The sequence below is a fragment of the Arthrobacter sp. NPDC093128 genome (assembly GCF_040683875.1).
Classification (GTDB): Bacteria; Actinomycetota; Actinomycetes; order Actinomycetales; family Micrococcaceae; genus Arthrobacter.
This window is the reverse complement of sequence record NZ_JBFBEY010000002.1, coordinates 1-115,343: the sequence shown is the minus strand read 5'-3', so window position 1 is coordinate 115,343 and position 115,343 is coordinate 1. Positions and strand designations below refer to the sequence as shown.

The window sequence follows — 115,343 nt, the reverse complement described above, 5'->3', positions numbered from 1 at the left end:
CCACGCCGGGTAGGACGCCGAACAGGATTCCGCCGTAGGTGAGGAACAGGACCACCGACAGCGCTATCTGCCACCAGTTGCGGTTGAAGAACCCGCGCACCAGCAGGAACGCGAAAAGGCCGAAGACCAGGCCCGAGGCGCCCACTGTGATCCCCCAGCCGCCGATCAGCCAGACCAACAATCCCGAGCCGAACCAGCTGAAGGCTACCGCCGTAAGGAAGACCCTGAGCCCGGACAGAAAAACGAGGAAGCCGAAGATGATCAGCGGCAGTGCGTTGGAGATGACATGGCCGAGGTTGGCGTGGAACAGCGGGAACGTGAGGATGTCCAGCAGGCCGTCGGCGCTTCGTGGCCGGAGGCCGAACGTCCTGTTCAGGGAATGGAACGTGGCAGCGTTAACCAGTTCGATCGCGAACAGCAGCACGACGAAGAGCCCCAGCACCAGCAGCCCGCCCTGTGCGCGTGCGGCAGGGGTATGCCTCGTTTGCGCCCGTCCCCCCGAAGCGTCAAGCACCATGGCCCCTAGTGGACCACGATCGGCTGGAAACCCTCGGCACGGAGTGCGCCCAGGACCTGCTCACAGTGCTCGTGGCCCTTGGTTTCCAGGTTGACGGTGATGGACACATCTCCCATGCTGATGGAGCCGCCCACGCGGGTGTGGTCCAGGCCTGTGACGTTGGCATCGTTCTCGGCGATGATCCGGGCGATGGTGGCCAGCGAACCGGGCCGGTCATCCAGCATCATACGCACCGTCATGAACCGGCCTGCAGCGGAAAGGCCCCGCTGGATCACCTTGAGCATGAGCATGGGGTCGATGTTGCCGCCGGAGAGGATCACCGCCGTGGTGCCGGGATTCTCGATCTTGCCGTCCATCAGGGCGGCCACGCCCACGGCGCCGGCCGGTTCCACCACCATCTTGGCGCGTTCGAGCAGGAAGATCAGCGCGCGGGCGAGGGAATCCTCGCTGACGGTCACGACGTCGTCCACGAGTTCCCGGATGATGCTGAACGGCAGCTGCCCGGGACGGCCCACGGCAATGCCGTCGGCCATGGTGGAGACCTTCTTCAACGGCACCAGGGCGTCCGCTGCGAGCGACGGCGGGTAGGCGGCAGCGTTTTCGGCCTGGACACCGATGATCCGGATGTCCCGGCCCAGCTCCCGGGCCCGCGCCTTCACCGCAACCGCCACTCCGGCCAGCAGACCGCCGCCGCCGACGCCCATCAGGATGGTGTCAACGTTCGGGATCTGCTCCAGGATTTCCAGCCCCACCGTGCCCTGGCCGGCAACGACGTCCACGTTGTCGAACGGGTGGACAAAAACTGCGCCGGTTTCATCGGCATAGCGCTGGGCTTCGGCGAGGGCTTCGTCCACGTTGTGCCCGTGCAGGACCACTTCGGCGCCGTGGCTGCGGGTGGCCGCCAGCTTGGGCAGGGCCACACCCAGCGGCATGTAGATCCGGGCCTTGATGCCCAGGCTCTTCGCTGCCACGGCGACGCCCTGCGCATGGTTTCCGGCCGAGGCCGCCACCACGCCGCGCTTTTTCTCCTCGGGTGCAAGTTTGGCCATGCGGACGTAGGCGCCGCGGACCTTGAACGAACCGGCCCGTTGGAGGTTTTCGCACTTGAAGAAGACGTCGCCGCCCACCATGCTGCCCAACGCCCGGGACGATTCCACCGGGGTCCGGGTAATAATCCCCTCAAGCAGCTTTTGCGCCTCCAGGACATTGTCCAGCGTGACGGGCAGGCTATTGAGGGTTTTCACGAACTAGTCTCCTTTGGGGAATTCGGCTGGGGCGTCCGGGCCGGCATGTCCGGCGGGAGTACCCGTTGACTTTGCGGCTCCATTGCCGCGGCCCGGATTCGCACCGGGAAGGTAGACATCCTTGAAGGTGTTGTCTTGGCTGGATCCGGAGTCCCCGGTTACATCCGGGCCCGCCGCAGCCAGCACTCCTTCATGTTCCCACGTTCTGGCAGCAATATATCGAATCGCCGAGTTTGCTACGGCAAGGATGGGCACCGAAAAGAGTGCGCCCGGGATTCCGGCGAGGTAGGAACCGGCCGCCACGGACAGAATGACCGCCACCGGGTGCAGGGCCACGGCCTTGCCCATAACGAGCGGCTGCAGGATGTGGCTCTCCAACTGCTGGACCAGCAGCACGATCCCCAGCATGACCAGCGCGTTGACCCAGCCGTTCGCCACGAGGGCAAGGAGCACCGCCACGGCTCCGGTGACCAGGGCGCCCACGATGGGGATGAAGGAGCCTATGAAGACCAGGACTCCCAGCGGAAGCGCCAGCGGCACCCCAATGATGGCTGCGCCCACGCCGATTCCCACGGCGTCCACAAAAGCCACGAACATCTGGATGCGGGCGTAGCTGACCATCGACGTCCAGCCCTTGCGGCCTGCACCGAAGGTGGCGGCGCGGGCTTTCCGCGGCAGCAGCCGGACCAGGAAACCCCAAATCCGGTCACCTTCAAGGAGGAAGAAAATCAGGATGAACAAGGCGAGGATGAGTCCTGCAGCAAAATGCCCGGCCGTGCTTCCGAATGAAAGGGCGCCGCTGAGGATGCTGCTGCTGTTGTTCTGCAGTGCGGCCGTGGCGTCCTGCAGATACTGGTCGATTTGGGCGGCCGTCAGGTGCAGCGGCCCTTCCGCCAGCCAGCCCTGGATCTGCTGGATCCCGGTCAGCGCTTCGCTCCACAGTTCGCTGAATCCCCGAACAAGCTGCCGTCCCACGAGCGCCAGGGAGCCGCCGATGAGGCCGAGGAAGCCCAGCACGGTGATGGCGACGGCGCCGCCGCTCGGGACCCGCCGGGCCTTGAGCCATCGTGTGATGGGACTCAGGAGGCCGGCCAGCAGGGCTGCCACCATCACGGGGATGATGAGGAAGCTGATCTTACTCAGCAGCCAGATCAGCGCGGCGCTGACCAGGAGAATGAGCCCCAGCCGCCAGGCCCACGAGGCGGCGATCCGCACACCGTAGGGAATGTCCTGGTCCAGTTCGCGGTCCGTCAGCACCCGCAACGGAGCCGCAGGTGCGGCTGCCGCAGCCGCTGCGGCGTCGGGCAACCCTTCGCCGGTTTGAGCGCCGGTTTGAGCGTCGGGGCTATGGTTTGGTGCGGCGTCCTCTGCTGGCGTCATAGCCTTATACTTCCCCAGCTGAGCCCCGATGGGAAACCGCCACGGCCACCAGCCGCCGGGCCCCGGCACGGGACAGACACGGTTAGTGGAAGCACCGGACTACAGGGACGCGCTGATGCCCCAGGTCATGGTGAAGGACTCCCCCGCTGCCAGCCAGCGCAGGCCGTCGCCGCTGTTGAACGCATTTGCCGGGCCGGTCATGGGCTCGATAGCCACAGCCTTTGGCCTGCCGGGGAACTTATCCGTGACGAAGACGTGGACGTAGCCGCACGATTCGTCCTGCCAGAGGCTCACGCTGCGGCCGTCGGACGCCTGCAGCGTCTGGCGCGCCACGCCGCCGTCGAGCACCAGGTCCGTGTAGGCGACGTCGATGTCCAGCTCGGCAACGGTCCGGCCGCCGCGCAGGTCCAGTTCCCCGCTGACGGGCTCCGCGCTGCGGGGTATGAGGCGTTCGTCCGCAATGAGCCGGCTGCCGGCACCCACCGTAAGGACCAAATCCTCGGCAGGGACGTCACCGAGCCTGAGGTAGGGGTGGGAGCCGAGGACGAAGGGTGCGGATGACTGGGAATCGTTGAGGAGCGTCTGGCGGACCACCAGGCCCAGGTCCTCAGCCAGCTCGTACTGCACGCGGTGCCGGACCAGGAAGGGGTATCCGTGCTGGGGGAAGATCGGGGCTTCCAGCGTCACCGAAAACTCGGACTCGTCCACGAGCGCGTACGAGGCGTTGCGCAACAGGCCGTGGCTGGCGTTGTTCCGGGACACTTCGGTGATGTCCAGCTGCTGCTTCCTGCCGTCCAGATACCAGACCCCGTCCTCCACCCGGTTGGCCCAGGGCGCCAGCGTGATCCCGGTGGCTCCCGGCGGGATGTCCGCGTCCCCGTACGTTTCCGTCAGCTGGACGCCGCCGCGCGTGTAGAGCCGCAGGCCCGCGGCCAGCTCCGTAACCACTGCCAGGGCATCACCGCGACGGAGTTCGTACTGGCCGCCGGACGCATAGCGGCGGGAATGAGGGGTGCTCGAAGTCATGGGCATAACCGTACCTGCTCACCCCTGCCGCCTCACCTTGCCGGAACCACGCAACGCAGCCATGTTAACTTTTGTTCGAAACTATTTCTTTTTGATCGCTTTATGGGAGAATTGGAAATGCCAGCCGTTCCGCCCGAGGACGGGGCTCCGATGGCAGCCGCTCGCAAAGGACAAGACGCATGACACACATCACCAGCACCAACCTCGCCGACGGCCGGGAGCTGCTCTATTTCGATGACGCCACGCCCGGAAAGAGCACCCGCAGGCCGGAGGAGACCCCCGACCGCCGTGAGCTGCCGGCCAGGAGCGAGCCGGGCGAAGTCAGGTTTGATGCACTGACCGGCGAGTGGGTGGCCGTGGCCGCGCACCGCCAGAGCCGCACGCACCTGCCCCCGGCGGACCAGTGCCCCATCTGCCCGACGACTCCGGCCAACCCCTCGGAGATCCCGGCACCGGACTACGACGTCGTCGTCTTCGAGAACCGTTTCCCCTCCCTCGGGCCGGCGCTGGGACCGGTTCCGGGCAATGCCGGCTGGGGAACCACCGGCACCGCCTTCGGCCGCTGCGAAGTGGTGTCCTTCACCCCCGACCACACCGGGTCCTTCAGCGGGCTGAGCGAAACGCGGGCACGCACCGTGGTGGAGGCCTGGGCGCACCGCACCGGGGCACTCAACGCGCTGCCGGGCATCCAGCAGGTGTTCCCGTTCGAGAACCGCGGCGCAGACATCGGCGTGACCCTTCACCACCCGCACGGCCAGATCTACGCGTACCCCTACGTCACGCCGCGCGCAGCCGTGATGGGCGCTGCCGCCCGGAAATTCTACGAGGACGCCGACGGCCGGCATACGCTGACCGGCTCGCTCCTGCGGTCGGAACGCGAGGACGGAAGCCGCATGGTCCTGGAAGGCGGGAATTTCAGCGCGTACGTCCCGTTCGCGGCCCGCTGGCCGCTGGAAGTGCACCTGGTTCCGCATCGCCAGGTGCCGGACCTCGCAGCCCTCAGCGGAGAGGAAAAAGACGAACTGGCGCACGTGTACCTCGATCTGCTCAGACGGCTCGATGCCCTCTACCCCACGCCCACGCCGTACATCTCGGCCTGGCACCAGGCTCCGCTCGATGAGCTTTTGCGCCCGGCAGGCTACCTCCACCTGCAGCTGACCTCCCCCCGCCGGGCGGAGGATAAGCTCAAATACCTGGCCGGCTCCGAAGCGGCCATGGGTGCTTTCATTAACGACACCACCCCCGAACTGGTGGCGGAGCGGCTACGCACCGTCACGGTTCCCGCATCCGCACTCAACCCACTCCCGGAAGGCGCACACGCATGACCGCCCCACTCAGCAACGGCGACCTGGGCAGCAGTGACCTCGCGGCACGGTTCCAGGACGCCTTCGGTTCCGCCCCGGACGGTGTCTGGCAGGCGCCGGGCCGCGTGAACCTGATCGGCGAGCACACCGACTACAACGACGGCTTCGTCCTCCCGTTCGCCATCGACAGGACAGCCCGGGTGGCTGTCCGCGTCCGCCCCGATTCAACCCTCCGGCTGCTGTCCACATACGGCGACCAGGGCATGACGACGGCGGACACCGCGTCGCTGGACGGCTCACGGGCCAAGGGCTGGACCAAGTACCCCCTCGGCGTCATCTGGGCGCTGCAGGAGCGCGGCATTAAGGTGCCCGGCCTTGACCTGCTGCTGGATTCCAACGTTCCCCTCGGCGCCGGGCTCTCCTCGTCCCACGCCATTGAGTGCGCCGTGATCTCCGCCCTCAACGACCTGACGGGCGCCGGGCTCAAGGACGAGCAAATGGTCCTGGCCACCCAGCGCGCCGAGAACGACTTCGTCGGAGCCCCCACCGGCATCATGGACCAGTCCGCCTCGCTCCGCGGCGCCAAGGACCACGCCGTCTTCCTCGACTGCAGGGACCAGAGTGTCCGGCTCGTCCCGTTCGAGACCGAACCAGCCGGGCTGGTTCTGCTGGTGATCGACACGAAGGTCTCCCATTCACACTCCGACGGCGGCTATGCCTCCCGCCGCGCTTCATGCGAGCTCGGGGCCGAAGTGCTGGGCGTCAAGGCGCTCCGCGATGTGGGCGTTGAGGACCTTGACGAAGCGGCCGGGCTCCTGGACGAAGTCACGTTCCGCAGGGTCCGCCACGTCGTCACCGAGAACGACCGCGTCCTGCAGACCGTGGAACTGCTCGGCAGTGCCGGACCGGGCGCCATCGGGCCCCTGCTCGATGCCAGCCACCGTTCCATGCGGGACGACTTCGAGATTTCGTGCCCCGAACTGGACCTGGCGGTGGACACCTCCCGCACCAGCGGAGCCATCGGTGCGCGCATGACAGGCGGCGGCTTCGGCGGCGCGGCGATCGCCCTCACACCGCTGTCGGCGGAGCAAGAGGTGCGCACCGCCGTCGAACAGGCCTTCTCCCGCGCGGGGTACCGGAAGCCGGACATCTTCACCGTCACTCCGGCGGCCGGGGCGATGCGGCTCGTGTAGCTCGGGCGTAGGCTGGGCGCATGTCAGAAGCTGTCATTGTTTCCGCCGCCAGAAGCCCTATCGGACGCGCTTTCAAGGGGTCCCTGAAGGACGAGCGGCCGGATGACCTGGCCGCGGCGATGGTCACGGCCGCGCTGGACAAAATCCCCTCCTTCGATCCGCACGGCACGGACGGCAGGGGCCTGGACGACCTCTACCTGGGCTGCGCCGAACCGAGCGGTGAAGCGGGCTCAAACATGGCCAGGGTGGTCACCATCCTCGCCGGCCTGGACGGCGTTCCGGCCGCCACCATCAACCGGTTCTGCGCCTCCAGTCTGCAGACCATCCGCATGGCCTTCCATGCCATCAGGGCGGGCGAAGGTGACGCGTTCGTGGCTGCCGGCGTCGAGGCCGTGTCCCGGTATCCCAACTGGGCCGGCGCGGGCGAAACCGACGCCGGCACGCACAACCCGCTCTTCGACTCAGCACGGCGGCGTACCGAGGCGCGGGCCGCATCCAACACGCCCTGGACCGACCCGCGGCTGGGCGGGCGCATGCCGGACATCTACATCGCAATGGGACAGACCGCGGAAAACGTTGCCACCACCTACGGGATCAGCCGGGCCGAGCAGGATGCCTGGGCGGTCCTGAGCCAGAACCGTGCGGAGGCTGCCATAGCCTCGGGATTCTTTGCCCGCGAGATCACCCCGTACACCCGCCGCGACGGCACGGTCGTGGCGCTGGACGACTCCCCGCGCCCCGGAGTCACCCTCGAGGCAGTTGCCGCGCTCCAGCCCGTGTTCCGCAGCGAGGGGACGGTGACCGCCGGCAACGCGTGTCCACTGAATGACGGGGCGGCCGCCGTGGTGGTGATGAGCGCTGACCGGGCCCGTGAGCTCGGACTGGAGCCGCTGGCACGGATTGTGTCCACGGGCGTCAGCGCCCTCTCCCCCGAACTCATGGGCATGGGCCCCGTGGAAGCCACGCGGGTGGCACTGGAGCGGGCGCGGCTGGCCATCGGGGACATCGACCTCGTGGAACTCAACGAGGCTTTCGCTGTGCAGGTGGTGGCCAGCGCACGTGAACTCGGCATCGACCATGCACGGCTCAACGTCCACGGCGGGGCCATTGCCCTCGGGCACCCGTTCGGCATGACCGGAGCCCGCATGACCACCACACTGCTGAACGGACTCCGGGAGCGCGACGCCACGCTCGGGCTCGCCACACTCTGCGTTGGTGGCGGCCAGGGAATGGCAGTGGTGTTCGAGCGGCTTAGCTAGGCCGAAGGGAAACTCGCCACCAAAGGAAAAGGCCCCGCCGTTTGGCGGGGCCTTTTCAGCAACAGCACGACGACGTTCGCCGGCGTGGGTCCTAGTCGTCGCCGCGGAGGATCGCCAACAGGCGGATGATCTCCACGTACAGCCAGACCAGGGTGACAGTGAGGCCGAAAGCTGCGGTCCAGGAGAACCGTTCCGGGGCTCCGTTGCGGACACCTTCATCGATGCTGGTGAAGTCCATGACCAGCGAGAACGCGGCCAGGCCGATCGCCAGGATGCCGATGGCAACGCCAATAATTCCACTGCGCAGGCCGAACGGTTCAGTCGTCAGGCCCGTCATCATCATGACCAGGTTCACCACGGAGAACAGGGCGTAGCCGACCATGGCGATCAGGAAGAACTTCATGGCCTTGGGCGTGGCGCGAACCTTGCCGCTCTTGAACAGGAGCAGCGTCACCGCGAAGACGGACAGCGTGCCGATAACGGCCTGCAGGCCGACTCCCGGGTACATCGTGTCCAGGACGCGGGTCAGTCCGCCGAGGAAGAGTCCTTCCAGCCCCGCGTACGCCAGGATCAGCGCCGGCGACGGCTGCTTCTTGAAGGTGTTGACGAGCGCCAGGACGAAGCCGCCCAGTGCGCCGACGATCATCAGCAGCGAGGCCAGCGGCATGCTCACAAACAGCGTCACAGCCGCACCGGCGATCAGCACGCCGAGGCACGCGGCCGTCTTGATGATGACGTCGTCAAAAGTCATCCGCCCGGTTTCGGCCGGGCCGGCTGCCGGCTGGTTGTACATCTGCTGCAGCTGATCATGGGTCATGTTCTGCTGCTGGGCCATCCAGCCGCCCTGCGCGTCCATGACCTGGCCGGGGGCGCGGCCAGGGGCCTGGCCGTACTGCTGACCGTAGGGGTTCTGGCCGTACTGAGCCTGCGGAACAGGCGGTGCCTGGGTGGCTCCACGGAAATTCTTTCCGTTGAAGATCGGGTTTCCGCCAAGTGCCATTGCGGGTGTCCTCCAAATAAAGGGGGTAGGTGGTGATCCTTATAGTTCAAGGTACCAATTTCCACGTACGGGCGGCAGGGATAGTTCCCCCGCGGGGGCACCCGAAACCCAACCGTGACATGGGCCACTGCCGCCTGAGGAGGTTTCCCCGGTCCGGCCCCACGCCCGGCAGGCGGGACGACTGTTTAGGAACACGCAGACTCAACAAAAGTTTTCTTTAGCTGAACTGAATTAATTCTCAGGCTGGGCTTCACGGTTGTTATCCGATCGCTATCTTAGGCGTGCCTACACGGGGCTTCTTTGGTGCCTGCTGGCTGTAACATAAGCCCAAGCAGGGTGACCAACATCACAAGATATTCGGTTTGTCTACCGCATATTTGGCGCCACGATCGGTCTCCTGCTCCGTTCGCAGTGGTTGTAAAGGCGCAACCCAGACCACCCCCATGTGGAGGTTTTCATTTTGAGAAGCACACCGAGAGGCCTGTCGCACAGACGGCGCGGCGGATTGCTGAAGGCTGTGGGAGCTATTTTCGCCGCCGTCGTCGCAATTCTGCTCGTCGTTGCCCCGGCATCGCAGGCCACCACCCCCTCGCCGACACCATCCCCGTCGAACCAGCAGTTCCAAAACAGCATCAGCGGCTTCCTGCGGGACGATGCCCGCGCCCCTATCGCTGACGTTACGATCACCGCCAAAAGCGGCGATTTCACCGGGACCGCAAAATCAGGCGCCAACGGTTCCTGGACCATCGGAGTCCCGGTCCAGGGCACCTATGAAGTGGAACTGGACGAATCCACCCTCCCCGAAGGCATCAAGCTCGCCGACGGCCAGGAAAATCCCCGCAACGTCACCTTCAGCCAGACTTCCAATCTCTCCGTGATCTTCGCCTTCGGCAAAGGCATCGTCGTCCAGCAACAGGACTTCGGCCAGAACCTGCTCAACAGGCTCGTGGCCGGTCTCAGCTTCGGCCTTTTGCTGGCGCTGGCCTCCGTCGGACTCTCGCTGATTTTTGGAACCACGGGCCTCACCAACTTTGCCCATGGCGAAATGGTCACCTTCGGCGCGGTCCTGGTCTTCGCCTTTAACGCCATGAGCCTTCCGTTCTGGCTGGCGATCATCCTGGCCCTGCTGGGCGGCGGTCTGTTCGGCTACGTCCAGGACGCCGGCCTGTGGAAGCCGCTGCGCCGCCGCGGGACCGGCCTGGTGCCGATGATGATCGTCAGCATCGGACTCGCACTGGCGGTCCGCTACGTCATACAGTTCTACTTCGGCGGATCCACCCAGCAGTTGCCGTACGCACAAAGCACCGAGATCCAGATCGGGCCCGTATCCATCTCGCCCAACAATCTGTGGTCGCTCATCATCAGTGCCGTCGTCATCGCCATGATCGGCATCATCCTGCTGAAGACCCGGCTGGGCAAGGCCACGCGTGCCGTCGCCGACAACCCCGCCCTCGCCGCAGCCTCCGGCATCGACGTCGACAACGTGATCCGGATTGTCTGGGTCGCCGGCGGCATGCTGGCATCCCTCGGCGGTATCCTCTGGGCCTATTACCGGCCGGGCGTTACGTTCGACATGGGTTCACAGATCCTGCTGCTCATCTTCGCGGGTGTGACCCTTGGCGGTCTGGGCACCGTCTTCGGTGCACTGATCGGATCCGTTATCGTCGGCATCTTTGTGGAGCTGACCACCGTGTTCGGCCTTGCAGCCGACCTCAAATACGTGGGAGCACTGTTCATCATGATTGTTGTCCTCTTGTTCCGGCCACAGGGCATCCTCGGCCGTCGCGAGCGCGTGGGTTAGGAGACAGCCATGGACTTCGGATTTATTTTCTCCAGCGCTGCCGGTGAACTGTTCAGCCCGACGACGGCGGCGTACGCGCTTGCCGCCCTCGGCCTCGCCGTTCACTTCGGCTACTCCGGCCTGCTGAACTTCGGCCAGGCCGGCTTCATGGCGGTGGGCGCCTACGGGTTCGCCATCTCCACCCTGAGCTTCGGCGTGCCGTTCTTCATCGGCCTGCTCATCGCCATCGTCTGCTCGGCGATCTTCGCGCTGCTCCTGGGTATACCAACCCTGCGCCTGCGCGCCGATTACCTGGCCATCGTCACCATCGCGGCAGCGGAAATCGTCCGCTACATCGTCACCACCAACCAGCTGACCTCCGTGACCGGTTCCGCCAACGGCCTGGCCGCCTTCGAAGGCGGGTTCTATTCCATGAACCCGTTCCCCGAAGGCTCTTACCTCGGCATGAACAACAGGGACTTCTTCATCCGTGTAGTCGGGTGGGGACTTGTGATCGTCTGCTGCACGCTGGTATGGCTCCTGATGCGGAGTCCGTGGGGACGCGTCCTCAAGGGCATCCGCGAGGACGAAAACGCCGTCCGCTCACTCGGCAAGAACGTGTACGCCTACAAGATGCAGGCCCTGGTCATCGGCGGCGTTCTCGGCGCCCTGGCCGGCATGATCTTCACGCTCCCCCGCGGCGCTGTCCAGCCTGCCAACTACGGCACCGAGCTGACATTCTTCCTCTACACCTGCCTGCTGCTGGGCGGTCTCGGGACGGTGCTGGGCCCGGTGGTCGGCGCCATGATTTTCTGGGTGGTGCTGTCGCTTACCCAGGGCATCCTCTACGGCCTGATTGAATCCGGCGCCGTGACCTGGCTGAACACCGTCCAGGCCGGCCAGCTGCGCTACATCCTCGTGGGTGTCGCACTGATGCTGCTGATGATCTTCCGGCCACAGGGTGTCTTTGGCAACAAGAAGGAGCTGGCATTCGCATGAGCGAACAACTCAATGTGCCAACACAAGGCAATACCGAAAAAATCGACTACATGACGGACTCCCGGCCGATCGCTGCAGGGGAAACGGCTCCCGGCTGCAAGAAGCGGGACCCCATCGTCGTGGCCGAAAACGTGACCCGCAGCTTCGGCGGCATCAACGCGGTCGACGTCGAGTACCTCGAGATCCCGCGGCACAAGATCACCGCCCTCATCGGACCCAACGGTGCAGGCAAAACCACGCTGTTCAACCTCCTTACCGGGTTCGACATGCCGAACTCGGGCAAGTGGCAGTTCGAAGGCAACAGCCTCGCCGGCGTCTCCCCCTATAAGGTGGCCCGGATGGGGATGGTCCGCACGTTCCAGCTGACCAAGGTCATGGGCAAACTCACCGTGATGGAAAACATGCGGCTGGGCGGCTCGGAGCAGCCCGGTGAGCGGCTCTCAAAGGCCCTGTTCAAGGGCCTGTGGGGCGGCCGGGAAAAGGAGATCACCGCCCAGGCGAACGTTCTGCTGGCGAAGTTCAAGCTGGACGCGAAGAAGGACGACTACGCGGCGTCGCTGTCCGGAGGCCAGCGCAAGCTCCTTGAAATGGCGCGTTCGCTGATGGTCAGGCCCAAGCTGGTCATGCTGGACGAGCCCATGGCAGGCGTCAACCCGGCTCTGACCCAGTCCCTCCTGGACCACATCAAGAACCTCAAAGCGGAAGGCATGACCGTGCTTTTCGTGGAGCACGACATGAACATGGTGCGCCACATTGCCGACTGGGTAGTGGTCATGGCCGAAGGCAAGATCGTTGCCGAAGGCCCGCCGGTCGACGTCATGAAGAACCCCGCGGTGATCGACGCATACCTGGGCGCCCACCACGACGTGGACCTGGGCGACGCTGAAGGCATCAAGGAGCTGGCAGCCGAACTGGTAGCCGACGAGGAGTCGATCGTCGGCACCGAAGACGCCGGCATCATTGCCATCGACGTTGTTGCTGCCGAGAGCGATGAGACCGAATCCAGGAAGAAGGAGACCGAATGAGTGCCACCAGCGCGGCTGCGGCCGCCACACCGGCCGCAGCGGAACAAGCGGTCGTCAAGGTCACCAACCTGGTGGCGGGCTACATTCCCGGCGTCAACATCCTCAACGGCTGCAGCATCGAAGCCCGCAAAGGCGAGCTGATCGGCATCATCGGCCCCAACGGCGCCGGCAAGTCCACGCTGTTGAAGGCGATGTTCGGCCTGGTGAAGGTGCACTCGGGCTCTGTTGTAGTCCGGGGCCAGGACATCACCGGGCTCAAGGCCAACAAACTGGTGTCCAAGGGCGTGGGCTTCGTCCCGCAAAACAACAATGTGTTCGCGACCTTGACCATTGAGGAGAACATGCAGATGGGCATGTTCCAGCGGCCCAAGGATTTCGCCGAACGGTTCGAGTTCGTCGCCAGCCTGTTCCCTGAGCTCGCCAAGCGTCGCGCCCAGCGGGCCGGCTCACTCTCCGGCGGTGAACGCCAGATGGTGGCCATGGGACGTGCACTGATGATGGAGCCCGCCGTCCTGCTGCTCGACGAGCCGTCGGCCGGCCTCTCCCCCGTCAAGCAGGACGAGACCTTCCTGCGGGTCCACGAGATCAACCGGGCCGGTGTTTCGGTGATCATGGTGGAGCAGAACGCCCGCCGGTGCCTGCAGATCTGCGACCGGGCCTACGTGCTGGACCAGGGCAAAGACGCGTACACGGGCACCGGCCGTGAGCTCATGAAGGATCCCAAGGTCATCCAGCTCTACCTCGGCACCTTGGCGGACGAAGTCTAAGCCGCCGCCAGGAGCTGCAGAAGGGCCGTCACCGCATGGTGGCGGCCCTTCTGCGTACCCCAATGCGTCCCGCTGCGCCGGTCGCCCCGCGGGGCTTCCTCCGGGCGCCTCCGGAGGTCCTTGCTCGGCGCCTGCGCGCGTGGCCGACGCACAGCCAGGCTTACGCAACAGAAAGCCCCCGTCCGGCTGGACGGGGGCTTTCGTGCTGTCTGGGTTGAGGCGGCTTTACAGCTTGCCGAATTCTTCCTTGGACGGCTTGTAGGTGTTGTCATCCTGGTACTCGTAGATGCCGATGTAGGCTTCCGTCGGGTCACCGGCGTCGGAGAAGGTCACCGGGCCGGACTGGCCGTCGTAGTCGATGTCCTTGCCGTTGCGGAGCAGCGTGACGCATGATGCGAAGTCGGTGCACTTCTCGCCGGCTTCGGAGACTGCCTTGAGCTGCTTGGCGATGTCAGTGCCCTTGGTGCTCTTGGCGGCCTCGGCTGCCAGGGCGACCAGGTTGACGGCGTCGTAGGACTCGCCTGCGTAGCTGTAGTCCTTCAGGGCCGGGTCAATGGCCAGCAGCTTCTTCTTGAAGTCATCCTTGGCGAACGTGCCGGGGATGGTGCCCTGGGCGCCTTTCAGCGTGCCGGCCTGGAAGTCCTTGCTGTAGTCCGACGTGTTGCCGTCCACCATGAACATCTGGGTCGCCTTGATGCCCTTGCCGGTCATCAGGGGAACGATGCTCTTGGCCTGGTCGAAGGTGATCAGGGCAATGGCGTCGGGCTTGGAGGCAATGACCTTGTCCACCTGGCTGCTGAACTGCGAGTCACCTTCGTTGAAGAGTTCCTCGGCAACAACCTTGCCGCCGGCAGCTTCAAAGGCTTCCTTGACGTTCTTCGCCAGGCCGGTGCCGTACGCATCGTTCAGGACGATCATGCCCACGGTCTGTGCGCCACAGGTCGCCATGTAGTTGCCGAGGACCTTGCCCTGCAGCACGTCCGAGGGAGCCGTGCGCCAGTAGAGGCCCTTGTCATCCCAGGTGGTGAAGTCAGGGGACGTGTTCGCCGGCGAGAACTGGATTACGCCTGCACCGGTGATCTGGTTGATGACTGTCTTGGAAACACCAGATGAAGCAGCACCGATGACGGCGCTGACGCCGCTGCCGAGCAGCGCCGTGGTGGACTGCGTGGCGATATCCGTCTTGGTGTCGCCGGAGTCGCGGTGGATCACCTCAACGGGCTTGCCCAGTACGCCGCCTGCGTCATTGACTTCCTTGATGCCAAGGTTGACGCCGGCAATTTCGGGCGGGCCGAGGAACGCCAGCGACCCCGTTGTCGGCAGGAGCGAACCAATCTTGAGCGGTGTTTCGGTGGTGGTGGTCGAGGCGGGAACCGAGCCGCCGGCACCTGGCGCGGTGGTGGCGCCGCCGCTGGCGCTGGGCGCCGGGCACGCAATGCCAGAGGCTGCCGGGGTGGTGGAGCCTGTCGAACCCGGGGTGGACGAGCCGCCACAGGCCGTAGCCAGAAGGGCGACGCCGATGCTAAGCGCTGTCAGCTTAGCGACTCGGGGCGCCGCCTGGGGGAGTGAAATCATTTAGAGTCTCCTCGATCGAAAGGTGCGAACGGCCTTTGATGCGAATTACCAGGTGTTCCTGATTCAACTTCAAGCTAGTGCAATTTTCACGCGAACATAAGTGACTATGGTCACATCCTTATAACAGTCGTTGCATATGGGAAACCACGATGCTGACGTGCAGGAAAGCGGCATGATCCCGCCGGAGGAGGGCGCACACAAGGACGGCGCGTCAAGAAAAGGAAAGTACCCCAGGTGGGACTCGAACCCACAACACGCGGATTTTAAGTCCGCTGCCTCTGCCAATTGGGCTACTGGGGCGCCCGGTCAATGGTATCCCGTCAGAGCCGTTCGAAGGGCCCGGCATACCGGAACCTTCCATGGACACCTCCGGGCCAAACGGCCAGCGGGAGCAGCTGGAAGTGTTCACCCCACCGCTCCGGCGGTTCGATGCCCAGGGAGACCGACGGCACGAATCCGAAACGGGAGTAATACTCCGGACCGCCCAGCAAGGCAATCCCCCTCTCCCCCGCGGCGTTGGCACGCGACACGGTTTCCTGCATGAGTGCGGAGCCGATCCCGTGGCGCTGCAGCCGGGGCACCACTCCGATGGGGCCAAGGCCCAGCAGCTCGAGGTCACCCACCCAACCCCGGGTGCTGATGACATGGCCCACCACTTCGCCTGCCTGTTCGGCAACGATGCTGAACTGGGGCAGGTACTCCTCGCAGTCGAAGAGTTCCTTCAGCAGCCCGACTTCAACGGGTTCGCCTTCAACGGGGAGCCCGGTCACCGGCGAGACCGAGAAGGCCGCCGCCGTCAGCTCCAGGATGGCCGGCCTGTCCTCCGGCCGCTCACTGCGCAGGACAAGTTCGGGCGCAGGCTGGTCCGAGCTTTCGGCCGCAAGTTCGTGGAGTATCTCCAGGGCACGGTCTGCGTCGGCCACCGGAACCAGGAGATGATCGTGGTGGAATCCGGCCAGGACGTTGCAGCTGATGCGGGCGTCCGTGAGCGCCGCGCTGACGGCGGCCGTGAGCCCAATGGCTTCGAGGGATGAATGCACCTCGAGCGTGATCCACGCGGCAACAAAGTCGTAGGGAAGCTCCAGCTTGTCCGCCTCCGCCCGCGGCAGCACCACCGTGAGGCCTTCCGCCTCCCGGACCGCGGCTTCGATGCCGGCAACAAGCGGCCTGCCGTACGGCCAGAGGGCGTAGACATACTCACCCTCCCGCAGGATGGGGTGGATGGATGCCAAGAGGGTCCGGATGTCCTTTTCACCAGTCATGGGGCCATTAAACAGCAACGGCGGCCGTTCCCCCGGGGGAACGGCCGCCGTCGACGGCTTTCGCCTGCTACTTGTTGTCAGCCGACACGGTCTGCTTCTGCTGGCTGTTGCTTCCGGCGCTGCCGGACTCCGCCGGCTTTTCAGCGGCCGGTGCGGCTGGAGCTGCAGCCGGCTTGGGTGCCGGAGCGGCGGCGGCGACGAATGCGCCGCGCGGGTTGTCCAGGTCGATCAGCTGCGTGGTGTCACGGCCCATGATGAAGGAGAGGATCCAGCCGAAGATGACGCGGATCTTGCGCTCAACCGTGGGCATGGCCATTCCGTGGTAGCCACGGTGCGCCAGCCAGGCCAGGGGGCCCTTGAGGCCGATGCGGCCCAGGAGGTTGATGTTGGCAACGCCCTTCCATTCGCCGAAACCGGCAACGGCGCCCAGGTTCTTGTGCTTGTAGTCCTTGAGCTCCTTGTCCCAGCGGGAGGCCCACAGGTTCTTGGCGAGGCGCTTGGCCTGGCGAAGGGCGTGCTGCGCGTTCGGTACGCAGGTACCGTCCGGCAGGCCGCTGCCCGTGAGGTCCGGCACGGCGGCGATGTCGCCGGCAGCCCAGGCGTTCTCGATGATGCCTTCATCACCCGCGACGCGCAGGTCCGGAAGGACGCGGACGCGTCCGCGCGGCTCTAGCGGGAAGTCGGTGGAGCGGACCATCGGGTTGGCCTGCACACCGGCAGTCCAGACGAGAGTGTCTGCTTCGAATTCCTGTGCCGGGGTCTTGTCCGGAAGGTTGATGAGCTTCAGGGAGCCCTCGGCGCTGTCCAGCGAGGTGTTCAGCAGCACCTCGATGCCGCGGCTGCGCAGGTGCTCAACGACCCAGTCGGCCTGCTTGGCCGTAACCTCGGGCATGATGCGGCCCATGGCTTCAACCAGGACGAAGCGGACTTCCTCCTGCTTGACGCGGGGGTTGTTCTTGACTGCCGCGCGGGCGAGGTCTTCCATCTCGGTGATGCACTCGATGCCGGCGAAGCCGCCGCCAACCACCACGAAGGTGAGGGCACGGGCGCGTGCTGCGGGATCGGTGATGGTGGAACCGGCTTCGATCCGCTCGAGGACCTTGTTGCGGAGTGCAACGGCTTCCTCGATTGTCTTGAGGCCGATGCCCTTGTCCGCCAGGCCCTTGATCGGGAAGGTGCGGGTAATGGCGCCAGCGGCAATGACGACGTCGAAGTACGGCACCTCAAAGTTCGGGCCGCCGTCGGACGGGGCAACCACGGCTGTCCGGTTCGCGTGGTCGATCGACGTGACGCGGCCCTGGATGAGTTCCGTCTGCTTCAGGTGCTGGCGGTGGGAGACGACAGCGTGGCGCGCCTCAATGTTTCCGCCGGCTACTTCCGGCAGGAAGGGCTGGTAAGTCATGTAGGGCAGCGGATCAACGACAGTGACGATGCCACCGGCATTCGCGATCTTGTTCTGCAGTTTGAGGGCTACGTACAGGCCGACGTACCCGCCGCCGACGACGAGTACCCTGGGACGGTCCTGGAGCTGTGGGGTTGTTGCCATGATTTAAGAATACAGTAGTTTGTGAAAATCTTCACTAACTACTGGCCGGCCGTTACGTTCCGCCGGAGTCCACCGCGTCCAGCACTCCGGTCTCGGGCTCGTCGCGCACGCGCCGGGGATTACGGGATGCCCGTCGAAGCTGGAATGCGGCACCTGCGACGATGGCCGCGAACAGCAGTCCGAAGCCGATGACCACCATCGCCGGCACGGCACTGTCCAGCCGGGACGGGGCCTCGGCCACGGGTATCGTGGCGGCGGGAAGCGTGGGCGGGGCACTCGTAGGGCTGTCCCCGGGTGCTACAGCGGGTGTGCTGGCGGCGGGCTCGCCGCGGCGGTGGACCCTGATCCAGTCAGCTACGGTGCCCAGCGGGTTCACCTTGGTTTCCGGCACGTCGTCCTTCAGCGCCGCCTCGGCGTTGAGCACGCCATAACCGTAGATGGGGTCCTTGCCCGGCGCACCGGCGTCCTTGGCCGTGGTGACAATCCTGTTGATGACCTGGCTGGCTGTCATTTCCGGCCATTTGGAGCGGATCAGCGCCGCCACGCCGGACACGATGGGCGTGGAACCGGAGGTGCCGGCCCATTCCGCATAATCGCCGCCGGGCATGCCTCCGATCAGGTTTTCCGCCGGCGCCGCCACGCCGATACTGATGCCCTGGGATGAGGCGTCCACACTGGCAGCACCCTTGCGGTCCAGCCCTGCCACCGTCAGGACGCCGGGAATGGTTGCCGGCGCCCCCACCTGTACGTTGCCGCCCACGCGGTTGCCGGCAGCGGCAACGATGACCACGTCCTTTTGTTCGGCGTAGAGGAACGCCGCGTCCCAGCTCTGCGGCCACTCCGGCGAGGTGCTGCCCAGCGAAATGTTGATCACGCGGGCGCCGTTGTCGACCGCCCAGCGGACGGCGGCGGGAATCTGTTCCTGGTCGCTCTTCCCGCCGGGATTCGAAGACCCAAGCCAGGTGGAAACCGAGAGGATCTGCGCCTCGGGGGCGACGCCCACGATGCCGTCCGGGCCGGGTGCCGGTTTGGCACCGGGACTGGCGGTGGACTTCGGCGGCTGGTGGCCGCGGCCGGCCAGCATCGTTGCCACCAGCGTGCCGTGCTCCGGCTTTGAACCGATGCTCTTCTGCCCGTCGGCGCTGCCGGCCCCGGAAGCGTCGCTTCCCCCAACAACCACGCCCTTCAGGTCCGGGTGCTTGGCGTCCACGCCGCTGTCGATGACAGCCACCTTGACGTTGGCGCCCTTGGAGACCTCCCACGCCTTGGTGATGCCGGACTCGGCCAGCCAGTATTGCTTGTCCCGCCATGAATCGGCACGGGCTTCCGGCGCCGCGATCAGCGACGTCGCCAGGCTTCCTGCGGCAAGGGCCATCGCAGTCACGGCGGAGGCCGTCCGGCCCCAGCGGGTTGTTGCTCTGGTCATTCGGGTCCAATCGGCTCTACAGGCGAAGTCATTAGCTGATGCTCAGGGCAATTCCGTCGAGAATATCGTGTTCACTGGCCACTGCCGAAGTGATCCTGCCCTCCGTCACCTCGGCCAGGCGCTCCAAGACACGGCGCCAGACCAGGCCGCCGGCGCCGATAACGTCCACCCGGCCAGGGTGCATGTACGGCAGTCCGGCACGATCGGCCTTGGACATCTCAAGGAGATCCGTGCAGGCTTCGCCAAAAGTGCCGAGGGGAAGTTCCGTGCCGTGGATGATCCCGGGCGAGTATTCCGGCAGCCGCAGCGCATGGGCGGTAATGGTGGTGACCGACCCTGCCACGCCGACGACGGCGGTGGTGCGGTCCAGCGGAACGGCCAGTCCCGCCTCGCTGATGGCGGCGTCGACGTCGGCCTCCGCCGCAGCGATCTGCTCCGCCGACGGCGGGTCGTTACGAAGGTGGCGTTCCGTCATCCGGACGCAGCCGACGTCCACTGATTTGGCCGCAATGACGCCGCTGGCGTCGCCGAGGACAAATTCGGTGCTTCCGCCGCCAAGGTCCACCACGAGCACGGGGGCGGCGCCCCGGGACGGAAGCACGCTGCTGGCGCCGGCGAAGGAAAGCGCGGCTTCCTCGTCGCCTGTAATGACTTCGGGTTCCACGCCGAGGATCTCGCGGATGCCGTCCACGAACACCTTCCGGTTGCGGGCGTCGCGGGTGGCGGAGGTGGCAACGAAGCGGACCTTCCCGGCTCCGTGCTCACGGATAAGTCCGGCGTAGTCGGATGTTGCCGCAAAGGTCCGGTCGAGGGCCTCCTGTGCCAGTTCGCCTGTTGCGTCCACGCCCTGGCCCAGCCGGACCACACGCATTTCACGCACGACGTCCGTGAGCGTGGAACTGCTGCCGTTTCCGTCCACGTCCGCGATCAGGAGTCGGATCGAATTGGTTCCGCAGTCGATGGCGGCAACCCGGGTCACTTGGCGGCCTCCGTGGAGTCTTCGGTGGTCTCGTCAGCGTGCCGCTGGGTGTTGCGTACGGGCGCCGCGCGGCCCACGATGTCCGGAAGTCCCTGCGGCCCGTGGCGGCTGAGGTCCTTTGAGGGCGCCTCTCCCCCGGTGTCCCAGGCGCCGTCGCAATAGCAGCGGTCCGCTGTCCACCATTCGCTGATGGCGGCAACGGCTTCATCGCCCAGCGGGTTGACTCCCGGGCCGGCAGCGAGGGAATGGCCCACCAGGACGTGGAGGCACTTCACACGGGCGGGCATCCCGCCGGCGGAGATACCGTCGATCTCGGGGACGGCGCCAATGCCTGACCGCTCGCCAATCTCCGCCCGGGACACGAGATAGGCCTCGTGTGCCGCGCGGTAGTCCGCGGCGAGGCCGGAGTCTGCGGAGAGGCGCTCGTTCATCCGGTTCATCAGGCCGGCGGCTTCGAGGCGGGACACGGCCGACGTAATGACCGGGTGGGTCAGGTAGAACGTGGTGGGGAACGGTGTTCCGTTGCTGAGCCGGGGTGACGTCGCCGCGACCAAGGGGTTACCGCAGACGCAGCGGGCCGGGATTTCGACGACGTCGCGTACCGGACGCCCCAACTGGCGGCTCAGGACGTCCAGGTCACGGGCAGACGGGTGGCTGAAAGCCGACACGCTTGCGGCGCCTTCCTCCACGGGGTTCCCGTCCAGGGCATTTTCGCCCACTGCATGCTGGTCCACTGGCGCGGCCGCCTTCCTGCCCTTGGAGGCTGACCCGTGGGACAGCCGGCGGAGGGCACCGCCTCTAGTCTGTTGCCGAACGCCTGATGGACTCCCAAAGCGAGTCCACCCATGGCAGGTTGGCCGGGTCCTCAGCTGATCCTGTACCGGCCTGGCCACTGGCGGTCCCGGCCGGCAGATCGCTGCCAAACACCCAGTAGCCGGTTTCTCCCGGCATAACCATGTTAATGCGGTCGCGGGCCTGCTGTTTCACGTAGTTCGGATCCTGCCAGCGGGAGACCTGGAGTTTCAGGTTGTCCCGTTCGGCTTGCCGTGCCGCAATATCCGCCTCAAGCGCGGCGATCTCGGCCCGTTTGTCGATGAAGATCTTGACCGTGGGGGCAAGCATGATGGTGATGGCAATCATGACCACGGCCAGGGCAAGCATCCGTCCGGAAAAGGCCTTGGCGGGGACGGGATCCTGGTTGTCCGAGGCATTTGTCCCGGACGCCCGGGTGGATTGGCCCGGTGACTGGCTGCCGGACGGACGGCCCGCGGCCTGCTTGCCGGCAGCAACCCCGGCTTTGACCGACGCCCCCAGGCGGCCTGCCGTGGTGGCTTTACCGGGTGCAGCGGGCGGCTTGGCCTCGGCGGCGGGCAGGTGCCGCGTCGCGCCGAAATCCGCGCGGATGACTTCAGCGCCGTCGTCGGCGTCCTTGGACTGACGCGCCGCGGGCGTAGCCCGGGGAACCTTGGGACGGCGGGTGGCCATGACACTCCTGTAATGAATGGTCCGTGCTGTGCTCAGTTCTGGCCGCGAACCGGTCCTTGGCACAAACAGAACCGGTGGCCATGGTCTTTCAACCATAGCCACCGGTCAGCTGTTTTTTTGGAGGCTAGCCCTTGAAACGCGGGAATGCGCTGCGTCCGGCGTAGCGTGCGGCGTCGTCGAGTTCCTCTTCGATGCGCAGCAGCTGGTTGTACTTGGCAACGCGCTCGGAGCGTGCCGGGGCACCGGTCTTGATCTGGCCCGCGTTGGTGGCAACGGAGATGTCAGCAATCGTGGTGTCCTCGGTTTCGCCGGAGCGGTGCGAGGTGATGGTGGTGTAGCCGGCACGCTGGGCCAGCGACACTGCATCCAGCGTCTCGGTCAGGGAGCCGATCTGGTTGACCTTGACCAGGAGCGAGTTGGCGGTCTTGGTGTCGATGCCGCGCTGCAGGATGGCCGGGTTGGTGACGAACAGGTCGTCGCCCACGAGCTGGACCTTGTCGCCGATGGAGTCGGTGAGGGTCTTCCAGCCTTCCCAGTCGTTTTCATCCAGCGGGTCCTCGATGGAAACCAGCGGGTAGTCCGCCACGAGCTCGGCGTAGTAGGCGCTCATCTCGGTGGCGGAAAGTGCCTTGCCTTCGAACTGGTAGGCGCCGTCCTTGAAGAACTCGGAGGAGGCAACGTCCAGTGCCAGGGCGATGTCCTTGCCCGGGGTGTAGCCGGCGTTCTTGATGGCTTCCTGGATCAGGTCCAGGGCGGCACGGTTGGACGGCAGGTTCGGAGCGAAGCCGCCCTCGTCGCCGAGGCCGGTGGAGAGGCCCTTGGCCTGCAGGACGGACTTGAGGTTGTGGTAGACCTCAACGCCCCAGCGCAGGCCCTCGGAGAAGGTCTCGGCGCCGATCGGGACAATCATGAATTCCTGGATGTCCACGTCGGAGTCGGCGTGCGAGCCACCGTTGAGGATGTTCATCAGCGGAACCGGCAGGACGTGCGCGTTGGGGCCGCCGAGGTACTTGTACAGCGGCAGGTCAGCCGAAGCTGCAGCGGCATTGGCCACGGCCAGGGAAACACCCAGGATGGCGTTGGCGCCGAGCTTGCCCTTGTTCGCGGTGCCGTCCAGGTCGATCATGGCCTGGTCGATGCTGCGCTGGTCGGTGGCGTCGAAGCCGGTCAGGGCCGGAGCGATCTGGTCGATGACAGCGTCAACGGCCTTCTGGACGCCCTTGCCGAGGTAGCGTCCCTTGTCTCCGTCGCGGAGTTCAACGGCCTCGTGTTCGCCGGTGGAAGCACCGGAGGGGACTGCTGCGCGGCCGATCTGGCCGTCGGACAGCAGAACTTCAACTTCTACGGTCGGGTTGCCACGGGAATCGAGGATCTCGCGGGCGTGGATGGCATCGATAAGCGCCATGAATATGCTCCTTATGGTGAAGCGATTTACTGGGAAACTAGCGGAAAAACTCGACGTCCTCGTCAGGGACTAGCGTAGTCGAGAGTGGTGCACGTTACGGAAACCTATCCAGAACCGGACGTCATGATCCCGTCCGGGGCGTAGCCGGGTGACCAGGGCGGTGGCTGTCCTGGTAACGCCGGACGGCCCCGCGGAGGGCGCGTTCGGCGTCGAAATCCCTGGTTCGGGCGGCGGCGGCGAGCTCGAAGAGAAACTCTCCGAGCTCATCCTCAGTGGCGAAGGCGCCGACGAGCTGACCCACTGAGGGGACGGGTGCGGCCGCCGTGATGCCTGCCCGCCCGGCCCGGTCCAGGGACTTTTGGGCCCGGGCGAGGGCCGGAAGAGCCTGCGGGATTCCCTCGAAAGGATCACCGCGTTCCTGCTTCTCGGCCCGCTTGATGGAGTCCCATTTCCGGACGATCTCCGCCACGCTGGCGGGGAAGGTGTCCTGCAGCGAGCCGTCCGGCCGGAACACGTGCGGATTCCGGCGGATCAGCTTCGACTCAAGCCCCTGAACGACGTCGTCGAAGCCGAAGCTCCCCCGTTCCTCCGCAAGGCGGGCGTGCAGCACCACCTGGAGCAGCACATCCCCCAGCTCCCCGCGGAGCTCTGCCTCGTCGGCGCCGGTTTCAATTGTTTCGGCGACCTCAAAGGCCTCCTCGAGGAGATACTCCACGAGGGACTCGTGGGTGAGTGCCCCCACCCACGGGCAGTGCTCCCGGAGGGCGGCTATCCTGGCCGCCAAAGAGGCGACCCCTGAGGCGGTCGGGCCCGAACCGTCCTTAGGCAAGATTGGCGTAGGCGTCGTTGATGTACTCAACGAGGGCTTCCTTTTCCTCCAGCGGCAGGAACGCGGCCTCGGCGGCGTTGAGTGTCAGCTCAAGGAGATCGTCCAGATCGTAGTCAAAGGTTTCCACGAGCAGTTCGAACTCGTCGGTGAGGGTCACGCCGCTCATCAGCCGGTTGTCGGTGTTGATGGTGACGTTGAAGCCGATCTGGTAGAGCATGTCCAGCGGGTGGCTTTCGATGCCCTCCCCGAAGCCGGCGATGGCGCCGGTCTGCAGGTTGGAGGACGGGCAGATCTCCAGGGCGATGCCGCGGTCGCGGACCCAGCTGGCGAGCTCGCCAAGGGTCACCATGCCGATGTTGTCATCGGCGTCGTCTCCCTCTTCTGCGTCTTCGTCGTCGAATTCGACCGTGATGTCCTCGGCGATGCGCACGCCGTGGCCCAGGCGCAGGGCACGGCCGTCAACAAGGGCGGACTGGATGCTTTCCAGGCCTGCGGCTTCGCCGGCGTGGACCGTGGCGGGGAAATTGTGCTGGGCCAGGTAAGTGAAGGCATCCCGGAAGCGGGCCGGCAGGAAGCCGTCCTCGGCGCCGGCAATGTCGAAGCCCACGGCTCCGTTGTTGCGGTGCCGGACTGCCAGTTCGGCAATCTCCTGGCCGCGGTCCGCGTGGCGCATGGCCGTGATGAGCTGGCCGACCTGGATTTCCCGGCCGGTTTCGGCGACGGCGTCCACGCCGGCGTCGAGCCCTTCCTGGATGGCTTCGACCACTTCGTCCAGTGTCAGCCCCTTCTGCACGTGCTGCTCCGGCGCCCAGCGCACTTCGCCGTACACCACGCCGTCGTCAGCAAGGTCCTCAACGAATTCCTTGGCCACCCGGAAGAGGCCCTCTTTGGTCTGCATCACGGCGATGGTGTGGTCGAAGGTCTCGAGGTAGCGGACCAGGGAGCCGGAGTCGGCGGATTCCCGGAACCATTCCCCCAGCGCCACCGGATCGGTGGAGGGCAGGGTGTGTCCGACGGCCTCCGCCAGTTCGATGATGGTGGCCGGGCGCAGGCCGCCGTCCAGGTGGTCGTGCAGGGATACCTTGGGGAGGCTCTTGAGGTCGAAGTCGATGGCAGGGGCAGCGTCAAGAATAGGGTCAGTCACGGTTCCCACCTTAGGGTCGGCGGCCGCGTAATGCCAGCCGTCAGGCTTCCCTGGCCTCGGCATCTCCGGCGGGGGCGGCGAGGACCGTTCCGTGGCCGTGGACAGCCGCCGGGGCGGTGCCCGTTCCGCCGTCCAGCCACTCGTCCACGACTTCGGCGTCGTGGCGGCCGAGCCTCTTGTGCCACCAGCGCAGCAGGTGGTCGATGATGATCCCCAGAATGATGGCGAATACCACGGCAATGCCGGCGCCGAGCAACGGGTTGTCATGCAGCAGGGGGAAGGAACTGGCCAGCAGGCCTATCCCGATCGAATAGCCCACCCAGGTAAAGCAGGCAAAGGCATCCAGGATAAAGAACCTGCGGTGCGGAAAGGCGGTGGTGCCGGCGACGTAATTGACGGCCACGCGGCCCCAGGGAATGTACCGGGCCGTGAAGATCAGCACCGCGCCGCGCTTCTCCAGCTCATAGTTGGCCCACGCGAAGACTTTCTGCACCTTGGGCTTGCGCATCCAGCGCCACCGTTCCAGCCCGATCTTCCGACCCAGCATATACGCCATGTTGTCGCCGGCAATGGCGCCGACCAGCGCTGTGGCACCGAGAATCCAGAGGTTGGGTTCGCCGCTCTGGCGTGAGAACGCAGCGAGGGCGACGATCAGTGTTTCGCTGGGCACGACCATCGCGAAACCGTCGACAAAAAAGAACACCAGCAGTATGGGATAAATCCACCATTGGCCTGCGGCATGGAGCACTGCCTCATTGATAAATTCCACGCGGGGCCCTGCTCCTATGAAGTGATGGAAATCCTATTTAGTGTCGCATGTAAGAAGCATGATTCGCTACGCTCCGGTGGGAGAAAAACAATTCACTGGAGCCTCCTCCGGGCGGGCGCGTGCTAGTACGCCGGTCGCTGCATGCGCCCTTGCTAGGGACCTGATGCGGGCTCCTCCGCAGGTTCCTCGGGCAGCCGGCCACGGAAGCGGCCGATCATGATGTCAACAATGATCCCGAGCAGGATGGCGCAGACAATGGCAATGGTGGCACCGAGCAGGTGGTTGTCCTCGAACCACTGCCCGAAAAAAAGGCCGATCGCTACGGAATATGAGGACCACAGCGCAGCGGACAGCACGGTCAGCCCTACGAACCGCAGGTGCGGAAAATGCGTGGCACCGGCCGTGAGGTTCACTGCCACCCGGCCGATCGGAACAAAACGGGCCACGAGCACCAGGGACGCCGGCCGCCTCCTCAGTTCATTCCCCGCCCAGTGGAAGGCTGTCTGCATCCGCGGTCCGCGCATCCACCGCCACCGCCGCGTACCTACCCGGCGTCCAATCAGGTAGGCGATGTTGTCACCGCCGAATGCACCCAGCGCGGCCATGAGCATCAGCAGCCAAGGGTTGGGCACGTCGGCGGTTGCTGCCACGGCGGCCAGGCCCACTACCACCGACTCGCTGGGGATCGGCGGGAAGAACCCGTCGATCACGCAGCAGGCCAGCACCAGCAGGAGAACCCAGGGCTGCCCGGCCGCCGCAAGAATAAAGTCGTTGATAGCCTGCACAGTTTCCTAACGGCCGGGGCCACCCGTTTTCTCCCCGGCCGGTCCGCGGACGGCCCATGCCGCCGCCGCAGGGACCCGGCCGGAGAGAACCACGTGGTCAGGCGATGCGGTCGATGATGAGTTTCTGCGCCGGCCGGGAGCCTTCCGGCGCAACCAGCACGGCCCCTTCAAGGGCTTCCTTGGCACGTCCGAACTTCTCCGGGGTGTCCGTCAGCAGTGTCATCAGCGGCTCGCCGGCACGGACCACGGCACCGGGCTTGGCGTGCAGCCTGACGCCGGCTCCTGCCTGGACCTGGTCCTCCTTGCGGGCCCGGCCGGCGCCCAGCCGCCAGGCCGCCACGCCCACGGCCAGGGCGTCCAGCTCCACGAGGACACCGTCGGCCGGTGCGTAGACAACCTCGGACTCCTTGGCCACAGGCAATGTGGCGCGGGGGTCGCCGCCCTGCGCCTCGATCATGCGGTTCCACACGTCCATGGCCCGGCCGTCCTTGAGCGCGGCACGCGGGTCGGCGTCGTGCACGCCTGCGCAGGCCAGCATTTCCTCGGCCAGGCGGACGGTCAGTTCGACGACGTCTTCCGGACCGCCGCCGGCCAGCACCTCCACCGATTCCTCCACCTCGATGGCGTTTCCCGCCGTGAGTCCCAGTGGCGTGTCCATGTTGGTCAGCAGGGCAACCGTGTTGACCCCGGCGTCCTTGCCCAAAGCGACCATTGTCTCGGCCAGTTCCCTGGCGCGGGCCTCATCCTTCATGAAGGCGCCGCTTCCCACCTTGACGTCCAGGACCAGCGAGCCGGTGCCTTCGGCGATTTTCTTGCTCATGATGGAGGACGCGATGAGCGGGATGGCCTCCACGGTTCCGGTGACGTCCCGCAAGGCATAGAGCTTCTTGTCCGCAGGTGCCAGCCCGGCGCCCGCGGCGCAGATCACCGCCCCGACGTCCTGCAGCTGGGCCATCATCTCGTCGTTGCTTAGCGCTGCGCGCCACCCCGGGATCGATTCCAGCTTGTCCAGCGTGCCGCCGGTGTGGCCGAGGCCGCGCCCGGAGAGCTGCGGGACGGCCACGCCGAAAACAGCCACCAGCGGTGCCAGCGGCAGCGTGATCTTGTCCCCCACTCCCCCCGTGGAGTGCTTGTCCGATGTCGCTTTCACACCGCCGTCGGGACGCCGCAGGCCGGAGAAGTCCATCCGTTCGCCGGAGGCGATCATCGCGGCGGTCCAGCGCGAGATCTCCGCACGGTCCATGCCGTTGAGCAGGATGGCCATGTTCAGGGCGGCCATCTGCTCGTCGGCGATCGCGCCCCGGGTATAGGCGTCGATGGTCCAGTCGATCTGTGCCGGGGTCAGGACGCCCCTGTCCCGCTTGATGCGGATGATGTCGACGGCGTCGAACGCCTCGGTTTTGCTTGGGGTTTGTGTCACCGGGGTTCCTCCAGGTGTTGGGGACCAAAGGCATCGGGTAGCACCTGGTCCATGGTTTTGATTCCCTGCGTTGTCATCAGCTCCATGTCGGGAGCCCGGAATTCGTACAGCAGCTGGCGGCAGCGCCCGCACGGCATCAGGATGTTGCCGCCGGCGTCCACACAGTAGAAGGCGCGCAGCAGCCCGCCTCCGGTCATGTGCAGGTTTCCCACCAGGGAGCATTCCGCGCAGAGTGTCAGGCCGTAGCTGGCGTTCTCGACGTTGCAGCCGCTGACGATCCTGCCGTCCGCGGTGAGGGCCGCTGCCCCCACCGCGAACTTCGAGTACGGGGCATACGCGTTCTTCATGGCGGACACGGCGGCGGCTTCGAGGGCCGCCCAGTCCACGTCCGCGGCCGGGTGGGGCGAAGCCTCCGGGTGCGAAGCGTCTTCCACGGCCGTCAACCCTTGACGTAGGGTATGCCGTCAGCCGCCGGCGGCCTGGAGCGGCCAACCAGTCCGGCCACGGCGAGCACCGTCACCAGGTAGGGCAGCATGGCCATGAACTGGCTCGGAACCGGCGTGCCGATGATGGTCACGATGCTCTGCAGGTTGTCCGCGAAGCCGAACAGCAGCGCGGCGAAGAAGGCACCGATCGGGTTCCACCGGCCGAAGATGAGCGCGGCCAGGGCGATGAAGCCGCGTCCGCCCGAGATCTCCTTGGTGAAGCTGTCAATCGCCACCAGCGTGAAGAAGGAACCGCCGATGCCTGCCACGGCACCGCCGAGCGTGACGTTCCAGAAGCGCGTGGCATTGACTTTGATGCCCATGGTGTCGGCGGCCTGCGGGTGTTCCCCGACGGCCCGGACGCGCAGGCCCCATTTGGTCTTGAAGAGGCCGATCCACACCACGATGACCGCAATGTACATCAGGTAGCCCACCACGGACTGCTTAAACAGGATGGGGCCGATCACGGGGATGCTGGACAGCACGGGGATGTCGATAATGGGCAGGCGGCCCGGTGAGTTGAACAGGGCTTTGTTGGCCTGCATCACGGTACTGAACAGGAAACCGGTCAGGCCGGAGACCAGCACGTTGAGGACGACGCCCACGATGATCTGGTTGACCAGGTATTTGATGCTGAAGACCGCCAGCACCATGGAGACGACGGCGCCGGCAACGGCCGCCGCCAACAGCCCGATGAAGGGGCTCTTGGTCAGGGTGGCCACCATGGCCGCGGTGAACGCACCGCCGAGCAGCTGGCCCTCAATCGCGATGTTGACGACGCCGGCGCGTTCGCAGAGCACGCCCGAGAGGGAGCCGAAGACGAGGGGAACGGCGAGCGTCACGGAACCGGCGATGAGACCGGCCAGGGAGATGCTGGGTGTGCGGGCGCCACCCACCACCCAGATCAGGAAGGCTGCCACAAAAAGGATGATGAAGACGATGGGAAGCCAGCCGGGCGAGGGTTCGTTCCGGGTTTTCAGGTACACCGCGTAGGCGGCGAGGCCCAGCATCAGGACCGAAAGCACGATGCCGCCGAGGAAGGCGGGCACCTGGAGGGCCGGAAGCTGGAAGAAATCACCGCTCGACGAGATCCCGAAACTTGCTGTCTGGTTGGGTCCCATGACCCCGAAGAAGATGAACGCCACGACGCCGAGGACGGCCAGCAGGACCGGCACTTTCCAGGTCACGGGCTTCGCTGAAATTGCGGGGGCCTTTTCCTTGGCCGACTGCGGTGTTCCCGGCTGCGGCGAGCCCGGAACGGGCGATGTTGCTGTTGTGCTCATGCTGCACCTCCGGTGGTTGCTGCCGTCCTGGACTTGCCGGGCTTAGCGGCCTTCTTTTTGCGGGGATTGAGCCCGAAGATGGCACGCACCAGCGGCGGGGCCGCGATGAACAGGACGATCAGCGACTGGACCACCAGCACGATGTCGATGGGGGTTCCGGTCTGGATCTGCATCTGCACCGCCCCGGCGCGGAAGGCGCCGAACAGCAGGCCGGCCGCGAAGGTGCCCCACGGCGTCGAGCGTCCCAGGAGTGCAACGGTGATGGCGTCGAAGCCGTAGGTGGCGGCGACGCCGTCGGTCAGGACCTTTTCGGTTCCCGCCACCTGCGCCACACCGGACATGCCTGCCAGGGCACCGGCGATTGCCATGACCAGGACGGTGGCCCGGGGAACGTTGATGCCGGCGGTCAGTGCCGCCTTGGGGTTGGCCCCGACGGCCCGGAATTCGAATCCGACGGTGGACCGGTTTAGCAGCCACCAGACGAGGACGGTGGCCGCGATGGCCAGGACAAAGCCCAGGTGCAGCCTGTACTGGGTCCCGAAAATCTGCGGGTACACAGCGGAGGGATCCAGGACCGGCGAGATGGGGTTGGACTCCCCCGGCCGCTGGAACGCCGGGGTGTTCAGCAGGTAGCGCAGGAAGTACAGGGCGATGTAGTTGAACATGATGGTCAGGATGACCTCGTGGGCTCCTGTGCGTGCCTTCAGCAGGCCCACCAGTCCACCCCAGATGGCACCGCCCACGATGCCGGCGACGAGGACCAGCAGGAGGTGCAGGCCCACGGGCAGGTGCAGCGCGAAGCCGACCCAGGAGGCAAGGATGCCGGCCATGATGATCTGGCCCTGGGCGCCGATGTTGAACAGGCCGGCACGGAATGCCAGCGCCACGCCCAGGCCCGCGGTGATAAGCGGTGTCGCGATGGTCAGGGTCTCCATCAGCGGCGCAAACTGCACCGCGACACTGGAGCCGCGGGGATTGAACACCGAGCCCTGGAACAGCGCGACGTACGAACGCGTCGCAGCGGTCCAGACAGCCGAGAGGAAGTCCGAGGGCCGGGCAAAGAGATAGCTTGCCGTGGCTCCCACCTGCTTGTCCGTGCTGGCGATCAGGAGCCCGCCGAGGATCAGGGCGAGCAGCACTGCCAGGACCGAGACCATGCCGCTGCCCGTGAAGATCCGACGCACCAAGGTGTCCGGTCCACCCGGGACGGTGCCGCTCTGGGCCGACACGGGAACGGCCGAGGGCTGCATGGCGCCGCCGGCGGTGTCCAGCGAGGCGGCGGCTGCTGCGTCTTCGGCCGGGGCCTGGGGTTCGGGCGCCTGCGTGTCGCGGTTTTCCTCCGCGTTTCCGTCAGCCATGTGTTTGGGCTTGTCCTGTTCAGTCATGGTCGCCTCCTTCTGCGCCGGAGGTGGAAGTCTGTGCCGGCTTGTGCGGGCGGGCTGCGTCAGCGTGGGCGGTGTCCGCGTGGGCGTCTTCCGGGGAAAGCCCGGCCATCATCAGGCCCAGGACGTGGCGGCCGGTGCCGGCCGGCACGATGCCCACCAGCTTGCCCTTGTAGAGCACTGCGATGCGGTCGGCGAGCTCGATCACTTCGTCGAGTTCGGTCGACACAATCATCACCGGGGTGCCCTGGTCGCGTTCGGCCACGATGCGCTTGTGTAGGAACTCGATGGACCCGACGTCCACGCCGCGGGTGGGCTGGGAGGCGATGAAGAGGCGCAGCGGCCGGGACAGCTCCCGGGCCATGACTACCTTCTGCTGGTTTCCGCCTGAGAGTGTGCCCGCGGCCAGTGACCCGGACGGGGTCCGGACGTCAAACTCGTCGATCCGGGACTTGGCGTTCTCCAGGATCCTGGCGGGGCTCATGCTGATGCCCTTGGCGAAAGGCGGCTGGTCGTAGCGGTCCAGCACCAGGTTTTCCGCGATGGAGAACGTGCCGATGAGCCCGTCAACGGTCCGGTCTTCGGGGACAAAGCCGACGCCTGCATTAAGCACTTCCTTGACGCTGTGGCCCAGGAGTTCTTCGCCGTCAAGCAGGATTGATCCGTGGCAGCGCTCCTGCAGGCCAAGGATGGCTTCGGTCAGTTCAGTCTGGCCGTTGCCCTGCACGCCTGCCACGGCGAGGATTTCGCCGCGGGCGATGTCGAAGCTGACGCCGTCCACAACGTGCTGGCCTGTCGGGGCGATCACGGTGAGGTCCTTAACCTGGAACGTGGTTTCCTGCGGCTTGGCCGCTGCCTTGTCCAGGGTCAGGCTGACCGCGCGGCCCACCATCATGGAGGCAAGCTCGGTGGTGGACGCACCGGGGTGCGCCGTGCCCACCACTTTGCCGCGCCGAATGACGGTGATCGTGTCGGACACCGCCTTCACCTCGCGGAGTTTGTGGGAGATGAAGACGATCGACGTGCCGCTGCTTTTCAGCTGGCGCATGATGTCCAGCAGCTCATCGGTGTCCTGCGGTGTCAGTACGGCCGTTGGCTCATCGAGGATGAGCACCTTCGCATCGCGGACCAGGGCTTTGATGATTTCAACGCGCTGCTGGACGCCCACCGGAAGGTCCTCGATCAGGGCGTCGGGGTCAACGTCGAAACCGTATTTGTCGGAAATTTCCTTGATCTTCCGGCGCGTGTCGTCCAGGTCGAGGAAGCCGCCTGCTTTGGTAGTCTCGGCGCCGAGCGCCACGTTCTCCGCGACGGTAAACACCGGGACCAGCATGAAGTGCTGGTGCACCATGCCGATGCCTGCAGCCATGGCATCGCCCGGGCCGCGGAAGGTAACGGCTTTGCCGTCCACCAGGATTTCGCCCTCGCTGGGCTCGTACAGTCCATACAGGACATTCATTAGCGTGGACTTGCCAGCGCCGTTTTCACCTAGCAGGCAATGAATTTGCCCGGGTTCAACAACCACATCGATGTGATCGTTGGCAATTAGGGAGCCGAAGCGTTTGGTGATCCCTCTGAGTTCAAGTTTCAAAACTCTGACCAATCTCGAAGCGTCCGGAAAATGTGTCCGGACGGGATATGTGGCTGCAGCACCAGCCTAGTGCCTGCAGCCTTTGACGGAACGGGAAGAGCCCGCTGGAAAAGCCGACGCCCAACGCAAAGCGCCACCGCCCGGAAGTCAATGACCAACCGGGTGGTGGCGCTGTGCGGAGGGAACTAGGCCTTCGGGCTTGCTGCCGACTCGACCTTCAGCTTGCCGTCAACAATGTCCTTCTTGATCTGGTCCAGTTCAGTCTTCAGTTCCGCGGAAACCTGCGACTCCAGCTCGTGGAACGGGGCCAGCTGGACGCCGTCGTTCGCGAGGGTGCCGACGTACGGCGTGTTGGTGAATTTGCCATCCTTGTCTTCCTTCACAACCGTCTCAACGGCCTCGCCCATCTGCTTCATCACGGAGGAGAGCATGATTTCCTTGTAGTCCGGGGCGGTCAGGAAGCCGTCGGAGTCAACCCAGATGAGCTTGACGTCCTTGCCTGCTGCCTTGGCTTCCTTCAGGGCCGCGCCGGCCCCCTTGCCCACGGGTCCGGCAACGGGCATCACGATGTCCGCGCCCTGGTCCAGGAAGTTCTGGGTCAGCTGCTTGCCCTTGTCCTGCTTTTCGAAGTCGCCGGTGAAGCTGCCGTCCTGCTTGGCCTTGTCCCAGCCAAGGACCTTGACGTCCTTGCCCTTCTTTTCGTTGTAGTACTTCACGCCGTCGGCGTAGCCGTCCATGAAGATGGTGACCGTAGGGATCTTGATGCCGCCGAAAGTGGCGACCGTCCCGGTTTTGGTGGACGCGGCGGCGAGGTAACCGGCCATAAAAGCAGCCTGGGCCGTGTCATAGATAATCGGCTTGACGTTGGTAATGGGGGTGTCGTAGCCGAAGTCGATGATGGCGAAGTGCTTGTCCGGGTTGGCGGTGGCCTGGGCCTTGGTGGCATCGCCAAGCAGGAAGCCAACAGTGATGGTCAGGTTGCAGCCTGCGGTCACCATGGCGCGGAGGTTCGGTTCAAAGTCGTTGTTGGTCTTGGATTCGACCTGGTTGACCTTGATGCCAAGATCCTTCTCGGTCTTCTTCAGCCCTTCGTACGAGGACTGGTTGAACGACTGGTCGTCGAATCCGCCGGAGTCGGACACGATGCAGCCCGTGTAGTCGCTGGCGGTGGCGCTTGCGGTGCTGCCGGACTCCGGGGGAGCCCCGCAGCCTGTCAGTAGCAGGGCGGCCGCACCTGCGGTGGCGACACCGGCCATTGAACCGCGCTTCAGGGTTGCACGCAGTGAGTTCTTCAATTTTCCTCCAGGAACAAAGAGATAGGCGCTACGACGGGGGTTCAATGAGTGTCCGTTTCGAATGCTCCACACTGAAATTCTGTTTTCACTGATGGTTTCGCAGCACTGCGCCGAGGCGCACTGATGTCAGCTACTGTAGTGGCCTGGGACACGTCCTGATACCACGCCGGCACACCTTCCGGAAGATTGTTGAGAACTTGTTACCTATCGGTAGCCGCCACCGCAAGTCACGTCCATTTCCTAGATCCGGACCAGCATTTTCCCGGTGTTGGCGCCGTCGAGCAGGTCCATAAAAGCCTGCGGGGCGTTCTCCAGGCCGTCCACCACGGTTTCGTCGTAGCGGACCGTGCCGTCAGCAACCCAGGCGGACACGGCCTCGACGAACTCGCCCATGTACTGCCAGTAGCCGCCGACCAGGAAGCCCTTGAGGGTCAGCTGCTTTCCGATGGCGAGCATGAGGTTGCGGGGAGCCGGAGTGGGTTCGGTCGAGTTGTACTGCGCAATGGCGCCGCACATGGCCACGCGGCCGCCGACAGTCAGCGCGGAGAGCGCCGCTTCCAGGTGTTCACCGCCGACGTTGTCGAAGTACACGTCGATCCCGCGTTCACCCGCTGCCGCGGCGAGCTGGTCGGCCACCGGGCCGTCGTTGTAGTTGAAGGCGGCGTCGAAGCCGAGCTCCAGCAGGCGGGCCACCTTGTCCGGCGATCCTGCGCTGCCGATCACTCGGGAGGCACCCATCGCCTTGGCGATCTGGCCAACCAGGGACCCGACGGCACCCGCAGCTCCGGAAACGAAAACCACCTCTCCGGGCTTGAACTCGGCTACTTTCAGCAGGCCGGCGTAAGCGGTCAGCCCGGTCATGCCCAGTGCTCCCAGGAACGCCGACGCGGGCGCCAGGTCGGTGCGGGCCGGGGAGGTGGCGGCGGCGTCCAGCACGGCGTATTCACGCCAGCCAAGGGAATGCACGACGACGTCCCCTACCTTGCGTTCCTCCGACCTGGACGCGATCACCTCGCCGACGGCGCCGCCGTCGAGCGCTGCATCCAGCGCAAACGGCGCGGAATAGGACTTGACGTCGTTCATGCGGCCGCGCATGTAAGGGTCAACGGAGATGAAACGGTTGCGGACCAGGACCTGGCCGTCCTCCAGTTCCGGGAGTCCGGACTCGGCGAGGCGGAAGTTCTCCGGCACCGGGCGGCCGTGCGGACGCGACGCCAGCTGGATCTCGCGGGTGGTGACGGGAAGGGTTACGGTGTTGGCGCTCATGCGGCCACCTCCAGGATTTTGATGTCTACGTTGATGTTGCCGCGGGTGGCGTTGGAATAGGGGCAGATCCGGTGCGCCTTGGCCACGAGAGCCTCCGCTGTGGCCAGGTCCAGGGCGGGAAGGGCGATTTCGAGCTCGGCGGCCAGGCCGTAACCCACACCGTCCTCGAGGGCGCCGAAGTGGATCTTCGCTGCGACGGCGGAATCCGTGAGGTCGGCTTTTTCCTTCCGGCCCACCAGGCGGAGGGCCGAGTGGAAGCACGCCGCGTAGCCGGCTGCGAAGAGCTGTTCCGGGTTGGTGCCCTGGCCGTCGCCGCCCAGTTCCACGGGGCTGGCCAGCGTCACGTCGAGTTTGCCGTCCTTGGTGCGGGCATTGCCGTCCCGGCCCTCGCCTGAGGCCAGTGCTTCTGCTGTGTAGAGAGTCTTCACGTGGTTCCGTTCTGTTGGATGGAAAGTCTGTTGGATGGAAATCTGTCTGGCGGGGGGATCTAGCGGGAGGAATGGAGGGCGGCTGTGAGCCGGCCGAGGGTCTCCCGGAGCTGGTCGAGTTCGGCCGCGGAAAGGCCTGCCGCGTCGGCCAGCTGCTGGGGAATTGCGCTGGACTTGGCGCTGAGGGCCGTACCGGAGTCCGTGAGGAAGACCTCAACCCGGCGTTCATCCTCGGCCGAACGCCGGCGCTGCACCAGCCCCAGCGACTCGAGCCGCTTCAGCAGCGGGGAGAGCGTGCCCGAGTCCAGGCCCAGCTCCTCCCCCAGTTCGCGGACGCTGCGTGGCTGGTCCTCCCAGAGCACCAGCATGACGAGGTACTGGGGATAGGTCAGCCCCAGCTCGTCCAGCATGGGCCGGTACACGGCGGTGGCTGCCTTCGACGCGGAATACAGCGCGAAGCACACCTGGCGATTGAGTCTGGGAGCGTCGGTCATAGAAAAACGATAACGCACAATTGAATTGTGCACAACTTATCCAGGCAAAGGGGAGAGCGCGAACGGACACTTGGCGCCCGGCACAAGCGGACAGTTGAGGCCCTGGTTCAAGGCCTCAACTGTCCGCTCGCGCAGTACGCGTGGGCATAAGGATCCGTTCGCGCTCTGAGGGGCGCTGCTTAGAGGTCGCGGATGGTGCGGAGGGCCGCGGCGGTCAGGACCTGGATGCCGTAGCCCAGGGCACGCTCATCCAGGATGTAATCGCCGCGGTGAAGGTCGTACTCCTCGCCGCCGGGCGTCTTGGTGCCAAGCCGCATCATCGCCCCGGGAAGTTCGGCCAGGAACCAGGCGAAGTCCTCGCCGCCCATGGACTGCGGGGTGAGGACCACGGCACTCTCGGCGATTTCAGCGCGTGCTGCAGCCTCGATGAGTGCCGTCTCGTGTTCGGAGTTCACTACCGGGGGAACGCCGCGGGTGTGCTCCAGCCGGACGTCCACCCCGTACGGTGCGGCCACCTGGTGCACCACTTCGTCCAGGAGCTTGCCGGCACTGTGCCAGGCATCGCGGTCCAGGCACCGCATGGTTCCGGCCATGTAGCCTGTGCCGGGAATGGCGTTGGGTGCCGAGCCGGCGGAAATGTGTCCCCAGACCACGGAGACGCCGCTGCGGACGTCCACGCGGCGGGACAGCACTGCCGGCACGTTCACGGCGATCTGCGCCAGGGCGAAGACGAGGTCCTCGGTCAGGTGCGGGCGGGAGGTGTGGCCGCCGCGTCCGGAAAGCTCGATCCGGATGGTGTCCGAGGCCGAGGTGATGGCCCCGATCCGGGTGCCGATCTTGCCCACGTCGATGCGCGGATCGCAGTGCAGGGCCAGGATGCGCGGCACGCCTTCTAGCACGCCCTGCTCGATGCAGGCGTGCGCTCCGCCGGGCATGGTTTCCTCGGCAGGCTGGAAAATGATGCGGACACTGCCGCCCAGCGGCGATTCCTGGTGCATGCGGTGCAGCACCAAGGCAATCCCAAGCATGGTGGTGGTGTGGACGTCATGGCCGCAGGCATGGGTGACGCCGTGGTTTTTCGACGCGAACGGCAGGCCGGTTTCCTCGATGATGGGGAGGGCGTCGATGTCTCCGCGCAGGGCCGTGGCGATGGGGCCTTCGCCGACGTCAACTGTGAGGCCGGTACCTTCGAGCCGGCGCGGCTTCAGGCCGGCAGCTTCCAGCCGCTCCGCCAGCTTGTTGGTGGTACGGAACTCCTTGAAGGACAGCTCCGGATGCGCATGGAGGTCACGGCGGAAATCGATGAGTTCCGGCAGGAGCGGCTCCAGCCACGGCCCCACAAGGGCGGTGGGCTCGGCTTCAGTAGTGTAATTGCGCACGGAACAACTCTAGCGATGGTGCTGCGAATACCCGCATCAGGGTCTGCGGGTTACGGATCCGGGAGCCGGCTTCCGGCACCGGACACAGGTCAGCCCAAGCTCCCCGGCGGCGCCGGAAAGCTTGGGCTGGGTCCGAAATCAGAGGACGTCGGTGTCGCCGCTGGCCTTGAGCGCATCAACGGCGGCCTTGACCCGCTGCGAGTGCGCCATGGTGGTGACCAGCAAAGCATCCGGGGTGTCAACGATGACAACGTCCTTGATGCCGATCAGCGCGATGACACGCTTGGTGTCCGTGACCACAACGCCGCTCGCGTTTTCGGTGAATACACGGGCGCCTTCGCCGAGGACGGTTACATCGTCCACTTCCTTGGCGCTGTTGAGCCGGCCCACGGAGGCAAAGTCGCCGACGTCGTCCCAGCGGAAGGCACCGGGCACGACGGCGACGTCCCCGGCGGCGGCGGCAGGCTCCGCCACCGCGTAGTCGATGGCGATCTTCGGCAGCGTGGGCCAGACGCGGGCGGTGACCTCGTCACGCTCCGGCGTGTCCCAGGCCTCGGCGATCTCCGTGAGTCCCTTGAACAGTTCAGGCTGGTTTGCTTCGAGGTGCTTGAGCATCAGTGACACAGGAGCAACGAACATGCCCGCGTTCCATACGTACTCGCCGCTGTCCACGTACTGCTGGGCAACGTCCTCGCTGGGCTTCTCAACGAACTCCACCACGGCCTGCGCGCTCGGCGCCTTCGCGATGGAAAGGTTCTCGCCGGAGCGGATGTACCCGAACCCGGTGGACGGGTGGGTGGGCTTGATGCCGATGGTGACGATCTTGCCGGCAGCAGCCGTGTGAATGGCCTCCCGTACGGCGTCCTGGAAGAGATCGTCGGGGCTGATCACCTGGTCCGCGGCGAAGGACCCCATGATGATCTCAGGATCCCGCTGGTAAAGGATGGCCGCCGCGAGGCCGATGGCCGCGCCGGAGTCCTTGGGCTCGCTTTCAAGCACCAGATCGGAATCCTGGATCTCGGGAAGCTGGCTGCACACCGCGTTCCGGTGGGCGACACCGGTAACAACCAGTACGCCCTTACCGGCCAGCGGTTCCAGGCGGTCGTAGGTCGCCCGCAGCAGTGTGCTGCCGGAACCGGTGAGATCGTGGAGGAATTTGGGGGCTGCTGCACGTGACAGGGGCCAGAGGCGGGTCCCCACTCCGCCTGCAGGAATTACCGCTATAAAACGGTCCAGCGGTGAATCCCGGCTTGTCGCTATGTCTGTAGTCATCAAGGCCCACTTTAGCCGACCACCGCCCTGATACGGGCAGATGCCGTCCCTCCGGCGCCCCTTCGGGCGCCTTAATGTGGCGTTCGTCTCAAATAAGGACAAAAACCGCGCAGGCAGGCGACACCAAGGAGTTCCTAAATTGAATAAGCTGTGAGCGAAGCCTAGATTTAGGCTTGAGCTTACGAGTGCTCTCGCAGCAGGCGTTCCCCCCGCGTGGATCCCATGCCAGCGCCGCTGTGTTGCAGGGAGGTTTATTCAGTGCCGACAAAACCAGCTGGCACCTTGTACCGCGGCCGTGAAGGCATGTGGTCCTGGGTTGGACACCGCATTACTGGTGTAGTGATTTTCTTCTTCTTGTTGGTCCATGTGCTGGACACCTCATTGGTGCGCGTGTCCCCAGAGGCATATACCGCCGTGATCGGCGCCTACAAGAACCCCCTTATGGCCCTGGGTGAAACGGGCCTTGTCGCAGCGATCGTTTTCCATGCCTTCAACGGCCTGCGGATCATCGCCGTCGACTTCTGGAAGAAGGGCGCGAAGTACCAGCGCCAGATGCTGTGGACGGTCCTGATCCTCTGGGTCATCGTCATGGTCGGCTTCTCCATCCGCCACCTTTCCCTCGCCTTCGGAGGTCACTAAGCCATGACTGCTACCCAGATTCAGAATCCGCGAAGTGGACAGAACAGTAGCGGGAAACCGGGCGCCGGACTGATCGCCCCGAACTACCGCCGGACCGGCGGCTCGAAGGGCAACTTCGAGATGGCGGCCTGGCTGTTCATGCGGTTGTCGGGCGTCGTCCTGGTGGTCCTGATCTTCGGCCACCTCTTCATCAACCTCCTGGCCGGCGAAGGCATCCACGCCATTGACTTCGGCTTCGTGGCCGGCAAGTGGGCAGATCCGTTCTGGCAGTTCTGGGACCTGGCCATGCTCTGGCTTGCCATGCTGCACGGCACCAACGGCGTCCGCACCATCATCAACGACTACGCCGAGAAGGACTCGACGCGTTTCTGGTTGAAGACCGTCCTCTACGCCGCCACCACCGTCATCATCATCCTGGGCACCCTGGTGATCTTCACCTTCAACCCGTGCCCGCTGGACGCAAGCGGTGTACCGCTGCCGGGCGGCTTCTGCCCGGCCCCTTAGCGGCACCCTTTCCCCGTCAGGGGAACAGCTGCGCCCGCACGGTGTGCGGGCAACGATTTTACGGAGCAGGCTCCGCCCGCCCGTGGTTTTATAGCGAATTTTGAGAGAAAGAGCGTCTGGTATGCAGGTCCATAAGTACGACGTCGTCATCGTCGGTGCCGGTGGCGCTGGCATGCGCGCCGCGATCGAATCCGGTCAGCGCGCGCGCACAGCAGTACTGACCAAGCTCTACCCCACCCGCTCGCACACCGGTGCGGCGCAGGGTGGCATGTGTGCAGCACTGGCCAATGTCGAGGAAGACAACTGGGAGTGGCACACCTTCGACACCATTAAGGGCGGCGACTACCTGGTGGACCAGGACGCAGCCGAAGTCATGGCGAAGGAAGCCATCGACGCCGTGCTGGACCTGGAAAAGATGGGTCTGCCGTTCAACCGCACGCCGGAGGGACGGATTGACCAGCGCCGCTTCGGCGGCCACACCCGCGACCACGGCAAGGCCCCGGTCCGCCGGGCCTGCTACGCCGCCGACCGCACGGGTCACATGATCCTGCAGACGCTGTACCAAAACTGCGTCAAGCACAACGTGGAGTTCTACAACGAGTACTACGTCCTGGACCTCCTGACGGTCGAGGAAGACGCCGTCCGCGAAGACGGCACGCCGTACAAGCAGAAGCGCGTTGCCGGCGTCGTGTCCTACGACCTCGCGTCCGGCGAACTGCACGTGTTCCAGGCCAAGTCCGTGGTGTTCGCCTCCGGCGGTGCGGGCAAGGTCTTCAAGACCACGTCCAACGCACACACCCTGACCGGTGACGGCATGGGCATCGCGTTCCGCCGCGGCATCCCGCTGGAGGACATGGAATTCTTCCAGTTCCACCCGACCGGTCTGGCCGGCCTGGGCATCCTGCTTTCGGAAGCCGCCCGTGGCGAAGGCGCCATCCTTCGCAACTCCGAGGGTGAGCGGTTCATGGAACGCTACGCCCCCACCATCAAGGACCTTGCACCCCGTGACATCGTGGCCCGCTCCATGGCCAACGAAGTCCGCGAAGGCCGCGGCTGTGGCCCGAACAAGGACTACGTCCTCTTGGACCTGACGCACCTTGAGCCGGCGCACATCGATGCGAAGCTGCCGGACATCACCGAGTTTGCCCGCACCTACCTCGGTGTTGAGCCGTACACGGAGCCGGTCCCGGTGTTCCCGACGGCGCACTACGCCATGGGTGGCATTCCCACCAACATCACCACTGAAGTGCTGCAGGACAACGACACCGTGGTGCCGGGCCTCTACGCGGCCGGTGAAGTGGCCTGTGTGTCGGTTCACGGCTCCAACCGCCTGGGCACCAACTCGCTGCTGGACATCAACGTGTTCGGCAAGCGCGCCGGCATCGCCGCCGCGGAGTACGCCAAGACGGCTGACTTCGTGGAGCTCCCGGAGGACCCGGAGGCGTACACCATCGAGCTGCTGGATATCGCCCGCAACGGTAACGGCGACGAGAAGGTGGCCGTGATCCGTAAGGAACTCCAGGACACCATGGACGCCAACATGCAGGTGTTCCGCACGGCCGACACGCTGAACCAGGTCCTCAAGGACATCGCGTCCTTCGAAGAGCGGTACAAGCGCATCAGCGTCCAGGACAAGGGCAAGCGCTTCAACCTGGACCTGCTCGAAGCCGTTGAACTGGGCTTCCTGCTGGAACTGGCCAAGGTCATGACGGTTGCTGCCCTGCACCGTGAGGAATCCCGCGGCGGACACTTCCGGGAGGACTTCCCGGACCGCGACGACGAAAAATTCATGAAGCACTCCATGGCGTACAAGGACGACCACGCCCCGGCTGACGGATCGGCCGAAGCAATCGCCGGCATCCGCCTGGCCACCAAACCGGTTGTCTTTACCCGCTACGAGCCGATGGTGAGGAAGTACTAAGATGTCCGCCGAACTTGCTGAGCCAGCCTCCAAGATCGAACTGCCCGCACACATCGGTGGCGGCGGCGAGATCCCCACATTCGACGTCACCCTCCGCGTGCGCCGCTACAACCCCGAGGTTTCCGAGGACGCCACCTGGGACGATTTCAAGGTGACCATGTACGGCACCGACCGCGTGCTGGATGCCCTGCACAAGGTCAAGTGGGAGATCGACGGCAGCGTTTCGTTCCGCCGCTCCTGCGCCCACGGCGTCTGCGGTTCCGATGCCATGCGCATCAACGGCCGCAACCGCCTCGCGTGCAAGACCCTGCTGAAGGACCTGGACACGTCCAAGCCCATCACGGTGGAACCCATTAAGGGACTGCCGGTGGAGAAGGACCTGATCGTGGACATGGAGCCGTTCTTCCAGTCCTTCCGTGAAGTCATGCCGTTCCTCATCAACAAGGGCCACGAGCCCACCAAGGAACGCCTGCAGTCCGCCGAGGACCGTGAACGCTTCGACGACACCACCAAGTGCATCCTGTGTGCCGCGTGCACGTCCTCCTGCCCGGTCTTCTGGACCGACGGCCAGTACTTCGGCCCGGCGGCGATCGTGAACGCCCACCGCTTCATCTTCGATTCCCGTGATGATGCCGGCGACATGCGCCTGGAGATCCTGAACGACAAGGAAGGTGTGTGGCGCTGCCGCACCACCTTCAACTGCTCCGAAGCATGCCCCCGCGGCATCCAGGTGACCCAGGCCATTGCCGAGGTCAAGCAGGCAATCCTCTCCCGCAAGATCTAGCGCCCGTTTACGAACGGACGTTAAACAGCCGACGGCGTCGCTCACCTTACGGTGGATGGCGCCGTCGTCGTTTTAACACACGACAGCCACAACGAAAGGGGACGCCGTGTCCCGCTCCGAAAAAGTCTCGTTCGAAGGTTCCACCGGAGAACTGCTCTCCGGCATCCTGGACCGCCCCGACGGGCCGGTGAAGGGCTGGGGTGTCTTCTCGCACGGCTTCACCCTCGGCAAGGACCATCCTTCCGCGTCACGGATGTGCAAGGCGTTGGCGGACAACGGCGTGGGTATGCTCCGCTTCGACAACCTTGGCCTGGGAGAGTCGGCCGGGCTGTGGTCTGAAGGCTCGTTCAGCCACAAGGTGGCCGACACGGTCCGGGCGGCGGAATTCATGCGCGCCGAGGGCAAGGAAATATCGCTGTTGGTGGGGCACTCCTTCGGCGGTGCCGCCGTCCTGTCGGCGGCCCGGCACATTCCCGAACTCGACGCCGTCGCCACCGTGGGAGCCCCGTTCTCGCCGAAGCACGTGGCCCACGTCTTTGACGCGGCCTTGGACCGGATTCTGAGCGAAGGCAGCGCGGAGGTGGACCTCGGCGGCAAGCGTGTTGAGATCCGCCGGCACTTCGTCGAGGACCTGGAAAACGCCGACCTGACCGACTGCATCAAGCGCCTGCACAAGCCCCTGATGGTGCTGCACTCCCCCACCGACAACACCGTGGGGATCGAAAATGCCAGCACCATTTTCCAGACCGCCCGGCACCCGCGCAGCTTCGTCTCGCTGGAAGGCAGCGACCACCTGCTGACCGGGAAAGGCCAGGCCGCCCGCGCCGCGCTGATTATTTCCGCGTGGGCCGCTCAGTACCTCGACGCCGGACGCTAGCTGCCTGGCGCTCCCGCTCGACGGGCGTTTTTCCCGGCTGCACCTGGCGTGAACCCCAGCCGGTCGCCTTGGGCGCGGGGGCGTTCTTGAGGTCTTCTTCCCGGACAGCGGACCACGCGGCCGCAACCAGGTAGACCTGGCTGACCAGGTTGAACCAGATGAGCAGGCCGATGATGATGGCGAAGGGCGCCAGGATGGGGTTGCGGCCGGCGCTGGCGAGGAGTTCCGTGCTGAAGATCTGCAGCACCGTGGTGCCCGCCGCGGAGAGGATGGTCCCTTCCAGCAGTGCCCGGCGGGACAGCTTCAGCCCTGCGGCAAGACGGAACATGATCACGGCCGTGACCCACCCCAGGGCCAGTGGGACACCGACCTTGATGGACGTGGTCAGCGGCCATGACATGACCGGATCCAGCTGCAGCTGCTCAGTGACCCAACCGGCCGCAGTGCCGAAAATCAGGGACGCACCCGCGCTGAGCACAAGTGCCACGCCGAGCAGCAGCAGGGTGCCGGCGTCGCGCAGTTTCTGGACCACAGGGTTCAACTTCCGCGGACCCAGCCGCATCACTCCCCGCAGGCCTTCCCGGACGCCGGCTATCCAGCCCAGGGAGGTCACGATGGTGACCACGGCCGCAATCACCGCGGTCCAGCCAAGGCCGGCCGGATTAAGCAGTTCCTGCGGATCCACCAGGCCATCGCCGCCGTCGACCTTCACCAAGCCTGGCGCGCTCACCGCTACGCTGCTGACGATCCGGTCCAGCAGGGCCGGCTGACCGCGCAGCAGCAGGCCCGCAACGGAGAATCCGGTGGCCAGCAGACCGGTGATGGAAAAGAACATGTTGAAGCCGATGCCGGCGGCCATGAGCGGCCCGTGCTGCAGGTTGTAGTGCTGGAACGCCCGCACGGGCCGGAACGCGTTCAGGCGGGCAAGCAGCCACTGGACCATGGCCAGAAGCCCGGCGGCTCCCCCGCTGCCGGACCTGCGGGCTTTGCTCCACTCGACCTTCTTCCGACTCACTTCCAGCTTCAGCCGGGCGCGCTCCGTAGGAAGCGGAGGCTCAGCGCCGTTCTGCGCCGGACTTTCCTCGGGCGTGGTCAGTTTCGATGCCAAAGTCGAGTTCTTCCCTTAGCTGCCAAATGCCGTTGATGTCGTGCTCGTACAGCCCCATGCTAACCACAGGGAACGTGGCCCGGTAATCCTTGAGCACCGTTTCGGCCTCATCCAGGCTCTCCGGCGCCACATCGTGGGCAATGGTCACATGCGGGTGGTAGGCAAACGGCAATTCGCGTTCCAGCGGCCCGGTCTGCAGCTGTTCGTGCAGGCTCACGCAGTCGCCGAAGCCGTCTTCGACGTTCAGGAAGACCACCGGGGAAACCGGCCGGAACGAGCCTGTTCCGGCGATGGTGACCGTGAACGGCTGCTGGTTGCGCGCCACCTCACGGACATGGCTGCGGGTGGCTTCCCAGTCCTTGGTGGGCGTGGTGGTGACCAGCGTGATGTGCGCGGGGATCACCCCGGCCATGGGGTCGCCGAAGGAGGCTCGCCAGCGCTGCAGTTCCTCGGCGATGTCAGGCGGGAAACCCAGGATGACGCCGACGCTCATGCCGTCGGTCCTGGCCTGGCGGTTACCCGGCGCGGTGCCACGGACCACGGCAGCGTCATCGTCGGCGTCAACGAATTGTCCCTCCCCGCGGTATGCAGGGGAGTTTTCGCTTGCCGTGACCTTGCTGGCGGATGACATAGGTCTAGCGGACTCCGGCGAGGCTGAGGGACGGCAGGAAACCCATGCGCTCATAGACCTGGCCCAGGGTCACGGACGCGATTTCCCGGGCGCGTTCGGCGCCCTGGGCCAGGAGCCTGTCCAGCTCCGCCGGGTCCGCCATCAGTTCGTTGGTCCGGTCCCGGAGGGGCGTGATGAAGTCGACCATAATATCCGCGAGGTCCTTTTTGAGGTGGCCGTACATCTTGCCCTGGTATTCCGCCTCGAGCTCGGCGACGGACTTCCCGGTAAGGGTCGAATAAATGGTGAGCAGGTTGGACACGCCCGGCTTGGCTTCGGCGTCGAACCGGATCTCCGTTCCGGTGTCAGTCACAGCGGACTTGATGCGCTTGGCCGCGAGTTTGGGGTCCTCCAGGAGCTGGATGGAACCGTGGGGCGACCCGCCGGTCTTCGACATCTTGGCAGTCGGGCTCTGGAGGTCGTAGATCTTGGCGGTGGCCTTGAGGATGGTGGCCTCGGGGACCGTGAACGTGTGGCCGAAGCGGGTGTTGAAGCGCTGGGCCAGGTTCCGGGTCAGTTCCAGGTGCTGGCGCTGGTCCTCGCCGACCGGCACAAGGTCGGTCTGGTACAGGAGGATGTCCGCGGCCATGAGGGTGGGGTAGGCGAACAGGCCGAGGGTTGCGGCGTCCGTACCCGACTTCTGGGTCTTGTCCTTGAACTGCGTCATGCGGGAGGCCTCGCCGAAGCCGGTGATGCAGTTCAGGGCCCAGGCCAGCTGGGCGTGTTCGGGGACATGGGACTGCACGAAGAAGATGCTCTTGTCCGGGTCGATGCCCGCGGCAATGTACTGCGCGGCGACCACGCGGGTGCGCTTGGCCAGCTCGGCGGGTTCGAAGTCCACCGTGATGGCGTGGAGGTCGGGGATGAAGAACACGGCGTCATATTCGGCCTGCATGTCGACCCAGTTGCGGACCGCGCCAATGTAGTTGCCCAGGTGCAGCGAGTCCGCTGTGGGCTTGGCACCGGAGAGGATGCGTTTCTTGGTCACGGGGGAAGTCGAGCTAGTCATTGTGAGAAAAACCTTCGGGGCTCAGAGCTGGTAGTCCACTACCAGCGGTGCGTGGTCGGAGAAGCGGGTGTCCCATGACGGCGCCCGGTCCACCACTGCCGAAATCGCGGCGGCAGCAAGGGCGGGGGTGGCCATGTGGTAGTCGATGCGCCAGCCTGTGTCATTGTCAAAGGCTTTGCCGCGCTGGGACCACCAGGTGTAGGGGCCGTCGACGTTTCCCGCCAGGCCCCTGTGGACATCCCTCCATCCGATTTCTTCGCCGAAGAAGCGGTCGAAGTAGGCACGCTCCTCCGGAAGGAAGCCGGCACGCTTGACGTTGCCCTTCCAGTTCCTGATATCCAGCTCGGTGTGGCCCACGTTCAGGTCGCCCACCACGAGGGCATGGTCGCTGTGCTTTGCCAGCTCCGGAAGACGGTTGACCATAACGTCGAGGAAACGGAACTTGTCGTCCTGTTTGGGCGTTCCTGCCTCGCCGGAGTGCACGTAGGCGCTGACCACTGTCAGTGTGGCGGCTGCACCGGCGGCGTCCGTCACCCGGAAGTCTGCCTCGACCCAGCGGCCCGCGGTGGCGAAATAGTCGTCGCCGATGTGTGAGCGGGTGGCCAGCGGCTCGGTGCGGGAGGCAATGGCCACGCCTGCGCGGCCCTTGGCCTCGGCTTCCTCATGCAGGATGAACCAGCCCTCGCCAAGGAGCTGCCGAACAATCGCGTCGGGTGCCCTGACCTCCTGGAGACAGAGAATGTCCACGTCCCGGGGTTCAAGCCATTCCGCCATGCCGTTCTTGTAGGCGGCGCGGAGGCCGTTGACGTTGACTGATGCGATGCGAAGGTGGTCCTTCTTCAATGCCGAGCTCACCCGCTCCACTCTAGTCGATGATGGTTCCGCTGACGGGTTCGTCAGCGCCACCGGAGGACTTGATCATGTCCCTGGCATTGGTGGCCGTGATTTCGATGGTTTCCAGTGCGCGGCGGATGGTGTCCTGGTCTGCTGCGTCGCCCTTGGCCCGTTCCTGGTCGACGACCCGCACCTGGACCTGGACGATCTTGAAGGAGTGGTCCAGCTTCAGGTCCCGGACTTCGTCAGCCTCGCTGCGTGACTTCACCAGGCGGGTGCCGCCGTGGTCGGCACTGCCCGACGACGGTGCGCGGCCGGTCGCGGCGTTGAAGGCGTTCTGCGCCTCGTTGAGTTTGGCGGTCGCCTTCTTGGCCGCCTTCTGGATGCTGAAGACGACGAACGCGGCCAGCGCGAGCCAGAACGCGGCGATGATGGCCACAACCCAGCCCACGACGTCGTTCTGGTTGGCGGCGAAGATGACGGCAACGACGAAGGCAATGACGAAAACCATCATTCCCGGGCCGCTGATCCGGAGCATTGAGAACCCGCCCTTGGCCGGGTTGGAGGCAGAGTTAGGGTTACCCAGAGTTCGCATGCCTCCATTGTCTCAAACACGCGGCGGTGGAAATGGCCGCTTCCACCCGGGGCGAACGCTACTTCAGGAACAGCTTGCGCAAGCGCCCGGCGGTGAGCATGACCCCCAGCACGATCATCACGAGGTAGTACCCGACATGGATGGCCGTGGCGGGGCTGAAAATCCCGACGCTGATCTGCCGGAGCAGCTCCACCCCATGCCACAGGGGCATGGCCTGGATGAGCCACTGGATGTACTGCGGGTACACGCTGAGCGGGTAGAAGGTGGCGCTGAAGAGGAACATCGGGAGCATCACGAAGTTGATCCAGTCCATCTGCTGGAAGGTCTTCATGAAGCTGGTGATCCCCATCCCGAAGCTGGCGAAACCGAAGGCGATCAGCACGGACGCCGGAATCATGAGGATGGCCCAGGGCGTGGTGATCAGCCCCATGAGTCCCATGACGGCGGTGAACCCGGTGGCGTACAGCAGGCCCCGCAGCAGCGCAAGGAAGATCTCCCCCATGGCCACGTCCAGCGGCCCCAGGGACGTGTAGAGCATGCCCTGGTACAGCTTGGCGAAGTTCATCTTGAAGAAGACGTTCCAGGTGGAGTCGTACACGGCGCCGTTCATCGCGGAGACGGCCAGGAGCGCCGGCGCAATGTACGCGGCGTAGCTGATTTCCTGGCCGCCGGGACCCTGCACGGCGCCCACGATTGCGCCCAGGCCAACCCCCATGGAGATCAGGTAGAGCACCGGCTCGAAGAAGCCGGAGAGCATCACCATCCAGTTGCTGCTCTTGGTGGCCATGAGCCCGCGGGCGATGACTGCCTTGACGTTCCGTGAGTACATGGGCCCGAAGCGGCGGTTCCGTGCCGCTTCGGTGACGCTGTGGCCTCCCGGGTTGTGACTTCCTGGGTTGTGGCTTTCTGCCAGAGTGCTCATTGGCCCAGCCTCCTGACGAATTGGCGCTTGGTGAGCATCCAGCCGGCAACGGTGAGACCCGCCAGGAACACGATGTGGGCGATGGTCAGCAGCGGCGGTTCCTCGTAGCCGTAGCTGAAGACCCGGCCCAGTTCCGTGCCGTGCCAGATCGGCGAAATCCAGCCGATCCACCGCACCGCGAGCGGCAGCGAATCGAGCGGGAAGAACGTCCCCGAGAACAGGAACAGCGGGGTCACGATGAACCGCATCACCATGGCGAACTGGCCCTTGTCCTCCTTGATGGACGCGGCATAGGCCATCAACGGGAGGCCGAACGACAGCCCCGCCAGCGTGGCCACCAGGACGGACACCCAGCCCCAGCCGCTCGGCGACGCACCGAAGAGCGCCACCACCACGAAATAGATGGCGGACTGCAGCAGGAACCGCAGCGTCACGGCCATGATGTGGCCGGAGGCGATCTGTTCCGGCGTGAGCGGTGAAGCGTGCGGCCCGTAGTAGACGCGGCGCCATTTGAACCCGTCCATGACCGGGAACGTGAATTCGTTGGCTGCCGTCATGACCGCAGCCGAGATCAGCAGGGCGGGGGCAATGAACGCGAGGTAGCTGACGCCGCCGAACGCGGCCTGGCTGTTCGTGTCCACCAGGGTGGCCAGGCCAACGCCCATGGCGAACAGGTACGCCACGGGCTGTCCCACGCCGTACATCACGATGGTCCAACCGTAGCCCTTCATGACGCGGAGGACCTGCTCTGCGTAGTAGAAAGAGCCCCAGCGGCGGGCACGGGCAGCGGACACGGCCGGCGAGTGGGCGCGAAGCAGGGCGGGCGCGGCAGAACCGCGGCCGGCATCCGAAACGGCAGGCGCGGACTGATCAGTCAACGAGGCTCCTACCGGTGAGGCGGAGGAAAACATCCTCCAGGGATGACCGGCGGACGAGCGAGGTGACCGGGCGCAGTCCGCGCGCGGAGACCTGTTCCAGGGCGGCCTCGCCGTCGTGGGCGTAGATCAGCACCCGGTCCGGGAGCGTCTCCAGCCGCTCGCCGATGCCCTCCAGCTCGGCACCGATGGTGGCATTGCGTTCCGAGCCGAAGCGCAGCTCCAGGACTTCACGGGTGGAGTACTCCCGGATCAGGCTGGCGGGCGAGCCCTCGGCCATGATCCGGCCCTTGTCCACGACGATCAAACGGTCGCACAGCTGTTCGGCCTCGTCCATGTAGTGCGTGGTCAGGATGAGCGTGACGCCCTGTTCCTTGAGCCGGAACAGCCTGTCCCAGAGAATGTGCCGGGCCTGCGGGTCCAGGCCCGTGGTGGGCTCGTCCAGCAGCAGGATCCGGGGTTCGTTGATCAGCGAGCGCGCAATGGTCAGCCGCCGCTTCATGCCGCCGGAGAGTGCGTCCACCTTGGACTTGGCCTTTTCCGTCAGCTGGGCGAACTCCAGCAGCTCATCCGCTTTGGGACGCAGGTAGCTCATCGGCAGCCCGAAGTAGCGGCCGTAGACCAGCAGGTTGTCGCGCACCTTGAGCTCTTCGTCGAGGTTGTCCTGCTGTGGCACAACACCCAGGTGGGCGCGGACTTCCGGCCCGTGGCTTTCCGGGTCCAGCCCCATGATGGACAGGCTTCCCGAGGTGCGCTGCGAGACGCCGCCAATCATCTTCATGGTGGTGGACTTGCCTGCACCGTTGGGGCCAAGCAGGCCGAAGGCCTCGCCGGCCGGGACACTGAAGGAAATGCCGTCGACGGCGGTGACGTCGCCATACGTTTTGGTGAGGTTTTTGGCGGTGATGACGTAGTGCATCTGGTCGCCCTGAGTCTGGCTGCGGGATGGTTTGCTTGACAGTTCTTCGTTGGACACAAGTTCAGGCACCCACACAACGTTAGTACTCACGTTCGAACAAAGAAAGAGTTGAATCTCAAAAAATCCATTCGATTTTGTCCGCCCCGTCCCGTCCCCGGCGCCCTGCTGTTAAGGGCGCCGGAGGCGGACCTACTTTTCCTCTGCGCGGAGGACCTGCAGGCGCTGGCGGTACTCCGTTTCGTCGATTTCCCCCCGCGCGTACCGTTCGCGGAGCACTCCTTCACCGCCCTGTCGCGCCGCCCAGCGGTGGTTGGTCCGCCACGTCCGTCGGGCGATGAAAATGATCAGGCCGATGACCAGGATCCAGAACAGCGGGAACAGCAGGAACCAGGGCGAGAACCCGCCGTCGTACCACGGGGCATGGACGGCGACGCCGGCCGGAAGTTGCACCGCCGCCGCCTGCACAGCGGCGGCGCTGATGGCGGTGCTCATTGCTGTCAACATGTCAGCTCCAAACTCTCAACGAGCCGTATCTCGGCTCTGCTTCAAGTCTGGTTTGGGGACGCCCCGCCGTCGTCCGGCGACGGGAGGCACTTGGGGCGGGCGGCGTACTCCCCCGGGAGACTCCCCCTGGAGAATCCCCGGAGACGCGTCAGCTGCTCCAGCCGGGCCGGACCAGACCCGACTCATAGGCCAGCACCACCAGTTGCACACGGTCCCGGACCTGCAGCTTTGCCATGATCCGCGAGACGTGGGTCTTGGCGGTCAGCGGCGTGATGAAGAGCCGCCCGGCGATTTCCGCGTTGTTCAGTCCCTCCCCCACCAGCCGGAGCACTTCGCGTTCACGGTCGGTGATCCGGTCCAGCCCGGCGTCGGGCGGCTTGCCGGCCGCGCGGGGCTGGAGGGCCAACTGGGCCATGATCCTGCGCGTCACTGACGGCGACAGGAGGGCGTCGCCGTCGTGCACCACGCGCACAGCGCGGAGCAGTTCCTCCGGCTCGGTGTCCTTGACGAGGAACCCGGCCGCGCCCGCCCGCACGGCCTCGGCGATGTACTCGTCCAGTTCGAAGGTGGTGAGGATGATGACCCGCGTTCCAGGAAGGGCCGTATCGGCCAGGATCCGGCGGGTCGCGTCCAGTCCGTCGCCCTGCGGCATGCGGATGTCCATGAGCACGACGTCGGGGTGCTCACGTGCCGCCAGCCGGACGGCCTCGTCACCGGTTCCGCATTCAGCCACGACTTCCATGTCCGATTCGGCGTCCAGGAGCGCACGGAATCCGGCACGGATGAGTGTCTGGTCATCGGCGATCAGGATGCGGATCATTGCTGCCCTTCAATCTGAGCGACCGTATTCGGGGTGCTACCCAGCGGCAGGACCGCCTGGACCCGCCACCCCGGATGCAGCGGGAGGAACCGGACCGTGCCGCCCAGCGCCGCCGCACGCTCCCGTATCCCGGTCAGGCCGTTGCCCTCCGGTGCGCCGGCGGCGCCGCGGCCGTCGTCGTCGACCGTTATGGTGAGCTGTCCGGCGTCGGGCCCCTCCGCGGGAATTTCCAGCACGACGGCGGCGCGGCCGGCGCCGGAGTGCCTCACCACGTTGGTGAGCGCCTCCTGCACGATCCGGTAGGCCGCTTCCTCCACGGCTCCCGCGACCGGCGTGTCCGTTCCGGTGTCCGGGAGGGCCTGCAGCTTCAGGTCCAGCCCGGTACGGCGCGCGTTCTCGGCAAGTTCGGGGAGCTTGCGCAGCCCCGGCCCCGACGCCGGACGGAGCGGTGCATCGTCCCGGAGCACGCCCAAAAGCTGGCGGACCTCGTCCAGGGATTCCTTGCTCGCCGCTTTGATGGCCTCCAGGGCGGGGCGGAACTGGTCGGGATCCCGGTCCCCCAGGTGGAGTGCCACCGAGGCCCGGACGTTGATCATGGACAGCGAGTGCGCCACAACGTCATGGATGTCCCTGGCGAGGGCAAGGCGGTATTCGTCGCGGGCGGCCTGTTCGCGGGTTTCCTGCTGGCGGCGCCTTTCGGCCACCCGTTCATGGCGGAGCCGGGCGCCCTCCCCCAGCAGCACCAGGATCACCAGCCACGATGTTCCGGCCACGGCCCGGATCAGGGCACCGTCGTCGCCGGCGGCCACAAAGTGGGCCACCAGTGCGGCGGCGCAGGCCACAACCACCGTCCACGTCTGCCACCGCCTGCCGGCGGCCGCCGAGAAGACGATGGCCAGCGCCAGGGAAAGCAGCACGGGACCCCAGGGATAACCGGAGGCCAGGTACAAGAGGGTTGCCGCGGCAACCGCAGGGAGCATGACTGCCGGGGACCGCCGCCGGAGGGACAACGCTGCCGGGCCGGCGAGCAGCAGCACGAAGGCCAGGGCGTCCAGGGGCCGCGTGTCCGGCTGGCGCGCGGCGGCGAAGACCGTGCCCACCACCTGGACCACAGCCACGGCGATCACCACGAAGGCAGTGGGCGGACCCTGGAATCGGCGCGGCATACTCCGAGCCTAGCCGCGCCGACCGTCCCGCGTCGTCGGCTTAACGGCGTAGGGCGCCTACTCCCCCGGGAGTAGGCGCCCTGTTGCCTTTTCAGTCAGTCAGCTTAGGCAGCGCCGGCGCTGCTTTCCGCCGCCATTTGGCGTTCGGCGGCTTCGACCACGTTGGTCATCAGCAGTGCCACGGTCATGGGACCGACGCCGCCGGGGTTCGGCGAAATCCAGCCGGCTACTTCGGCAACGGCAGGTTCGATGTCGCCGTGGACCTTGCTCTTGCCCGTCTCGGGGTCGGTTTCACGGGTGACACCGACGTCGAGCACGGCAGCGCCCGGCTTCACGTCCGCAGCCTTGACGATGTGCTTGGCACCCGCCGCACCCACGATGACGTCTGCCTGCCGCAGCAGCTCCGAGAGGTTCTTGGTGCCGGTGTGCGTCAGGGTCACGGTGGCGTTCACGGCCCGCCGGGTGAGCAGCAGGCCGATCGAGCGGCCGATGGTGACGCCACGGCCGACCACCACAACGTGCTTGCCGGCGAGGCTGTAGCCGTTGCGCTCCAGGAGCTCGATGACGCCCCGGGGCGTACACGGCAGCGGCGAGGTGATCTCGCCGTTGACGTTGAGCACCAGCCGGCCAAGGTTGGTCGGGTGCAGTCCGTCGGCATCCTTGGCGGGGTCGATCCGTTCGAGGATGGCGTCGGTGTCCAGGTGCTTGGGCAGCGGCAGCTGCACGATGTACCCGTGGCAGGCGGGGTCCGCATTGAGTTCGTCAATGAGGGCCTCAACCTGGGCCTGGGTGGCATCCGCCGGAAGCTCACGCTGGATCGAGTTCATCCCGATCTCCACGGACTGCTTGTGCTTCATGGACACGTACAGCTGCGAGGCCGGGTCCGCGCCCACGAGCACGGTGGCGATGCCCGGGATGACGCCGTGGGCCTTCAGTGCTGCGACACGCTCAGCCAGCTCGGATTTGATGGCGGCAGCAGCTGCCTTGCCGTCAAGGATCCTTGCAGTCTGCGACATGGACGGGTTCACCACTGCTCGTGCTGCGGGTAGAGCGGGAAGTCGGCCGCGAGCTTATCCACGCGGGCCTGCAGGGCGTCAACGTCCGTAGCGGAGCCGGCCTTCAGTGCGGTGGCGATGATCTCGGCAACCTCGGTGAATTCCTCGGCGCCGAAGCCGCGGGTGGCCAGGGCAGGGGTACCGATGCGCAGGCCGGAGGTGACCATCGGCGGGCGGGGGTCGAACGGGACGGCGTTGCGGTTCACGGTGATGCCCACGGAGTGCAGGAGGTCCTCTGCCTGCTGGCCGTCCAGCTGCGAGTTGCGCAGGTCCACCAGGACCAGGTGCACGTCGGTGCCGCCGGTGAGTACCGAGACGCCGGCTTCGGCGACGTCGGCCTGGTTCAGGCGGTCGGCAATGATCTTGGCGCCTTCGAGGACACGCTCCTGGCGCTCCTTGAATTCCTCGGTGCCGGCAATCTTGAAGGCAACGGCCTTGGCGGCGATGACGTGCATCAGCGGTCCGCCCTGCTGGCCGGGGAAGACGTTGGAGTTGAGCTTCTTGGCCCACTCCTGCTTAGCCAGGATCACACCGGAGCGGGGGCCGGCGAGGGTCTTGTGCACGGTGGAGGTGACGACGTCGGAGTACGGCACCGGGCTCGGGTGCAGGCCCGCTGCCACGAGGCCGGCGAAGTGCGCCATGTCCGTCCAGAGGAGCGCACCGACTTCATCGGCGATGGAGCGGAAGGCTGCGAAGTCCAGGTGGCGCGGGTAGGCGGACCAACCGGCAATGATCACCTGGGGCTTCTCGGCGATGGCCTGCTCGCGGAGCTTGTCCATATCGACGCGGAAGTTGTCCTGCTCCACCTGGTAGGCGGCCACGTTGTAGAGCTTGCCGGAGAAGTTGAGCTTCATGCCGTGGGTGAGGTGGCCGCCGTGAGCCAGGGAGAGGCCCAGAATCTTGTCACCGGGCGTGATCATGGCCGACAGTGCTGCGGCGTTGGCCTGTGCACCGGAGTGCGGCTGGACGTTGGCGTATTCGGCGCCAAACAGTTCCTTGACGCGGTCGATCGCCAACTGCTCGGCGATGTCCACGTATTCGCAGCCGCCGTAGTAGCGGCGCCCCGGGTAGCCCTCGGCGTACTTGTTGGTCAGGACGGAGCCTTGGGCTTCCATGACGGCGCGCGGGGCGAAGTTTTCGGAGGCGATCATTTCCAGGGTGCCGCGCTGGCGGCCAAGCTCCTGGTCCAGTACGGCGGCGATCTCGGGATCGAGCTCAGCCAGCGGCAGGTTACTGACGGTGGAGGAAGTGCTGACGGAAGTCGGTGATGTAGTCACGAAAAACTCCTGGCTAGGGATGGGCGCTGCTAAGGTCAGGCTACCGGCTGTGACGTTGCTCCGCCCCTTGGTTACGGGCAGCACGGCGCCATGGGTCGGCAGCGGTTAAACTGCCTACCGGCAAAACATGACCCTCGGCCCAGGCGTACGATCCGTGGTCTTCGTAGGTGCCGCTCCCTGATGGTTAGCCATCCAACGCCAGTTGCGACCGGTTAAGCCTATCAAAAACCTTTAATGTGGACCGTCCATCCCGTCGAAAGCAGAGCCTCCGGCGCGGGTAGGCTGTTCTTCGTGACTGAAGACCAGCTGGCCTCCGCCTACGTACTGACCCTTTCCTGCCCCGACCGTCCCGGCATCGTGCATGCCGTTGCGGGAGCACTGCTCGTGGCAGGCTGCAATATTACGGACTCGCAGCAGTACGGCAGCCAGTCCACCGGCACCTTCTTCATGCGGGTTGAGGCGACCACGGCTGGTTCGCAGGCTGACGTGTACGCGGCGCTGGAACCGGTGGCGGCTGCGTTCGGCATGCAGTGGAGCCTGAACCCCGAGGGACGCAAGGTCCGCACGCTGCTGATGGCGAGCAAGTCCGCCCACTGCCTCAACGATCTCCTGTTCCTGCAGCGCTCCGGCACGCTGCCCATCGAGATCCCCGCCATCGTGTCCAACCACCAGGACCTGGCCGGGCTGGCGGAGTTCTACGGCATTCCGTTCCACTACATCCCCGTCACTGCGGACACCAAGGTCCAGGCCGAGGACGAGTTGCGGAAGATCATCGCGGAGGAAGGCGTCGAACTGACCGTCCTGGCCCGCTACATGCAGATCCTGTCCAACGACCTGTGCACCGAGCTCACCGGCAAGGCCATCAACATCCATCACTCCTTCCTGCCGTCCTTTAAAGGCGCGAAGCCCTACCACCAGGCCCACGCCCGCGGCGTGAAGCTGATCGGCGCCACGGCGCACTACGTCACGGCCGCCCTGGACGAGGGACCGATCATCGAACAGGAAGTCATCCGGGTGGACCACCGCCGCACGGCCGAACAGTTCGTGCAGATGGGCCGCGACGTGGAAGGCCGCACGCTGGCCCAGGCAGTCCAGTGGCACGCCGAGCACAGGGTGCTGCTCGACGGGAACCGCACGGTCGTCTTCAACTAGTGGTCGAGCACTTCGCCACGGAGCATGGGGGCGAGGACCGGCTGGCCGCGTTCTACAACCAGAGGGCGGTCCTTCATCCGGAGCATCCGCTGACCCCTCAGCGCGTGGAGCAGCGGGACCGGTTCATCGCCCGGCTGAAGGCCGAAGGCCGGCACGGCGTGCTGGAAATCGGCTCCGGCTTGGGGCTCGACGGGCTGAAGTTCGTCCAGTCCGGGATCCACTACACGGGCATTGACCTGTCCGAAGAGCACGTGCGGATAGCAACGTCCAAGGGACTGAACGTCTCGGTTGCCAGCGCCCGGAGCCTGCCCTTCGCCGACGGCGTCTTCCCGGCAGTGTGGAGCATGAGCACGCTGCTGCACGTCCCCAACCGGGACATTGACGACGTCGTCCGCGAACTGGTGCGCGTGGCCGCCCCCGGGGCGCCGATCGCCGTCGGACTCTGGTCCGGGGACGACGAAGAGGTACTCAACCCCGAAGACGAAATAGAGCCGCCGCGCTTTTTCAGCCGCCGCAGCGACGCAGCGCTGCGGCGGATCTTCGGCCGGCACGGCGACATCGAGGAATTCGTCACATGGCCGGAGGGCACGGGCGCTGAATCAGGCCCGGGCGCGGGTCATTGGACACAGCACTACCAGTTCCTGGTCCTCCGCACTCCCCCTGCCCAGCCCAACCCAACTAGGTAGCAGCAGGTGTCGTTTTGAGGGCTCATAACGACACCTGCTGCTACCTAGTTGGGGAAGCCGTGCGCTGTCCTATGTACCCCGACGGGCGCTGCCCATGTATCCGCCCAGGAATGCGGCCGCAATCAACAGCAGTGCCCCGATCCGGGCCAGCCGGACGCCGAGCCTGTGCTTGCCCCGGCGCCGCGCGGTCCAGGATCCGAGGAAGATCAGCACGGCCACGCCATTCAGCCCGGCGTGGACGATGCCAACCCGCTGCGTTGCCCTGCCGGCCAGCGCCCACTCGGCCCATCCGGTCAGTGCCGTGGGCGCCGCGGCCAGGACGCCAAGGCCCACCAGCCGGGTGGCTGCCCGCTGGGTCCCGGGATCCGCAAACAGGTCGAGGTACATCGCCATGAACCACGCCCCGAAGGGGACATCGGTCAGGATGCCGTGCAGGGGTATTCCGGTTGCGTCGCCATGGAGGAAGCTGCGCATCCGCGGGTTTTCGACGAGGCGGCCGGCCCGCGGCTCAGCCAACGAGACTGCAGGGTCAAGGGCCTCGAGCTGTTCAATCCGCCGCATCAATCGTCGGAACCTGCCGGCCCCGCCGCCTCCGTCCTTCCGCAGGTGAAGTCCTTGCAGCTGAAGCCCGTGAGGGCCAAAACCCCGAAGTTCCATGGCCCCATGCTAGTGAGTCAGGTCAGCGGCGTCACTAGGCACAAAGTCCGCCTGCGGAGACCCCGTACGTGGGCTGACGTGAACAGTGTCCTAGGCTGGGCTCATGGCTCCTCTCTATCCTTTTGCCGGCACCAGCCCGGATGTCCACCCTTCAGTCTTCGTTGCCCCCAGCGCCTCCGTGATCGGCAATGCCACCTTGGCCGAGGACTCCAGCGCGTTCTACGGCGTCTCTGTCCGTGCGGACACCGCCGCCATCACCGTAGGCGCCGGCAGCAACCTGCAGGACAACGTGGTGCTGCACGCCGACCCCGGATTCCCCTGCACCGTGGGCGCCCGCGTCAGCGTGGGGCACAGCGCCGTCGTGCACGGCTGCACCGTTGAGGACGACTGCCTCATCGGCATGAGCGCCACCATCCTCAACGGCGCGGTGATCGGCGCCGGCTCGCTCGTGGCGGCCGGCGCCGTCGTCCTCGAAGGAACGGTCATCCCGCCGCGGTCGCTGGTGGCCGGCGTCCCGGCGAAAGTCCGGCGCGAGCTCACCGACGAAGAGTACGACGGCGTGCAGCGCAACGCCGCGCACTACCGCGAACTGGCCCGGGCGCACCGGGAAATGCACGGCTAGTCCAGGCTGATCGGCCCCAGCGCGTCCAGCAGCTCGCCCGGGCCCGGATTCCCCGCAGCGGAGTGTCCGCCGAGGTGGTTCACCACGCCCCAGACTGCGTTGAGGCCGGTGGTCACGGCGCCCTCGGCCCAGCCGGCGGTGAACGATACGTCATCGCCGGCGAGGAAGATCCCGCGCTGGCCCTCCGGCAGTTTGTCCTGCTTGAAGTGCGTGAACAGCCGCTGCTGGTAGCGGTAGTGCCCGGGCAGGTTCGCCTTGAAGGCGCCCATGAAGTTGGGGTCCGCCTCCCACGAGACCGTGATGGGCTGGCCAATGATGTGGCTGGCGATGTCCACGCCCGGGTAGATCTGCTCGAGTGAGTGCAGCATGAGCTCCACCCGCTGGTCGGCGTCGAGCGCGAGCCACTTCAGCGCGTCGTCGTTCCAGGTGTAGGAGAGCAGGATGACGGCGGGCTTGTCCGGGCCGTCATCCAGCAGGTAGGTCGCGCGGTTCAACCGGTCGGTCAGGGTCATGGACATGACGTCGCGGCCGGTCGCCGGATCGGTGTCCTTCCAGAACGGACGGTCCACCATCACGAAGGTCTTGGAGGACTGCATATAGTGCGAGCGTTCGATTGCCGTCCACAGCTCCGCCGGGAACAATGCCTCCTCGGTGTGGATCCGGGTGGACAGCAGCCAGGACTGGCACGTGGTGACCACCGCAGGATAGGACGCCTCCCGGCCCCAGCGTTCGCGCAGGCGCAGGTCGCCGTTGGCGTCCCGGCTGATCCGGTCCACGGCACCGCGCGGGGAGCCCGAATGCAGTGACGCGAGTGACGTCCCTTCCGGCCAGTGGGCCATGCCCGACGGCGCGTGCTGCCACAGTGCCTCGGGGAGCCGCTGCGCTCCCCCTGCGATGAGGCGGTGCTGGTCATCGGCGTCCGTATAGACGACGCGCAGGATTTCGAGGATGGAGTTGGGAAAGTCCGTGTCCCAGCCGCCGGTTCCGAAGCCCACCTGGCCGAACGCTTCGCGGTGGGCGAAGCCCGCTTCCTTGAAGGACTCGCTGGCGGCGATGAAGCCGTAGAACGTCTGTTCGTCCATAAGCGGCAGGAGTTCGTTCCAGATCTCCTTGATCCTGGCCGTGTCCCGCGCACGGATGGCGTCCTGCATCTCACTGAACTTGGCGCCGTCGTTCACGGCTGCCTTCCAGGCGTCCGCCACTTCGCGGAAGAACGGCGGCAGGTCTGCCGGGGTGCTGGCGTAGTGCTTCTGCCCGGCCAGTTCGATCACGGTGCTGGAGGTGGCGGCGGCCAGCGGGTTGGGGAACTCCTGGGTCTGCAGGCCCAGCAGGTCCACATAGTGGTAGAACGCCCTGCCTGACACCGGGAACCGCATGCCGCCGAGGTCCGCCATCACGCCCGGCGCCGAAGGGAAGCTGGCGGTGCGCAGCCGGCCGCCGATCTGGTCCGCCTCGTACATGACCGGGCGGAGGCCCAGCTTCATCAGTTCGTAAGCCGTGACCAGCCCGGAGAGCCCTGCCCCGACCACTGCCACTTCGGTCCCGTACAGCTCGGGCGGGACCGACCCGAGGCCGGCCGGGTTGGCGAGGTAGTGGTCATAGCTGAACGGGAAGTCCGGGTTCAGCATGGTGATGGGGGCGTCGTTTGCCTGGCCCGGTGTTGGCCCGGCGTCCGGGCCGGGTGCGGCCGCGGGATCGTTTGCCGGCAGTTCGGTGGCGATGGTCATGAAAGGTCTGCCTTCGTCGGTTCGGTGGTGGACGGTGTTGAAGTTTCGCGCCCGCTGAGTTCACGGTATTCCTCGTGGCTGAGCGCCGCCACCCTGGAGTGGCGCCGGCCGTAGCCGAAGTAGGCTGCGAGGCCCACCAGCATCCAGATGCCGAAGACCACCCAGGTGTCGGCGCCAAGGTTGGCCATGAGGAACGCACACATCAGGGCGCCGAGGATCGGGGTCAACGGGAACAGCGGCACGCGGAAGGTGCGCTTGAGCTCGGGGCGGTTGCGCCGCAGGTAGATGACGGCAACGTTGACCAGGGCAAAGGCAAACAGGGTGCCGATGCTGGTGGCGTCCGCCAGTGCCCCGAGCGGGACCAGCCCGGCGGTGAGGGCGACGGCGATGCCCACGATCAGGGTTCCGGCAACCGGTGTGCCGGTGCGGGACGAGACGCGGCCGAAGATCCTGGGGATCAGGCCGTCGCGGGACATCGAGAGCAGGATGCGGGTCTGTCCGTAGAGGACGGTCAGGACGATGCTGGCAATGGCCAGCACGGCGCCGACGGCGAAGACCAGGGCAATCCACGGCTGCCCGGTGGTCTCTTCAAGGATCTTGACCAGGGCGGCTTCGGTGCCATCGAACCAGCCCCAGGGGCGGGCGCCGATGGCGGCGACAGCCACGAGGACGTAGATGGTTGTGACGATCAGCATGGAGAGCATGATGGCGCGTGGCAGGTCCCGCTTGGGGTTGCGGGCTTCCTCGCCGGCGGTGGAGGCGGCGTCGAACCCGATGTAGGAAAAGAACACCGTAGAGGCGGCGGCCGAGACACCGGCTGCGCCCATGGGCAGGAGCGGTTCGAAGTTGCCTGCGTTGAAGGCGGTGAAGGCTACGACGCAGAAGAAGAGGAGGATGCCGACCTTGACCACCACGATGGCGGTGTTGATCCAGGCGCTTTCCCGGGCGCCGCGGACCAGCAGGATCGTGGCCAGGACCACGATGATCATGGCCGGGATGTTCATGATGCCGCCGTCACCGGGCGGCTGGGAGATGGAGTCCGGCAGGACCTGCCCGAAGACCGCCAGGGACTCGTTCACGTACTGGCCCGCGCCCACAGCCACGGCAGCCACCGACACGGCGTACTCCAGAACGAGGCACCAGCCACAGATCCAGGCCATGCCTTCGCCCATGGTGGCATAGGTATAGGAGTAGCTGGAGCCCGCCACCGGGACCAGTCCGGCCATTTCGGCGTAGGAAACGGCAGAGAGCAGGGCGGCCAGGCCGGCGATCGCGAACGAAATCCAGATGGCCGGACCGGCCAGGGGCACCGATTCGCCAAGGATAACCAGGATGCCTGTGCCCAGGGTGGCGCCGACACTGATCATGGTCAGCTGCAGGACGCCGAAGCTCCGGACCAGTTTGGGGCCGCCATGGCCGTTTTCGGCCTCGCTGACCATCTGGCCGATCGGCTTGCGGCGCAGCAGTTGCGCAGCCAGGCCCGGACGGCGGGCAGCTGCCGGCTGCCGGCCGGTGAGTGTAGGCACAGTCATCATTGACGTCCGTTCGTGAGTAGTTGTCGGTTTCCCCTTGGTCCAGCTTAGGTTTGTGAGCCACCTCTCACCGTTGTGCAAAATGCCCTATAGTGTTCTGGCATGAGACTTAATGCACACATCGAAAGCCCGCAGGCCGCGGCGCTGACCGGGCAGGTCAGCGTTGACCTTACGGCCATTTCGGACAACATCCGCAACCTCCGGGAGCGCTCCGCCGCACCGCATTTCATGGCCGTGGTGAAGGGCAACGCCTACGGCCACGGCCTGGTCGACGTCGCCCGGACAGCGCTGGAGGCCGGCGCGGACTGGCTGGGCACAGCGCAGCTTCACGAGGCGATCGCCCTTCGCCGGGCGGGCATCACCGCCCCCGTCCTGTCGTGGCTTTACCTCGCGGCGGCCTCCAGCGGGACGATCCGGGAGGCGCTGGAGTACGACGTCGATGTGTCGCTGGGCAGCGTTGCCCAGCTCGACGTCGTGGCCGGCGTTGCGCGCCGGCTGGGCCGTCCCGCCGTCGTCCATCTTGAACTGGACACGGGGCTGAGCCGCGGCGGGGCGCGGGCGGAGGACTGGGCGGAGCTCGTGGCCGCCGCCCGCTGTGCCGAGCGTGCGGGAACCCTGTCCGTCAGGGGCGTCTGGACCCACCTGGCCTGGGCCGATGTTCCCGCGCACCCCGCCAACATGGCAGCCGTGGACGCCTTCGAAGAAGCCGTCCGGGAGGCCAGGGCGGCAGGGCTGGAGCCGGCCCTCCGGCACGTCTCAAGCTCCGCCAACATCCTTGACCGGCCGGAATTCGCGTTCGACATGGTGCGGGCCGGCCTGGCGTTCTACGGGCTGGCTCCGGCGGACCACCTTGCTCCGGCCGATTTTGGCCTGCGCCCGGCACTGACCGTGACAGCGCCGGTGGTGTTGGTGAAGAAGGTGCCCGCCGGAACCGGCGTGAGCTACGAGCACCAGGCCTTCACGCACGAGCCGCGGTACCTGGGGCTGATCCCGCTGGGTTACGCGGACGGCATTCCGAAGGGCATTTCGGGCCGCAGCCTCATCCTCCTTGGCGGCCGCCGGGTCCCGGTGATCGGCAAGGTCTGCATGGACCAGTTCATGGTGGACCTGGGCCCGGATGCCAACGGCGTGGCCGTTGGTGACACAGCTGTGCTATTTGGCGATCCGCAGACCGGGGCGGCAAGCGCCGATGACTGGGGTGCGGCGATCGGCAGCCACGGCGACGAGATCATCAACCGGATCGCCCCGCGCCTGCCGCGTGCGTACGAGTGCCCGGATTACCAGGAAGCCGGTGGTCCCGTTGGCGGGTGAGGCGGCCGCCGAGCGTCTCGGCTTCGTCACGCTGGCGCAGTTCCTGCAGAAGCTGCCGGCGGAGCTGAAAATACTCCACGACGGCGGCAACGGCGCCGGGCTGCTCCGTTGGGTGGAACCGAGCGAGCTGGAGGACCCGACGCCGTACCTGCTCGACGGCGAATTCATCCTCACCGCCGGGCTGCCGTTCCTTGGCGACGGCGGCGCAGGAGGGAAGGTGGACGCCTACGTGGAGCGGCTGGTCGGCGCCGGCGTGGGTGCCTTGGGGTTCGGGCTGGAACCGTACTTTGATGCCGTGCCCGACGCCGTGGTTGACGCGTGCCGGCATCACAACCTGACGTTGGTGGAAGTTCCCAAGACTGTTCCGTTTGCGGCGATCGGGCTGGAATTCTCCCAGCTGCTGGAATCGGACAATGCCCGGGTGTTCCGGCAACTGGCGGACACCAACAGGCAGCTGATGCGCGCGGTCCTTTCGGCCAGGCCGGAACACGAGCTCCTGGCGGCGCTGGTGCAGCGGGTCCCGGTGTGGGCCCTGCTCGTGGGTGCGGACGGCCGGGTCCGCGCCCGGGCAGCAGCCGGCGGAAGTGCAGTCGGCGCAGCCGGCGCCGGCTCCACCAGCCCGGGAGGCGGACCGCGGAACGCGCCCGCCGCCGTCGAACTTTCCGCCCTGCAGCCGATACTGACAAAGCTGCTGGCCGGCAGCGGCCCCCGGGTGGAAATGGATTCCCTCGACGAGCCCGGTTCCGCCCTGTTGTTCGGCCATCCGCTCCGCAGCACCCGCGACGCCAACCTCGGCGCGCTGATCCTGGGATCCGGCAGTCCCCTCACGCCCGCGCAGAACAGCGTGGTGTCCTCTGTCGTCGGACTCCTGGAACTGCTGGTGCGGCAGCGGACCAGCGGCTCACTCGCGCCGAGCCAGCTGGCGACGGCGCTGCTGCTGCACCCGGACAGCGTGGCGTCCGGCGGGACCAGGCATGTCAACGGGCTCAAGGACCTCCTGGCGCAGAGCATTTCGTCCACGCGTTCGGCACCGCTGCGGGTCGTCCAGGGACTCAAAGCCGACGCCGACTGGCCGGCTGGCGACAGCCCCGTCCGGGAACTGCTGCAGTGGCGCCGGATGTTCGACACCAAGCTGGTGGAGATCACCGACTACGGCTTCGCCGCCATCACACGCCTCAAGGTGGACGACGCACTGCTGGCCGAGACGGAGAAGCTCGGCTGGCGGCTGGTGATCGGCGATGCCACGGAGTTCCAGGGGCTGGCGTCCGCATACCAGCGGGTGACTTCGCTGCGCGGGCGGGTGCAGGCAACCGGGAAGAGTGCCCGGGTGGACGAGGTGACGTGGTCGGTCGCCGGGCTGCTCGGACGCGAGGCAGGGAGCATGCTTGCCGCCCGGCTGCTGGAGCCGGTGCTCAGCCAGGAAGACCCTGAGCGGCGGTCCGCCCAGCTGGCGGTGCTGCGGACCTGGCTCGGCGAAAACGGGAGCTGGGACGCCACAGCGAAGGCCTTGGGACTCCACCGCAACAGTGTCCGCCGGCAGATCAATGCCCTCGCGGAACTGCTGGACACCGACCTCAACCAGGCCCAGGTGCGCGCGGAGCTCTGGTTCGCCCTTCAGTACGTGGACGAACCTCCGGCCGCGGATCCTTCCCCTGCCGCCGCGGGCCCGCGTACCGCGCCTGACCCGCGCGGTTCCCAGTCACGGTAGAGGTCCGGCCGGCGCTCCCGGAGGTACGGCACGGCGTCCCGCGCTTCTCGGGAGGCAGCTGCGGAGACCTCGGCGAACAACAGGTCCGCCGACGCCCCGGCCGCGGCCAGCAAAGATCCGTCGGGTCCGGCGATCACGCTGCCGCCCAGAAAGTCGCAGCCGTCCTCCGTGCCCGAATGATTGGCGTAGGCCACGGTCAGCTGGCTCTCCAGCGCCCGCGCGCGCAGCAGGACCTGCGGGACGGAATCGAACCCCTGCGACAGGGCCGTGGGAACCAGGAGCAGCTCGGCGCCGCGGACTGCGGCAGCACGCACGGCCTCCGGAAATTCGACGTCGTAGCAGATCACCATGGAGGTCCTGATCCCGTGGAAGTCCACGACGGCGGGAGGTTCGGTGGCAGCACTGAAGGCCTTGCGCTCCTCCGCGCCGAACAGGTGCACCTTGGCGTAGTTCAGCAGCTCTGCACCCTCTTGGTCCACGAGCGTGGAGGTGATCTGCCACCGGCCGTCTGCGGTCACGGCCGGCAGGCTGTACACCAGGGCGATGCCGTTCCGCCGGGCGATGTCGGCCAGCTGCCGGCGGATGGACGGCAGCCTGGCGGGGTCCAGTTCCGCCCGGATCCGAAGGGGCGCGTAACCCACGGCGAACAGTTCCGGCGTGACCAGCACCCGGGCCCCGGCCGCAGCGGCCCTTTGGGCGGCGTCATTGACTGCGCCGCAGTTGGCTTCCACATCGAGCACGGCGGAGTTCGCCTGCATCAGCGCCAGCAGCATCATTACCACCTCTAGAAGTCTCCGGGATGCCCGCGGGAACCCGCGGACTCTCTGTATCTACCAGCCTAGCCACGGGTCCCTGCGGTGGCCCAGGTGCATTTCCACCCGGAATCCGCGGCCCGCGGTGCGGAACGTCCGTAGGCGCCGGTCCGGCACCATGATTGCATGTTGCGTTAACTTCTTGACTACAACGGTGGAGATGGTGCACGCTTCATTGCATGCCCTCAACACCGCGCTCAACGAGGAGCCGAACCAAGAATCCTGGTTCACAGTCCGCATTGAGGCACCTGAACCAGCAACGGATCATCGAGTGCCTTCTGAACGGTCCGTCAACCCAGGCTGAACTCGCCCGGCAGACCGGCCTGTCCACGGCCACGGTCTCCAACATCGTCAAGATCATGCAGGACGCCGGGCTGGCGTCCACGGAACCGATCACCAGTTCCGGCCGGCGCGCACTGAACGTCCGGCTCAACAGCAACGGGGCCGTCGCCGTGGGGATCGACTTCGGCCGCCGCCACCTCCGGGTGGTCCTCGCCACGCTGAGCTACCACATCATCGCCGAAGAGTCGGTGCTGCTGCCGCTGGGCCACCACTACGACGAAGGCATCCGGGCCGCCGTCGACCTCCTGGCCAAACTGCTGGAGGAAAGCGGCGTGGAACGCAGCGCCGTGGTGGGTGCCGGCGTCGGAATTCCCGGTCCCATCGACCGCCGCACGGGCACGGTTGCGCAAGGCGCGATCCTCCCTGAGTGGGTGGGAATCAACATCCTCCAGCACCTTGAGGACACGCTGAATTTCCCCGTCTTTGTTGACAACGACGCCAATCTTGGCGCGCTCTCCGAGGTCACTTGGGGACCCCACAGTGGCATCAGTAACCTGATGTTCCTGAAGATCGGTTCGGGCATCGGCGCAGGCCTGATCCTCAACAGTGCCCCGTACTACGGCAACGTGGGCATCACCGGCGAAATCGGCCACGCCACTATCCATGAACACGGCCTCATCTGCCGCTGCGGAAATAGGGGATGCCTTGAAACCATTGCCTCCACAACCACCATGATCGAGCTCCTCAGCCGCGGCGAGGAGAAGCCGCTCAGCGCCGAAGACATCGTCCGCAAGGCGCTGGAGCGGGACTCCGCCACCCTGCGGGTAGTGGACGACGCAGGCCTGGCCGTAGGCCGCGCCTTGGGCAACGTGGCCAACCTCATCAACCCGGAAGTCATTGTGGTGGGCGGTCCGCTGGCCGGGTTGGGAGACCTGCTCCTGGACCCCATCCGACGGGGGCTTGTCCGCCACGCGGTGCCCGTAATCGGCGAGACCACCACGCTGACAATGTCCTCGCTGGGCGACCGGGCGGAGGCGCTCGGGGCTGCCGCACTCGTCTTCCAGCATGCGGGAATACGCCGCTCCTGATCGTTTCGTTATCTGGCTGTTGCGTTAAAGACTTGACGACAAGGGCTGTGATCCAGTTTACTTTTTCATCAGACGGCCCTGCGGTTTGCGGGGCGGACAACGAAGTCATGCATTGGAGGCGTAAGGGCATATGACGTCCCAGACCACGCACAGCGATCCGATACTTCTCGAGATGCGCTCCATCACCAAGGAATTCCCCGGCGTTAAAGCTTTGTCCGAGGTAAGCCTGCGGGTGAAGGCCGGCGAGATCCACGCAATCTGCGGTGAGAACGGCGCCGGCAAGTCCACCCTCATGAAAGTCCTGTCCGGCGTGTATCCGTACGGCAGCTACGACGGCGACATCGTCTACCAAAACGAGGTTCAGCAGTTCAAGGACATCCGCGCCAGCGAGCATGCCGGCATCGTGATCATCCACCAGGAACTGGCGCTCATTCCCGAGCTGTCCATCATGGAGAACATCTTCCTGGGCAACGAACCCACCAAGCGCGGCGTGATCGACTGGGCCGAGGCCCGGACCCGGTCCAGGGAGCTGCTGGCCAGGGTGGGGCTGCGCGAAGATCCCGATACCGCCATCAAGGAAATCGGCGTTGGCAAGCAGCAGCTGGTGGAAATCGCCAAGGCACTGAGCAAGTCGGTAAAACTGCTGATTCTGGACGAGCCGACGGCAGCCCTGAACGAATCCGATTCCCAGCACCTGCTGGATCTCATGCTGGGGCTCAAGGGCCGCGGCATCACGTCCATCATCATTTCCCACAAGCTCAACGAGATCGAACAGATCGCCGACTCCATCACCATCATCCGTGACGGCAAGTCCATCGAGACCCTCGATGTGAAGGCCGACGGCGTTGACGAGGACCGCATCATCAAGGGCATGGTGGGCCGGACGCTGGAATCCCGGTTCCCGGACCACGAGCCCAAGATCGGCGAGGTGTTCTTCGAGGTCAAGGACTGGAACGTGGGCCACCCGCAGATCCAGGACCGGATGGTCTGCAAGAGCTCCAACTTCTTCGTTCGCCGCGGCGAGATCGTCGGCTTCGCCGGGCTGATGGGCGCCGGCCGCACCGAGCTGGCACGCTCGGTCTTCGGCCGCTCGTACGGACGGTTCATCTCGGGCCATATCTACAAGGACGGCAAGGAGGTCACGCTCCGCACCGTACGCCAGGCGATCGACAGCGGACTTGGCTACGTCACAGAGGACCGCAAGTCCCTCGGCCTGAACCTCCTCGATGACATCAAGACCACCACCGTCGCGGCCAACCTCAAGAAGATCAGCAAGCACAACGTGGTGGATCCCAACAAGGAGTTCACCGTTGCGGAGCAGTACCGCAAGTCCCTGCGGACCAAGACGCCCTCGGTGGAAGAAGGCGTCGCCAAGCTCTCGGGCGGCAACCAGCAGAAAGTGGTGCTCGCGAAATGGATGTTCACCGACCCGGACCTGCTGATTCTTGACGAGCCCACCCGCGGCATCGATGTCGGCGCCAAGTACGAGATCTATGGCATCATCCAGCAGCTGGCCAACCAGGGCAAGGGAGTGATCGTGATTTCCTCCGAGCTGCCGGAGCTGCTTGGCCTCTCCGACCGCATCTACACCATCTTCGAAGGCGCCATCACAGGTGTCCTGGACAAGGATGACGCCAGCCAGGAAAGCCTGATGAAGCTCATGACATCCGCCCGCAAGACCGCCGCCTGACCCTGTGGATACTTCCAGAACCTTCCAGACACAAGGACCGAAACAATGAACGCGCTCAAGAAGCTCTTTGGCGGAAACACCCGCCAATTCGGCATGATCTTCGCCCTGGTTGCACTGATCGTCTTTTTCCAGATTTTCACTGAGGGCCGCACGCTCACCCCGGGCAACGTCATCAACCTCTTCAACGGCAACTCCTACATCCTGATCCTGGCCATCGGCATGGTCCTGGTGATCATTGCCGGCCACATCGACCTCTCTGTCGGCTCCGTGGCCGCCTTCGTCGGCGTCACCGTGGCCCTGGCGATCCGTGACTGGGGGATCCCCTGGTACGCCGGCGTCCTGCTGGGCCTGGCCCTCGGGGCGCTGATCGGAGCCTGGCAAGGGTTCTGGACAGCTTATGTGGGCATCCCTGCCTTCATCGTCACCCTGGCCGGCATGCTGCTGTTCCGCGGTTTCAACCAGTTCGTCGGCAAGTCCAACACCATCCCGGTCCCCAACGACTTCCAGTACCTCGGATCCGGCTACCTCCCCGAGGTGGGGCCCAGCACCGGGTACAACAACCTCACCCTGCTCCTGGGCCTGCTGGCCGTGGCCTGGGTAGTGTTCAGCGAAGTCCGTTCACGCCGCCGGGCCATCGCGCTGGGTGCCGAAGTCCCCGAATCCTGGGTGATGATCCTCAAGCTGGTCCTGATCTGCGGTGCCATCCTGTACGCCACGTACCTGTTCGCCACCGGCCGCCCGGGCACGTCCTTCCCCATCCCCGGCCTGATCCTCGCCGTCCTGGTCATCATCTACGGCTTCATCTCGTCCAAGACCATCGTCGGCCGCCACATCTACGCTGTGGGCGGCAACCGGCACGCCGCCGAACTCTCAGGCGTCCAGTCCAAGAAGGTCAACTTCCTGGTGATGATGAACATGTCCATCCTGGCCGGCCTGGCCGGCATGATCTTCGTTGGCCGCTCCACCGCCTCCGGCCCGTTCGACGGCGTCGGCTGGGAACTGGACGCCATCGCGGCTGTTTTCATCGGCGGCGCCGCCGTGACCGGCGGCGTGGGCACCGTGATCGGCTCGATCGTCGGTGGCCTGGTCATGGCCGTGCTGAACAACGGCCTGCAGCTCCTGGGCGTCGGCGCAGACCTCACCCAGATCATCAAGGGCCTGGTGCTCCTGATCGCCGTCGCCTTCGACGTCTACAACAAGACCCAGGGCAAGAAGTCGATCATCGGCATGATGATGAAGAACTTCGGCCGCACCAGCACCGAGCTGCAGCCGGACGAGACCACGGCCACGAAGGACGTCATCCGCAAGGAAGCCTGAGCGCTTCCCCACGATTCTCCGCACACCATCTAAAGAAAGTGAACCAAGCAATGCAAATGATTGGTAAAGCAGGAAAGGCAGCAGCGATCGCTGCTATTGCGGCACTGGCGCTGACAGCCTGCGGCCGTGCCGAAACCGGCACCACGGGTGGTAGCAGCGGCGGCGAGGCATTCCCCAAGAACTCCTCGATCGGCGTCGCACTCCCCCAGAAGACCAGTGAAAACTGGGTGCTGGCCGAGAAGCTGTTCAACGACGGCCTGAACGGAGCCGGCTTCAAAGCCGACGTGCAGTTCGCCAACGGCGGCGTCTCCGAGCAGCAGAACCAGATCAGCGCCATGGTCACCAAGGGTGCAAAGGTCATCATCGTGGGTGCCATCGACGGCGCCCAGCTGGGTACCCAGCTCAAGCAGGCCAAGGACTCCGGCGCCACCATCATCGCCTACGACCGCCTGCTCCTGAACACCGAGAACGTGGACTACTACGTGGCCTACGACAACTTCAAGGTGGGTGAGCTACAGGGGCAGGCGCTGCTGGACGGCATGAAGGCCAAGAAGCCTTCCGGCCCGTACAACATCGAACTGTTCGCCGGTTCCCCGGATGACGCCAACGCGAAGGTCTTCTTCGACGGCGCCATGAGCATCCTCCAGCCGAAGATCGACGACGGAACGCTGAAGGTGCTGTCCGGCCAGAAGTCCTTCGGGCAGGCCGTTACCCAGGGCTGGAAGGCGGAGAACGCCCAGCGTAGGGCCGACACCCTGCTGACGGGCAGCTACGGCACCGCTTCCCTGGACGGTGTCCTGTCCCCGAACGACACCCTGGCGCGTGCAGTCCTGACGTCCGTCAAGGCTGCGGGCAAGCCGCTTCCGGTCATCACCGGCCAGGACTCCGAGGTTGAGTCCGTCAAGTCGATCATGGCCGGCGAGCAGTACTCCACCATCAACAAGGACACCCGCAAGCTCGTTGAGCACGCGATCACCATGGTCAAGGACATCCAGGCCGGCAAGACGCCGGAGATCAACGATGACAAGTCCTACAACAACACGGTCAAGACCGTTCCCGCCTACCTGCTGGAGCCGGTCATCGTGACCAAGGAGAACGTCAAGACGGCCTACGTCGACGATCCGGTACTCGGCCCGATCACCAAGTAGTCCGCGCTTCGGCGCCTGCGAGTCAAGGGCCCCGGCCCGCCCGAGAGGGTGGGACCGGGGCTCTTGCGTTCCCCGGACCGCACAGCCGCCCGGTCTTCACAGCGCATTCATAGCTTCGGCCCGTCCTCCGCACAGCCACGAGCACCAATGTGGGATCAGCACGCCGGCCATCCTGTCCGGCCAGAGATCCTAGGAGTACCGTGAGCGTCCTCGCCCGAAGTGTAGGCAATGCCTTCAGAAACAAGGTCCGAACCGGGGCCGTGGTGGCGGTGTTGGCCGTGGCAATCGGCCTGGCCCTGTCCATGCTGGTGGCCAACCAGGCAGTTGCCGCCAGAGTCACGGAACTGAACGCCTCGGTGGGCACCGTGCTGACCGTCAACCCGGCGGGCGGCCAGGGCTTCGAAGGCGGCGGTGAACCGCTCACGGCTGAACAGGCCGCAACCGCGGCCGCCGTACCCAACGTTACCGGCGTGGTCGGCACCAAGGCGCTGCGCCTGCGCAACGCAACCGAGGCAGCCGCGCAGGCGGCCACCGGCGCCCAGACAACCGGACCCGGCGGCCAGAGCACCACCACGCTGACCACCAGCCTCACCCCCGCCGTCGACGCCGGAACCCTCGGCAACCGCAACCAGGCCAGCCAGGGCACCACCGGGTCCACCGGAACCACCCAGCGGGCGCGGACCATGTCGCTGCCCATCACCGCCACCGGAATCGGCGCCGAGGTGGACAGCACGGGCAAGGCCCTGACGATCACCGAGGGTTCCGGCCTGGGCGACTACACCGCCGAGTCAACCAACGCGCTCCTGGGCACCACCCTCGCCGAAAAAAACGGCCTCAAGGTGGGCTCCACGTTCACCATCAATGACCAGACCTACACAGTGGCCGGCCTGTTCGACGCCGGCACCACGTTCGGCAACAACGCCCTGTACCTGACGCTTCCCTCCGCCCAGACACTGGCTGAACTGCCCGGTGAACTGTCCACGATGATCGTCACGGTGAACAGCATGGAGAACGTGGACGCCGCCAAGACCGCGCTCCAGGGCGCCCTCGGTACAGATAAAGCCGACGTCACCCAGGGCCAGCGCAACCTTGAGACGGCCGTCAGCTCCCTGGACAGCGTCAAGAACATCTCACTGATCGCGTTCGTCGCCGCACTGGGCACGGCCGGCCTGATCATCCTCCTGATCATGGTGATGCTGGTCCGCGAGCGCCGTCGCGAAATCGGTGTGCTCAAGGCGATCGGCGCCCCCAACCGCACCGTCGGACTCCAGTTCGTCCTCGAGGCGCTGGTCCTGGTGGCGCTCGGCAGCGTGGTGGGTGCCGCCGTCGCCTCCTTCGCCAGCGGCGGCATCGCCTCCGCCCTGATCAGCTCCAATTCATCGACGACGACGGCGGCCACCACCGGGCGCGGCATGCCGGGAGGGGCGGCCGGTTTCCCCGGCGGCGGGGCCGGTCTTCCCTCTGGGGGGCCGTTCGGCGGAGCGTCCCAGCTCCTGACGACCGTCACCGCGAGCGCCTCCCCGGGCGTGATCGCCGCCGGTATCGCCGCAGTGTTCGGCGTCGCCATCATCGGTGCGCTGGTCCCGGCGCTCCTGACAGCACGCATCCGCCCCATCGAAGTCCTCCGAGGAGAGTAGCCATGATCGAAGTCAAGAATCTCGTCCGCACCTTCAAGTCCGGCGACCGCACCATCAAACCCGTCAACGACGTCAGCTTCGAACTCGAACAGGGCACGCTCGCCTCCATCGTGGGCAAGAGCGGCAGCGGCAAGAGCACGCTGCTGTCACTGCTGGGTGCGCTGGACAAGCCCACCAGCGGAGACGTCGTGGTCAACGGCGTCAGCCTGGCAAGCATGCCGGACGGCAAACTGACCGAGTACCGGCGCCGCGACATCGGCTTCGTTTTCCAGCAGTTCAATCTGATCCCCAACCTGTCCGCCGTGGACAACGTGATGCTGCCCATGGAGTTCGCGGGGGTCCGCAAGGCCGCGCGGCTTGCACGGGCCAAGCAACTGCTGGAGCAGGTGCAGCTGGATCCGGAGAAGCACGTGCGCCGCATCAACCGCCTGTCCGGCGGCGAGCAGCAGCGTGTAGCGATTGCCCGCGCGCTGGCCAATGAGCCGAAGCTCATCCTCGCGGACGAGCCGACCGGCAACCTGGACGAGCAGACCGGTGACCACATCATCGAGCTCCTCAGCTCGCTCAGCCGCGACCACAACACCACCATCCTGGTGGTCACGCACGACAGGGCACTGGCCAACAAGACGGACCGCCGGTTTCGGCTGCAGCAGGGGCGCCTCACCGAAGAGCCGGCACGCACCCGGGTGGGAATGGCCGCGTCGGCGTAGGCGGGAGCTGAGGGAGGGCAGGCGGGAGCGCCCGGGAGCGTCGGCGGGAGCTAAGGGAGGGCCGATTTGAACCCTCTCTCAGCTCCTGCAGTCTTTAAGGCAACCCTCTCTCACTTTTCGCACGAAATATTCGGACGCTCTCTCACTACTTGCGCGTATTTCCTGAACGCTCTCTCAGCTGAGTGAGAGGATGGCACAATGAGTGCCCCTATCGCGCAGCCGTGGCTGTTCAGCCAGTCCGACCAGGATCCCCGTTCCGCCACAGGACGCACTCTGAGGTGGGGCGTAGTAGCAACAGGAGGCATTGCCCAAGCGGTGGTGCAGGACCTCGTCCAACTCGCCGATGCGGAACTCTACGCGGTCAGCTCCCGCACGCAGGCTACCGCTGATGCGTTCGCGGCCAAGTACGGTTTTGCCAAAACGTACGGTGACGATGCCAGCGGCACAGGCTACCAGCGGCTGTTGGCGGACAGCGCCGTGGATGTGGTCTATGTGGCCACTCCCCACGCCCAGCACTACGAAGTTGCACTGGCCGCACTCAATGCAGGCAAGCACGTGCTGTGCGAAAAGGCCCTGACCATCAACGCGCGGGAAGCTGCCGAGCTCGTGGCCCTTGCACGGTCCAGGAAGCTGTTCCTGATGGAAGCCATGTGGAGCCGGTTCCTGCCCAGCATGCAGCGAGCGTTCGATATCGCGGCGTCCGGGGAACTCGGATCCGTCCAGTGGGTCAACGCGGATCTCGGATTCCCGGCGGTCTACTCCCCCACCGCACGTATCTGGGCCCTCAACGACGGCGGCGGCGCACTCCTCGATCTGACGGTTTACCCCCTGTTGTGGGCATTGGGAACCTTGGGCCTGCCTCAGTCCGTCAGTGCCACAGGCACTGTAAACGACGACGGCGTGGATGCCCAGAACGCGTTGACGCTCGGATACCACCACGGAGCGCAGGCCCAACTGACATCGTCCCTCACTGCCTACGGTCCGCGAACAGCCACCGTCGCTGGAAGCCTGGGGTATTTGCAGTCCATCGGTTCAATCAATAACCCCAGGGAACTGCTGGTAAGGATCGGCATGGAGGAACCGCGGATTGAACGCTTCGACGTTGTCGGCCGTGGCTACACCTACGAGCTCCGCGAGGTCACGCGCTGCATCCAGCAGGAACTCACGGAGAGCCCGGTCATGCCGCTTGAGGATTCGCTGAATGTCATGCGGCTGTTCGACGGCGTCCGTGCGCAGCTCGGCGTGGCCTACCCGAATGATGCGCGCTAACCCGGCCCGCCGGTCATCGGAAAATAATCAATTCGCCGGACTATTAACCGAAAACTCTGGACTCCTGCTCTTTGTCGTGCCTAGGCTGTAGGCATCGTCGATTTTTCGAGGAGCATCGGGGGGTGTCGCGGATGGAATCAGCACGTTCGCCATGGCGCACGCTCCGTCCCTTGCTCCTTGCAGGCGCGGCAGCAACGGCGTGGCTGGCACTTTCAGCCCCAGCTGCCAACGCCGAGTCGACACCCGATACCGGTTCGCTGTTGGGCACCATCAGCTCGTCTGTTTCGTCGGTGGCCGGAACAGCCGCTACCCCCGTCAACGATGCCCTGGCCTCCGTCGGGCACGCTGTCGCCGGACCTCCAGCCCAACCGGCAGCTCCCGAATCGGCCGGCATGCTTCAGCCTCTTACCGGCGCGGCAACCGGAACCGTGGACTACTTCATCGACGCGGTTCCGGTGGTGGACCAGATTGTGCCCAGCGGGACCAGCGGCACGGTCACGTCACCGGTAATCGCGGCAGCTGACACGTTTGTGGCCGAAGCCGCTCACGCCGTTTTGCCCGCCGCGGGCGATGCCCTGCCCGTTCTTGAACCGGTCCTTGAGCCGGTGGACGAGCTGCTGGCGGGCACAGATACGCTGCCACTCCCTCTTCCGGGTAGTGAAGCCCTGGCCCCGGGACTTGCGGCCGTTACGGATTCTTCCGCTTTCGACGGCGTTTTCGGCACCGAAGTCGGGCTAGCCCCGGGCGTGCAGTTGGACGCCATCCCCCTCAGTTACCGGTTGTCGCTAACGCCGGAGTCCGCGCTATCGTTGCCGGTCGCCAACCTTGGCTCGGCGCGTTCTTCTGCGCCTGCCTGGAGCCCTGAATCCCCCGGCAACGGCGACGGCACTGCAGGCCCTTATAAGCTTCCGGCTGTTCCGGGCTCAGGTTCGGGGACCAGCCAGTCGTCCGGCGCGGGCCCGGGCGGCTCCGCTTGGCTTTCCACTTTCCACCTGGACGTTCCACTGACCGGTGTATTCCCCGTCAGCGGCCCCTTGCAGAATTCCCCTGCGCCGGTGTCTTTCGACCCCGGTTCATCTCCTGATTAGTTGGGCCTCCCCTGCGCCTATGCGCGGAAAACGGCCACTTGGGCTGCCTTGGGCGGCCAACAACAACTTTCAGGAGAAATCACAATGCACGCACATATCCGCAGAGGGCTGCTCAGCACCCTCTTTGCCGGAGGGTTACTAGCCCTCGGCACCACCGCTGCCAGCGCAGCGGATACAACGAGCGGGTCGGATGGTCTCACATCCGGCACTACCGCCACGGTCTCAGCGGCGGTTGCCGCAAACTCGTCGTTGGGCCTACTGGGTGACTCAACGCCGGAAAACACCACCGCTGACCTCGGCGCAGTTGTCGACGTCAATCTCGGCACCGGCAACGGCACCACGCGTACCGACGCCACGACGGCTGACGTCGCCGCAGTTGTAGACCTCGGGCTCGGCACCAACAACGGCACCACCGGAGCCGATACCACCACCGCTGACCTGGGCGCAGTCGTCGACGTCAACCTTGGCGCCGGCAACGGCACCACGGGTACCGACGCCACCACAGCTGACCTCGCCGCAGTTGTAGACCTCGGGCTCGGCACCAACAACGTCGGGACAGCAGGAACCGACAACACCACCGCCGACCTCGCCGCTGTCGTAGACCTTGGCCTCGGCACCACGGGTACCGACACGACCACAGCTGACCTCGCCGCCGTCGTAGACCTTGGCAACGGCACCGGCACCACGGGTACCGACGCCACGACGGCTAACGTCGCGGCAGTTGTAGATCTCGGCCTCGGTACCACGGGTACCGACACGACCACAGCTGACCTCGGCGCCGTTGTAGACCTCGGGCTCGGCACCAACAACGGCACCAGCGGAGCCGATACCACCACCGCTGACCTGGGCGCAGTCGTCGACGTTAACCTTGGCGCCGGCAACGGCACCACGGGTACCGACGCCACGACGGCTAACGTCGCGGCAGTTGCCGACGTCAACCTCGGCACCGGCAACGTCGGGACAGCAGGAACCGACAACACCACCGCCGACCTCGCCGCTGCTGTGGACGTCAACCTTGGCGCCGGCAACGGTACCACGGGTACCGACACGACCACAGCTGACCTCGCCGCCGTCGTAGACCTTGGCCTCGGTACCGGCACCACGGGTACCGACACGACCACAGCTGACCTCGCCGCCGTCGTAGACCTTGGCCTCGGCACCGGCACCACGGGTACCGACACGACCACAGCTGACCTCGCCGCCGTCGTAGACCTTGGCCTCGGCACCGGCAGCGCCGGAACCGATGTCACCGCAGTCGTGGACCTCGGGCTCGGCACCGGCACCACCGGAACTGATACTGCCGTGGATCTGGGAGTCGGCCTCGGTGTGGGCGGCTCAACCGATACGGGGACCGGCACCACTGGCGACCTCGGGATCGACCTCGGCATTGATCTGGGTATCGGCGGACCCGCCACCGGTGGCACCGTCCCCGGTGGCACCGTCCCCGGTGGCACCGTCCCGGGTGGTACCGTCCCGGGTGCAACCAACCCCGGCGCTCCTGCTACGGGCGTCGAGCCGGGCGGCAACGTCCCGGGCACCAACGCCCCGGGCATCAACCCCGGCGGTGCAGCTACCGGAACCGGCATGAATCCCTCGGCTGCAACGGTGGCCGCCACGGGAGCCAAGGCCACGGCAGGCACTAGTGCACCGATGCTCGCCAACACGGGGGCCAACGTTGAACTGTTGACTGCGGCCCTGCTTCTCCTCGCGGCGGGCATGATCATCACGCTCGTGCTGTACCGGCGGAAGAAGGCCTAGTCCGGGAACGGACAGGATGACGGGCGCCGCCCGCATCCTGTCCGGCCAGGATCTAGGAATATTCAAGGGAACGGCCCGGGAAGCCCGCAAAGCCTCCCGGGCCAGGCCGCTGCCCGCGGCGATTCCGGCACACGCACCAGAACTACCAAGCAGCCTTATGAAAACTGATAGCAGTGCCCGTATCATTCTTGGAGTGCGTTCCGCCGGAACGCTGAAAAGGATGGCACATCGTGGAGAGTTCGCCCAGTGATACGGCAGAGGTCCTAGGCGGCCGCTATCGTCTCGGCGAGGTCATCGGACGCGGTGGCATGGCATCGGTCTACACGGCCAGGGACGAGAACCTCGGCCGGGACGTTGCACTGAAGCTCTTTGCCCCGCAATCCACCGACGCCGACGAACTCAAGCGCCAAGAGGCGGAGATCGAACTCCTCGCCACGCTGAACCACCCGAGCCTCGTGACGCTGTTCGATGCGGGCATCGATTCCCGTGTGCCTGAGGAGCCCCGCCCGTTCCTCACCATGGAGCTGATTGAGGGGCAGGACCTCCGGACCCGGATCCGGCACAGTCCCGTGCCGCTGGATGAACTGGCGGTGATCGGAGCCGGCGTGGCCGATGCCTTGGCCTACATCCATAACCTGGGCATCATCCATCGCGACATCAAGCCGGCCAATATCCTGCTGGTGCAGGTCCGGCCGGGTGAACCCCTGCGTCCCAAACTGACGGATTTCGGCATCGCCAGGATCATCGACGGCACACGGCTGACCGCGACCGGGACCATGGTGGGGACAGCCGCCTACCTGAGCCCGGAACAGGCACGGGGCGCGGACCTGGGTCCCGCCAGCGACATCTATTCCCTTGGCCTGGTATTGCTCGAATGCATCAAGGGCGCGGTGGAGTATCCGGGAGGCGCCATTGAATCCGCCGTGGCGCGCCTGCACCGTTCCCCGGAAATCCCCGGCAGCGTTCCCGCCGAATGGTCCAGGCTCATCAGCTCCATGACGGACCTGAACCCGCTGGACCGTCCGTCGGCCGCCGATCTTGAGACCGCCCTCCGGCAGGCCTTGGTCTCACCGGAATCCGCGCCCGGCGCCATGGCTGGGGAGCCCACGCGGGTACTTCCCGCACCCCCTTCGCGTCCGCCCCTTGCTGTCCCGGAAAACATCAGGACAGCGGATTGGGAGACCGGCCCGCGCACCACCGCTCCCAGGAAGGCCACGGGACGCAGCCCGGTGCGCACCAGCACCGCCCAGCGCCTTCGAACGCTGGGCAGACGAGGCAAGCTGGCTGCCGCATTGGCCGTGCTGGCAGCCCTGGCGGTTGCCGCCGTGATCATCCTCTCCGTCAATACACCCGAAACACCGGCTCCTGTTCAATACCCGGCGGTCACCGGCACCCTCGGAGAACACCTCGACCAGCTACAGAAGAGCGTGGAACCGTGAGTTCATCGTCGATGCCCCGCCCCCGGCAGTTGTCGCACAAGCCCTGGCGGACAGTCCTGGCTGCGGGTCTGATTTCGGCTGTTCTGGCTGGCTGCGGCACAGCAGCCCCCGACCTCCAAAAGGATGCCGCCCAGCAATTGCAGGCCAAGGTGCTGACGGTTTCCGAGGCCGCTGCCGGAAATGATCCGGCTGCAGCCATGAAATCCCTGGACGAGCTCGTTGCGCAGCTTGACGCCTCGGCGGCCGACGGAAGCGTATCCTTCAAACGCCACCAGAGCATCATGAAGGCCATCGAAGCAGTCCGCGCCGACCTGGCAGCGGCGCAGGCTCAAGCCGAAGCTGCCGCGGCGGAAGCTGCGGCCGCAGAAGCAGCTGCCGCAGCCGCCGCCCAGGCCTCGCAGGCTGCCGCGCAGCCGCCGGCCCAGGTCCCGGCTCCAGCACCCGCGCAGGGAAATTCCGGGCCGGGCAAAGGCGAAAAAGGCAAAGACAAGGACGACTGAAACCGGCTCTCCGCCACCGGACTTCAACCGTCCCTGCCTTGACCCGCCAGCGCGGAACGCGCAGACATACTGTTGAGAATCAGGACCCGGACGCCGGGAAACGCTCCCATGCCCGGTGCGCCGCCAGCAGCTCCTGAAGCAGTGGAACAACGTCTGCCGGCCCGTCACCAAAGGCCAAACCGGGAGCATCCTGCGGAATGCTCGCGGCGTCCACGACGGCGGCACCTGCGCCCCAGCCGCCGATCGCCTTCGCGTGGCGGAACGTCTCGGAAAGCAAGAGGATCACCCGCGGATCGAGGGTTGCGCCGGGCTCGCCGGCCTTGGCATCCAACCCCTGGTCGGCGTCCGAGGCGGGGTCAGCGGACCCGGCGACCAGCATGGCGTCAAACTCCGTGGAGCGAGCGGTGAGGTAGGTGCGCTGGACGGGGATCCCGCCGTCGGACTCCGCTCCCAGGAACCCTCCTGACGGTGCGACCACCAACGGCACGATGCCCGCGGCGTCCAACGCCGTGCGCGCGGCACGCACAGCAGCCAGATCGCTGGACGCGTCGGCCACAATACCCACCACGCGCCCCTTCACTGGCCAGGTTCCGCCGATCTGGGATAGCGCGGGGCTGGGGTCAGCGTCTGCCACATCGACCGAAGCTGCGGGCGCCGGCATGCCCAGGCCAGCGGCGACGGCAGCGCAAAGTCCGGCGTCGACATTGGCCAGGTTCCGCAGCTGGCGTTCCCGGACGGCTTCCTCCCGGCATTTGCCGAGTTCGAAAGTGTAGGCCTGGATCACATGGTCCTGCTCCACCGGGCTCAGGCTCCTGAAGAAGAGCCGCACCTGGCTGAAGTGATCGTCGAACGACGCCGGCGATTTCCGTTCCTTGACGGCCGCCGCCAGCTGCTCGGGAACGTCGATGAACGCACTGAGGTCCGCCCCGGCGAGGAAGGGGCAGCCGCCGTCGAGCGAATTCGGGTGGTACGGCGCCGCTCCCCCATGAACCGCCTGCTGGTGCATTCCGTCCCGGAGCATGTCATTGACGGGCGCCTGCGGCCGGTTGATCGGGATCTGCCCGAAGTTCGGGCCGCCCAGCCTTGAGATCTGCGTGTCGATGTAGGAGAAGAGCCGCACCTGCAGCAGCGGATCATTGGTGACGTCGATGCCCGGCACCAGATGGCCGGGGTGGAAGGCAACCTGCTCGGTTTCGGCGAAGTAGTTCACCGGGTTGGCGTTGAGCGTCATCAGTCCGATCGGCTGCACCGGGGCGAGCTCTTCAGGCACGAACTTGGTGGGGTCCAGCAGGTCGATTCCCTCGAAGAATTCCTCTTCGGTGTCCGGGAACACCTGCACTCCCAACTCCCATTCCGGGTGAGCTCCGGACTCGATCGCGTCGGCAAGGTCGCGCCGGTGGAAGTCCGGGTCCATGCCGTTGATGAGCTGGGCTTCCTCCCAGACCAGCGAGTGCACGCCCTGCTTGGGCTTCCAGTGGAATTTGACGAGCACCGTTTCACCAGCGGCGTTCACGAAGCGGAAAGTGTGGACGCCGAAGCCTTCCATGGTGCGGTAGGAGCGGGGCAGGGCGCGGTCGGACATGTTCCACATGGTGTGGGCTTGTGCCTCGGTGTGGAGCGAAACGAAATCCCAGAACGTGTCGTGGGCGCTCTGGGCCTGCGGGATCTCGCGGTCCGGGTGCGGTTTGGCGGCATGAATGATGTCCGGGAACTTGATGCCGTCCTGGATGAAGAACACCGGGATGTTGTTGCCCACCAGGTCGAACGTGCCCTCGTCCGTGTAGAACTTGGTGGCGAAGCCGCGGGTGTCCCGGACAGTGTCGGCGGAGCCGCGGGAGCCCAGGACCGTGGAGAACCGGACGAAGACAGGGGTTTCAACGTCCTTGGCCAGGAACCCAGCACGGGTGATGTTCGCTGCCGACCCATAGGCGCGGAAGGTGCCGTGTGCTCCGGCGCCGCGGGCGTGCACCACGCGCTCCGGGATGCGCTCGTGATCGAAGTGGGTGATCTTTTCGCGCAGGTGGTGGTCCTGGAGCAGCACGGGACCGCGCCGGCCCGCCTTCAGCGAGTGGTCCGTGTCCTGGAGCCTCAGGCCCTGCGCCGTGGTGAGGTAGGCGCCGGACTGCGCGCGGGAGTGGACCGGGGCGCCGCTCGGGGTTCCCGTCGGTGAGACGGCTTCGGGGCCCTGCTGGTCAAGCTTGGGCGGGAGCGGCTCACGTGGTTCGGTCGGTTCGGCGACACTGGGTGGTTCGCTCGAGACGGCACCGGGAATCTGGATGTTGCGGTCTTCTGGCATGGACTTTTCTCCTCGGTATCGACAATCCGCCGCTGCAACCGGCCTCAGATCGGAAGCTAAGCTTGCTTAGTACTCTAGGGAAGATGCTCCGCAACCACAATGGAACGGCGGAATATTCATCAGCAAACTTACTATTGGGCGTGAATGTCGCTAGGTTTGATTAAGCGCGCCCATGAAGCCCGCAACGAGATCAGAACCGCGGGGCCACCGGCCCGCCAGCTGAAGGAGTGATGTACGCATGGCAACTGTCCAGGAATCAATCAACGTAAACGTCCCGCTGAGCCAGGCCTACAACCAGTGGACCCAGTTCGAGGACTTTCCGCACTTCATGAGCGGCGTGGACTCTGTCCGGCAGCTCGACGACACCACCGTTCGCTTCAAAACCAGCATCGCCGGCGTCAAGCGCGAATACGACGCCCGGATCACCGTCCAGCAGCCGGACCAGCGCGTGACCTGGGAAAGCCTGGACGAGCCGCACAACGCCGGAACTGTATGGTTCGAAGCACTCAACCCGACCGAAACCAGGGTGAGCGTTGAACTCGCCTGGGAGCCGGACTCCGCAGTGGAGAAGGTCGGAGCCGCCGTCGGGCTTGATTCGCACCAGGTGGCCTCGGACCTCAAACGGTTCAAGAAGTTCATTGAAGAACGCGAAGTGGAGACCGGCGCCTGGCGGGAACGCGTCAGCGACAGCGGGGTGAGCGGCGGCGAGGTCAGCGGCGGTGCCGCCGGGACCGGCACGAAGGAAATCCCGATTGCTGCCACCACTGCGGTCCCCCTCGAAGAGGAAGTGGGCTACGACTCGGAGCCCACGGAGCGTCCCGTGAACACCGACCCCGACATGGCAACCGAACCGCCGTTCGGCAAGCACGTTCAGCGCTGACGCCGCGGGGCAGCCGCCGCGTGACGGCGCCGCCGAGCGCCATTGCGCCACCCACGAAAAACGCCCCGCCTCCCGTGATGGGAGGCGGGGCGTTTCGCGCTCTGCGGGTCTGGCTACTTGGCCAGTCCTGACAGCACTTCAGTGAATGTCGCGGACGGACGCATCACCGCGGCAACCTTGGCCACGTCCGGGCGGTAGTACCCGCCGATGTCCACCGGGGAGCCCTGGACTGCGAGCAGCTCGGCAATGATGGTGTCCTCGTTTGAGGTCAGGGCTCCGGAGACAGCCGCGAAGTCGGCGGCCAGTTCGGCGTCGTCGGTCTGCTGGGCCAGCTCCTGGGCCCAGTACTTGGCGAGGTAGAAGTGGCTTCCGCGGTTGTCCAGCTCCCCCACCTTGCGGCGCGGGGACTTGTTCTCGAGCAGGAACGTGCCGGTGGCGCGGTCCAGGGTGTCGGCGAGGACCTGGGCACGCTTGTTGCCCGTGGTGGTGGCGAGGTGCTCGAAGCTGACCGCGAGGGCCAGGAATTCACCCAGGCTGTCCCAGCGCAGGTGGTTTTCGTTCAGCAGCTGCTGGACGTGCTTCGGGGCGGACCCGCCTGCACCGGTCTCGAAGAGGCCGCCGCCGTTGATCAGCGGGACCACGGAGAGCATCTTGGCGCTGGTGCCCAGTTCCAGGATGGGGAAGAGGTCCGTGAGGTAATCGCGGAGCACGTTGCCGGTCACCGAGATGGTGTCCTCGCCCTTGCGGATGCGCTCCAGCGTGAACGCGGTGGCCTTCACCGGGGACATGATTTCGATCTGGAGGCCCTCGGTGTCGTATTCCTTGAGGTATTCCTTGACCTTGGCGATCAGGTTGGCGTCGTGTGCGCGCTCCTCGTCCAGCCAGAACACGGCGGGGGTTTCGGAGGCGCGGGCGCGGGTGACAGCCAGCTTGACCCAGTCGCGGATCGGCACGTCCTTGGCCTGGCAGGCCCGCCAGATGTCGCCCGGGGCCACCTGGTGTTCAATCAGGACGGCACCCTTGCTGTCTACAAGCTGCACCGTGCCTGCGGACTGGATCTCGAAGGTCTTGTCGTGGCTGCCGTATTCCTCGGCGGCCTGCGCCATGAGGCCCACGTTCGGGACGGTGCCCATGGTGGTGGGGTCGAAGGCGCCGTTGGCGCGGCAGTCGTCGATGACAACCTGGTAGATGCCGGCGTAGCTGCTGTCCGGGAGGACGGCGAGCGTGTCGGCTTCCTTGCCGTCCGCGCCCCACATGTGGCCGGAGGAGCGGATCATGGCGGGCATCGAGGCGTCAACGATGACGTCGCTGGGAACGTGCAGGTTGGTGATGCCCTTGTCGGAGTCCACCATCGCCAGTGCGGGGCCCTCTTCCAGGCCCTTCTTGATGGCAGCCTTGACGCCTTCGCGGACATCTTCGGGAAGTTCTTCGAGGCCGCCCAGGATGGACGCCAGGCCGTTGTTCGGGCTCAGGCCGGCCGCGGCGAGCTGTACGCCGTACGTGTCGAACAGCTCGGTGAAGTAAGCCTTGACCACGTGGCCGAAGATGATGGGGTCGGAGACCTTCATCATGGTGGCCTTCAGGTGTGCGGAGAAGAGCACGCCTTCTTCCTTGGCACGGGCAACCTGGGCTGCCAGGAATTCATCCAGGGCGGCGGCGCGCATCACGGTGCCGTCAACAACTTCGCCGGCCAGGACGGGGAAGCCGCGCTTGAGGACCTTGACGGTACCGTCTTCCTTGACCAGTTGGACCTTGATCGTGTCGTCAGCTTCGATGACCACGGACTTCTCGTTGGAGCGGAAGTCTTCGGCACCCATGGTGGCCACGTTGGTCTTCGACTCCGGGCTCCACGCACCCATGGAGTGCGGGTTCTGGCGGGCGTAGTTCTTCACGGACAGCGGCGCGCGGCGGTCCGAGTTGCCTTCGCGCAGGACCGGGTTGACGGCCGAGCCCTTGATCTTGTCATAGCGGGAGCGGATGTCCGTCTCGGTGTCGGAGGACGGGTTGTCCGGGTAGTCCGGAAGGTCGTAGCCCTTGGCCTGGAGTTCGGCAATGGCCGCCTTCAGCTGCGGAATGGACGCGCTGATGTTAGGGAGCTTGATGATGTTGGCTTCCGGCTTCTTCGCCAGGTCGCCAAGTTCGGCCAGGGCATCGCTGATCCGCTGCTCTTCGGTGAGGTAGTCACCGAAAACGGAGATGATGCGGCCAGAGAGGGAGATGTCGCGCGTCTCCACTTCCACACCGGCAGTCGACGCGTAGGCTTCGACGATCGGCAAGAACGAATAGGTGGCCAGCATGGGCGCTTCGTCAGTGTGGGTATAGATAATCTTGGCCATTGCTTGGGCGTCTCCTGAAGGTATATACATCTGGAACTCTCGCGTTATTTCAACATGCTTAACTTACCCGAGTAGGGCGGGTCGACGCCCATCGGGACCCGTGGAGGGCCGTAGCATGACCCCGCCAGCTGCTGTGGGGGGACCGGAGAGAACGCCGTAAAATCCGCAATACAAGAGTTGTGTATCTCTTTACAAAGTTGTCACGGCTGGGTAGGTTCATCTCCACTAGCGGCGGCCACCATCTGAGGCCGCCGCATCACGACTGGTTAGGACAACCATGACGAAATCGAAGACTCTGGCTTCCAGCCTCTTGAGCCTCACCGCCGCGGCAGTGCTTGCGGTCTGCGCAGCCGGCGGGGCAACTGCCTCACCCGCATCAACCCCGGACGGCGGGCAGGTCGCCAGCCAGCCGGTGGACAGCGCGAATGTCGCCAGCTACTGGACGGCCGACCGCATGCGCACGGCGGTTCCCGGCGATGTGTTGGCCAGCAAGGCCCTCCAGCGCGGCAACGCTTCGTCTGCCGCTGCGGTGGAAAAGGGATCAAGCACCAGGATTGCCGGCAAGGCGGGCAAGGGCAAGACGCCGCTGCATGCAGATGAGAATCCGGTGTCCCACATTGGCAAAGTCTTCTTCACCATGGCCGGCGGAAACTACGTCTGCTCCGGCAACTCGGTGGTTTCCAACAACAAGAACACCGTGTCCACCGCGGGCCACTGCCTCAATGAGGGACCGGGCGCGTTTGCCACCAACTTCATCTTCGTCCCCGCGTACGTGGACGGTGCCGCGCCGTACGGCAAGTGGGCCGCCAAGGGCCTGTACACCCCCACCCAGTGGAGCTCGGCCGGGGACATGCAGTACGACACGGGCTTCGCCGTGGTTTCCCAGCTCGACGGACAGAACCTGGCCGACGTTGTAGGCGCATCGGGCGTCCAGTTCAACGCTGCCCGCGGCCTGGCCTACAAGTCCTACGGCTACCCCGCCGCCGCCCCGTTCGACGGCGCATCCCTGGTGAGCTGCACCGGGCCGGCCAGCAATGATCCGTACAGCCCGCAGTTCCAGACCCAGGGCATCCCGTGCGACATGACCGGCGGCTCCTCGGGCGGTCCGTGGTTCATCGGCACCGGCTCCAGCGGCTACCAGAACTCCGTCAACAGCTACGGCTACGGCAGCCGGTCCGAGGTTATGTACGGACCGTACTGGGGCTCAGTCATCCAGCAGGCGTACTCGAGTGCATCGTCAGCGAACTGACAACCCGGAGCCTGCTGACCGGGGCGTGAGCCACAGCAGCACCAGCCAGACCCCGGAGGAGATCCTCGCCTACTGGACGCCGGAACGAATGGCCGAAGCGAAGCCCCGGGAGGTCCGGCTCGCAGAGCCGGCGGCAAGCCCCGACGGTGACGCGGAAGCCGCAGAGGACTAACTGAATGAACGACGACGGCGACCGTCCCCTTCTCGGGGGCGGTCGCCGTCGTTCGTGGTGCTGGGCCCTAGTGGAAGAAGTGGCGGGCGCCCGTGAAGTACATGGTGATGCCGGCGGCGTTGGCCGCGGCGATGACTTCGTCGTCCCGGACGGAACCGCCGGGCTGGACCACGGCGCGGACGCCGGCGTCGATCAGGATCTGCAGTCCGTCGGCGAACGGGAAGAACGCATCGGAGGCTGCCACGGCACCGCGGGCGCGCTGCGGGGCGGAGCTGGCGCCTGTTGCTGTCGTCCCGACGTTAGTGGCACCGCCGGCGCCCTCCACGTCGGACTCCACCTTCACACCCAGCGTGTTGGCGCGTTCCACGGCCAGCTTGCAGGAATCGAGCCGGTTGACCTGGCCCATGCCGATGCCGACGGCGGCACCGTGATCGGCCAGCAGGATGGCGTTGGACTTGGCGGCGCGGCAGGCGGTCCAGGCGAACGCGAGGTCGGCCAGCGTGGCGGCGTCAGCGGCTTCGCCGGCGGCGAGGGTCCAGTTGGCGGGGTTGTCGCCGTCGGCGTCCACCTTGTCGGAGATCTGGACGAGCACGCCGCCCGAGACCTGGCGGATTTCAGCCGGGTAGCGGCCGTAACCCTCCGGCAGGGACAGGAGGCGGATGTTCTTCTTCTTGGAAAGGATCTCCACGGCTTCCGGCTCGAAACCGGGCGCGATGACCACTTCGGTGAAGATTCCGGCCACGGTGCTGGCCATGCCGGCGGTAACCGTGCGGTTGGCCGCGATGACGCCGCCGAACGCGGAGACAGGATCGCAGGCGTGCGCCTTGGCGTGGGCGTCGGCGATCGGGTCGGCGGCATCCGCGGCTCCGACGGCCACGCCGCACGGGTTGGCGTGCTTGATGATGGCCACGGCGGGCTCGGCGAAGTCGAACGCGGCGCGGAGGGCGGCGTCAGCGTCAACGAAGTTGTTGTAGCTCATTGCCTTGCCATGGATCTGGTCTGCCTGGGCGATGCCTGCAGGAGCGGCCTTGTCGACGTACAGTGCTGCCTGCTGGTGCGGGTTTTCGCCGTAGCGGAGGACCTCGGAGCGCTCCAGCGCGAGGCCGGCGTAGGCGGGCCAGTCGATCACGCCGTCGCCGTCCTCATCGAGGAACTGGCTGGCGGTCCAAGTGGCCACGGCGTTGTCGTAGCTGGCGGTGTGTGCGAAGGCCTTGGCAGCCAGGCGCTGGCGGGTCTTCAGGTCGAAGCCGCCTTCAGCGGCGGCGCGGACAACGTTGCCGTAGAACGTGGGATCCACCACAATGGCGACGGCGGCGTGGTTCTTCGCGGCGGAGCGCACCATGGCGGGGCCTCCGATGTCGATCTGCTCCACGACGTCGTCCTGCGCGGCACCGGACTTCACGGTCTCGACGAACGGGTAAAGGTTCACGACGACGAGGTCGAATGCCTCGATCTCCATGCCGGCCAGCGTTTCCATGTGGGCCGGGACGCGGCGGTCGGCCAGGATGCCGCCGTGCACGCGCGGGTGCAGGGTCTTGACGCGGCCGTCCAGCATCTCCGGCGAACCGGTGACTTCCTCGACTTCCTGCACCGGGATGCCTGCGGCGGCGATCTTCTTGGCGGTGGAGCCGGTGGAGACGATCTTGACGCCTGCTTCGTGCAGGCCCTTCGCGAGCTCCTCCAGACCGGTCTTGTCGTAGACCGAGATCAGGGCTCGGCGGATGGGAACACGGTCTAGCTGCGTAAAGCTCACAAAGGTCTCCGTCTTTTGACACGGTGGGTGCCGCGGTTGGTGGGGATGTGGCCAGTTTATCGTGTCCCGCGGGCTGCCCTCCCTGCGCGCCCGACTGTGAAGGCTGCGCCCGGACCCAGAAGGCCTGCGCACGGACCCTGCCGTGCAACGTAGAGTTTTCTCAGGAGGCCGAGATGAATACTTACACCACTGTGCCCAGCGGCGAACAGGTGGTCCAGGAACTGCCGTGGCGATGGAAAGTCCAGGGGCGGATCTTCCTGATCGGCGGCCTGGGCTTTATGTTCGATGCGTGGGACGTGACGCTCAACGGGATCCTCATTCCGCTGCTGTCCAAGCACTGGGCGCTCGCCCCCGGCGATGCCGCGTGGATCGGCACGGCGAACCTCATCGGCATGGCCCTCGGCGCGTTCGCGTGGGGCACCATCGCGGACACCATCGGGCGCAAGAAGGCCTTCACGGCCACCCTGCTGATCTTTTCCCTGTTCACGGTCCTGGGCGCCTTCTCCCCTGATTTCGTCTGGTTCTGTGTGTTCCGCTTCATGGCCGGATTCGGCCTGGGCGGGTGCATCCCGGTGGACTATGCCCTGGTGGGTGAGTTCACACCCCGGAAGCAGCGCGGAAGAGTGCTCACGGCAATGGACGGCTGGTGGCCGGTGGGCGCCGCGCTGTGCGGCTTTGTCTCCGCCTGGCTGGTTGCAGCTTTCGCGGACTGGCGGCTGACCATGCTGGTGATGGTGCTGCCGGCGCTGCTGGTGTTCTGGGTGCGGCGCAGCGTGCCGGAGTCGCCGCTGTTCCTCATCCGCAAGGGCCGCCGTGACGAGGCCGCCAACGTCATTGACGATCTGGTCAAAGCCACGGGCGCCGAGCCCCGCGCCTACAGCCTCCCGGACGCGCAGGATGCGCCGCGGCTTTCCGCCGGCAGCGCCTGGCTCCAGCTGGCCCGCGTCTGGCGGTTCAACTGGAAGATCACCGCGGCTGCCTGGTCCCTGTTCTTCAGCATCCTGCTGGTCTATTACCTGTCCCTGACGTGGATGCCGCGGATTCTGATCGGCGCCGGCTTCGAGGATTACAAGGCTTTCCTGACCACGGCGTCCATGGCCGCCGTCGGGCTCCTGGGCGTGGTGGTGGCAGCGGTGCTTGTGGAGCGGGTGGGCCGCAAGTGGATCCTGGCGATCACCGGGCCACTGTCCGCGCTGACCCTGGTGATCGTGGCGTTCGTGGTGGACATCCCGGCCGCGGCCGTGTTCTGGCTGCTGATGTTCGGGTTCATCGTGCAGGTGGCCATTCCGGTGCTGTACACCTATGTCTCCGAGCTGTATCCCACGGACCTGCGCGGCACGGGCTTCGGCTGGGCGTCCACATTCTCGCGGTTTGGTGCAGGATTCGGCCCGCTGATTTTCGCCTCGGTCCTGTGGCCGCAACTGGGACTGGCGACGTCCTTCACGCTTGCCGGCGGGCTGGTCCTGCTGTCGGTGCTGTGGATGGCGTTCTTCTCCCCCGAGACGAAGCAGCGCACGCTGACGTAAGCGTTTCCCTCCCCAACTAGGTAGCAGCAGGTGTCGTTTTGAGCCCTCAAAACGACACCTGCTGCTACCTAGATGGGCAACCGTCCGCGGCTGAGGAGCGCCGAGCGGACCTTCGCTACCGCAGCGCGTGCGTCGTTCACCATATGGCGCTTGGAGATCCGGACAAGGGTCCACCCTGCCCGGGCGAAGTCCTCTTCGCGGGCGATGTCCCGGACGATCTGTGCTTTCTCGGAGTGGCCGTCGCCTTCGTACTCCACAGCCACTTTGTGTTCCGGATAGCTCAGATCCGGTTGACGCACGACGCCGGCATTCAGCTCTGTGGGCACGTTCAGTTTCGGTTCGGGCAGACCGGCGTTTTCCAGTGCCAGCCGAAGACGGGTCTCCGGTGCCGAATCGGCTCCTACCCGAGCCTGTTCCAGGGCAAGGCGGGCCTTCCGGATGCCGGGGGTTCCTTTGTGCCTATCCAGCATGTCCTCAAGTTGTTCACGCGTGGCGTGTGGCTCAGCCCGCCCCTCGAAATCCGGTCTGGGAATCCTCAGCAGGTGGTCCGCGACCACGGTCAGTTCGTCAACGCTCATCTTCCGCGAGCAATCCAGCCAGGTCCGCGTCCGAGAGGTAACGAGCAGCCCGTCGAGAGCGACAATTTCGTCCCCAAAGAACTGGCCGCGGTGGCCCCGCACGCCGGTTCGCCTCGGGATGGTCACCGTGTCCGGACGGGAAATGTGAATGATCGGATCGTCAGCGCCCGGCAGGAACCCCGGAAACGACCAAAGTGTGAACGCCGTGGCGTGGGACGCGGCCGAGAATTCGGTGACCAAGGTAACGGGCCGGACCCGCCGCAGCAGTTCGGTGCCGTCGCTGTGCCAGGGCTGCCTGATCCCCCGGCTTGGCATGGTCAGCGAGCGGTGCCGCAAGCGGCGGCGGGTCACACCGGCGTCGACCGCTTCTTGGTACGTGAACGCTGCGGAACTCAGAGGTTCCGGCAGCGGCTGCGGGGTCTTCATGGCCCCATGGTGGCAAAGATTGTGCGGGGGCGCGGAAGTTATCCACAGACCCAATCCATGCAACCCAACTGGGTAGCAGCAGGTGTCGTTTTGAGCCGCCAAAACGACACCTGCTGCTACCTAGTTGGGCAGGGAAGGGCAGGGAAGGGGCGGCGGGGCGGGCCTCAGGGACAGGTGCGCCTACGCGGCGGCGAGCTGCGCCAGGGTCGAGACCAGGAGCCTGCGCTCGACCACCTTGATGCGTTCGTGCAGGGTGTCCTCGGTGTCGTCGTCGCGGATGGCAACGGCTTCCTGGGCGATGATGGGGCCGGTGTCCACGCCGGCGTCGGCCCAGTGCACCGTGCAGCCGGTGACCTTGACGCCGTAGGCCATGGCATCGCGGACGCCGTGCGCGCCGGGGAAGGCCGGCAGCAGGGCGGGGTGGGTGTTGAGGTATTTGCCGTCGAACGCGTCGATGAAGTCCGGGCTGACGATCCGCATGAAGCCGGAGGACACCACCACATCCGGCTCATACGCGGCCACGGCCTCCGTCAGCGCCGCGTTCCAGTCCGCGCGGTCGGCGTAGGCCTTGAAATCCACCACGAACGTCGGGATTCCGGCGGCCGCCGAGCGTTCCACACCATAGGTCCCCGGCCGGTCAGCGCCGACGGCGGCGATCTCGACGTCCAGCTCGCCCGCCTTGACGGCATCAATGACAGCCTGGAGGTTGGAGCCGGTACCGGACACGAGGACTACGATGCGCATGGCTCTAGCTTATGGGGCCGCTCGCGTAGGCTGGAAAACATGAACCCCCCGAAGGACCCCGCAAGTACCCAGCCGGCACGGCAGCCCCTCAGCGATGCAGCGAAGGCGTCACTGCTGCAGACTCACAACCTGTTCCGCACTTTCATTGTTACCGTCCTGGGCTCCTTCTTCGTCTACCAGGTGGACGTCACCTACCTGTGGCTGACGGCCATCCTCACGACGGCAAGCATCGTGCTCGGCATCGTGGTGCTGGTCCGCGCCATCAAGCTCAAGGAATCCAAACTGGTGCTGTTCGGGACCATCTCGGGGCTGGTGGTCTCTGCCGTGATGGTGCTGCTGATCCTGGCCTCGGCGGTGTTCTTCAACCAGGTCCGGGACTTCCAGCAGTGCTCCCGCAGTGCGCTCACCCAGCAGGCCATGACCCAGTGCCAGACGCAGCTGGAGAAGTCACTCCCCACCCAGCTCCGCTGAGCCGCCGGCAGATCAGCCGGCGGGTAGCGCCCAACGGCGGGACCTCCTAGGGCTGCGACGCTTCCAGGTCCGCTTCGCGCAGCTTCTGCTGGCGTTCCAGCCAGGGTCCCGCCGCGTAACCGATGACGACGCCGATCCCCACCTCCGCGGCCAGCCACAGCGAGGTGCTCAGCGGGTCCGGACCGATGTCCGTGAGGCGGCCCAGCCCGGCCGATCCACGCGCCACCCAGGCCATTCCACCGGCCATCAGTCCCGCCGCAGCGCCGATGATCGCACCGAGGGCGAGGGTTGAGGCCGATGCCGTGAACCAGCGGGCCCGGACCTTGATGGACAGCCATTCGTCGAAGTGGTTTTCGCCTTCGCGCAGGAACCACCAGCCGGCCAGCGCACCGGCGAGGACCGGCACCACCAGCGCCACGAAGCCGTAGTCCAGCGGTCCGGCGGGAAGCGCGGCGAACACCGGGATGGAGGGCAGCGGGCCAACCGCTGTTCCGAGCGGGCCCGCCTGCGAGCCGACGCCCAGGGCGAAGCCGGAGCCGGAGGTCCAGGCGAGCGCAAAGACGGCCAGGTTGGGAAGGAAGCCGAGCTGCGCGATGGTGAGCACGGCACCGCCCATGGCACCGGCGTCGAGCCGTTCGTAGACCGCGATCACAAGGTCCCAGTGGATGAACAGGTCCACGGCGAGCAGCGCCGCGGACATGGTGAAGGCGGCCATCAGCGCCACGAATCCGGCCTTGACTGAGGAACCCAGGTAGGACCCGGCCCAGCGGGAATGCTGGCTGGTCCGGGCGATCCAGTTCGCGGCGTCGACACCGATGAGCCTGCTCCAGGACCCTGCTTCGCGCCGGGCGCCCACCACCATGCCCAGGCCGAACGGAATCAGCGGCACGAGTCCGGCGGACCACAGGAAGATGGCGACGTCGTCCGTGCGGCACACGAAACCCGTGGCCATGCCGAACCCGCCGTAGACCATCCACGAACCCAGCAGCGCCTGCCACAGCTGGTCCGTATAGGAAGCCCGGGCCAGGCGCCGGCCGGCGCGCCACGCGAGCAGGAACGGGATGAGGGTGAGGCCCAGCGGGATCAGCGAAAGCGTGCCCGACTCGGTCTGTGCCGCAGCCTCCCCCGCCACCATCGTCAGGTGCAGCGGCACGCCGTGGATCAGGAGCCAGGCCTGCCCGCCAAGCCGTGCCAGTGAATCGAAATTATTGTTCTGGAATCCGGCCGTGGCCCACACTGCCACGATGGGTGCCAGCACCACCAGCGCGGAGATGACCGCCGCCTGCGCCGATTCAAGCGCTCCCTGCAGCCACAAGGGCATGGGAATCCCACGGTCTCCGGTCTGATCAGCGCGCAGTTTCATCGTGTTCCATGGTGTCACGGGAGGCGCCCGGGGCCCGGCCGCGACAGGCTCAAACGACGGAGTTACCAGAGCCGTTACCAGAGCTCGTAATTGTCCTTGCTGATCATGAAGCCGTGCCCGGTCCGAAGATGTGCGCAGGTCATGGCGCCCGGCGCCCGTTCGCACACCATATTGCCCAGCCGCACCGTCTGGCCGTCCTGGATCCACGGCCCCGGGAATGCCGGCCCGGCCACTTCCTCCGCCTCCATGGGGGACGTTCCGTTGCCGCACAGCCCGTACTGGGCGCCGCCGTCGAGCGTCACCACCGCATAACCGCCGTAGTACTCGCTGAGTCCGGTGCACTGGCCCCTGATATCACCGGGCCGGGGTGCGACGTCAGTGAGCAGGTGGCACGCCGCGCCGTCCGCGTCGATGGAGCACTGCATGTCCTTGCTCGCCGACTGGACTACAACGGGCAGCGGCGCCGCCCACGGCTGCGCGTTCACCTTGGGCAGGAGCTGCTCGGCCCTGTTCAGCGGGCGGGCGTTGGCCTTGGGGGCAGCCGGCGGGGCTGCCTGGGAAGCAGCCCCGTCCGACGGCGGCTCCCCCGCCCCTGCCCCGTCCTCCAACGTCTGCTCGCTCATTCTCAACGCACCGACAGCGGGGGCGTTGCCGGCAGGGACGGCAACGCTGCAGCCGGCGGCGGACAGCAGCACGGCGGCGGCCACAAGGGTTCGGAGAATCACGGTTACAGGGCGCATGGTCCTGCCAGTTCAGCAGAACAGTGCGGTTCTGTCGCTGGGCAGAAGTCCCCATGCCCCAAGCGCTTTTTTCATTACTCAGCCGTAAAATTGGTATGTCCGCAAACAGTGGTTGGAGGCAGAAAAATGACTACCGCATCCCCACATGCACATGGCGTTCACTTTGGTCGTACGGACGTCCAGAACGTTGGCATGGGTGTAGGTATTGTCCTGATGTTGGTGGGTGTCCTGGGGTTCATCCCGGGCATTACCCAGCAGTACAGCGAACTGAGGTTCCTTGGACCTGATTCGCACGCCATGTTCCTTAGCCTGTTCCAGGTATCCATGCTGCTGAACATTGTGCAGCTGGTCATCGGTGCAACGGGCTGGGCGATGTCCCGCAGTGGAATGGGCGCCCGGAACTTCCTCATGGGCTTTGGTGCGCTGTACATCGTCCTCAGCATCTTCGGGCTCAGTGTCGGAGTGGGATCGGCAGCCAATTTCCTGTCGCTGAACACTATGGATAACTGGACCCACATGGTGCTGGGCGTGCTGATGATTGGCGCCGGCTGGATCCTCTCGAGGCATCTGGCCGAGGACCGCAGGTAGCCCGGATCGCGTAAGCCGGGACATAAGGAGCCGCTAATGAGGAACGATTCATAGCAATCTGAAATGTTTTAACCACCGGTTGGTGCAGTTGCCCTGCGTAGACGCAGGCGGCTGCACCAGCTTTTTGCGTTGAAGGGCCTCTAGTTGCGCGGAGCGGCCGACGGCGGGTGGTCGGGGGCGGGCCTGGAGTTCTCGGGCGGCCCGGAATCTTCATTCCTGTGAAGATTTTCACTTTAATCAATGGAAAAGCATTGACTCGCTAAAAATCTTCACTATAGTTATGTGAGTCAGGTCACCCAATGAAGGAATCCCAATGACCACCGAGACTACGAACGGTGCACCGGCCGCCACAAGCGCACTGCTTGCCACTGTCGGCAACAAGGTCCGCGCCATGCGCAAGGAAAAAGGCATGACGCTGGCCAAGCTCTCGGAGATCACCGGCCTCAGCCAGGCGATCGTCAGCCAGATCGAACGCGGTATGGCCAATCCTTCCTTCACCACCTTGGCGCAACTGGCCCACGGCCTGGACATTCCGGTGGGGAAATTCTTCATCGGACAGGAAGCCTCCAAGTCCCCCGTGGTCCGCAGATCCGAACGGCGCAACCTCAAGGGCGTCACCCGCGAATCCGTCGGCGAAGCAGTGCACGAGCTGCTCACCCCCGGCCTCAACGGCGGCATCGAAGCCCAGTGGATCATGACGCCGCCCGGACACGACACCAGCTCGAACCCCTTCAGCCACAGCGGCGAGGAGTTCTGCTACATCGTCTCAGGCCGGAAGGACGTCTACCTTGACGGCGTCTGCCACAGCCTGAGCGAGGGCGATTCGATCACATATTCCTCGGAAATCCCTCACTGGTACAAAAACAGCTACGAAGAGGTATGCGTAGCGATCTGGGTTAACGCACCGCACGCGTGGTAAATCCGCCGACCCCAACCGGCCGTTACCGTCTTACACCCACTGTCCGGGCCTGAACCGTGCCCGCCGACAGTCCTTGCATCCTTCGCATCTTCCGTCCTGCCCCCAAGACATCGATGCGTCATACCCTCCCACGCCCTTTGTGGCGTAAGCGTAAGGACACTTCCATGCTCGACACACAAACGACAGACCCCCGAGGGACCGACAAAGCAGTCGCGTCCCCCTCCCCCACCCGCTCATCCGAAAAGTTCTCTCCCGAGGTCCGCAAAGGCCTGCTGGGACTGGGCCTGGGCAACGCCCTCGAGTGGTACGACTGGATGGTCTTCGGCCTCCTCTCGGCCTTCATCGGCCCCAACTTCTTCCCCAACACCGATCCGCTCTCCGCCACCCTGAACGCCCTGGCCGTGTTCGCGGTCGGCTTCGCTTTCCGTCCGCTGGGCGGCATCCTGCTGGGTACCCTGGCGGACCGCGTCGGCCGCCGCCGCGTCATGCTGCTGTCCATCATGCTGATGGCCGGCACCACGCTGATCATCGCCGTCACGCCGAGCTACCAGCAGATCGGCGCCTGGGCCGGCATCATCCTCCTGGTCTGCCGCGTCCTGCAAGGCATCTCCACGGGCATCGAGGCCCCGCTCTCCACCTCCCACGCCGTTGAGCTGGCGCCGGAAGGCCGCGAAGGCTACGTGGCCGGCATCATGTCCTTCTACGTCAACATCGGCATCCTGCTGGCCTCGCTGGTCAGCTTCCTCTGCAGCCTCACCCTCGGCGGGGCCGTGATGGCCGACTGGGGCTGGCGCGTGCCGTTCATCATCGGCGCCCTCTTCGGCTTCGTGGTGCTCTACCTCCGCCGATCCCTGCCGGAAACCCTCAAGCCCGAGGAAATGGCCACCAACACCCCCGGCGCCGTCTGGACCGGAGTCCGCAAGCACTGGCTCTCCGTCCTGGCCATCATCTTCGTGGTGGGCGCCGCCCAGGCCTACAACTACGCCTGGAACGTCGGCCTTCCCAGCGCAGCACGCAGCGGGTTCAAGGAAGATCCCACTGCCGTGTTCGCCCTGACCACCATCCTCGGCCTCATCCTGGTGGTGGGCAGCTGGATCATCGGAAAGCTGGCCGACGGCCGGTCCATGTCCCGCTGGTTCCTGATCACCCGCATCCTGGCCATCCCGTCCGTGTTCCTCATGCTCACGTACGTCCAGCCCGGCATCGGCGGCTTCGCAGCAGTTCTCCTCGGCGGCTCCCTGGTCCTGGTCCTGAACATGACCCTCTACAACGTGGTCAGCTCGTCCCTGATGCCCAAGAACTGCCGCGGCGCCGGAGTGGCCCTCGGCTACGGCATCGGCGTCGCCCTGTTCGGCGGCACCGCCTCCTACCTGCTGGTCTGGCTCCAGTCCATGAACCTGAGCTGGGTCTTCCCGGTCTACGTGGCCGTCCTGTCCGTCCTCAGCATCGTCTTCTACCTCGCCGCCCGCCGCACCAACGGCCTCTTCGTCGGAAACTAAGGATCCCTCCCATGAACATCACCGACAGCTTTGTCGCGCCCGAAATCGCCTCAACCAGCTCCCTGGAACTCGCCACCACGACGGCGGACCTCACCGCCCCCGTCATCTCCCGCGCCAACGTCCTCGTGGTGGGTGGTGGCCCCGCAGGTGTGGCCGCTGCCGTCACCGCGGCCCGCTCGGGCGCCAAGGTCACCCTGCTGGAACGCTACTCATCGCTCGGCGGCTTGGCCTCCGGCGGCATGGTCCTGGTGCTGGACGACATGATCAACGGCCAGGAGATCACGGTCACCGGCATTGTGTCCGAATACGTCGAGCGCCTGCAGAAACTGGGCCTCGCCGTCGTCCCGCCGGCTGATGACCGCAAGACCTCCGAGGAACTCTGGAACAAGTGGGGCCGCTACGGCACCTTCGACTTCCACTCCCACACCACCCCCAAGCCCATCTGCTACGCCGCGGCGTTCGACCCGGACGGCTGGAAGCGCGTCTCCAACGACCTGGTCCGCGAGGCCGGCGTGGACCTGCGCCTGCACTCCTGGTTCTCCCGCCCCATCGTGGACAACGGCGTGATCAAGGGCGTCATCTGCGAGACCAAACTTGGCCCGCAGGCCTTCATGGCGGACATCGTCATCGACACCACCGGCGACATCGACGTCGCTTCCCGGGCCGGCGCCAGCTACGCCAAGGACAACTACCTCACCACGCTCGTCTTCCGCCTGGGGAACGTCAACACGGACGCCGCAGAGGCCTTCGAACAGGCCAACCCGAAGGAAGCCCGCGCCATCAACCGCAAGATCAAGCGCCTCCTCGGCGGCGCCTGGGAACTGTGGTGGCTCAAGACCCCCATCGACGGTGTGGTCTGGTGCAACGCCCCGCACATGACCGGCTTCGACGGCACGGACCCGGCCGACATGACGGCCGCCGAATTCGCCGCCCGCGACCGGATCTCCGAGGCCGTGGACTACGTCCGCGCCAACCTGCCCGGCTTCGAGAACTGCTACATGCTGGACGTCGCCTCCCAGATGGGCGTCCGCCAGACCCGGCTCCTGCAGGGCGAGTACGTCATGACCAAGGACGACGTCACGCAGCGCCGGCACTTCGCCGACACCGTGGCCCGCGGCCGCGACTATTACTACCCGTACCGCTCGCTGCTGCCCAAGGAAGTGGATCAGCTCCTGGTGGCCGGCCGGCACTACTCCGCCACCCCGGAAGCCCAGAAGATGTCCCGCGAGATCCCGCCCTGCATGGCCATGGGCCAGGCCGTCGGCGTCGCCGCAGCCCTCGCCGTCGAGAACGGTGTCCTGGTCCGCGACGTGTCCGCGCTGGACATCCAGCAGGGCATGCGCCGGCACGGCGCCGACCCGGGCGACGTCCCGTCGTCGAATGCCACCGTGGACACCGACGCGGCGGTGGCAGTATGAGCACCGCAACCGCTGAGCTGGCGGTCACTGAAGAGGAACGCACGACGGCGGCGCCCGCCGCCGCTGCTGCCCGGACGGCCGCTGAGGCGGCAACCACACCGCTCCCGCTCGATGGAATCAAGATCGTGGACTTCACCCAGGTGTTCATGGGCCCGTCGTGCACCCAGCTCCTGGGCGACTACGGCGCGGACATCATCAAGGTGGAGCGCCCCGGCGCCGGCGACATCTCGCGCAATTCGTTCCCGGACAAGGACGGCCAGGACAACCCGATCTTCCTGTCGATCAACCGCAACAAACGCAGTGTCTCCATCGACACCCGCACTGAGGAAGGCCGGAACGTCCTGCACGCCATCATGGCGGATGCGGACGTGGTGGTCAGCAACTTCCGCTCCGGCGTGATGGAGCGGATGGGCTTCGGCTACGAGGAGCTCAAGGCGGAAAACCCCGGCATCATCTGGGCGTCCGGAACGGGCTTCGGCCCCGTGGGCCCGTACTCGCACAAGGGCGGCCAGGACGCGATCGCGCAGGCCTACTCCGGTGTGATGTGGCGGCGGGAATCGGACGACCAGAAGCCGTCCATCTACCCCACCACGCTGTGCGACTACATCACCGGCATGCACCTGATGCAAGGCATCCTGCTGGCACTTCGCACCCGGGAAACCTCCGGCGTCGGGCAGAAGGTGGAAGTGACCATGTACGACTCCATGCTGCACCTGCAGATGCAGGAGGCGTGCATGCAGCTCAACCGCGGCTACGAGGTCAACTGGGGCGCCATGCCGCTGAGCGGCGTCTTCGAAACCACCGACGGCGCCGTGTGCATGGTGGGCGGTTTCACCCCGGATCCGCTGGCCCGCATCTCCGAGGCCCTTGGCTTGGAGGAGGACCTCACGCTCCGGCCCGAGTTCGCCAACCTGGAGCAGCAGTTCGCGCACAAGCCGGCGCTGCAGGCGATCTTCCGCGAGCGCATCGCCACCAACACCACCGAGTACTGGACCGGCAAGCTGGAGGACCAGGGGCTGCTCAACGCCCCGGTCCACACCCTGGAGCAGGCCCTGGCCGACGCCCAGACCGAGGCCAACGGCATGATCGTCGAGGCCGAACACCCCGGCGTGGGCACCGTGCGCATGCTCAATGCGCCCATCCGGCTCTCCGCCACCCCGCCCACCGTCCGGCGCGTGGCGCCGCGGCTGGGCGAGCACAACGTGGAGGTCCTGCTGGAGAACGGCTTCGATGAAGAGACCATCGACCGCTTGCAGCAGTTGGGGGTCCTGCGGTGACGGCCACGGTGGAACAGTCGCTGGTGGAACAGACGCTGGTGGACCAGGTCACCCTGACCATCGACAACCACGTGGCCGCGGTGGTGATCGACCGGCAGCACGTGCTCAACGCCGTCGACGGCACCGCCCAGGCCCGGCTCAACGAAATCTGGGAACAGCTGGAACAGGACGCCGACGTCCGCGCCGTCGTCATCACCGGCGCCGGCACCCGCGCCTTCTGTGTCGGGGCGGACATGTCCGCCGCCGCCGTGGACAGGACCGGCCTGGAGTACTGGGCAGGCCTGGACCCGAACGGGTTCGGCGGGCTGAGCCTGCGCACCAGCCTGGACATCCCGGTCATCGCCCGGGTCAACGGCTACGCGCTGGGCGGCGGCCTGGAGATCGTGCTCGGCGCGGACATCGTGGTGGCGTCGGAGAACGCGAAGTTCGGGCTGACGGAACCGCGGGTGGGGCGTTTGGCGCTCGACGGCGGCATCCACCAGCTGGTGCGGCGCATCCCCCACACCCAGGCGATGGGCATGCTGCTCACCGGCCGGAAAGCGGACGCCGCCGAAATGCAGTCCATGGGCCTCGTCAACGAGGTGGTCCCCGCCGACGGGCTCGACGCCGCGGTGCAGCGCTGGGTGGACCAGATCCTGGCCTGCGCCCCCACCTCCGTCCGTGCGGTGAAGCAGATGGTCACGCAGACGGGCCATCTGACCGCCAAGGAGGCCCGCGGGCTCCGGCTGCCGGCGCTCATGGCGGCACTGGACAGCGAGGACTCGGCCGAGGGCGTGCGCGCCTTCCAGGAAAAGCGGCCGCCGGTCTGGCCGGGCCGCTGATGCCCAACAACTTCGAGGAGGATTCAATGAACGGATCGCTGAACAACGGCAGCGGGAAGTATTCCCGTGAACCGGACACCCGCGAGTCCCTGGCCCGCAAGCCACAGGCCCGCGAGTCCCTGGCGCCCGGCGTCTGGGGTGTGGTGGCCACACCGTTCCAGGGCAGCACGCTGGACGTGGACCTGGACAGCCTGTCCGGGCTGGTGGAGCACTACGAAGCCATCGGCGCCACGGGACTGACCGTCCTGGGCGTGTTCGGCGAGGCCGCAGCACTGACCGCGGAGGAACGCCGGCAGGTCCTCGAAATCACTGTCGAATGCACGGACCTCCCGCTGGTCGTGGGCATCACCGCGCTGGCCACCCGACCGGCCATCGACGAAATCAAGGCGGCGCAGGCGGCTGCCGGCGAGCGCCTGGCGGCCGTGATGGTGCAGGCCAACTCCGCCCGGCCCGAGGTGGTGATCGGACACCTGGATGCCATCCACCGGGCCACCGGCGCGAAGGTGGTGCTGCAGGATTACCCGCTGGCCAGTGGCGTTGGCATCAGCACCCCGGCACTCATCTCCGTGGTGAAGTGGTGCAGCTTCGTGGTTGCGGTAAAGGCGGAAGCGCCGCCCACCAGCGTGGCCATCGCGGAGCTGACGGCCGCCGTCGGGGTTTCCGTCTTCGGCGGCCTCGGCGGGCAGGGCCTGCTGGACGAGCTCATGGCCGGCGCGGCCGGCGCCATGACCGGTTTCTCCTACCCGGAGGCGCTGATCGCCTGTGTTCGGGCCTGGCAGCGTGACGGCTATGAGGCCGCCCGCGACCAGCTCCTGCCGTACCTGCCGCTGATCAACTTCGAGCAGCAGGCAAAGATCGCCCTGGCCGTCCGCAAGGAATGCCTGCGGAAGCGCGGGCTCATCAAGGACTCGGGCGTCCGGGCACCGGCCGCGGCGTTCCCGGAGAAGCTGCGGTACAGCATGCTCACGCACCTGCGGGAAGCTGCGGCCGCGCTGGAAGCACGCGCGGACTCGCCCGCCGCCAACAACCACAGCACTGTAGGGAGTTACTGATGGACCTGGGAATCGCCGGCAAAACAGCCCTAGTGGCAGCCTCCACCGGCGGCCTCGGCCTGGCCGTAGCCCGCGCCCTGTCCGCCGAAGGCGTCCGCGTGGCCGTCACCGGCCGGCGCCGCGACCGCGCCAAGGAGATCGCCGCGGACCTGCACACCGCGTACGGAACCGGGGCCATCGCCATCGAGGCGGACCTGACCACCCCCGAAGGAATCGGGTCCGCCGTCGAACAGACCGTGGCGGACCTCGGCCCCATCGACATCCTGGTGCTCAACGGCCCCGGCCCCAAGCCCGGCGCCGCCGCGACGCTCAGCTCCGAGGACATCGCCGCGGCCTTCGAGCTGCTGGTCAAGCCACACCACGCACTCATCTCCCAGGTGCTTCCGGGGATGCGGGAACGGCGCTGGGGCCGCATCCTCGCCGTCGGCTCCAGCGGAGTGGTGGCACCGCTGCCCAACCTGGCCGTGTCCAACACCGGCCGTGCCGCACTGGCCGGCTACCTCAAGACCCTGGCGGCCGAAGTGGCCCTGGATGCGGTGACCGTCAACATGCTCCTGCCCGGCCGGATCGCCACGGACCGGGTGGCCGAACTCGACCACGCCGCCGCCAAGCGCCGCGGCACCACGCTGGAGGAGATCCAGCTGGAATCCCGCAAGACCATCCCCGCCCGCCGCTACGGCGAACCCGAGGAATTCGGCGCCGCCGCCGCCTTCCTGTGCAGCGCCCCGGCGTCGTACATCACCGGCGTTGCGCTGCGGTGCGACGGCGGCCTGATCCGCAGCCTGTAGCTCCCCCACACACTTCAGAAGGAACCCCATGATTTCCACAGCACTTTTGCCCGAGACCGCGACAGACCGCGAACTCATTACCGCCCGGCACCTCATCAACGGCGAATGGCTGGGCGAAGCCGGCACCGAACGGATGAACCCGGCCCGCCCCCGCGAACTCGCAGCCCTCTCCCCCAGCGGCACCGCGGACGACGTCGACGCCGCCATCACCGCCGCCTCGGCAGCGCAGCCCGGCTGGGCAGCCATGCCCGCACCGTCCCGCGGCGCCATCCTCATCGCCGCCGGCAACCTGCTGATCGACCGCCAGACCGCCATCGCCGAGGACCTGGTCCGGGAGGAAGGCAAGACCCTCACCGAAGCCAAGGGCGAGGTCAAACGCGCCTCGGACGTGCTGCGCTTCTTCGGCTCCCTCGGCTGGGCCGCCACCGGCGAAGTCCTGCCCAGCGGCCTGCCGGACACCACCATCACCACCCGGCGCGAACCGCTGGGCGTCGTCGGACTCATCACGCCGTGGAACTTTCCCATCGCCATCCCGGCCTGGAAGACTGCCCCCGCCCTGATCAGCGGCAACGCCGTGGTGATCAAGCCTGCCGAGCTCACCCCGCTCTCCGCCACCCACCTTGCCCGTGCCCTGCAGGACGCCGGACTCCCCGCCGGTGTGTTCAACGTCGTGCACGGCAAGGGCCGCGTGGTGGGCGACGCCCTGGCCCGCGACCCGCGCATCGCCGGACTCTCCTTCACCGGTTCCACGAACGTGGGGCTGGGGCTGCAGGAGATCCTGAACGCCCGCCGCGCCCGAGTCCAGCTGGAAATGGGCGGCAAGAACGGCGTCCTGGTCCTCGACGACGCTGATGCACGCAAGGCGGCCAAGGTAGTGGCTGCCGGCGCGTTCGGCCTCTCCGGCCAGGCCTGCACCGCCACGTCCCGCGTCTACGTCACCCCGGGCATCCGCTCCGCCTTCCTCGACGCCCTCACCGAGGAAGGCGCCGCCTACACTCCCGGCGACGGCATGGACACTGACGGTCCGGACGCTGTCCGGATGGGGGCCGTGGTGAGCAGCCAGCAGTACGCACAGAACACCGCGGCGGTGCGGTCCGCCGTCGAACGGGGCGCCACGCTGCTGACCGGTTCCGGGATCCTGGACGAAACGCACGACGGCGACGCGGACCGTCCGCTGTTCTTCCCGGCCGCCGTGCTCACCGGGCTGCCGTTCGACGACGCCGCCGTGACCGAGGAGATCTTCGGCCCGGTGGTGGCTGTCCTTGAAGTGGCCGACTACGAGGCCGGGCTCGCCGCGATCAACGATTCCCGCTACGGCCTCACCGCAGGCATCTGCACGGATTCGCTGGCGCTCGCCACGGACTTCGCCGCACGGGCCCAGGCCGGTGTGGTCAAGGTCAACCGGCCGACCGCGGGCCTGGACCTGAACGTGCCGTTCGGCGGCGTGAAGGACTCCTCCACCAACACGTTCCGCGAACAGGGCAAGTCCGCACTGGACTTCTTCACCTGGGGCAAAACCGTTTACACCGGTGTGTAGCGCGCCATGACCTACGTGATCGCGCAACCGTGCGTGGATGTGAAGGACAAGGCCTGCATCGAGGAGTGCCCGGTGGACTGCATCTACGAAGGCGAACTCTCGCTCTACATCCACCCGTCCGAATGCGTGGACTGCGGCGCGTGCGATCCGGTGTGCCCGGTGGAGGCCATTTACTACTCCGACGACGTTCCGGACGAGTGGGCCGACTATGTCCGGGCCAACGTGGAGTTCTTCGAGGAGCTCGGGTCGCCCCATGGCGCCTCACCCCTCGGGAACCTGGGCCGCGACCATCCGGTGATCACAGCCCACCCCGTGGCCGAACCCGCCCACTAGTCAAGCGCGAACGAACACTTGAGGCCCACCACCAAGCGCGAACGAACACTTGAGGCAAACCGAATGGACCGCCGCTCCCTCAGGCCCCAACTGAGGGAGCGGCTTTTTTCGTGCGCCGGGCTCCAGTGCCACCAACGCGGCCCGACGACGTGAGCCAAGTGCCGCCGTCGTGCGTCAATGCCGTTGCCGCAGGCAAATATCGCCCAGACTCTGGACTCTTGGGCGGGGGCCAACCAGACTGTCTACAACAGCTGGCCCGGCAGGCCGGAATTACCCGTATTCAAGCCGGCAGGGAATGTGCAGCTGCATCATTTGGGGCTTTACCGCGATGCCTGTTCCATAACCCTGAAAGGACCTGGTCATGCCGGACTTGTCAGCTTTCTTCCCGCTAATTGCCGCCCTCATTGGGGCGATTGCCGTCATTGGATTTATTTGGGTGGCAATAAAACTGATGTGGAAAGTGGCTGAACCCAACGAGGCCCTCATCATCTCCGGCCTGACCCGCGGAACCCTTGAAACCCGGGCCGGAATGGACTTCAAGATCGTCACCGGCAAGGGTGCACTGGTATTTCCGGGGCTACAGACGGTGCGCACTTTGTCGCTCACCCTGAATGAAACTGAGCTCAAAGTTTCCTGCGTTACTTCGCAGGGCATCCAGGTGATTGTCGAAGGTGTGGTGATTTACAAAATCGGCGACGCCCCGCCGTTCATTGCAAATGCGGCCAGGCGTTTCCTGGGCCAGCAGCCCAAAATGGAAAGCCAGGTGTACAACGTCTTTGAGGGCCACCTGCGGTCGATCATCGGCAGCATGACAATGGAGGAAATCATCCGCGAGCGGGACAAGCTCGGCTCGCAGGTCCGCAGCGCCAGCGGCGTGGAGATGGAGAAGCTGGGCCTGGTGGTGGATTCGCTCCAGATCAAGGACCTGCAGGACCCCACCGGGTACATCCAGAACATCGCCAAGCCGCACATTGCCCAGGTGAAGATGGAAGCCCGCATCGCCGAGGCCACCAGGAACCGCGAGGCCGCCGAGAAGGAAGCGGAGGCGGCGGCGCTCATCGCCGACGCCCAGAGCATCTCCGCCATCCGGCAGTCGGTGGCACAGGCCAACGCCGAGCGGGCCAAGGCCAACGCCGCCCAGGCCGGCCCGTTGGCGGACGCAACGGCGCGCCAGCAGGTGGTGGTCCAGGAAACCGAAGTGGCCAAGCTTGAGGCGGACCGCGAAGAGCAAAAGCTTCAGACCACCATCCGCAAGCCCGCCGACGCCAAGGCCTATGCCAAGCGTACGGACGCCGAAGGCCAGAAGGCTGCCGACATCAGTGCCGCCGAGGCGCTGGCCCGCCGCACCGAACTCGAAGCCCAGGTCAACGCCCGGCGGACGGAACTCCAGGCCCAGGCCAATGCCACGGCTGCCGCGGCCGCTGCCGGCGCCACGAAGGTCACCGGCGAGGCTGAAGCCGCGGCCACAAGGGCACGCGGTGACGCTGCCGCGTCGGCCATCAAGGCCAAGGCACTCGCGGAGGCTGAGGGTATCAAGGCCCGCGCCGAGGCGCTCGGGACCAACCAGGACGCCGTCATTTCGCAGCAGCTGGCCGAGAACATGCCGGCCATCATCGCCGCAGCAGCCGAACCGTTCTCGCATGTGGGCCAGATGACGGTGCTGAACGGCGGCGAAGGGGTCAACAAGATGCTCGGCGGGATCCTCGCCCAGGTGGGCGACTACCTTCCTGCCCTCTCCTCAGCGCTGAAAAACTCGCGGAAGGGCCCTGCCCAGGGCGACGGCAGGCCAGCGAAAGCCCCCGATGCATAAAAACGTTGACCGCAGCCTTACCGGAAAGATCGGACGGGTGACCGGGCGCATCGGCCCGGGCACCATCGGCGAAGTCATGCTGCCGTATCTCGGCGGCACCATGGCCTTCCACGCCCATCCGTTCGACAAGACCAGTGTGTTTCCGGTGGGCGACGAAGTGCTGGTCATCTACTTTGATCCGCCGCAGACGGTCTATGTGGACGAGCTGCCGGAGGTGCTGAGGCACGACGGCGGGCGGTGAGTGAGGGCGGCCGTGGGCTACTGCGATCATGCCTGTTGCGGTCAGAACCGCCACACCGAGTACGGAACGCTGGGCAGGTTTCCGGCCATCCAGGGGCGGTCGGACTGCTCCCGAGGGAGCTGTCCGCGGCCGTCACGAATGACCACCACTACCGTTCCGATGACCCCTACGAGGGCGACAACGGCAAGGAAAAGAAGGACGACGACGATTGGCCCGGACATTTCTGGAACACCTCTTGTACCCATTTTACGACGATCTGATCCGGCTGCCGGTGGACCCGCGCCAAGGTCCACTCCGCCCTGATTCCCCGACAGTTTGAGCCCGCAAGCCCGGAAGTCTAGACGGCTGACAACACCGGGCGTATCCTGATTTTCCATTGCCACTGGGGGGTGATCTGGATGGGCGGCACTTTGCGTGATTGTTGCCTGGCTGCCCTGCGCCCATTCCTCCTCGCCGTCCTGCTGACCGTTGCCTGGTTGGCGTGGGCCGCTGGCTCCGCGAATGCGGCATCCGAAGACCCGAACCCGCTGGGCGCGATCGGGCAGGCAACCGTTTCAGTTCTTCAGGACGCCGGCAGCACGTTCGCACCGGCAAGCCAGGATGTTCCAGCCCAGGCCGCCGCTGTGCCGTTTCCGGTCTCCGGCACGGCGGCGGCCGTGGCCGACGTCGCAGATCCGGTGGTCGGCGAGGCAACTGAAGCTGTCACCGATGTCGTGAACAGGGCCGCCCCGCCGCGCACGGACTCACTCGCCGACACGGTTACGGGCAGTGTCGACACAGTGAGCGACACAGTCGTCTCAGTGGTGGATCCGTTGGCGCCGGCTTTGCCGGGCGTTCAGGTCCCTGCGCTGCCAGTACCCACGCTGCCACTCCCCACCGTGCCAGTACCCACGCTGCCTGTTCCAACCGTTCCGGTACCGCAGGTTCCGTTGCCGGAACTGCCGGTGCATTTGCCGGAAGTGACTATCCCCGGGCCTTCACCCGTTACCACCGTGCCGCCGTCGGGCTTTGACGCGGCGACGGCGGCACCTGCCGGCGTGGGTCTTGAGGCAACTGCCCGTGCAGGTTCGCAGGCGGCCAAGGACACAGTTCTTCAGCAGGCCCGACGCACGGTATCGCCGCTGGAGTTCCTGGCGAATACGCAGGCGCTGCGGGCGTTGGCCGCAACCATCGGCTACGTTGTTTCGGCAGCGCCCGCGCCGGCAAATGCGCCGGAACCCGAGCCGGGGTTCCGCTTTGCTGCCCTGCAGAACCAGTCCGGTTCCGCATCGGCTGGTGCGGGCAGCGCCGGCGCCGACGCCTCGGCCGACGTCGCGGCGTTCTGGAACATCCTGCACGATGCCCGCAGCGGCCTCATGCGGGACGCGGCCCTGGTCCCTGCCGCAGGCCCGTCATTTGATCCGGGGTCTTCCCCCGACTGAGTAGGCCACCTCTGCGCTCTTTCAGGCAGAGCATGGCCACCCACGCCGTCGTCGGCGTAAGGAATCAACACTCAGTCAGGAGAAAAGTCATGTCCAGCTACACCCAGCTCTTCAGCGCCGCCCCGATCGTCCGTTCCGCGCCCGCCCGTGCCTCCATCGGCAACTGGCCCGACCCCATGAACACCCGCATCGGTTGGTGGCCCAACACCATGAAAGCCCGCATCGGCAACTGGCCCGACCCGATGAAGGGATCCATCGGCAACTGGCCCGACCCCATGAACGCGAGCATCGGTTGGTGGCCCAACACCATGAAAGCCCGCATCGGCAACTGGCCCGACCCTATGAACCCCATGGCCCCGGCAGGGTCGGTGGCCGGCCGCTGACCCAGGCTGGTCCGGATGTTGTCCCGCGCCCGCCTGGGGGTGGTACGGGGCAGCATCCGGGCCTTGCAATAATTCTGGCCCGCCCTTGAGGACGAGCCACCCGGTCACACCCGGCGGCGAGCGCCGCCGTCGTCGTGCTTCAACTCAGCCCGGCTGTTAACCCAACCTTCTACTCCCCGTCATTCCCGCTCCCCCGTTAGGCAACAAGCCCCGCGCACCGTGGAGGGGTGAGGATCGCAATCGTTGCTGAATCATTCCTGCCACTGATGAACGGGGTTACGCACTCCATCCTTCGGGTGCTAGAGCATCTGCAGGAACGGGGCGATGACGTCATGGTGATCGCCCCGTCGACACAGGACACAGAGGTCCTGGATGTGGTGCACGGCGCGTTCGTGCACCGGCTTCCATCGGTGCCGCTGGCCGGGTACACGAACGTGCGGGTGGCGTTGGGCGGTGTGAACCGGGTCAAGAGAATCCTTGCCGATTACGCGCCGGACGTTGTCCATCTCGCGTCACCGTTCGTGCTCGGCTGGCGGGCGGTGCAGGCGGCACACCAACTGGGGATCCCCACTGTGGCCATCTACCAGACCGAGGTTCCCAGTTACGCGGCGCGCTACGGGGTGCCGTTCATGGAGAACTGGGCCTGGAACCGGGTGGAGAACATCCACCTGCTGGCTTCCCGGACGCTGGTGCCGTCCACTTTCGCGCTGAACCAGCTGCGCGGCCGCGGTGTACTGCGGGTGGACATGTGGCGGCGCGGTGTGGATACCGCGCGCTTTGCGCCGGGCAAGCGCGACGACGCGTGGCGGGCCTCCGTGGCCCCAGGTGGCGAGCGGATCATCGGTTACGTGGGCCGGCTTGCCGTGGAAAAGCAGGTGGAGGACCTGGCGGTGCTGGCCGATGTGCCGGGCACCAGGCTGGTGATCGTCGGCGACGGCCCGCAGCGGGAGGCGCTGCAGGAAGCATTGCCGAACGCCGTATTTGCGGGGTTCCTCGGCGGTGAGCAGCTGGCTAGGGCGGTGGCGTCCTTCGACCTGTTCGTGCATCCCGGCGAGTTCGAGACCTTCTGCCAGACCATCCAGGAGGCCATGGCATCGGGCGTGCCGGTGGTGGCCACCGGCCGGGGCGGCCCGCTGGACCTGGTGGAGAATTCCCGCACGGGCTGGCTGTACAAGCCCGGCGACCTGGCCGGCCTGCGTGCGCATGTCATGGACCTGATGGGCGACGACGCCAAGCGCCGCGCGTTCGCGGCGGCAGCGCACGCCTCGGTCCAGGGGCGGACGTGGCCGGCGCTGAGCGCGGAGCTGGTGCGGCAGTACCGGGCAGTGATGGCCGGCGAACCGGTGATCGAGTCCGTGCCCGCGCCTGTGCCTGCATCTGTGCTCGCACAAAGCCGGCGCCTTCCGGTGGTCGCGCCCGTCCAAATCAAAAGAGGAGTGTCCCTGTGAGAATTTCCGTGATCGGCTGCGGCTACCTCGGTGCCGTGCACGCAGCAACCCTGGCGTCGATGGGCCACACCGTGGTGGGCATCGACGTCGACGCGGCCAAGGTGGACCAGCTGGCCCGCGGTTTCGCCCCGTTCTTCGAACCGGGACTGGACGAGCTCCTGCAGCACGGCCGTGCCACCGGCCGCCTCACGTTCTCCACGGATTTCGCTGACGCGGCCGCCGCGCAGGTGCACTTCCTCTGCGTGGGTACGCCGCAGTCCAAAACGTCCGACGGCGCCGACCTCAGCTACCTGGTGTCCGCCACCGAAAGCCTCCTTCCGCACTTGGCCCCGCGCTCCGCCGTCGTGGGTAAGTCAACGGTCCCGGTGGGGACGGTCGAGATGCTGGCCGGGGTCCTGTCCGGGCGCCCCGACGTGCTGCTCGGCTGGAACCCTGAGTTCCTGCGGCAGGGGACCGCGGTGAAGGACTCGCTCGTGCCGGATCGCCTGGTCTACGGCGTGCCGGGAGGAAAGGCTGCGGCGTTTGAGCACACCAGCGGGGCAGGCCGCGGCGTGACGGCTGCGATGGATGCCGTCTACGAGCCGCTGCTGCGCGCCGGGATTCCGCGGCTGGTCTGCAACTTCGCCACAGCGGAACTGATCAAATCGGCCTCGAACGCGTACCTTGCCACGAAAGTCAGCTTCATCAATGCGATGGCCGAGCTGTGCGACGCGTCCGGGGCGGACGTCACCGAACTGGGTGAGGCGATGGGCCTGGATCCGCGGATTGGCAGCCGGTACCTGCATGCCGGGCTGGGTTTCGGAGGCGGCTGCCTGCCCAAGGACATCCGCAGCTTCCGGGCACAGGCCGCGGCTCTCGGAGTGGATTCGGTGGACGAGTGGATGGGGGTGGTGGACGCCATCAACCTGGGCCAGCGGCACCGGACGGTGGAGATCGCCGCGGAGCTGTGCGGCGGCTACCTTGCCGGCCGGACGGTTACAGTGCTGGGTGCTGCGTTCAAGCCGGCAACGGACGACATCCGCGACTCCCCCGCCCTTGACGTCGCCCTGCAGCTGGCTGCGGCCGGCGCCCACGTGACGGTGACGGATCCGAAGGCCATCAACAATGCGTGGATGCGGTACCCGCAGCTGCGGTTCGAGAAATGCACGGACCGGGCGCTCGAGGGTGCCGAGCTGGTGCTGCTGCTGACTGAATGGGACGAATACCGTTCGCTGTCGCCGCTGGTTGCGGGTGCCCTGGTACGACGCCGGACGGTGCTGGACGCACGCAATGTGCTGGACGCTGCGGAGTGGCGGGCGGCGGGCTGGACTGTGCGCGGGCTGGGGACCGGGGCTAACGCAATCGTCGACCTCGAGCCGAACCTCGCAGGAACGAAGCCCGCGGATTCTGCCCATGTCACCGGGGCGCCGGCCGGATCCGGACGCCGGGGAGTCCAAATCCCCTAGCAAAAAGATTCACAATGAGGGCGTGAAGGGCCGCGCCAATTTCCTCGGCCGAAGTCCTTTTGCCGTGAATTCTTTGTTGCTTTTTGCCGGCGTTTTTTCATGTGACAAGCGGTCCTGATCTTCGCACTCTATGATGTGCGGAGGGAGGACATTCTATGAAGAAATGGCGGTCTCACGTGTTCTTTAGGGTGCTGTGATGGCGGTGCACGAAAGCCAGGAACCAAGGGCATTTTCGGGCACTGATTATCAGGCCATCATCGATTCACTTCCTGACGCCCTTTTGGTGCTTGCCCAGAATGGCACCATCGTCCTCGTGAATGCCGCGGCCGAGCATTTGTTCGGGTACTCCAGGCAGGAACTTGTCGGCCGGGACCACCGGGGCATTCTTGCCGAGGGATATCGCCAGGGTTTCCAGCGCCTGTTCAAGGTCCTCGGCAGGGATCAGGAATCCGGACACAGCTCGCCGTTCGAGTCGTACGGTGTCAGGAAAGACGGTACGGAATTCAGGGGCGAGATCGCATGCGCTCTCCTGGATACGGCTGCGGGCCTTTGCATGTCTGTGTCGGTCCGGGCCATGCAGCATCGTGAGGAACCCGACGACGGGCTGCGCGAGGCAATGTCCTTGCTCAGCGCCACGCTCGAGTCCACGGCTGACGGCATCCTTGTGGTCGGCACTGACGGCCAGATCGCCGGTGTCAATGAGCAGTTCGTGTCCATGTGGGGCATTCCGCGCGAATTGCTGGCCACGCACGACGATGAAGCAGTGATCAGCTACGTGCTCGGGCTCCTGGAAGATCCTCAAGGCTTCCTGGACAAGGTCCACGAGCTCTACTCCCACCCGCTGGCGGAGAGCAATGACGTTCTGAAATTCATCGACGGGCGGACCTTCGAACGGTACTCGCGCCCGCAGAAAGTGGCGGACAAGGTGGTGGGCCGCGTCTGGAGCTTCCGCGACGTCACGCCGCGGCTGGCCGCCCAGGACCAGGCGAAGCGTGCCATGGCCGATCTCGCCGAGCAGGCAGCACAGCTCAAGGCGCTGGCGTTCCAGGACCCACTGACCGGTCTTGCCAACCGCAAGCTGTTCAACGACCAGCTCGCCGAAGCACTCCGCGGCGACCGGGCCATATCGGTGGACGTCCTGCTGCTGGATCTGGATGACTTCAAAGAGGTCAACGACATCCTCGGCCACCACGCTGGCGACGAAATGCTGACGGAGGTGGCGCGCAGGCTCCGTTCGTGTGTCCGTCCCGACGACACCGTTGCCCGTCTGGGCGGCGACGAATTCGTGGTGCTGCTGACAGCTTCGCCGGAACCGGATGCCGTCGCGGAACGCATCGTGGCGTCGCTGAATGTTCCGATGTGGATTGACGGAACCATGCTGCGACCCAGCCTCAGCCTGGGCCTGGCCTCGGTGGGCAGCGATACTGTGGCGGGCTCCGAGCTTCTCCGCCAGGCCGACGTCGCCATGTACGCCGCCAAGGCCGCCGGCAAGAACCGGTACATGCGGTTCGAGCCGGACATGATGACGGCGCTGGTGCAGCGCACGGATATGGACGCCGGTCTGCGCACGGCTGTAGACGGCGGCCAAATCTTCGTGCACTACCAGCCGGTCATTTCGCCGCGTCACGGTGAGGTTGTCCAGTTTGAGGCACTGGCCCGCTGGAAACGGGACGGGGAGATGATTCCGCCCGGACAGTTCATTCCGACGGCGGAGCGCAGCGGGCTGATCTCCGCCATTGGCCTGCACGTGTTGCGGCATAGTTTCACCGAGCTGCAACCGTGGCTGGCTGCGGATGCCACGCGCTCCGTAGCCGTCAACGTTTCTGGTGTGCAGCTGAAGGAATGCAAGTTCGCCGACAGCGTTTTGCAGCTGGCCGCCTCTTGCGGCGCGGATCCCAGGCAGCTGGTACTGGAAGTGACGGAGAGCGTCTTCTTCGATCCGGATGCGCACGTGATCCTGCAATTGGACCTGCTCCGTGACGCCGGGGTGCGCGTGGCGCTGGACGACTTCGGCACCGGCTACTCCTCACTGGGGCGGCTGCAGGATCTTCCCGTGGACGCCGTGAAGATCGACCGATCCTTTGTCTCCATGGTCCGCACCGGCGCAGAGAAACTGCCCATCCTGAACTCCATGATCAATATGGCCCACAGCTTGGGCCTGACGGTTACAGCCGAAGGCATCGAGACCACAGCGCAGGCGACCTACCTGACCAACCTGGACTGCGATTCCCTGCAGGGTTATCTGTTCTCCCACCCTGAACCCGAGTCCGGCCTGGAACTCGCGCTGCTCCGCTCGGCCGACGCCATCGACGAGATGCGGGGCGTCCGCCTCGAAGGCTGACCGGGCGGGGGTCTGACGGGCTGACTGGGGCGACGGGTCGACCCGGTCGACGGGGCCCGCACTACCCGTCGAGTCCCTCGACCACGTCGATTCCGGTCAGGTCATAGCAGGCCTGGCGCAGGGCTGCCAGGTATCCCATGGTCTCTTCCGATGCCGGCTGATTGCTGGGATGCAGGATCTGGCCCCACAGGATCCGCGACGCGAGGCCGGATTGGACCCGGATTTCCGGAGGGGCCGCTGCAGTGACCTTCTCCAAGGTCGCCATGGCTTCCTTCGGGGGAACGGTTCCCTCGTTGAGAACCTTGAACCCTTGTTTCCACACACTGCAGACTTCGTCGACGCTCATTGTGGGAACCGGCTGGGACTGCTGAGCGTCCGGGGCCGGCCTTTGAACGATGATGGACGGTGGATCTGGCGAATCGGCAGTGGGGTGCTCAAAAGCCTCGGCCGGAGCGGATGTAGGAACCGGCGCTGGTCCGGATTCCGCAGCGGAAGAATCCAGACCCGGCCCTGCAGCTGTGGACACCGCGGGTCCTGCCACAGGCACCGAGCACCCAACCAGCAACAGCGCAATAGCAACGGCCAGCGCAGCGATGAACTTCTTCATGGTTCCCCCTCATAGCGAATGTCACCACGCTATGAGGGCACGGGGGCAAGCGGAACGGAGGCCAAGCGATATGTGGATAACCGGGCCTCGGAATCCTGGGCTCGGCCCGTGAGCCCGGGGCGCGGCTAACCCTGAGTCAGCTTCGCTGGTCGACCTTGTCCGTGCTGACCAGAGCTTCACTTCTATCCCACAGTTTCCGCGCCAGCTGGGCGTCGTAGGCCTGCTTGTTGGCTTTGGCCAGCGCCCGTTTGGCATAGTAGGCGCCGGGAACCCAGTCCTGCCCGGGCGTGGTGGTGGCGAGCCACACGAGTGTGTCTGCCCCCTGCTCGGGGGTCAGCATGAACCGCTTGATGAATGTCTTGTAGGCGAACCTGAACCAGCTCGTCGATTCCGCCGCGAAGTTGGTGGCCACGCCGCCCGGGTGGAACGCGGCCGTGGAAATGCCGGCTGCGTTGTACCGGTGGTGCAGCTCGGTGGTGAACAGGATGTTTTCGAGCTTGGCCGTGCCGTAGGCCTTGCTGGTGGAGTACTTGCCAGCGGCGTCAAGGTCATCGATATCCACGTACCCGAAGGCGTTCGCCGCGCTCGACGTGTTGATCACCGTCGCCTTGCTCGCCGTCAGCACCTCCATCAGCGCATTGGTCAGCAGGAACGGCGCCAGATGGTTCACCTGGAAAGTCTTCTCGTGGCCGTCCACGGTCAGCTCACGCTTGCCCATGATCCCGCCGGCATTGTTCGCCAGGACGTCGATCCGCGGATACTTGTCCCTCAACTCTGCAGCAAGCGTGCGCACCTGGGACAGGTCAGCGAAGTCGCTGACGAAATAGTCAGCGCCTATCTCTTCCGCCACCGCCCGGGTCTTTTCAGCAGACCGCCCGACGACGACGACCCGCTCCCCTGCCTTCGCCAGCGTCCGCGCCGCGGAGGCTCCGATGCCGTCGCTCGCTCCGGTAATGACGATGGTCCGTGCAGCCATGAAGTGTCTCCCAATCGATGGTGGAGCGTGCCGGTAGCCGGCGTCCCGAGCCCAGTCAGTACAACGGGGGTGGCGCCGCCGGTGTTCCGAGCATGCTCAATCACTTTTTGCGGGAAAATCGCGGGTCCCTGGGGTGGGGGTGTGTTTGGGTGGTTAAAGTGGGAGAGCCTCCAGACTGTGTCTGGAGGCTCTCGACCTAATGGTTGTCCGGCGGTGACCTACTCTCCCACACCCTCCCGGGTGCAGTACCATCGGCGCTGTGGGTCTTAGCTTCCGGGTTCGGAATGGGACCGGGCGTT

The 115,343-nt window shown here is 65.9% G+C and carries 105 protein-coding genes, 1 tRNA gene and 1 rRNA gene (1 of these 107 running past the window's edge); 50 read left to right on the top strand and 57 right to left on the bottom strand.

Features of this window, described 5'->3' with window-relative positions; translation table 11 throughout:
• From AB0N24_RS02540 to AB0N24_RS02525, 4 genes are all read right to left on the bottom strand, one after another.
• On the bottom strand, window positions 1-517 hold the 5' portion of the coding sequence (locus tag AB0N24_RS02540; protein ID WP_364120006.1) for a rhomboid family intramembrane serine protease. It extends 113 nt beyond the left edge of the window; 517 of the gene's 630 nt are visible here — the first part of the coding sequence; its start codon is at window positions 515-517; the stop codon falls past the left edge of the window.
• Window positions 518-522: 5 nt separating this feature from the next.
• Window positions 523-1,761, bottom strand: a complete 1,239-nt coding sequence (ilvA, locus tag AB0N24_RS02535; protein WP_364120003.1) for a threonine ammonia-lyase — start codon at window positions 1,759-1,761, stop codon at window positions 523-525.
• A gap of 3 nt (window positions 1,762-1,764) precedes the next feature.
• On the bottom strand, window positions 1,765-3,141 hold the full coding sequence (locus AB0N24_RS02530) for an AI-2E family transporter (protein WP_364120000.1): 1,377 nt from the start codon (window positions 3,139-3,141) through the stop codon (window positions 1,765-1,767).
• 99 nt (window positions 3,142-3,240) lie between these two features.
• Entirely contained in the window at window positions 3,241-4,167 is a 927-nt protein-coding gene (locus tag AB0N24_RS02525) for an aldose 1-epimerase family protein (RefSeq protein WP_364119998.1), read from the bottom strand.
• A gap of 179 nt (window positions 4,168-4,346) precedes the next feature.
• On the opposite strand from AB0N24_RS02525, the gene galT reads away from it, so the two are divergent.
• Genes galT through AB0N24_RS02510 form a run of 3 tightly spaced genes read left to right on the top strand, consistent with a single transcriptional unit; the run spans window position 4,347 to window position 7,923 of the window.
• Window positions 4,347-5,492: a galactose-1-phosphate uridylyltransferase gene (gene galT / locus AB0N24_RS02520; protein ID WP_364119995.1), complete on the top strand. Its 1,146-nt coding sequence runs from the start codon at window positions 4,347-4,349 to the stop codon at window positions 5,490-5,492.
• Window positions 5,489-6,664, top strand: a complete 1,176-nt coding sequence (gene galK / locus AB0N24_RS02515) for a galactokinase (protein ID WP_364119992.1) — start codon at window positions 5,489-5,491, stop codon at window positions 6,662-6,664. The genes galT and galK overlap by 4 nt, the downstream gene beginning before the upstream one ends.
• 20 nt (window positions 6,665-6,684) lie before the next feature.
• On the top strand, window positions 6,685-7,923 hold the full coding sequence (locus AB0N24_RS02510; protein WP_364119989.1) for an acetyl-CoA C-acetyltransferase: 1,239 nt from the start codon (window positions 6,685-6,687) through the stop codon (window positions 7,921-7,923).
• 91 nt (window positions 7,924-8,014) lie between these two features.
• On the opposite strand, the gene AB0N24_RS02505 is transcribed toward AB0N24_RS02510, so the two are convergent.
• Window positions 8,015-8,923 carry a Bax inhibitor-1/YccA family protein gene (locus tag AB0N24_RS02505; protein ID WP_364119986.1) on the bottom strand — a complete coding sequence of 303 codons (909 nt, stop codon included), beginning with the start codon at window positions 8,921-8,923 and terminating at the stop codon, window positions 8,015-8,017.
• Window positions 8,924-9,440: 517 nt separating this feature from the next.
• On the opposite strand from AB0N24_RS02505, the gene AB0N24_RS02500 reads away from it, so the two are divergent.
• The 4 genes from AB0N24_RS02500 to AB0N24_RS02485 are packed head-to-tail and all read left to right on the top strand — an operon-like array spanning window position 9,441 to window position 13,494.
• Complete coding sequence (locus AB0N24_RS02500) at window positions 9,441-10,724, top strand: branched-chain amino acid ABC transporter permease (RefSeq protein WP_364119983.1); 1,284 nt, start codon at window positions 9,441-9,443, stop codon at window positions 10,722-10,724.
• 9 nt (window positions 10,725-10,733) lie between these two features.
• Window positions 10,734-11,702 (top strand): branched-chain amino acid ABC transporter permease, encoded by a 969-nt coding sequence (locus tag AB0N24_RS02495; RefSeq protein WP_364119980.1) that lies wholly within the window; start codon window positions 10,734-10,736, stop codon window positions 11,700-11,702.
• Window positions 11,699-12,727 carry an ABC transporter ATP-binding protein gene (locus tag AB0N24_RS02490; protein WP_364119977.1) on the top strand — a complete coding sequence of 343 codons (1,029 nt, stop codon included), beginning with the start codon at window positions 11,699-11,701 and terminating at the stop codon, window positions 12,725-12,727. Before AB0N24_RS02495 ends, AB0N24_RS02490 begins: the two co-directional genes overlap by 4 nt.
• Window positions 12,724-13,494: an ABC transporter ATP-binding protein gene (locus AB0N24_RS02485; RefSeq protein ID WP_364119974.1), complete on the top strand. Its 771-nt coding sequence runs from the start codon at window positions 12,724-12,726 to the stop codon at window positions 13,492-13,494. The genes AB0N24_RS02490 and AB0N24_RS02485 overlap by 4 nt, the downstream gene beginning before the upstream one ends.
• A 225-nt stretch (window positions 13,495-13,719) precedes the next feature.
• Here the strand turns inward: AB0N24_RS02485 and AB0N24_RS02480 are convergent, their stop codons facing one another.
• The 24 genes from AB0N24_RS02480 to AB0N24_RS02365 form a co-directional block, all read right to left on the bottom strand.
• Window positions 13,720-15,069 carry an ABC transporter substrate-binding protein gene (locus AB0N24_RS02480; protein ID WP_364119971.1) on the bottom strand — a complete coding sequence of 450 codons (1,350 nt, stop codon included), beginning with the start codon at window positions 15,067-15,069 and terminating at the stop codon, window positions 13,720-13,722.
• Window positions 15,070-15,295: 226 nt separating this feature from the next.
• A tRNA-Leu gene (locus AB0N24_RS02475) sits at window positions 15,296-15,369 on the bottom strand.
• A 20-nt stretch (window positions 15,370-15,389) separates the two neighbouring features.
• Window positions 15,390-16,331 (bottom strand): N-acetyltransferase, encoded by a 942-nt coding sequence (locus AB0N24_RS02470; RefSeq protein WP_364119968.1) that lies wholly within the window; start codon window positions 16,329-16,331, stop codon window positions 15,390-15,392.
• A gap of 67 nt (window positions 16,332-16,398) precedes the next feature.
• Window positions 16,399-17,877, bottom strand: coding sequence for an FAD-dependent oxidoreductase (locus tag AB0N24_RS02465; RefSeq protein WP_364119965.1), 1,479 nt, complete (start codon window positions 17,875-17,877; stop codon window positions 16,399-16,401).
• A 52-nt stretch (window positions 17,878-17,929) separates the two neighbouring features.
• Entirely contained in the window at window positions 17,930-19,303 is a 1,374-nt protein-coding gene (locus tag AB0N24_RS02460; protein ID WP_364119962.1) for a S8 family serine peptidase, read from the bottom strand.
• A gap of 31 nt (window positions 19,304-19,334) precedes the next feature.
• On the bottom strand, window positions 19,335-20,282 hold the full coding sequence (locus AB0N24_RS02455; protein WP_364119960.1) for a Ppx/GppA phosphatase family protein: 948 nt from the start codon (window positions 20,280-20,282) through the stop codon (window positions 19,335-19,337).
• Window positions 20,279-20,950 carry a DUF501 domain-containing protein gene (locus AB0N24_RS02450; protein ID WP_364120614.1) on the bottom strand — a complete coding sequence of 224 codons (672 nt, stop codon included), beginning with the start codon at window positions 20,948-20,950 and terminating at the stop codon, window positions 20,279-20,281. The genes AB0N24_RS02455 and AB0N24_RS02450 overlap by 4 nt, the downstream gene beginning before the upstream one ends.
• Window positions 20,951-21,080: 130 nt before the next feature.
• The gene (locus tag AB0N24_RS02445; protein WP_364119957.1) at window positions 21,081-21,767 is read right to left on the bottom strand and encodes a septum formation initiator family protein; all 687 of its coding nucleotides are present in this window, start codon (window positions 21,765-21,767) and stop codon (window positions 21,081-21,083) included.
• Window positions 21,768-21,891: 124 nt separating this feature from the next.
• Window positions 21,892-23,172 (bottom strand): phosphopyruvate hydratase, encoded by a 1,281-nt coding sequence (gene eno / locus AB0N24_RS02440; protein ID WP_104172754.1) that lies wholly within the window; start codon window positions 23,170-23,172, stop codon window positions 21,892-21,894.
• Window positions 23,173-23,293: 121 nt separating this feature from the next.
• Window positions 23,294-23,956 (bottom strand): MazG nucleotide pyrophosphohydrolase domain-containing protein, encoded by a 663-nt coding sequence (locus AB0N24_RS02435; protein ID WP_364119954.1) that lies wholly within the window; start codon window positions 23,954-23,956, stop codon window positions 23,294-23,296.
• A gap of 37 nt (window positions 23,957-23,993) precedes the next feature.
• Window positions 23,994-25,145, bottom strand: coding sequence for an adenosine deaminase (locus AB0N24_RS02430; RefSeq protein WP_364119951.1), 1,152 nt, complete (start codon window positions 25,143-25,145; stop codon window positions 23,994-23,996).
• A 40-nt stretch (window positions 25,146-25,185) separates the two neighbouring features.
• Window positions 25,186-25,914, bottom strand: a complete 729-nt coding sequence (locus tag AB0N24_RS02425; protein WP_311380609.1) for a DedA family protein — start codon at window positions 25,912-25,914, stop codon at window positions 25,186-25,188.
• A gap of 152 nt (window positions 25,915-26,066) precedes the next feature.
• Complete coding sequence (locus AB0N24_RS02420) at window positions 26,067-26,699, bottom strand: DedA family protein (protein ID WP_364119948.1); 633 nt, start codon at window positions 26,697-26,699, stop codon at window positions 26,067-26,069.
• A 97-nt stretch (window positions 26,700-26,796) separates the two neighbouring features.
• On the bottom strand, window positions 26,797-28,119 hold the full coding sequence (locus AB0N24_RS02415) for a thymidine phosphorylase (protein ID WP_364119945.1): 1,323 nt from the start codon (window positions 28,117-28,119) through the stop codon (window positions 26,797-26,799).
• Window positions 28,116-28,553, bottom strand: a complete 438-nt coding sequence (locus AB0N24_RS02410) for a cytidine deaminase (protein ID WP_364119942.1) — start codon at window positions 28,551-28,553, stop codon at window positions 28,116-28,118. Before AB0N24_RS02410 ends, AB0N24_RS02415 begins: the two co-directional genes overlap by 4 nt.
• Window positions 28,554-28,558: 5 nt before the next feature.
• Window positions 28,559-29,887: an ABC transporter permease gene (locus AB0N24_RS02405; RefSeq protein ID WP_364119939.1), complete on the bottom strand. Its 1,329-nt coding sequence runs from the start codon at window positions 29,885-29,887 to the stop codon at window positions 28,559-28,561.
• Window positions 29,884-31,272 (bottom strand): ABC transporter permease, encoded by a 1,389-nt coding sequence (locus AB0N24_RS02400; protein WP_364119936.1) that lies wholly within the window; start codon window positions 31,270-31,272, stop codon window positions 29,884-29,886. Before AB0N24_RS02400 ends, AB0N24_RS02405 begins: the two co-directional genes overlap by 4 nt.
• Window positions 31,265-32,860 (bottom strand): ABC transporter ATP-binding protein, encoded by a 1,596-nt coding sequence (locus AB0N24_RS02395; RefSeq protein ID WP_364119933.1) that lies wholly within the window; start codon window positions 32,858-32,860, stop codon window positions 31,265-31,267. The genes AB0N24_RS02400 and AB0N24_RS02395 overlap by 8 nt, the downstream gene beginning before the upstream one ends.
• Window positions 32,861-33,045: 185 nt before the next feature.
• A complete protein-coding gene (locus AB0N24_RS02390; RefSeq protein ID WP_364120611.1) occupies window positions 33,046-34,116 on the bottom strand; it encodes a BMP family ABC transporter substrate-binding protein in 1,071 nt (356 codons plus the stop codon).
• A 279-nt stretch (window positions 34,117-34,395) separates the two neighbouring features.
• Complete coding sequence (locus tag AB0N24_RS02385) at window positions 34,396-35,421, bottom strand: NADP-dependent oxidoreductase (RefSeq protein WP_364119930.1); 1,026 nt, start codon at window positions 35,419-35,421, stop codon at window positions 34,396-34,398.
• A complete protein-coding gene (locus AB0N24_RS02380) occupies window positions 35,418-35,849 on the bottom strand; it encodes an organic hydroperoxide resistance protein (protein WP_364119927.1) in 432 nt (143 codons plus the stop codon). Before AB0N24_RS02380 ends, AB0N24_RS02385 begins: the two co-directional genes overlap by 4 nt.
• Before the next feature lie 59 nt (window positions 35,850-35,908).
• Window positions 35,909-36,343, bottom strand: a complete 435-nt coding sequence (locus AB0N24_RS02375) for a MarR family transcriptional regulator (RefSeq protein ID WP_364119924.1) — start codon at window positions 36,341-36,343, stop codon at window positions 35,909-35,911.
• 179 nt (window positions 36,344-36,522) lie between these two features.
• Window positions 36,523-37,722 carry an amidohydrolase gene (locus AB0N24_RS02370; RefSeq protein WP_364119921.1) on the bottom strand — a complete coding sequence of 400 codons (1,200 nt, stop codon included), beginning with the start codon at window positions 37,720-37,722 and terminating at the stop codon, window positions 36,523-36,525.
• Window positions 37,723-37,860: 138 nt separating this feature from the next.
• Window positions 37,861-38,994, bottom strand: coding sequence for a sugar phosphate nucleotidyltransferase (locus AB0N24_RS02365; RefSeq protein ID WP_104172766.1), 1,134 nt, complete (start codon window positions 38,992-38,994; stop codon window positions 37,861-37,863).
• Window positions 38,995-39,252: 258 nt separating this feature from the next.
• On the opposite strand from AB0N24_RS02365, the gene sdhC reads away from it, so the two are divergent.
• The 5 genes from sdhC (at window position 39,253) to AB0N24_RS02340 (ending at window position 43,719) form a co-directional block, all read left to right on the top strand.
• Complete coding sequence (sdhC, locus tag AB0N24_RS02360) at window positions 39,253-39,633, top strand: succinate dehydrogenase, cytochrome b556 subunit (RefSeq protein ID WP_081818859.1); 381 nt, start codon at window positions 39,253-39,255, stop codon at window positions 39,631-39,633.
• 3 nt (window positions 39,634-39,636) lie between these two features.
• On the top strand, window positions 39,637-40,137 hold the full coding sequence (locus tag AB0N24_RS02355; RefSeq protein WP_364119917.1) for a succinate dehydrogenase hydrophobic membrane anchor subunit: 501 nt from the start codon (window positions 39,637-39,639) through the stop codon (window positions 40,135-40,137).
• 121 nt (window positions 40,138-40,258) lie between these two features.
• Complete coding sequence (sdhA, locus tag AB0N24_RS02350) at window positions 40,259-42,058, top strand: succinate dehydrogenase flavoprotein subunit (RefSeq protein WP_214955519.1); 1,800 nt, start codon at window positions 40,259-40,261, stop codon at window positions 42,056-42,058.
• Window position 42,059: 1 nt separating this feature from the next.
• Entirely contained in the window at window positions 42,060-42,842 is a 783-nt protein-coding gene (locus tag AB0N24_RS02345) for a succinate dehydrogenase iron-sulfur subunit (RefSeq protein ID WP_307051608.1), read from the top strand.
• A gap of 106 nt (window positions 42,843-42,948) precedes the next feature.
• On the top strand, window positions 42,949-43,719 hold the full coding sequence (locus tag AB0N24_RS02340; RefSeq protein WP_364119913.1) for an alpha/beta hydrolase: 771 nt from the start codon (window positions 42,949-42,951) through the stop codon (window positions 43,717-43,719).
• Here AB0N24_RS02340 and AB0N24_RS02335 read toward each other — a convergent pair.
• The 13 genes from AB0N24_RS02335 to glyA all read right to left on the bottom strand — a co-directional run bounded on the left by AB0N24_RS02335 (window position 43,676) and on the right by glyA (window position 55,473).
• Window positions 43,676-44,662: a YihY/virulence factor BrkB family protein gene (locus AB0N24_RS02335; protein ID WP_364120608.1), complete on the bottom strand. Its 987-nt coding sequence runs from the start codon at window positions 44,660-44,662 to the stop codon at window positions 43,676-43,678. The genes AB0N24_RS02340 and AB0N24_RS02335 overlap by 44 nt on opposite strands.
• A gap of 112 nt (window positions 44,663-44,774) precedes the next feature.
• Window positions 44,775-45,320 (bottom strand): 2'-5' RNA ligase family protein, encoded by a 546-nt coding sequence (locus AB0N24_RS02330; RefSeq protein WP_364120605.1) that lies wholly within the window; start codon window positions 45,318-45,320, stop codon window positions 44,775-44,777.
• A 142-nt stretch (window positions 45,321-45,462) separates the two neighbouring features.
• Window positions 45,463-46,506 (bottom strand): tryptophan--tRNA ligase, encoded by a 1,044-nt coding sequence (gene trpS / locus AB0N24_RS02325; RefSeq protein WP_364119910.1) that lies wholly within the window; start codon window positions 46,504-46,506, stop codon window positions 45,463-45,465.
• Window positions 46,507-46,527: 21 nt separating this feature from the next.
• Entirely contained in the window at window positions 46,528-47,361 is an 834-nt protein-coding gene (locus AB0N24_RS02320; protein ID WP_364119907.1) for an exodeoxyribonuclease III, read from the bottom strand.
• Between the two features lie 10 nt (window positions 47,362-47,371).
• Window positions 47,372-47,935, bottom strand: coding sequence for a hypothetical protein (locus AB0N24_RS02315; RefSeq protein ID WP_364119904.1), 564 nt, complete (start codon window positions 47,933-47,935; stop codon window positions 47,372-47,374).
• Between the two features lie 58 nt (window positions 47,936-47,993).
• The gene (locus AB0N24_RS02310) at window positions 47,994-48,857 is read right to left on the bottom strand and encodes an ABC transporter permease (protein ID WP_364119901.1); all 864 of its coding nucleotides are present in this window, start codon (window positions 48,855-48,857) and stop codon (window positions 47,994-47,996) included.
• Window positions 48,854-49,735: an ABC transporter permease gene (locus AB0N24_RS02305; protein ID WP_364119899.1), complete on the bottom strand. Its 882-nt coding sequence runs from the start codon at window positions 49,733-49,735 to the stop codon at window positions 48,854-48,856. The genes AB0N24_RS02310 and AB0N24_RS02305 overlap by 4 nt, the downstream gene beginning before the upstream one ends.
• Window positions 49,728-50,651: an ABC transporter ATP-binding protein gene (locus tag AB0N24_RS02300; protein ID WP_364120602.1), complete on the bottom strand. Its 924-nt coding sequence runs from the start codon at window positions 50,649-50,651 to the stop codon at window positions 49,728-49,730. Before AB0N24_RS02300 ends, AB0N24_RS02305 begins: the two co-directional genes overlap by 8 nt.
• Window positions 50,652-50,840: 189 nt before the next feature.
• Window positions 50,841-51,155 carry an SHOCT domain-containing protein gene (locus tag AB0N24_RS02295; RefSeq protein WP_364119896.1) on the bottom strand — a complete coding sequence of 105 codons (315 nt, stop codon included), beginning with the start codon at window positions 51,153-51,155 and terminating at the stop codon, window positions 50,841-50,843.
• 148 nt (window positions 51,156-51,303) lie between these two features.
• Complete coding sequence (locus AB0N24_RS02290; protein ID WP_364119894.1) at window positions 51,304-51,975, bottom strand: response regulator transcription factor; 672 nt, start codon at window positions 51,973-51,975, stop codon at window positions 51,304-51,306.
• The gene (locus tag AB0N24_RS02285; protein WP_364119891.1) at window positions 51,972-53,141 is read right to left on the bottom strand and encodes a sensor histidine kinase; all 1,170 of its coding nucleotides are present in this window, start codon (window positions 53,139-53,141) and stop codon (window positions 51,972-51,974) included. The genes AB0N24_RS02290 and AB0N24_RS02285 overlap by 4 nt, the downstream gene beginning before the upstream one ends.
• A 104-nt stretch (window positions 53,142-53,245) precedes the next feature.
• On the bottom strand, window positions 53,246-54,157 hold the full coding sequence (locus tag AB0N24_RS02280) for a bifunctional methylenetetrahydrofolate dehydrogenase/methenyltetrahydrofolate cyclohydrolase (RefSeq protein ID WP_364119888.1): 912 nt from the start codon (window positions 54,155-54,157) through the stop codon (window positions 53,246-53,248).
• Window positions 54,158-54,165: 8 nt separating this feature from the next.
• The gene (gene glyA, locus AB0N24_RS02275; protein WP_364119885.1) at window positions 54,166-55,473 is read right to left on the bottom strand and encodes a serine hydroxymethyltransferase; all 1,308 of its coding nucleotides are present in this window, start codon (window positions 55,471-55,473) and stop codon (window positions 54,166-54,168) included.
• A 291-nt stretch (window positions 55,474-55,764) separates the two neighbouring features.
• Here glyA and purU point away from each other — a divergent pair, with 291 nt between their 5' ends.
• Both purU and AB0N24_RS02265 read left to right on the top strand, forming a co-directional pair.
• Window positions 55,765-56,625 (top strand): formyltetrahydrofolate deformylase, encoded by an 861-nt coding sequence (purU, locus tag AB0N24_RS02270; RefSeq protein WP_364119882.1) that lies wholly within the window; start codon window positions 55,765-55,767, stop codon window positions 56,623-56,625.
• Window positions 56,625-57,311, top strand: coding sequence for a class I SAM-dependent methyltransferase (locus AB0N24_RS02265; protein ID WP_364119879.1), 687 nt, complete (start codon window positions 56,625-56,627; stop codon window positions 57,309-57,311). The genes purU and AB0N24_RS02265 overlap by 1 nt, the downstream gene beginning before the upstream one ends.
• A gap of 69 nt (window positions 57,312-57,380) precedes the next feature.
• Here AB0N24_RS02265 and AB0N24_RS02260 read toward each other — a convergent pair whose 3' ends face one another.
• Window positions 57,381-57,968, bottom strand: a complete 588-nt coding sequence (locus tag AB0N24_RS02260; RefSeq protein WP_364119876.1) for a DUF2231 domain-containing protein — start codon at window positions 57,966-57,968, stop codon at window positions 57,381-57,383.
• 103 nt (window positions 57,969-58,071) lie between these two features.
• On the opposite strand from AB0N24_RS02260, the gene AB0N24_RS02255 reads away from it, so the two are divergent.
• Window positions 58,072-58,590 (top strand): gamma carbonic anhydrase family protein, encoded by a 519-nt coding sequence (locus AB0N24_RS02255; protein ID WP_364119873.1) that lies wholly within the window; start codon window positions 58,072-58,074, stop codon window positions 58,588-58,590.
• On the opposite strand, the gene AB0N24_RS02250 is transcribed toward AB0N24_RS02255, so the two are convergent.
• Together AB0N24_RS02250 and AB0N24_RS02245 are read right to left on the bottom strand one after the other, a co-directional pair.
• Complete coding sequence (locus AB0N24_RS02250; RefSeq protein ID WP_364119870.1) at window positions 58,587-60,317, bottom strand: NAD(P)/FAD-dependent oxidoreductase; 1,731 nt, start codon at window positions 60,315-60,317, stop codon at window positions 58,587-58,589. The two genes, AB0N24_RS02255 and AB0N24_RS02250, sit on opposite strands and share 4 nt — an antisense overlap.
• Window positions 60,314-61,849: an amino acid permease gene (locus AB0N24_RS02245; protein ID WP_364119868.1), complete on the bottom strand. Its 1,536-nt coding sequence runs from the start codon at window positions 61,847-61,849 to the stop codon at window positions 60,314-60,316. Before AB0N24_RS02245 ends, AB0N24_RS02250 begins: the two co-directional genes overlap by 4 nt.
• Window positions 61,850-61,951: 102 nt before the next feature.
• On the opposite strand from AB0N24_RS02245, the gene alr reads away from it, so the two are divergent.
• Together alr and AB0N24_RS02235 are read left to right on the top strand one after the other, a co-directional pair.
• Window positions 61,952-63,160: an alanine racemase gene (gene alr, locus AB0N24_RS02240; RefSeq protein ID WP_364119865.1), complete on the top strand. Its 1,209-nt coding sequence runs from the start codon at window positions 61,952-61,954 to the stop codon at window positions 63,158-63,160.
• Window positions 63,150-64,868, top strand: a complete 1,719-nt coding sequence (locus AB0N24_RS02235) for a PucR family transcriptional regulator (protein WP_364120599.1) — start codon at window positions 63,150-63,152, stop codon at window positions 64,866-64,868. Before alr ends, AB0N24_RS02235 begins: the two co-directional genes overlap by 11 nt.
• On the opposite strand, the gene AB0N24_RS02230 is transcribed toward AB0N24_RS02235, so the two are convergent.
• The gene (locus AB0N24_RS02230) at window positions 64,775-65,641 is read right to left on the bottom strand and encodes a nitrilase-related carbon-nitrogen hydrolase (protein ID WP_364120596.1); all 867 of its coding nucleotides are present in this window, start codon (window positions 65,639-65,641) and stop codon (window positions 64,775-64,777) included. The two genes, AB0N24_RS02235 and AB0N24_RS02230, sit on opposite strands and share 94 nt — an antisense overlap.
• Before the next feature lie 218 nt (window positions 65,642-65,859).
• Here AB0N24_RS02230 and AB0N24_RS02225 point away from each other — a divergent pair, with 218 nt between their 5' ends.
• The 11 genes from AB0N24_RS02225 to AB0N24_RS02175 all read left to right on the top strand — a co-directional run bounded on the left by AB0N24_RS02225 (window position 65,860) and on the right by AB0N24_RS02175 (window position 79,606).
• Window positions 65,860-67,050, top strand: a complete 1,191-nt coding sequence (locus AB0N24_RS02225) for an ROK family transcriptional regulator (protein ID WP_364119862.1) — start codon at window positions 65,860-65,862, stop codon at window positions 67,048-67,050.
• Between the two features lie 130 nt (window positions 67,051-67,180).
• Complete coding sequence (gene mmsA, locus AB0N24_RS02220; RefSeq protein ID WP_364119859.1) at window positions 67,181-68,740, top strand: multiple monosaccharide ABC transporter ATP-binding protein; 1,560 nt, start codon at window positions 67,181-67,183, stop codon at window positions 68,738-68,740.
• Between the two features lie 45 nt (window positions 68,741-68,785).
• Window positions 68,786-70,057: a multiple monosaccharide ABC transporter permease gene (gene mmsB, locus AB0N24_RS02215; protein ID WP_364119856.1), complete on the top strand. Its 1,272-nt coding sequence runs from the start codon at window positions 68,786-68,788 to the stop codon at window positions 70,055-70,057.
• A 50-nt stretch (window positions 70,058-70,107) separates the two neighbouring features.
• Window positions 70,108-71,205 (top strand): sugar-binding protein, encoded by a 1,098-nt coding sequence (locus tag AB0N24_RS02210; protein ID WP_364119853.1) that lies wholly within the window; start codon window positions 70,108-70,110, stop codon window positions 71,203-71,205.
• A gap of 200 nt (window positions 71,206-71,405) precedes the next feature.
• Window positions 71,406-72,842, top strand: coding sequence for an FtsX-like permease family protein (locus AB0N24_RS02205; protein ID WP_364119850.1), 1,437 nt, complete (start codon window positions 71,406-71,408; stop codon window positions 72,840-72,842).
• A 2-nt stretch (window positions 72,843-72,844) separates the two neighbouring features.
• Entirely contained in the window at window positions 72,845-73,552 is a 708-nt protein-coding gene (locus tag AB0N24_RS02200; RefSeq protein WP_364119848.1) for an ABC transporter ATP-binding protein, read from the top strand.
• A 198-nt stretch (window positions 73,553-73,750) separates the two neighbouring features.
• Complete coding sequence (locus tag AB0N24_RS02195; protein WP_364119845.1) at window positions 73,751-74,821, top strand: Gfo/Idh/MocA family oxidoreductase; 1,071 nt, start codon at window positions 73,751-73,753, stop codon at window positions 74,819-74,821.
• 131 nt (window positions 74,822-74,952) lie between these two features.
• On the top strand, window positions 74,953-75,909 hold the full coding sequence (locus AB0N24_RS02190; RefSeq protein ID WP_364119842.1) for a hypothetical protein: 957 nt from the start codon (window positions 74,953-74,955) through the stop codon (window positions 75,907-75,909).
• An 84-nt stretch (window positions 75,910-75,993) separates the two neighbouring features.
• A complete protein-coding gene (locus AB0N24_RS02185; protein ID WP_364119839.1) occupies window positions 75,994-77,667 on the top strand; it encodes a hypothetical protein in 1,674 nt (557 codons plus the stop codon).
• A 230-nt stretch (window positions 77,668-77,897) separates the two neighbouring features.
• A complete protein-coding gene (locus AB0N24_RS02180) occupies window positions 77,898-79,106 on the top strand; it encodes a protein kinase (protein WP_364119836.1) in 1,209 nt (402 codons plus the stop codon).
• Entirely contained in the window at window positions 79,103-79,606 is a 504-nt protein-coding gene (locus tag AB0N24_RS02175) for a mucin-associated surface protein (RefSeq protein ID WP_364119833.1), read from the top strand. The genes AB0N24_RS02180 and AB0N24_RS02175 overlap by 4 nt, the downstream gene beginning before the upstream one ends.
• A 79-nt stretch (window positions 79,607-79,685) precedes the next feature.
• Here AB0N24_RS02175 and AB0N24_RS02170 read toward each other — a convergent pair whose 3' ends face one another.
• Entirely contained in the window at window positions 79,686-81,902 is a 2,217-nt protein-coding gene (locus AB0N24_RS02170; protein WP_364119830.1) for a catalase, read from the bottom strand.
• A gap of 238 nt (window positions 81,903-82,140) precedes the next feature.
• Here AB0N24_RS02170 and AB0N24_RS02165 point away from each other — a divergent pair, with 238 nt between their 5' ends.
• Complete coding sequence (locus tag AB0N24_RS02165; RefSeq protein WP_364119827.1) at window positions 82,141-82,782, top strand: SRPBCC family protein; 642 nt, start codon at window positions 82,141-82,143, stop codon at window positions 82,780-82,782.
• A 113-nt stretch (window positions 82,783-82,895) separates the two neighbouring features.
• On the opposite strand, the gene AB0N24_RS02160 is transcribed toward AB0N24_RS02165, so the two are convergent.
• Complete coding sequence (locus AB0N24_RS02160) at window positions 82,896-85,118, bottom strand: NADP-dependent isocitrate dehydrogenase (protein WP_364119824.1); 2,223 nt, start codon at window positions 85,116-85,118, stop codon at window positions 82,896-82,898.
• Between the two features lie 277 nt (window positions 85,119-85,395).
• Here AB0N24_RS02160 and AB0N24_RS02155 point away from each other — a divergent pair, with 277 nt between their 5' ends.
• The gene (locus AB0N24_RS02155) at window positions 85,396-86,367 is read left to right on the top strand and encodes a hypothetical protein (RefSeq protein WP_364119821.1); all 972 of its coding nucleotides are present in this window, start codon (window positions 85,396-85,398) and stop codon (window positions 86,365-86,367) included.
• A gap of 25 nt (window positions 86,368-86,392) precedes the next feature.
• Window positions 86,393-86,539: a hypothetical protein gene (locus AB0N24_RS02150; RefSeq protein ID WP_364119818.1), complete on the top strand. Its 147-nt coding sequence runs from the start codon at window positions 86,393-86,395 to the stop codon at window positions 86,537-86,539.
• A 67-nt stretch (window positions 86,540-86,606) separates the two neighbouring features.
• On the opposite strand, the gene purH is transcribed toward AB0N24_RS02150, so the two are convergent.
• On the bottom strand, window positions 86,607-88,292 hold the full coding sequence (gene purH / locus AB0N24_RS02145) for a bifunctional phosphoribosylaminoimidazolecarboxamide formyltransferase/IMP cyclohydrolase (protein WP_364119815.1): 1,686 nt from the start codon (window positions 88,290-88,292) through the stop codon (window positions 86,607-86,609).
• 173 nt (window positions 88,293-88,465) lie between these two features.
• Between purH and AB0N24_RS02140 the strand changes: the two genes are divergently transcribed.
• Window positions 88,466-89,818, top strand: a complete 1,353-nt coding sequence (locus AB0N24_RS02140; protein WP_364119812.1) for an MFS transporter — start codon at window positions 88,466-88,468, stop codon at window positions 89,816-89,818.
• 68 nt (window positions 89,819-89,886) lie between these two features.
• Here AB0N24_RS02140 and AB0N24_RS02135 read toward each other — a convergent pair whose 3' ends face one another.
• Together AB0N24_RS02135 and purN are read right to left on the bottom strand one after the other, a co-directional pair.
• Window positions 89,887-90,822, bottom strand: a complete 936-nt coding sequence (locus AB0N24_RS02135) for a hypothetical protein (RefSeq protein ID WP_364119809.1) — start codon at window positions 90,820-90,822, stop codon at window positions 89,887-89,889.
• Between the two features lie 180 nt (window positions 90,823-91,002).
• A complete protein-coding gene (gene purN, locus AB0N24_RS02130) occupies window positions 91,003-91,566 on the bottom strand; it encodes a phosphoribosylglycinamide formyltransferase (protein WP_104172803.1) in 564 nt (187 codons plus the stop codon).
• A gap of 39 nt (window positions 91,567-91,605) precedes the next feature.
• Between purN and AB0N24_RS02125 the strand changes: the two genes are divergently transcribed.
• A complete protein-coding gene (locus AB0N24_RS02125; RefSeq protein ID WP_364119806.1) occupies window positions 91,606-92,037 on the top strand; it encodes a hypothetical protein in 432 nt (143 codons plus the stop codon).
• 46 nt (window positions 92,038-92,083) lie between these two features.
• On the opposite strand, the gene AB0N24_RS02120 is transcribed toward AB0N24_RS02125, so the two are convergent.
• On the bottom strand, window positions 92,084-93,400 hold the full coding sequence (locus tag AB0N24_RS02120; protein WP_364119803.1) for a DUF6350 family protein: 1,317 nt from the start codon (window positions 93,398-93,400) through the stop codon (window positions 92,084-92,086).
• Between the two features lie 74 nt (window positions 93,401-93,474).
• Entirely contained in the window at window positions 93,475-94,125 is a 651-nt protein-coding gene (locus AB0N24_RS02115) for a hypothetical protein (protein ID WP_364119801.1), read from the bottom strand.
• Window positions 94,126-94,266: 141 nt separating this feature from the next.
• On the opposite strand from AB0N24_RS02115, the gene AB0N24_RS02110 reads away from it, so the two are divergent.
• The 12 genes from AB0N24_RS02110 (at window position 94,267) to AB0N24_RS02055 (ending at window position 106,423) form a co-directional block, all read left to right on the top strand.
• A complete protein-coding gene (locus AB0N24_RS02110) occupies window positions 94,267-94,728 on the top strand; it encodes a DUF4383 domain-containing protein (protein ID WP_364119798.1) in 462 nt (153 codons plus the stop codon).
• A gap of 313 nt (window positions 94,729-95,041) precedes the next feature.
• Window positions 95,042-95,647, top strand: coding sequence for an XRE family transcriptional regulator (locus AB0N24_RS02105; RefSeq protein ID WP_364119795.1), 606 nt, complete (start codon window positions 95,042-95,044; stop codon window positions 95,645-95,647).
• Window positions 95,648-95,811: 164 nt separating this feature from the next.
• Window positions 95,812-97,146, top strand: coding sequence for an MFS transporter (locus tag AB0N24_RS02100; protein WP_364119792.1), 1,335 nt, complete (start codon window positions 95,812-95,814; stop codon window positions 97,144-97,146).
• An 11-nt stretch (window positions 97,147-97,157) separates the two neighbouring features.
• Window positions 97,158-98,564 carry an FAD-dependent oxidoreductase gene (locus AB0N24_RS02095; protein ID WP_364119789.1) on the top strand — a complete coding sequence of 469 codons (1,407 nt, stop codon included), beginning with the start codon at window positions 97,158-97,160 and terminating at the stop codon, window positions 98,562-98,564.
• Complete coding sequence (locus AB0N24_RS02090) at window positions 98,561-99,841, top strand: CaiB/BaiF CoA-transferase family protein (RefSeq protein WP_364119786.1); 1,281 nt, start codon at window positions 98,561-98,563, stop codon at window positions 99,839-99,841. The genes AB0N24_RS02095 and AB0N24_RS02090 overlap by 4 nt, the downstream gene beginning before the upstream one ends.
• Window positions 99,838-100,662 (top strand): enoyl-CoA hydratase-related protein, encoded by an 825-nt coding sequence (locus AB0N24_RS02085; protein WP_364119784.1) that lies wholly within the window; start codon window positions 99,838-99,840, stop codon window positions 100,660-100,662. Before AB0N24_RS02090 ends, AB0N24_RS02085 begins: the two co-directional genes overlap by 4 nt.
• Window positions 100,663-100,688: 26 nt before the next feature.
• Window positions 100,689-101,714, top strand: coding sequence for a dihydrodipicolinate synthase family protein (locus AB0N24_RS02080; RefSeq protein ID WP_364119781.1), 1,026 nt, complete (start codon window positions 100,689-100,691; stop codon window positions 101,712-101,714).
• Complete coding sequence (locus tag AB0N24_RS02075; RefSeq protein WP_364119779.1) at window positions 101,714-102,502, top strand: SDR family oxidoreductase; 789 nt, start codon at window positions 101,714-101,716, stop codon at window positions 102,500-102,502. The genes AB0N24_RS02080 and AB0N24_RS02075 overlap by 1 nt, the downstream gene beginning before the upstream one ends.
• Window positions 102,503-102,530: 28 nt before the next feature.
• Complete coding sequence (locus AB0N24_RS02070; protein ID WP_364119776.1) at window positions 102,531-104,039, top strand: aldehyde dehydrogenase family protein; 1,509 nt, start codon at window positions 102,531-102,533, stop codon at window positions 104,037-104,039.
• Between the two features lie 6 nt (window positions 104,040-104,045).
• Window positions 104,046-104,372 (top strand): ferredoxin, encoded by a 327-nt coding sequence (fdxA, locus tag AB0N24_RS02065; protein WP_364119773.1) that lies wholly within the window; start codon window positions 104,046-104,048, stop codon window positions 104,370-104,372.
• A 361-nt stretch (window positions 104,373-104,733) separates the two neighbouring features.
• A complete protein-coding gene (locus AB0N24_RS02060) occupies window positions 104,734-106,182 on the top strand; it encodes a flotillin family protein (protein ID WP_104172815.1) in 1,449 nt (482 codons plus the stop codon).
• Window positions 106,175-106,423: a hypothetical protein gene (locus AB0N24_RS02055; protein WP_364119770.1), complete on the top strand. Its 249-nt coding sequence runs from the start codon at window positions 106,175-106,177 to the stop codon at window positions 106,421-106,423. The genes AB0N24_RS02060 and AB0N24_RS02055 overlap by 8 nt, the downstream gene beginning before the upstream one ends.
• Window positions 106,424-106,464: 41 nt before the next feature.
• Here the strand turns inward: AB0N24_RS02055 and AB0N24_RS02050 are convergent, their stop codons facing one another.
• On the bottom strand, window positions 106,465-106,644 hold the full coding sequence (locus tag AB0N24_RS02050) for a hypothetical protein (protein WP_307051563.1): 180 nt from the start codon (window positions 106,642-106,644) through the stop codon (window positions 106,465-106,467).
• Between the two features lie 177 nt (window positions 106,645-106,821).
• On the opposite strand from AB0N24_RS02050, the gene AB0N24_RS02045 reads away from it, so the two are divergent.
• From AB0N24_RS02045 to AB0N24_RS02025, 5 genes are all read left to right on the top strand, one after another.
• A complete protein-coding gene (locus AB0N24_RS02045) occupies window positions 106,822-107,844 on the top strand; it encodes a hypothetical protein (protein ID WP_364119767.1) in 1,023 nt (340 codons plus the stop codon).
• A gap of 89 nt (window positions 107,845-107,933) precedes the next feature.
• The gene (locus AB0N24_RS02040) at window positions 107,934-108,227 is read left to right on the top strand and encodes a hypothetical protein (RefSeq protein WP_364119764.1); all 294 of its coding nucleotides are present in this window, start codon (window positions 107,934-107,936) and stop codon (window positions 108,225-108,227) included.
• Window positions 108,228-108,454: 227 nt separating this feature from the next.
• Window positions 108,455-109,675, top strand: coding sequence for a glycosyltransferase family 1 protein (locus AB0N24_RS02035; RefSeq protein WP_364119761.1), 1,221 nt, complete (start codon window positions 108,455-108,457; stop codon window positions 109,673-109,675).
• Window positions 109,672-111,120 carry a UDP-glucose/GDP-mannose dehydrogenase family protein gene (locus AB0N24_RS02030; protein ID WP_364119758.1) on the top strand — a complete coding sequence of 483 codons (1,449 nt, stop codon included), beginning with the start codon at window positions 109,672-109,674 and terminating at the stop codon, window positions 111,118-111,120. Before AB0N24_RS02035 ends, AB0N24_RS02030 begins: the two co-directional genes overlap by 4 nt.
• Window positions 111,121-111,316: 196 nt before the next feature.
• Window positions 111,317-113,461, top strand: coding sequence for an EAL domain-containing protein (locus tag AB0N24_RS02025; RefSeq protein WP_364119755.1), 2,145 nt, complete (start codon window positions 111,317-111,319; stop codon window positions 113,459-113,461).
• A gap of 61 nt (window positions 113,462-113,522) precedes the next feature.
• Here AB0N24_RS02025 and AB0N24_RS02020 read toward each other — a convergent pair whose 3' ends face one another.
• The 3 genes from AB0N24_RS02020 to rrf form a co-directional block, all read right to left on the bottom strand.
• A complete protein-coding gene (locus tag AB0N24_RS02020; protein WP_364119752.1) occupies window positions 113,523-114,068 on the bottom strand; it encodes a hypothetical protein in 546 nt (181 codons plus the stop codon).
• A 136-nt stretch (window positions 114,069-114,204) separates the two neighbouring features.
• Window positions 114,205-115,044, bottom strand: a complete 840-nt coding sequence (locus AB0N24_RS02015) for an SDR family NAD(P)-dependent oxidoreductase (RefSeq protein ID WP_364119749.1) — start codon at window positions 115,042-115,044, stop codon at window positions 114,205-114,207.
• Window positions 115,045-115,249: 205 nt separating this feature from the next.
• A 5S ribosomal RNA gene (gene rrf / locus AB0N24_RS02010) occupies window positions 115,250-115,343 on the bottom strand; the annotation flags it as partial.

Coding starts and splice junctions, on each gene's coding strand:
- AB0N24_RS02530 (WP_364120000.1), bottom strand. CDS start 3,141: ATGACGCCAGCAGAGGACGCCGCACCAAACCATAGCCCCGACGCTCAA.
- AB0N24_RS02525 (WP_364119998.1), bottom strand. CDS start 4,167: ATGACTTCGAGCACCCCTCATTCCCGCCGCTATGCGTCCGGCGGCCAG.
- galT (WP_364119995.1), top strand. CDS start 4,347: ATGACACACATCACCAGCACCAACCTCGCCGACGGCCGGGAGCTGCTC.
- galK (WP_364119992.1), top strand. CDS start 5,489: ATGACCGCCCCACTCAGCAACGGCGACCTGGGCAGCAGTGACCTCGCG.
- AB0N24_RS02510 (WP_364119989.1), top strand. CDS start 6,685: ATGTCAGAAGCTGTCATTGTTTCCGCCGCCAGAAGCCCTATCGGACGC.
- AB0N24_RS02505 (WP_364119986.1), bottom strand. CDS start 8,923: ATGGCACTTGGCGGAAACCCGATCTTCAACGGAAAGAATTTCCGTGGA.
- AB0N24_RS02495 (WP_364119980.1), top strand. CDS start 10,734: ATGGACTTCGGATTTATTTTCTCCAGCGCTGCCGGTGAACTGTTCAGC.
- AB0N24_RS02490 (WP_364119977.1), top strand. CDS start 11,699: ATGAGCGAACAACTCAATGTGCCAACACAAGGCAATACCGAAAAAATC.
- AB0N24_RS02485 (WP_364119974.1), top strand. CDS start 12,724: ATGAGTGCCACCAGCGCGGCTGCGGCCGCCACACCGGCCGCAGCGGAA.
- AB0N24_RS02480 (WP_364119971.1), bottom strand. CDS start 15,069: ATGATTTCACTCCCCCAGGCGGCGCCCCGAGTCGCTAAGCTGACAGCG.
- AB0N24_RS02470 (WP_364119968.1), bottom strand. CDS start 16,331: ATGACTGGTGAAAAGGACATCCGGACCCTCTTGGCATCCATCCACCCC.
- AB0N24_RS02465 (WP_364119965.1), bottom strand. CDS start 17,877: ATGGCAACAACCCCACAGCTCCAGGACCGTCCCAGGGTACTCGTCGTC.
- AB0N24_RS02460 (WP_364119962.1), bottom strand. CDS start 19,303: ATGACCAGAGCAACAACCCGCTGGGGCCGGACGGCCTCCGCCGTGACT.
- AB0N24_RS02445 (WP_364119957.1), bottom strand. CDS start 21,767: ATGGCCACCCGCCGTCCCAAGGTTCCCCGGGCTACGCCCGCGGCGCGT.
- eno (WP_104172754.1), bottom strand. CDS start 23,172: ATGGCGCTTATCGATGCCATCCACGCCCGCGAGATCCTCGATTCCCGT.
- AB0N24_RS02405 (WP_364119939.1), bottom strand. CDS start 29,887: ATGAGCACAACAGCAACATCGCCCGTTCCGGGCTCGCCGCAGCCGGGA.
- AB0N24_RS02400 (WP_364119936.1), bottom strand. CDS start 31,272: ATGACTGAACAGGACAAGCCCAAACACATGGCTGACGGAAACGCGGAG.
- AB0N24_RS02390 (WP_364120611.1), bottom strand. CDS start 34,116: ATGGCCGGTGTCGCCACCGCAGGTGCGGCCGCCCTGCTACTGACAGGC.
- AB0N24_RS02385 (WP_364119930.1), bottom strand. CDS start 35,421: ATGAGCGCCAACACCGTAACCCTTCCCGTCACCACCCGCGAGATCCAG.
- AB0N24_RS02375 (WP_364119924.1), bottom strand. CDS start 36,343: ATGACCGACGCTCCCAGACTCAATCGCCAGGTGTGCTTCGCGCTGTAT.
- AB0N24_RS02365 (WP_104172766.1), bottom strand. CDS start 38,994: ATGACTACAGACATAGCGACAAGCCGGGATTCACCGCTGGACCGTTTT.
- AB0N24_RS02355 (WP_364119917.1), top strand. CDS start 39,637: ATGACTGCTACCCAGATTCAGAATCCGCGAAGTGGACAGAACAGTAGC.
- sdhA (WP_214955519.1), top strand. CDS start 40,259: ATGCAGGTCCATAAGTACGACGTCGTCATCGTCGGTGCCGGTGGCGCT.
- AB0N24_RS02345 (WP_307051608.1), top strand. CDS start 42,060: ATGTCCGCCGAACTTGCTGAGCCAGCCTCCAAGATCGAACTGCCCGCA.
- AB0N24_RS02335 (WP_364120608.1), bottom strand. CDS start 44,662: ATGGTCCAGTGGCTGCTTGCCCGCCTGAACGCGTTCCGGCCCGTGCGG.
- AB0N24_RS02330 (WP_364120605.1), bottom strand. CDS start 45,320: ATGAGCGTCGGCGTCATCCTGGGTTTCCCGCCTGACATCGCCGAGGAA.
- trpS (WP_364119910.1), bottom strand. CDS start 46,506: ATGACTAGCTCGACTTCCCCCGTGACCAAGAAACGCATCCTCTCCGGT.
- AB0N24_RS02315 (WP_364119904.1), bottom strand. CDS start 47,935: ATGCGAACTCTGGGTAACCCTAACTCTGCCTCCAACCCGGCCAAGGGC.
- AB0N24_RS02310 (WP_364119901.1), bottom strand. CDS start 48,857: ATGAGCACTCTGGCAGAAAGCCACAACCCAGGAAGTCACAACCCGGGA.
- AB0N24_RS02300 (WP_364120602.1), bottom strand. CDS start 50,651: ATGCACTACGTCATCACCGCCAAAAACCTCACCAAAACGTATGGCGAC.
- AB0N24_RS02295 (WP_364119896.1), bottom strand. CDS start 51,155: ATGTTGACAGCAATGAGCACCGCCATCAGCGCCGCCGCTGTGCAGGCG.
- AB0N24_RS02290 (WP_364119894.1), bottom strand. CDS start 51,975: ATGATCCGCATCCTGATCGCCGATGACCAGACACTCATCCGTGCCGGA.
- AB0N24_RS02285 (WP_364119891.1), bottom strand. CDS start 53,141: ATGCCGCGCCGATTCCAGGGTCCGCCCACTGCCTTCGTGGTGATCGCC.
- AB0N24_RS02280 (WP_364119888.1), bottom strand. CDS start 54,157: ATGTCGCAGACTGCAAGGATCCTTGACGGCAAGGCAGCTGCTGCCGCC.
- AB0N24_RS02260 (WP_364119876.1), bottom strand. CDS start 57,968: ATGGAACTTCGGGGTTTTGGCCCTCACGGGCTTCAGCTGCAAGGACTT.
- AB0N24_RS02255 (WP_364119873.1), top strand. CDS start 58,072: ATGGCTCCTCTCTATCCTTTTGCCGGCACCAGCCCGGATGTCCACCCT.
- AB0N24_RS02250 (WP_364119870.1), bottom strand. CDS start 60,317: ATGACCATCGCCACCGAACTGCCGGCAAACGATCCCGCGGCCGCACCC.
- AB0N24_RS02245 (WP_364119868.1), bottom strand. CDS start 61,849: ATGACTGTGCCTACACTCACCGGCCGGCAGCCGGCAGCTGCCCGCCGT.
- alr (WP_364119865.1), top strand. CDS start 61,952: ATGAGACTTAATGCACACATCGAAAGCCCGCAGGCCGCGGCGCTGACC.
- AB0N24_RS02230 (WP_364120596.1), bottom strand. CDS start 65,641: ATGCTGCTGGCGCTGATGCAGGCGAACTCCGCCGTGCTCGATGTGGAA.
- AB0N24_RS02225 (WP_364119862.1), top strand. CDS start 65,860: ATGCCCTCAACACCGCGCTCAACGAGGAGCCGAACCAAGAATCCTGGT.
- mmsA (WP_364119859.1), top strand. CDS start 67,181: ATGACGTCCCAGACCACGCACAGCGATCCGATACTTCTCGAGATGCGC.
- mmsB (WP_364119856.1), top strand. CDS start 68,786: ATGAACGCGCTCAAGAAGCTCTTTGGCGGAAACACCCGCCAATTCGGC.
- AB0N24_RS02210 (WP_364119853.1), top strand. CDS start 70,108: ATGCAAATGATTGGTAAAGCAGGAAAGGCAGCAGCGATCGCTGCTATT.
- AB0N24_RS02200 (WP_364119848.1), top strand. CDS start 72,845: ATGATCGAAGTCAAGAATCTCGTCCGCACCTTCAAGTCCGGCGACCGC.
- AB0N24_RS02195 (WP_364119845.1), top strand. CDS start 73,751: ATGAGTGCCCCTATCGCGCAGCCGTGGCTGTTCAGCCAGTCCGACCAG.
- AB0N24_RS02190 (WP_364119842.1), top strand. CDS start 74,953: ATGGAATCAGCACGTTCGCCATGGCGCACGCTCCGTCCCTTGCTCCTT.
- AB0N24_RS02185 (WP_364119839.1), top strand. CDS start 75,994: ATGCACGCACATATCCGCAGAGGGCTGCTCAGCACCCTCTTTGCCGGA.
- AB0N24_RS02170 (WP_364119830.1), bottom strand. CDS start 81,902: ATGCCAGAAGACCGCAACATCCAGATTCCCGGTGCCGTCTCGAGCGAA.
- AB0N24_RS02165 (WP_364119827.1), top strand. CDS start 82,141: ATGGCAACTGTCCAGGAATCAATCAACGTAAACGTCCCGCTGAGCCAG.
- AB0N24_RS02160 (WP_364119824.1), bottom strand. CDS start 85,118: ATGGCCAAGATTATCTATACCCACACTGACGAAGCGCCCATGCTGGCC.
- AB0N24_RS02155 (WP_364119821.1), top strand. CDS start 85,396: ATGACGAAATCGAAGACTCTGGCTTCCAGCCTCTTGAGCCTCACCGCC.
- AB0N24_RS02140 (WP_364119812.1), top strand. CDS start 88,466: ATGAATACTTACACCACTGTGCCCAGCGGCGAACAGGTGGTCCAGGAA.
- AB0N24_RS02135 (WP_364119809.1), bottom strand. CDS start 90,822: ATGAAGACCCCGCAGCCGCTGCCGGAACCTCTGAGTTCCGCAGCGTTC.
- purN (WP_104172803.1), bottom strand. CDS start 91,566: ATGCGCATCGTAGTCCTCGTGTCCGGTACCGGCTCCAACCTCCAGGCT.
- AB0N24_RS02125 (WP_364119806.1), top strand. CDS start 91,606: ATGAACCCCCCGAAGGACCCCGCAAGTACCCAGCCGGCACGGCAGCCC.
- AB0N24_RS02120 (WP_364119803.1), bottom strand. CDS start 93,400: ATGAAACTGCGCGCTGATCAGACCGGAGACCGTGGGATTCCCATGCCC.
- AB0N24_RS02110 (WP_364119798.1), top strand. CDS start 94,267: ATGACTACCGCATCCCCACATGCACATGGCGTTCACTTTGGTCGTACG.
- AB0N24_RS02105 (WP_364119795.1), top strand. CDS start 95,042: ATGACCACCGAGACTACGAACGGTGCACCGGCCGCCACAAGCGCACTG.
- AB0N24_RS02100 (WP_364119792.1), top strand. CDS start 95,812: ATGCTCGACACACAAACGACAGACCCCCGAGGGACCGACAAAGCAGTC.
- AB0N24_RS02095 (WP_364119789.1), top strand. CDS start 97,158: ATGAACATCACCGACAGCTTTGTCGCGCCCGAAATCGCCTCAACCAGC.
- AB0N24_RS02090 (WP_364119786.1), top strand. CDS start 98,561: ATGAGCACCGCAACCGCTGAGCTGGCGGTCACTGAAGAGGAACGCACG.
- AB0N24_RS02080 (WP_364119781.1), top strand. CDS start 100,689: ATGAACGGATCGCTGAACAACGGCAGCGGGAAGTATTCCCGTGAACCG.
- AB0N24_RS02075 (WP_364119779.1), top strand. CDS start 101,714: ATGGACCTGGGAATCGCCGGCAAAACAGCCCTAGTGGCAGCCTCCACC.
- AB0N24_RS02070 (WP_364119776.1), top strand. CDS start 102,531: ATGATTTCCACAGCACTTTTGCCCGAGACCGCGACAGACCGCGAACTC.
- fdxA (WP_364119773.1), top strand. CDS start 104,046: ATGACCTACGTGATCGCGCAACCGTGCGTGGATGTGAAGGACAAGGCC.
- AB0N24_RS02060 (WP_104172815.1), top strand. CDS start 104,734: ATGCCGGACTTGTCAGCTTTCTTCCCGCTAATTGCCGCCCTCATTGGG.
- AB0N24_RS02055 (WP_364119770.1), top strand. CDS start 106,175: ATGCATAAAAACGTTGACCGCAGCCTTACCGGAAAGATCGGACGGGTG.
- AB0N24_RS02050 (WP_307051563.1), bottom strand. CDS start 106,644: ATGTCCGGGCCAATCGTCGTCGTCCTTCTTTTCCTTGCCGTTGTCGCC.
- AB0N24_RS02045 (WP_364119767.1), top strand. CDS start 106,822: ATGGGCGGCACTTTGCGTGATTGTTGCCTGGCTGCCCTGCGCCCATTC.
- AB0N24_RS02040 (WP_364119764.1), top strand. CDS start 107,934: ATGTCCAGCTACACCCAGCTCTTCAGCGCCGCCCCGATCGTCCGTTCC.
- AB0N24_RS02025 (WP_364119755.1), top strand. CDS start 111,317: ATGGCGGTGCACGAAAGCCAGGAACCAAGGGCATTTTCGGGCACTGAT.
- AB0N24_RS02020 (WP_364119752.1), bottom strand. CDS start 114,068: ATGAAGAAGTTCATCGCTGCGCTGGCCGTTGCTATTGCGCTGTTGCTG.
- AB0N24_RS02015 (WP_364119749.1), bottom strand. CDS start 115,044: ATGGCTGCACGGACCATCGTCATTACCGGAGCGAGCGACGGCATCGGA.